A 115,343-nucleotide genomic window follows, 5' to 3' on the forward strand; every position below is an offset into this window, starting at 1 on the left:
CTACTTTCCTACCATGAGACTCGCGTGGTGGATGGCCTGCCGGGTGCGATGGCCATCCTGTCGCGAGCCTGATTGGCCTGAGGAATAGGCGGCGCAAGTGATTCCGAAAACGGGAGAAGGGCGATGATGCAATCCGAGTTGAGAAGGATGCGTCTTGCCCGTTTGCGCGCCATCGCCTGGCAGGGACAGGAAGCGATAGGGAGAGAGAGCGTGTCCCTTACGAAAAGCCGCTGGCCCGCGGCCTAAAACCCTCTTCGCTTCGTGCTAGACTGCCCCAAAAGTTGAGGCAAGCATGGCCGAGGAGACAGACCTTTCCCGTACCGAACCAGCAAGTCCGCGGCGCCTGCAACTGGCACGCAGCGCGGGCGATGTGCCGCGTTCAGCCGAACTCACGGCGTGGGCCGTATTGTTCTCGGCGCTGGGCATGCTGGGCTGGTTGGCGCCGCGCCTCCTCAATGCCTTGCAGGTATTGATTGAAGTGGCATTCATTCATGCCGCACAGCCACTTTCTCCAATATTCATCCAGGCTGCCTGGGCGGCGCTCTGGGCCGTACTGCCGGTACTGGGCGTCATCTTTGCCGCTGCCTTGGTGGCCCCCATCCTGCTCTCGGGCTGGGTGTTCGCCCCGCAGGCCGTCCAAGCCGATCTCACACGCGCCAATCCTTTCAAACCGTTCGCTCGCCTATTTTCCGTTGAATCCCTGTTCGACGGATCGTTGGTGTTGTTGAAGCTGGCGCTCGCCGCTGCAGCGGTGGGCTGGGTGCTGACGAGCGGTTGGTCGGGATTGCACAGCCTGACCCGTAACGAAATGAGCGTCGCGCTCGATGCGACGGCCGCCTGGGTGGGCCACGGGGTACTGATGTTGGCGGCGACGTTGACACTGGCGGCGGCGGCAGATGCCGGCTGGCGCTGGTGGCGCTATCTGCGTCGCCATGCGATGACCTGGCAGGAAGTATTGGCCGAGGCCCGTGAATCCGAGGTGAACCCCGAAGTACGGGCACGCGTGCGCGGCCGTCAGCAGCAGGCCGGCCAGCGCGTTGACGAGGTGATCGGGTGAGCGCACAGGGTGTGATGGTGATGGGCCTGCCGGCCAACCGGCTGGCGGTGCCGGCGCTGGTGCTGCTGATTCTGGCGATGATGGTGCTACCGTTGCCCACTTTCATGCTGGACGTGCTGTTCACGCTCAACATCGCGCTGGCAATGATCGTGCTGCTGGTGAGCCTGAACGCACGACGNCCCCTGGATTTCTCGGTCTTTCCCACGGTGCTGCTGCTGACCACGCTGCTGCGTCTGTCGCTCAACGTGGCGTCCACCCGCATCATCCTGATGCAGGGCCACACCGGGCCAGAGGCGGCGGGCAAGGTGATCGAGTCGTTCGGTAATTTCCTGGTCGGCGGAAACATCGCGGTCGGTTTCGTGGTGTTCATCATCCTGGTCATCATCAACTTTGTCGTCATTACGAAAGGTGCTGGGCGCATCGCGGAGGTGGCGGCACGTTTCACACTGGACTCGATGCCGGGCAAGCAATTGGCGGTCGATGCCGATCTGAATGCAGGCTTTATCAACGAGGTCGAGGCGCGCGCGCGCCGCAGCGACATCGGTCGCGAATCCGATTTCTATGGAGCGATGGATGGCGCCTCCAAATTCGTGCGCGGCGATGCGATCGCCGGCATGATCATCCTTGTAGTCAACCTGATCGGCGGCATCGCGGTGGGCCTGCTGCAGCACAACCTNGGGGTTTCCGAAGCGCTTGGACGCTATGCGCTGCTGACCGTGGGCGATGGGCTGGTGACACAGATCCCCGCCCTGGTGATTTCCACCGCGGCGGGTATCGTCGTGAGCCGCGCGTCGAGCGAACAGGATCTGTCGCGTGAGTTTTCCACCCAGATTTTCGGCCGCCCGCAGACCTTGTATGTGGCTGCAGCGGTGCTGGGCGCGCTGGGCGTGATTCCGGGCACACCGCATCTGGCGTTCCTGACCATCGCCACGGTACTGGGCGGGTTGGGGTTCTGGCTGATGCGCCGTCAACGTACGGCCGCGTTTGACGTCGAACCGCTGGAACTGGTCGAAGCGGATACTGCGCCGATCGACGTTACCTGGGACGATATCCCACCGGTCGATGTACTGGCGCTCGAAGTCGGCTACCGGCTGATCCCGCTGGTCGATCGCAATCAGGGTGGCGCGGCGCTGAGCAGGATCACCGAGGCGCGGCGCCGTTTCGCCACCGACATGGGGTTGGTCGTGCCGCTCATCCGTGTGCGTGACAACCTCGATCTCAAGCCGAATACCTATCGCATCACGCTCAAGGGCGTCGATGTGGCGCACGGCGAGATGTCCCCGGGCCAGGTGCTGGCGGTCGACATGGGTGACGTGCTCGGACGTATCGACGGCGCACCCGGATGGGATCCGTTGACCGGGCTGGCCGGGGTATGGTTGGACGCCAGCCGGGTCGAGGAGGCCGAATTGCGCGGTTTTGTCGTGCTGGAACCTGCCGAACTGATCGCGCGCCAGGTCGAGGCCGTATTCCGCCAGCATGCCCCGGAACTGCTGGGGCGCACCGANGTGCAGCAGCTGCTTGATACGCTGGCGCGCAGTCATCCGGGGCTGGTCGAGGACGTGACGCCGCGTCATCTGCCGCTGACCAGCGTGCAGGCCGTGCTGCAGCAATTGATTGCGGAAAACGTCTCGATCCGCGATACCCGCACCCTGTTCGAAACGCTGGCGGCACGTGCGCCGAAAAACCAGGCCATCGACGAACTGGTGGAAACCGTGCGCGCCGCGTTGGGGCGCAGCATCGTCGACCGTCTGTTCGAAGGCAGCGACACGCTGCACGTGATCGGTCTGGCTGCAGCGACTGAGACCCGCCTGCTGAACGAGATGGGTGACGAAGGCGAAGCGCTGTTGTCACCTTCCACGCTGGATGCATTGAACGAGGCGGCGGAGCGCGCCTTGGCCGAACAGGAACGCGAAGGCTATCCGCCCGTGCTGCTGACCTCGCCCGGTCTGCGCGCGATCCTGTCGCGTTTGCTGCGGCGTAACCTGCCGCGACTTGCGGTGATTGCCTATGCGGAGGTGCCTGCCGATAAAATGGTCCATGTGAGCACTGAACTGGCGATTGGAGCGCATGAATGAGCGTACGGGTATTTGTCGCAGCGAATGCGCGCGAAGGTCTGGCGCGCGTGCGAAAGGAACTGGGCGATGACGCCGTGGTGCTGTCCACCCGGACGCACCCGCAAGGTATCGAACTGCTGGCCAGCGCTTACGGCGACCTGACGGTTCCGGCGGTCAGCGAGGCCGCCGATACGGCCGGCAGTTCGCGCATACTGGCTGAGCTTTCGCGACTGCGCGGCCTGCTGCAAAACCAGTTGGCCGGATTTGCCTGGGGCGCGGCACGACGGCGCGATCCGGCACGCGTGGCCGTGATGCAGACCCTGTTTGCAGCCGGATTCGGCAGTTCGCTTGCTCGTACCCTGGCGGCGCGCCTGCCGCGCGGACTCGATACCGAAGCCGCCCAACGCTGGCTGCGCCAGGTCTTGATACGCAATTTGCCGGTGCAGGGGCGTGAAGCCGATCTGATGACGACGGGCGGGCGCTATGCGCTGGTCGGCTCGACCGGGGCGGGCAAGACCACGACGCTCGCCAAGCTTGCCGCACGCGGCGTCGATGCCCATGGAGTCGATCAGGTGGTATTGGTGGCGGCGGATGCCTACCGCATCGGCGCAACGGCGCAATTGCAAGTGTATGCCGATCTGCTGGGCGTATCGCTGCATGTATGCAAAGACCAAGCCGGACTGGCGCAGCTTCTGCCACAGCTTGCCACCAGGAAACTGCTGTTGATCGACACCGCAGGTTTTGCGCCCTCCGATCCGCGCACCCGCGAATGGCAGGCACTTGGCGCATTGGGGGTAAGCCGTCTGGCAGTAGTCGCCGCAAACCAGCAAGGGGCGGCGATCGAGCAGGCAATGCTGCGTTTTGGCGAGGGCGGTCGCCTGCATTCTGACCAAGCTCGATGAAACACCGCAGCCGGGTGCGGCGCTGGACAGCGTGATCCGTCATCGCCTGTCGCTGGCCTATATCGCGGGCGGGCAACGCGTGCCGGAAGATCTCCACGCACCCAATGCCACTTATCTCGTCGACCGCGCACTCAAAGGCGGCCAGCTTGCCACGCCGTATGCGCTCGAGGCCGAGGACTGGCCCCTGTTTGCCGGCGTCGAGGCCGAACGTACGGAACGGCGCAGTCAAAGGGCACAAGCACCCTAAAGGACACCCGTGCCGGCTGACCAGGCTGCCGGGCTACGACGCCGTGTATGCCCTGCTGGACAGGGTACGCGTCAGCCGCTGCGATATATCCACTGCATTTCGGACTCGCCCAACCCGGGCGTTCGCCTGGCGCATGCGTTGTATCAACTTGGCCGGGTACCGCTGCTGATCGACACGCAAGGCCGCCTGTTTGCCTCCTCCTCTCCCCGCAGTCTGTTCGACTGGAGGCATCAACTCGAGCGCAGGCAGTTGCATACATTGCCGCAAGCCTATTGTGAAGCCTGGTATGCGCCAGGCATGCGGGCGGATGAGCCTGTCCTGTCAGGCATGGTGGGCGGCTATGACGATGTGATATTCGATTCGGAATGGGATTGTGCCGATCTTGCTTTGCTGCCGGATGTGGCGCATACGGTCGTCATGGAGATACGCCCTACCGACGAATCGAAACGGAAAGCCTATGCTGTATTCAAAACGCTGGCACGTTCGGGCGTGGCATTCCAGGCTGGCCTACTGGGCGATCGACTGGCCTGCGATCATGTCCAGTCCGCAGGCCGCCACTTTCTCGGGCAAGCGGTTGTACATGCCATTTTCAATGTGGCAAACGAGAATGATGCATTTGCCGCGCTAGCCGTTAGAATGACGGACGAGGAGCGAGCCTGACGGCTTGGCAGCTATAAAAGACAGGGAAACCCTGAACATGGTAGGTAAACCATCGTCGCAGGACGAGCAGATCACCAAGTATGCGCCGCTGGTCAAGCGCATTGCATATCATATGATGGCGCGCCTGCCCGCCAGCGTAGAAGTCGACGATCTCATCCAGGTCGGGCTGATCGGCCTGATGGATGCGGTAGGGCGCTTCGACGGCACCCAGGGCGCGCAGTTCGAATCCTATGCTACCCAGCGCATCCGTGGCGCCATGCTCGACGAGTTGCGCGAGGCGGATTGGCTGCCGCGCCATGTACGGCAGAAATCCCGGCAGATCGAAGCCGCCATCCACCGGCTGGAGCAGCGCAACGGCAAGTCGCCGTCCGAGCAGGAAATCTCCGCCGAGCTGGGCATGCCGATCGATCAGTATCAATCCATGCTGGGCGACGTGAAGTGTTCCCAGCTGCTTTATTACGAAGATTTCTCGGATGAGGACAGCGCCAGCTTTCTGGAGCGCTATCTGGTCGACGGCAGCAATGACCCGTTGGCGGTGCTCGAGGACGAGGGGTTCCGCGACAGCCTGATCGCCGCGATCCACCACCTGCCGGAGCGCGAGCGCAGCATGATGGGCATGTACTACGAACAGGACATGAATCTGAAGGAAATCGGGGCGGTGCTCGGCGTGTCCGAGTCGCGCGTGTGCCAGCTGCATTCGCAGGCGGTCGCGCGTCTGCGCGCCCAACTCAAGATCTGGAAAGACTGACTCCGGGGACGGAACGCGGGTAAATCCGCGATAATGACGGCTTGTTTATCCAACCAGCATTCTTTGCCTCATGAGCCAAGCCGCCCTCAAGAANAAAGCCCTCGATTACCATCGCCTGCCCAAGCCCGGCAAGCTCTCCGTCGAATCGTCCAAACCCTGTTCCACGCAGGCGGACCTGTCGCTCGCCTATACGCCTGGCGTGGCCCAGCCGGTGCTGGAGATCGCNAAAAACCCCGCCAGAGCCTACGATTACACGAACAAGGGCAATCTGGTCGCGGTGATCACCGACGGCACCGCGATTCTCGGTCTGGGTAATCGCGGCCCGCTCGCCGCGAAGCCGGTGATGGAGGGCAAGGCTGTGCTATTCAAGCAGTTCGCCGGGATCGACGTCTACGACATCGAAGTCAACGCCAAGACACCGCAGGATTTCATCAAGGTGGTGGAGGCGATCGCCCCTACCTTCGGTGGAATCAACCTCGAAGACATCGCAGCGCCGCACTGTTTCGAAATCGAAGCGGCGCTGAAGAAGAAACTCGACATCCCGGTATTCCACGATGACCAGCATGGCACCGCCACCATCATCTGCGCGGGCCTCATCAACGCCCTGCATGTGCAGGGCAAGACGCTGGAAACCGCCAAGATCGTGTGCCTCGGCGCCGGCGCGGCCGGCATCGCCTCGCTGAACCTGCTGGTCGCGATGGGCGCGCAGAAGCGCAACATCCTGCTGGTCGATTCCAGNGGTGTGGTGCACAAAGGACGCACCGATCTCAACAGCTTCAAGAAAGCCTACGCGCGCCAGACCAAGCTGCGTACGTTGGACGAAGCGATGGTGGGCGCCGATGTGTTCGTCGGCGTGTCGGGTGCCAACCTGGTCAGCCCTGCCATGGTCAAAAGCATGGCGGACAAGCCTGTGGTGTTCGCGCTGGCCAACCCCAATCCGGAAATCCTGCCGGAAAAGGCCAAGGCGGCGCGCAGCGATCTCATCATGGCGACCGGCCGTTCCGACTTCCCCAATCAGGTGAACAATGTCCTGGGTTTCCCGTTCATTTTCCGCGGTGCGCTCGATGCGCGGGCAAAGCAGATCACCGAATCCATGCTGATCGCCGCGGTGAACGCGCTGGCCGAGCTGGCACGCGAACCGGTGCCGGCATCGGTGTTGAAGGCCTATAAACTGAAGAAGCTCAAATTCGGCCCGGACTACATCCTGCCGAAACCATTCGACCCGCGCCTTGCCCAGCGCGTCCCCCAGGCCGTGGCCAAGGCGGCGAAGAAGGCGCCGGGCAAGCGCCGCTGAGTCGCCGACCTGGCGAGAGCCGAATCGATGAAGCCGATCGCGCGCCCCGTTTACCTGGATCTGTTGCGCATTTATTTACCGCTGGCCGGTTGGGTGTCGATCCTGCATCGGGTGTCAGGTGCGCTGCTGTTTCTGGCACTGCCGCTTGGCGTGTGGGCGCTGTCGCTGTCGCTGTCGAGCGAGGCCGGTTTCCTGCGTATGGCCGGATGGGTGACGCATCCGCTGAGCAAACTGCTGCTGTTGCTTGGCGTATGGGCGTTCACGCATCATCTGTTTGCCGGTTTGCGGCATCTGGCGCTCGATGTCCATTGGGGGACGGGCCTGTCGCACGCGCGGCAAAGCAGCCTCGCGGTGATGTTGGCAACAGGGCTGGTGACGCTGCTCGCCGCCTGGAGACTGTTCACATGAAGCCGGCTACCGGCGCGCATGCGGGCACCGGTATCTGGCTGGTGCAGCGTGCCACGGCGGTGGTACTGGCCGTGGCCTTGCCTGGCTTGATGGCCCATTTCCTCCTGGCTTTGCCGGTCGATTTTCCGGATGGCAGGGATTGTTCGCACCGCTTTGGGTGCGGGTTCTGCTGCTGCTGACGGCGCTGGCACTGGCGCTGCACGCCTGGGTGGGCGTGCGTGACATTTTCATGGACTATATCCATTTCACCGGTCTGCGGCTGGCACTGTATCTGGGGTGATCGCCACCCTGGCGGGCAGCGTCGTCTGGCTGGCCGCCGTCCTGTGGGGGCCGGCATGAACACGCGCCGCTTCGACGCCCTCATCGTCGGCGGCGGCGGCGCCGGACTGCGCGCGGCCCTGCAACTCGCGCGTTCGGATTACAAGGTCGCGGTGGTGTCGAAGGTTTTCCCGACGCGTTCGCACACCGTGTCGGCGCAGGGCGGCATCACCGCCGCGCTCGCCAACGTCGACGACGACCGCTGGGAATGGCATATGTACGACACGGTCAAGGGCGGCGACTGGCTCGGCGACCAGGATGCGATCGAGTTCATGTGCCGCGAGGCGGCCACGGCCGTCTACGAACTCGAACACATGGGCCTGCCATTCTCGCGCCTCGACAACGGCAAGATCTATCAGCGCCCCTTCGGTGGGCAGTCCAAGCACTTCGGCGGCGATCAGGCCACGCGCACCTGCGCCGCTGCCGATCGCACCGGCCATGCGCTGCTGCATACGCTGTACCAGCAGAACATCGCCCACCGCACGCAATTCTTCGACGAGTACTTTGCGCTCGACCTGCTGCGCGATGCCGACGGCTATTGCCTCGGTGTCACCGCGATGAGCATTGAGACCGGCGAACCGCTGCTGATCGAGGCACGCACGACCCTGCTCGCCACCGGTGGGGCAGGGCGGGTGTTCTGGAACAGCAGCAATGCCATGATCAATACCGGCGATGGCCTTGGCATGGTGCTGCGCGCCGGCCTGCCGCTGCAGGACATGGAGTTCTGGCAGTTCCACCCCACCGGGATTGCCGGCGTCGGCTGCCTCATCACCGAGGGCGTGCGCGGCGAGGGCGGCTATCTGCTGAACCGGCACGGGGAGCGCTTCATGGAGCGCTACGCGCCGCATGCAAAGGACCTCGCCGGGCGCGACGTGGTGGCGCGTGCGATCGCCATCGAAATCGCCGAGGGACGCGGCTGTGGCCCGCGCGGGGATTACGTCGATATCAAACTCGATCATCTGGGCGANAAAACCATTGCCGAGAAGCTGCCCGGCATCCGCGACCTGGCGATCCGCTTCGCCGGCGTCGACCCGGTCGAGAAACCTATCCCCGTCGCGCCGACTGCGCACTACATGATGGGTGGCATTCCCACCAACCTGCATGGCCAGGTCGTTGCGCCGGCGCGCTACGGCCCGGAAGAGCCAGTGCCGGGCCTGTATGCCGTCGGCGAGTGTGCCTGCGTGTCGGTGCATGGCGCCAATCGTCTGGGCGGTAATTCGCTGCTCGATCTCATTGTCTTCGGCCGCGCCGCCGGCAAGCACATGCTGGAATACCTTCGCGACAACCCCTATCCGCGTCCCATGCCCGAGTCTGCGGCCGACGCCAGCCAGACACGTCTGGCCCGCTGGGACCAGTCCGGCAGCGAACGCGTGGCGGCGATCAGCGATGACCTGCGGCGCCTGATGCAGAGGCATGCGGGCGTATTCCGGACGGATGCGGTATTGCGCGAGGGGCTGGAAAAACTGAATGAACTGGAAGGCCGTCTGGCGCATGCCGGCCTCACGGATACCAGCCGCGTGTTCAACACGGCACGCATCGAGGCGCTGGAGCTGGAGAACCTCATGGACGTGGCGCGGGCGACGCTGGTATCGGCCATCAGCCGGACCGAAAGCCGCGGCGCACATACGCGTGAAGACTTCCCCGCGCGCGACGACGAACACTGGCTGAAGCACACGCTGTATTCGCGGGCGGGCGACCAGGTGGACGCCAAGCCGGTGCGGCTTAAGCCGCTGACGGTGGAGTCGATACGGCCGAAGGAGAGGGTGTATTGATGAAATTCCGCCTCTACCGCTACTCACCCGAATCCGGCGAGAAGCCCCGTATGCAGGATGTCGAACTCGACATCGATCCCGCCGGCAAGATGTTGCTCGACGCGCTCATCGCGATCAAGGCGCAGGACGAAACACTGTCCCTGCGCCGCTCCTGCCGCGAAGGCGTATGCGGATCGGACGCAATGAACGTGAACGGCAGAAACCGGCTGGCGTGCATCACGCCCCTGGGCGAACTCAAGGAACCGATCGAAGTCAGGCCGCTACCGGGGCTGCCGGTGATCCGCGACCTCATCGTCGACATGGAACCGTTCTACAGGCAATACCGCTCGATCAAGCCCTGGTTGATCAACGACGAACCCGAACCCGAGGTGGAGCGTCTGCAAAGCCCCGAAGACCGCGCGCTGCTCGACGGCGCCTATGAGTGCATCCTGTGCGCCTGCTGCACGACGGCATGTCCATCGTTCTGGTGGAATCCCGATAAATTCGTCGGCCCGGCAGGATTGCTGCAGGCCTATCGCTTCATCGCGGATTCGCGCGACGAGGCGACGTCTGCGCGGCTCGACAATGTGGAGGATCCGTATCGTCTGTATCGCTGCCACGGCATCATGAACTGCGTCGATGCCTGCCCAAAGGCCTGAACCCGACCGAGGCCATCGGGCGCATCAAATCACTCTTGGTGAAACGCCGTGTCTGACGTGCTGGCCTGGCGTTGCAGGCGGGGGTTGCTCGAACTCGATCTCTGGCTGAGTGGCTTTCTGGCGGCGCACCGCGCTACACTTCAGCCTTGCGAGGCCGCCGCACTGGAACGGCTGCTGGATCTGCCGGACATGGAGATCATCGATCGGCTGCAAGGCCGGTCGCCAGCGGGCGATGCCGGACTGGAAGCGCTTGTACAACGCCTGCGACATTTTCAGGCAGCAACACTTTTGGAATCACGATGAAAAAACCGTCACCCTCACCTTCAGCGACGGCAGCCCTTCGATCGAATTGCCGATCGAGCAAGGCACCTATGGCAAGCCGGTCATCGACATCCGCGCACTGGGTGCGCACGGCTATTTCACCCACGACCCCGGCTTCACTGCCACGTCGAGCTGCACGTCGGCCATCACCTACATCGACGGCGACGAAGGCCTGCTGTATTACCGCGGCTATCCGATCGAGGAACTGGCCTACAAGTCCGACTACATGGAAGTCAGCTATCTGCTGCTTCACGGCGAACTGCCGACGGCTGAGCAGAAAATGGCGTTCGAGCAATCGATCCGCCACCATACCCTGCTGCACGACCAGATGGAAAACGTGTTCCGCGGCTTCCGTCGCAGCGCGCATCCCATGGCGGTGATGATCGGCGTGACGGGAGCAATGTCGGCCTTCTATCACAGCGGGCTGGACAACTTCAATCCGGCGCATCGCGAGATCGTCGCCCATCGGCTGATTGCGAAGGTGCCTACGGTCGCGGCCTGGGCCTACAAGTTCAACGAAGGCCAGCCTTTCGTCTATCCTCAGAACCGCCTGAGCTATGCCGAGAACTTCATGCACATGATGTTCTCCAGCCCGTGCGAGGAGTATGTGCCGAACCCGGTTCTGGCGCGTGCGCTCGACCGCATCTTCGTCCTGCACGCCGACCACGAGCAGAACGCCTCGACCTCGACCGTGCGGCTGGCCGGCTCGAGCGGCGCCAACCCCTATGCCTGCATCGCCAGCGGCATGGCCTCGCTGTGGGGGCCGCTGCATGGCGGCGCCAACGAAGCGGTGCTACGCATGCTGGAGGAGATGGACGATGTCTCCAAGATTCCGGAATTCATCAAGCGCGCCAAGGACAAGTCCGATCCGTTCCGCCTGATGGGCTTCGGCCATCGCATCTACAAGAACATGGATCCGCGGGCGGCGATCATCCGCCAGACCTGCTACGAGGTGCTGGACGAACTCGACCTGCGCGACGATCCGCAGTTCAAGATCGCGCTCGAGCTCGAACGCATCGCGCTGGAAGACGAGTATTTCATCGCCAAGAAGCTCTATCCCAACGTCGATTTCTACTCGGGCATCATCTTCCGCGCCATGGGCATTCCCACCAGCATGTTCACCGCGTTGTTCGCCATGGCCCGCACCGCAGGCTGGGTCGCGCAATGGCATGAGATGCTGTCCGATCCGGCGCACAAGATCGGCCGGCCACGCCAGCTTTACATTGGCGCGGCCCGTCGTGAATTCGTCCCGATCGGCCAGCGCAAGGCCTAGCGGCATACCCGGGATCGATCGGCCATGAATGCGCCCGACTGGCATCCGACCTCGCCGCTGTATGCCGGCAATGCCGCGTACCTGGAGCAGTTCGGCGACGACGCGCTGACGCCCTGGTTGAACCAGCCACTGCCGGTCGCGGCAGCCGGATCGGATGCCGCGCAGGTTGCGGTGCTGCGCCTGATCAATGCCTATCGCTACCTGGGCGTGCGGCAGGCCGATCTCGATCCGCTGCGCCGTTTCGAACCTCCGCCGACNCCCGAACTTGACCCTGCGCACTACGGCCTGACCGAGGCCGACCTGACACGCGAATTCGAGACCGGCTCGCTGTTCGGAGTGGAGCGCACCACGTTGGCCGATATCCTGCAACGCCTGAACAACGCCTATTGCGGCCATGTCGGCGTCGAATACATGCACATCACCGACGTGGCGCGCAAGCGCTGGCTGCAGGAGCGCATCGAGTCGGCGCAGGGACGCTTCGGGGTGTCGATCGACCTGAAGAAGCAGCTGCTCAAGCGGCTGACCGACGCCGAGACGCTGGAGAAATTCCTGCACACCCGCCATGTCGGGCAGAAGCGCTTTTCGCTCGAGGGCGGCGAGAGCCTGATCCCGCTGCTCGACCAGGTGATCGCCCGCTGTGCACGCCATGGAGCCAAGGAAATCGTGATGGGCATGGCGCACCGCGGGCGCATCAACGTGCTGGCCAACATCATGGGATGCTCGCTGGAAAGCCTGTACGAAGAGCCGCGCAATGGCTATCCGGATTCACCCTTGTCTGGCGACGTCAAATACCACCAGGGCTTTTCCTCCGACATCGCCACGCCGTACGGTCCGGTACACCTGGCGCTGGCATTCAATCCCTCGCATCTCGAGATCGTGCACCCGGTGGTGCGCGGCTCGGTGCGCNNGCGCCAGGACCGGCGCGGCGACGTGCTCGGCTACGAGGTGGTGCCGGTGATCCTGCACGGCGACGCCGCGCTGTCGGGGCAGGGCGTGGTGATGGAAAGCCTCAACATGTCGCAGACACGCGGCTTCCGGAACGGCGGCGCGATTCATATCGTCATCAACAACCAGATCGGCTTCACCACCTCCGACCCGCGCGACGTGCGCTCGACCCTGTACTGCACCGACGTCGCCAAGATGGTCGAGGCGCCGGTGCTGCACGTCAATGGTGACAATCCCGAGGCCGTGGCCTTTGCCGTGCAGACGGCGGTCGATTACCGCTATACCTTCCACAAGAACTGTTTCATCGATCTGGTGTGCTACCGCCGCCACGGCCACAACGAACAGGACGAACCGCTCGCCACCCAGCCGCTGATGTACCGGCGCATCCAGGCACACCCCAGCACGCGCGTCCTGTACGCCCAGCGGCTGGTCGACGAAAGCGTGTTGTCCCAGTCGCAGGTGGACGATCTGGTGGACGTCTGTCGCGAACGGCTGGAGCATGGCGAATCGTTGAGCTCGCCGATCCTGTCCGATTTCAAGGCGACCTATGGCATGGACTGGGGCCGTTTCAAGCATGGCGACCCTGGCGAGGTGCCGACTGCGATATCGGCCAGCCGGCTGGATTTTCTGGGCGAGCGCATCACCACGCTGCAGCATGAAATCGAACTGCATTCGCGGGTGCAGAAGGTGCTGGATGACCGTCGCAGGATGCGTGCAGGCGAGCTGCCGGTGGACTGGGGCTATGCCGAGAACCTGGCCTATGCCAGCCTGCTGGACGTCGGCTACAACGTTCGTGTGTCGGGGCAGGATTCGGCGCGCGGCACTTTCTTCCACCGCCATGCCGTGTGGCACGACCAGAAGCGCGAACGCCGCCAGAGCGGCGTCTATGTGCCGCTCGAACACATCCATGGCAGACAGGGCGATTTCACCATCATCGATTCGCTGCTGTCGGAAGAGGCTGTGCTGGCGTTCGAATACGGCTATGCCACCGCCGATCCCGACACGCTGGTGGTGTGGGAGGCGCAATTTGGCGATTTCGCCAACGGCGCACAAGTGGTGATCGACCAGTTCATCACCAGCGGCGAAGCCAAGTGGGGGCGCCTGTGCGGCCTGACGCTGATGCTGCCGCACGGCCTGGAAGGGCAGGGGCCGGAGCATTCCTCTGCCCGCCTCGAACGCTATCTGCAACTATGCGCGCAGGAGAACATCCAGGTCTGCGTGCCGACCCTGCCGGCGCAGATGTTTCATCTGCTGCGGCGGCAGCTCGTGCGTCCGGTCAGGAAGCCGCTGGTGATCATGAGCCCCAAGAGCCTGCTGCGCCATCCCGCCTCCACGTCGGCGCTGGCGGACCTGAGCGGCGGAGCGTTCCTGCCGGTCATCGACGATCCGCGCGCGCCGCGGGACGCCAAACGCGTGGTGGCGTGCAGCGGGCGCGTGTGGTTCGATCTCGAAGCGGCCCGGGCGGCGCGCGGGCTGGACGAGGTCGCGCTGGTGCGGGTCGAACAGCTCTATCCCTTCCCGGAGGCGGCGTTCACGGCCGTCCTGGCTGCCTATCCGCAGGCCGGGACCTTCGTCTGGGCGCAGGAAGAACCGATGAACCAGGGCGCGTGGTACCAGACCCTGCACCATCTCAATCACTGCGCACCCGGTGGGCACCGTTTCCATTATGCGGGCCGGCCCGCGGCCGCCGCGCCGGCGTCGGGCTACGTATCCCGCCATCGGGCGGAACTGGAAGCGCTGTTGAACGATGCGTTGGAGAATCCCTGTGAAACTTGAGGTGCGCGTTCCTACCCTGTCCGATTCGATTGCCAGCGGCACCCTGCTGCCGTGGCGCAAGCAGGTTGGCGAGACCGTGGCGCGGGACGAAACCCTGGTCGACCTGGAAACCGACAAGGTGATCCTGGAAATCCCCGCGCCGGCATCCGGCACCCTGGTCGAACTGCGTCAGCCCGAGGGTGCCGTGGTCAAGGCCGACGAGGTGGTAGCGGTCATCGAAACCGGCGAGGCCATCGTGGTGCCCGGACCTGCCGAGAAACCCGTCCAGCCAGCTACGCCAGCGGTAGCCGTGCCGACGGTCGCCGCGGTGCCTGCGCCCGCCATGCCGTTGCCCGTTACGACACCGGCAGCAGCATCAGATACCCCGGGCGCAAACCGCCGCGAGCCCATGTCGCGCCTGCGCAGCCGGGTGGCCGAACGTCTGGTCGCGGCACAGCACACCGCCGCCATGCTGACCACCTTCAACGAAGTGAACATGCAGCCAGTGAACGAACTGCGCCAGCGCTTCAAGGCCGAGTTCGAGATCAAGCATGGCGTCAAGCTCGGCTACATGTCGTTCTTCGTGCGCGCGGTATGCCAGGCGCTGCAGCAGTTTCCCATCGTCAATGCCGCCATCGACGGCACCGACATCGTGTGGCAGGGCGACGCCGACATCGGCATCGCGATCTCCAGTCCGCGCGGGCTGGTGGTGCCGATTTTGCGCCGCGCCCAGGCGCTGTCCTCCGCCGAAATCGAAGCAGCCATCGCCGACTTCGCCCGCCGCGCACGCGAGGCAAAGCTCACCCTGGATGAACTCAGTGGAGGCACGTTCTCCATCACCAACGGTGGGGTGTTCGGCTCGCTGCTCTCCACGCCCATTCTCAATCCGCCGCAGTCGGCGATTCTGGGCATGCATACGATCCAGGAGCGCCCCGTCGCGGAAAACGGCCAGGTCGTGATCCGCCCCATGATGTACCTGGCGCTGACCTACGATCACCGCCTGATCGACGGGCGCGACGCCGTGCAATTCCTGGTGGCGGTGAAAGCCGCACTGGAAGCGCCCGATGCGTTGTTGCCCGCGGTCTGATGCTTAATGCCGGGATTGGATGACATGGCAGCCGCTTTTGAACACGATGCGTCGGCTCCACCGGCCCGTGCACTGGTCGAGGTGCGCGACCTGCATTTCTCGTACGACGACAATGCCGTGCTGAAGGGGATCAATCTTGCGATACCGCGCGGCAAGGTGGTCGCCATCCTGGGCGTCAGCGGCTGCGGCAAGACCACGCTGCTGCGCCATCTCGGCGGCCAGCTCAGGCCGTCGCGCGGCAGTGTGGTGTTCGACGGCCAGGTCGTCCACGAACTCGACAACGCAGGTCTGTATGCGATGCGGCGGAAGATGGGGATGATGTTCCAGGTCAGCGGCTTGTTCAGCGATCTGTCCGTGTTCGACAACATCGCCTATCCGATGCGCGAGCACACCGACCTTCCGGAGGAGGTCATCCGCGATTTGGTGCTGATGAAGCTGCATGCCGTCGGCCTGCGTGGCGCCCACGATCTGCGCACCAGCGAACTGTCGGGCGGCATGGAGCGGCGGGTGGCGCTCGCCCGGGCGATTGCGCTCGATCCCCGGCTGATCATGTACGACGAACCTTTCGCCGGCCTCGACCCGATTTCGCTCAATACCATCGCCAACCTGATCCGCCGGCTCAACGATGCGCTCGGCCTGACTTCGATCGTGGTGACCTACGACGTGTCGGAATCGCTGAAGGTGGCCGACTATGTCTATTTCATTCATCACGGCGTGGTGGTGGCCGAAGGAGAGGCTTCTGCAATGCAAGACTCGAGCGATCCTTTCGTCCATCAATTCGTCCATGCGGAACCCGACGGACCGGTGGCGTTCCAGTACCCAAGCCGGCCGTATGGGGAGGAACTGGCGCTTGCTGCCCAACCGGCCGGGGTGAAATCCGCTTCCTAGCGCGTTTTCGGGCTGTCCGAGGTTCAGTTGGGCAGAAAATCGTCGTTATTCCACTCAATAAACCCATTCAATGGAAACCCCAGGTGGAAAACGCTGACTATTTATGCGAAGGGTCTCGGGAGTGAGCCAGCCGCCAGCAGCGGACAGCGATAGCTTCATCGACTATGGTGCCCTGCGCNNGCTGGTGGTGGACGATTCGCCCGGCATGCGCAATGCCCTGCGGCTGACCCTGTCCAACTTCGGGATCACCAAGATCCAGATGGTGGCCAATGCCGCCGAGGCCATCTTCCAGATCAAGAACCGCTCCTATGATTTCATCCTGTGCGACTTCAACCTGGGCGAGGGGCGCGATGGCCAGCAACTGCTGGAGGAGTTGCGTCACGGCAACCTGATCGCGCTGGAGACCGTCTTCATGATGGTCACGGCGGAATCCTATTATGAAAAAGTGGTCGCCACGGCCGAACTGGCGCCGGACGACTACATGATCAAGCCCTTCAGTGCAGAGCTGCTGTGCAGCCGGCTCACTGGCATCCTGTTGCGCAAGCGGGCATTCCGTGACGTCTACTGGCATTTCCAGGCACAGGACCTGGAGGCCTCGATCGCGGCCTGCGACGCGCTCATCCACAACAAGCCGAAATATGCCGTGGATGCCTTGCGCTTCAAAGGCGAACTGTTGGTCGCGCTTGGACGCTTCGAGGAAGCCGAGGCCTTGTATCAGCAGGTGGTGTCGATGCGTGCCATTCCCTGGGCCCGCCTGGGGCTTGCCCGGGCGCTGCATCTGCAGAAGAAAAACGAAGCGGCCGAGGAAGAACTGCGTGACGTCCTTGAGCATGCGCCTGAAATGGTCGCTGCCTATGACCTGCTCTCCGATGTCTGTCTGGAAAAGAAGGATGTGGCCGCAGCGCAGGAAGCCCTGGAAAAGGGCGTGGCCATCTCGGCCAAGACGGTCCGCAGGCAGCAGAAACTCGGGGAAGTCGCCTATGGCAACGGCGATCTCGATACCGCTCGTACCGCATTCGATAATGTGCTGGAGAAGGGGCGCCACTCCATTTTCGTGACGCCTGCTGACTTCGGCAATCTTTGCCGGGTGCAACTGGAACAGGGCGATCTGGAGGCAGTGGCCGATACGCTGAAGAAGAACAAAAGCACGCTGCAGGCGAATCCGGAAGGGCAGCTTGTGATGGCGGTCACGCAGAGCATTGCGCATACCCGGACCGGCAATCTGTCGGAAGCCGTCAAGGCGCTGGATGCGGTGGCAAGCCTGCGCGCCGACGGTACGCGCGGGGATGCCCAACTGATGCTGGACCTGGCCGGTGCCTGCATGGCCAACGGCCGCCATGAGGAAGCGGATGCCGTGGTTGCCGAGGTGGCGCGCAACGCACACGACAGCGAGGCGCTGCTGGCGAAGGCGAAGCGTCTCTATGAAGAGGCGGGACGGACGGACGCCGGCGCCAGCGTCCTGGCCTCGGCGACAGGCGATGTGCGCAAGCTCAACAACGAAGGCGTAGTGCTGGCGCAGCGCGGCGACTACAAAACCGCCGTGGAAAAATTGCTGACCGCCTGCAGCGAAGCGCCCTACAANCCCCGCATCCTCATGAACGCCGTGTGGGTGATCCTCAAGTACATTGATCAAGTGGGGATGGACGAGAGCATGATCGAAACCGCACGGACCCAGCTCAGGGAGGCGGAGCGCCAGGCACCCGGCCACCCGCGGCTGGCCGGGCTGCGCCTGCAGATGAAAGATGTGGAAACCCGTTTCGGCATCCAGCGGAAGGCTGCCCGATGAAATTCGACGGCACCGATTTTTACGCGGCGCTGATCCATGAACTGAAGAACAATCTGGGCGTGCTGTCGATGACGCTCGAGCGCATCCCGCTGCTGGGCGAAGCGGAGCACGACGCCTCGGTCGATTCGGCCCGGCTGTTGTGCCAGAACGTGGTCGATCGGCTGCATCAGGCACTGCTGATCTACAAGGCGGCCAATCAGACGATCCATCCCGTGCTCGATGCCTATTCGCCGCATGATCTGGTTCAGGAAATCGCGGCCGGCGCAAAGGCCTTGGCGCACGGCCGCCTGCATGTCGAGACGTCGATCGCCGGGGATACGCCCGTACTTTGGTTCTTCGATCGCGACCTGGTTGAAATGGCTCTGGTCAACGCCATTCACAATGCGCTGGCCCATGCGCGATCGACCATCCGGATCGAGGCGGAAATGGACGCAGACTGTTTGGCCCTGCGCGTGCGCGACGACTCGCCGGGCTATCCTGAACATGTTCTCGAGAGCGTGGCCGAAGGCCGGTCGTATGCCGCCACAGGGACCGGGCTGGGCCTGCAGTTTGCCCGGTTGATCGCACAAAGCCACGACAACCGTGGGCGCCAGGGCGAACTGCGGCTCGGCAATGATCCCGGTGCGGTTTTCAGCCTGCTTTTGCCTTGAGAGGGTGAGGGCAGTTCTTCCACACCTGCGCGCTATTCTTCCAGCAGGGTCACCGTGGCTTCGGCAGTCTTGCAGTCGATGTCGAGCCGCACCACACAGTATTCGGTCTGCTCGTCGATAGGTGTCGGGTCGTCTGCGCAGCTGCAGCCCGCAATGATCCCCGTGTAAANAATGCCCGCCTTGGCCCGGATCAGACCGGCTTCCTCGTTCACGCTGATGATCATCGCCTGGAAGGGACGGTCAGTCACGTAGCTGCTGGACGACAAGCCCCGTTGCAGCGGGAGACACCCGGCATCCAGCTGTTCGATTTCCTGCTTGAGTACAGCCTGGAACACGGGGGTGTTCCAGGCACGCAAGGATTGAGGGAACTGGTTCATGGGCTTTGCCTTCTTCAAATAAGGGGCGTGCGGCGCATCGCGGGCGGTCGGTCATGCATCACGTCCTGTGCACAAATAGAACGAAACCGTGCCGGGTGTGGGAAAGGGCATTGTCACCCCAGGACTAGTCTCCCGGCAACTGCTGCGGATTATGGCTCGCGATGAACGCCGCCGTCTCGTCCACCGGTATGGGGCGGCTGAAGCAATATCCCTGGATGATGTCGCATTCGTGCGATCGCAGAAAGCTGATCTGCTCATTGGTTTCGACACCTTCCGCTACGACCTCGAGTCCCAGTTTGTGGCCGAGTGAAATGCTGGCTTCGGCAATTGCCGACAGGTTGTTGTCTTCCCNGGAATCCGGAATGAAGGTACGGTCGATTTTCAGGACGTCGAGCGGAAAACGTTTCAAATAGGCCAACGAGGAATAGCCCGTTCCAAAATCGTCGATGGCGAGACGCACGCCCAAGGCGTCGAGTGCGGCCAGGATTTCGCTCGTGGTCTGCACGTCCTGCATGGCGGTGCTTTCGGTGATCTCGAGTTCGAGGTGATGCGGGGNGACACCTTCGTCGCGGAGAGCCTGCCGCACACGGTCCAGCAAGGTCTGTTCCCTGAATTGCCGGGCCGAGACGTTGACCGATACCCGCATGGGCGTGAGGGACGCTTCATGGAATTTCCGGTATTGCTCGCACGCATTGCGCAGCACCCATTCTCCAACGGGAACGATCAGTCCCGTTTCTTCCAGCAAAGGGATGAAGTCGTCGGGCGACACGAGTCCGTGTTCAGGATGCTGCCAGCGCAACAGCGCTTCCGCTCCGGCAANTCNCCCGCTGCGCAGGTCCAGCTGGGGCTGGTAGTAGAGCACAAACTCCTTGCGATCGAGTGCGCGCCTCAGGTCCGTTTCCAGAGCCAGCAATTCCTCTCCACGCGCATTCATTTCTGGCGCATAGAATTGATACTGGTTTCGGCCATTTGCCTTGGCGCGATACATCGCCGTATCGGCATTCTTCAGTAGCGTTTCCGGATCGTTGCCATCATGGGGATAGATGGAAATCCCCATGCTGAAGGCAGCATAGACATCCTGCCCGGTGATGAGGACTGCCGTCTCGAATGCCTCGCGCACTTTATGCAGGATGGCCAATATGCTGTCCAGGCCAGTCAACTCACCGATCAGAATCGTGAATTCGTCACNCCCGTAACGGGCCACGACATCGTTCGGGCGCACACACTTCCGCAACCGCTGTGCCACATTGCGTAGCAGCGCATCGCCGGCGGCATGACCCAGACTGTCGTTGATGCGCTTGAAATTGTCGATGTCGAGAAACAGCACTGCGGTCAGAAAACGGCCGCGTCGGGCGCGTGCCAGTTCAGTCGCAAGGTGTTCTTCGAGCAGCAAGCGGTTGGGGAGTTCGGTCAGGGCGTCGTGGGTCGCCTGGCGTTTCAGTTCGCGTTCGAAATGCTTGCGTTCGCTGATGTCGCGCGCAATGGTGGAGAAAAATCCCGCTGCACCGTTCGAACCGCCGTGGGCGAGCACGACCTGGGAAACGGCGATCTCCCGTCCACCTGCGCCCTTGACCACACTTTNCCCGTGCCATGCGCCTTCGCGCCGGGCCGTGGGAAACGCTTCAATCAGAATCCGCTGGGTCGCCCACTCGGGATGGCAGTCGGCGATATGCCGTGCACCGACGTCCTCCTCCCCGCNTAGCCCCAGCATGGCCCGTCCGGCCCGGTTCAGGTAGCGCAGGCGTCCCTCGTCGTCCATGATCGCGACGAAATCCGTCGTGGCTTCGAGGATGTCCAGTAGCTGGGCCCGCTTTTCCTCCGAGCGTATCCTGTCGGTGATGTCCCGGCCCGTCGAGACGAAGCTCGAAATCTGCATGGCGCTGTCGAACAAGGGGGCGATGGNTTTCTCTTCGTAGAAAAGGTCGCCATCCTTGCGGCGATTGACGAGCGTTTCCTGGAATACGCCGCCTGCAAGAATGATGTCCCACAGATTCCGGAAGAATGCCTCGTCGTGGTGTCCCGACTTGATCAGGGACGGTGAGGTGCCGATTGCTTCTTCCGCGGTGAAGCCCGTGAGCCGTTCGAAGGCTGGGTTGACGTACTGGATTTTGCCTTGTGGGTCGGTGATGAACACGCTGTCGGCGGCCTGTTCCACGACCAGCGAAAGCCGGCGCACGGCCTGTTCGGCAATGCGCCGCTCGCGCCGCACCCTGGCATCGGACAGCTCCCGGTATATCGCAGGCACCAGGCGGGCCAGATTGCCCTTCATGACATAGTCCTGCGCACCTGCCCGCATGCCGATGACCGCAGTGTCTTCGCCGATGGTGCCGGAAACGAAAATGAAGGGAATGTCGGGATCGTGGCGCTTGACGACATCGAGCGCGCGCGNCGCGCTGAAATAGGGCATCGAGTAATCCGAGAACACGATGTCCCATTTCTGCTCGAGTGCCTTCAGCAGTTCGGCCTCGGTGTCCAGGCGCTGCCATTCAAGGTAGAAGTTCGCGCGCTGCAAATATTCGACCAACAGCAGGGCATCGTCCTCCGAGTCTTCCACGATCAGCGCACGTATCGCGACATCGCTGGTCGGTTCATTCATGGTGGCATCCCGCAGGTGCGGTTTTCATTCGCTGTTTCATGCTGATTGGTCTAGTTTCCATGAGGCGGTGTCTGATTGAGCAATAGCCAATAAAGCCCCAGTTGGCCAGCCGCCCTTACAAAATCGTCGAAATCGACCGGCTTGCGCACATAGCTGTTGGCGCCCAGGGCATACCCCTTGATCCGGTCTTCCTCTTCGTTCGATGAGGTCAGGATCACCACCGGCTGCAGGCGCGTGTATTCGCTCGCACGTATGCGGCGCAACACTTCCAGGCCGTCGATCTTGGGGAGTTTGAGGTCCAGCAGCACCACGGACGGGTGATCGTCCGGATCCCGGCCAGCGTAGGTTCCGGTGCAAAAAGATAATCGAGCGCTTCCACGCCGTCGCGTGCGAGGACCAGCCTGTTGCCGATGTTGTGGGTTTCCAGGGCATGGACGGTCAGGGCTGCATCGTCCGGGTTGTCTTCCACTAAAAGTATGCTCTTGCCGCTCACGATGACATCTCCGGTTCCAAGGTGAAATAGAATCGCGTCCCTTTTCCGACCTCGCTTTCGGCCCATATCCTGCCGCCGTGCTTGTGAATGATTCGTTGCACGGTGGCGAGACCAATGCCCGTCCCAGGGAATTCGCTTGTATCGTGCAGGCGCTGGAATACGCCAAACAGTTTGTCGGCATAAGCCATGTCGAATCCCACCCCGTTGTCGCTGACGACATAGGTCGGGGTGCCCGGGCCGGCTGCGCGTTCCAGTGCGATCCGGGCGTCGACACGGGATCCGGTGAATTTCCAGGCGTTGCCGAGCAGATTGTCGAGCACGATGCGCAGCAGCCCCTTGTCGCCCTGCGCCAGCAGATTGGGAGCGATGGTGAATTGCACCGTGCGATCCGGTGCCTGTTTGCATAAATCCGCAACGATCTCGTTGGCGAGGGCGCTCATGTCCACCTGCTCGCGCTTGAGTCCGGTACGGGTGACGCGTGACAGCTTGAGCAGGTCGTCGATCAGGGTGCCCATGTGCTGGGCGGCGCGGCGCACCCGGCCGAGGCGGTCGCGTCCCGTCTCGTCGAGTTTGTCGGCATAGTCGTTTAGCAGGATATGACTGAAGCCGTCGATTGCCCGGAGCGGCGCGCGCAAATCGTGGGAGACCGAATAGCTGAAGGCTTCGAGTTCCTGGTTGATGGCCTCCAGCTCGATCGATCGGCTTTTCAGCTGCTGCTCGATTTCCTTGCGCTGGGTGATGTCCTCGATGATGCCGTCGTAATAGGCCAGGCCGCTGGCGTCGCGTTTCAGGCTGGCCGTAATGGCACCGTAGAACGGCCGCCCCTTGAGCGTATGCATTTCGATTTCCTCATTGACGATCGTATTCGGCTGGCCCGCGCTTTCACTGAACAGCGGTTGACCGGAAGCGGTCTGGAAAACGGCGATCGGATGTGCCAGCAAGGCTTCGGCGGAATCGGCTTCCAGCATGTTGACCAGGGCCGGGTTCACCTCGAGGAAACGTCTTTCCGGTCCGGTGGTCTTGCGGAACACGCCGACCGGCAGGTTGTTCATCAGATCCTGATAGCGTACCTGCGCTTCGTGGCGCTGGCGCTCAGCCTGCTTGCGCGCTGANNTGTCGCGGATGATGGCCGTCACGACCTTTCCCTGCGGCGTGTCGAGCGGGCTCAGGCTGATTTCCAGCGGAAATGCACTGCCATCCTTGCGCCGGCCGAACAACTCCATGCCTTCGCCCATGGGGCGCGTATAGGGATTGGATGCAAAACTTGCACGGTGGCTTTCATGGCGGTGGCGCAGGGATTCTGGGACCAGAATCTCGATCGGTTGCTGCAGCAGCTCGTCGCGCGCATAGCCGAAATATTTTTCCGCCTGTGCATTGACCAGGACGATGCGCCCTTCACGGTTGACGATCACAATGGCGTCCGGCGCCGACTCGAGCAGGGCGCGAAAACGCGCTTCGCTCGCTACGACCGAGGCTTCGGCCGTGCGTCGCCGCATGCTGTAAANAGCGATTGCCCAGGCCGCGAAAGTGAAAATCAGCAGCAGCGCGGCAAAAACAATCCAGAGATGCTTCGACAACACGAGATTCTGTGCGGCAAGCGTGGAGGCAGGCTGGTAGGCCACGAGGATCCAGCGCTCACGCTTGGATGACTCCGATGCGCCGTCCGGACCGGGGAGCGGAGTGGTCGAGGCGTAGGTGTACAAACCTTGATCGGTAAGAAACTGGCCTTCGCGGGCGGTGCCATTGATTATTTTCCAGGCTTGAGGGTCGCGTATGGCCAGACGTTTGTCGGTTCGGCCCGGCAGCATGAATCCCCATTCGTCCTCGGTATCGGGCCCCAGCATCCAGTATCCGGCGGCGTTCAGCAGCCAGAGTTGGCTGGCGGCATGCTCCGCGCTCGAGATCTTCCGCAAGTGGCCAAGGAAGTTACCGCCCAGGTAGTTCAGCATGATCATGCCGCGCCTGTGCCCCTGTCGATCGAAAATCGGCGTACCAAAGCGCATCATGGGCTTGAGGGGCTGTTCGAGGGCGCCGTGTTCGATATTGAGGTCCANGGGTGAAACATAGATTTCTCCCTGCGCCAAGGCGAGCGTTTCGCGCACGTAGTAGCGACTGGATTTGTCTTGCAAGTTCTCAGGCGCGACGTTCTCGGGATGGCCGTTGTTCCAGTTGACGCGGACGATCTCCCGTCCGTTCTCATCCAGAAATCGAATCTGGTCGTATAGCGCCTTGCGTGAGGCAAACGCCAGATAGCGCGCGGCAAGTGGCGCATACGCGGNGGGAGNGGCGTGTGTTCCGTCGTTCAGGAGCGCGTATTGGTCCGCCAGATAGAGCAGATCGGAACGGATGTTCGCGAATTCGACCAGGTTCGTCTGGACCGAAAGCCGAATGGCTTCCCGTTCGGAAGCTTTCTGCAAAGCCAGGGCACTTTTCGCCTGAACGGCATAAAACGCCCAGATAACGATCGCCAGCACCAGCACGACGGGCAACCAGATGGCCAGGAACCGACGTAAGAACGGTATACNCCCTGTATTTTCGGGGTTATCCGGTGAGGCATCGACGGCTTTCATTGAATGCTCAGTCCTTTATCCAAAGAAAGGAAACTGCGCGAAGGGAATCCTTCCCTTCCGCTATGCCAAACAATCAAATTCGCCGCACTGATGAAACCGTGTCTGTATTCTTCCTTAGGGCACCCTTGGGGAGGAATTTTTCTCGATGCAGATGGCAGGCAACACCGCGGCATTGCCCGCAGGCACCTGCATCACGCCCTATTGCCGCGAAAGATAGCCTACTTTGCATCACGTTGCATCACGAAGCAAAAATAAAACCGTTTGCCATGCAAGAAATTCGAATCTTACAAGACTCCTTGGCATGGGTTAAATTAAAGATGTTCTTGAAATATAGCTTAAAAGCGTTCAATGCCGCGGTGCCATTCCGGTAATCGCTTCGAGAGTCTTCACTATGTCGTTGAAAACCAGCTTCGAGTTCATGATGTAGGTATGACTGGACGGTACTTTGAGTGCTTCCGCTTCGAAGCGGCCCGTGGCTTCAGACACGCTGAGAATGAAATCGTTGGCTTCCGTGCCGAAGGGCAGCCATGAACGGCGCAGGCCGCCGATGCCGGCATAGATCCGGGTAGGAACCGAGGGCATGGGCAGGCTCGACATGAATGCGTCGACTGCCAGCAATTGACCCATTTCGCCCGTCAGAAGCTTGTAGAGCCAGATCCGGGAAAAGAATTTGGCGGCCTTGCAGGCAACCATTGGCGGTGCCAGGAAAAAGCAGGCGGATGGCGTCCGGTTTTCCAGATGGCCAAGCGCTGTCCTGATGATGACGGTTCCGAGAGAGTGGCCGACCAGCGCGTAGTGCCGGGTATCGATCTGTCGGTCGATCAGCTTTACCAGGCGAGCGGTGGCATGCTGCAGGCCCTCAAAAGTCGGGTAATAGCCAAACAGAATCGGGTTGTGCCCGGCCTGCCTCAAGCGTCGGCGCAACAGCATCATGGAAACCGGTGTCGTCCCCATTCCATGAATTAAAACGAGATCCATCGAATCCTCTGGTACGGTGTAGGCTTAATCCGGCTGGGTATTGGAGCTAAGGCTCATGCCTATTGCTTCTCTTGCGGATAGACTCGCGCGTTCCTTGCTTCGAAATGGGCCAGAATTTCCGGATGGTGAAGGATGCCACCACCGATAAAGCCGATGAAACTGCCCAGAACGATATCGAACATGCGCGCCCGTACAAGCTGGTCGGGCGCTAGTGCGACCGTCGAGGCCTCGGCAAGCAGCACGGTCAAGGGCGTAATGAAGATGACCGCGAGACCATAATTGCGTACCACGAGCAGTTCGACCATGAAGTTGAGCGCCATGATCACCCCTACCAGTTCCCATGAGTTGAACGGCAGTGAAAAAATGATCCATGCCAGTCCCATCCCGATTGCAGTACCGATGATGCGGTGGATTTTTCTGCGCCATACCGCGCGAAAGGTCGCACCCTGTAGGATGGCCGCACAGGAAACCGGCACCCAGTAAGGGTTGTGCAGGTTCAAAAACTGGGCCAGAAGCAGCGAGCCGCCAACGAACAGACCGATCACGATGGCGTCCGGGAGGAGCCATTCGAGGCGCGGCTCGCGTGCCGGACGTTCGGGCACGGGTGCTGCCTTGCGTGCAACCAGGAGGCTGTACAGGAAGGCCAGCAGGCAGGACTGGATGCCGCCCAGCACGAAGAGCCCCACATGCGTCGGGATCAATGACTGATTGAAGGGCAGAGTGCCCGCCACTGCCGCCACCAGAATGAAAAAGAAGCTGCCAGGCGGCGGAAGCGCATAGAAACGGGTGATGAGCGTTACCAGTGCGGTGGTCAGTCCCAAAATGGTGGCAGATACATATGGATTGAAACTCGTGCTGACCCCCAGCGCGAAGCAGACGGTGAGCCCGAGGGAACATACGGCTAGCGTCACCATCCGGTGCGGGATGGACGTGTGCGGCATGTACAGGACGACCATGGCGCCGATGCTGGCCAAGATGCCGGAGTCGAAGTGGCCGAAATGGACCCNCAGCAGGGCTGGAATCCCTACGCAGAGTGAGGCGAGCAGGGGAATGTGCCAGGGGCGGCCAGACGTTTTCCAGGCCAGCAGCGACGTGAAATCCTGCAGCAGTCTGCGGCCGAATGAAGGATCACTTGGGTTCGCGTGCATGAAGCCTGAGCATAACGCTATTTGACTGGGCCATTCAGGAGCCAGCTCCCATCTGACCGAGCAGCCTTGCATAGACGCTTCGATCCGCACCGGAATGACAGCAAAAGACGATGTCTCGCATGTCGGTGAACACGTGCGTGGCCGCGCGGACCGTGGCAATGGCGATGCGTGCGGCGGGCTCGACCGGATAGCCATAGGCACCTGTGCTGATACAGGGAAATGCAAGTGTACGGATGCCATGCTGCGCCGCGACCTTGATGGTGCGCCGGTAGCACGATGCCAGGAGATCGGGCTCTCCCTGGTCGCCGCCGTGCCACACCGGGCCGACGGTGTGGATCACGAAGCGGGCTGGCAGGCGATAGCCTTTTGTGAGCTTGGCATCACCGGTCGGGCAGGTACCGAGCAAGCGGCATTCCGCCAGCAATTCCGGCCCGGCCGCACGATGGATCGNCCCGTCGACGCCGCCACCGCCGAGCAGCGACGGATTGGCGGCGTTGACGATGGCATCCAGCACGAGCGTGGTGATGTCGGCCTGGACGACGTGCAGGGTGGCGGGCATGGTCCTGGCGTCAGCGGATCGCGCGGGTGTGCGGGGTCATGATGAATGCCTGCCGGTCGAAGCCGAGTTCGGCTGCCCGCGCCAGCAGGGCCGCCTGCGTCGCCGCGTCGAGCTTCGGCTCGCGCGCCAGGATCCATGCGTATTGACGGCCCGGTTCGCCCACCAGCACCCACCGATAGTCCGGATCGAGATCCAGAATCCAGTAATCGCCATAGAAGGGGCGGAAGAAGCTCACCTTCAGCCGGGCGCCCCGGCTGCCAGCCACGACCTTGGCGATGCCGTCGGCCTGCTCGATCCTGCCGGTCGCGGTGCGGCACTGGTTTACAACGGCGACGGCCGATCCGTCCGCGCGGTAAGTGGCCTGGGTATCCGACACGCACATGGCCTGAAACCGGTTTGGAAGCCGTGCGATCTCATACCATCTGCCGTAATAGCGATCGAGATCAACCGACGGTACGGTCGCGAGCGGACGCGGAGTGGACGTGCATGCAGCCAGCCAGACGGTTGCAGCGGCGATGGAAAGGAAAAGGGAATAGGGCATGGTTCGGCTCCCGCACTTGATCGAGGCGATAGACAAACGACACGCGCAGGATGACATATCCCGCCCCGTTTTGGCCAGATGTGCCCGGCTGCCGGTTTGAACACTTCATTTCCGGAACGTCCGGGGTTGCTTGCCTCGTCTGCCCACTACCAAGATGAAGCGCCTTTGTTGGCCGGGCAAGCGGTGCGCTACCAGACAGGAAACTCGAATCCATCGTCCGCCGCCTGTAGGCGGCGTAAAGCGGTACGGATCGTGCCGTCGTAGGGATGCGCTTGGATGACATCCGGCAGCCACGGATAGCATCCGGCGTAATCGCATTGCCGGCCGTAGTCGTCCGCGTCGTCGAGCGGCACATCGCCAAGCTCGTGCAGGGCTTCCTCGGCCAGCCGGTCGGCTTGACTGTCCAGTCTCTCGTCTTGCGTGTTCATGGCACTCTCCTTGTTGTCCGGAATGCCCATCCTTGCCCGGCAAGGTGATCCCTTGATGACAGTCGATACGTGGTCCGATGGTCCGAATCCCCGGGAGCCGATGCCATTGGCCCGAACGTGCCATGCCGGAAGCAACGCGAATGCCTGCGCCTGCAACATGCATGCGTGAAACTGCATGCATGTTGGAAGGCTGCATTATTTTTGCGATTGGGGAGTTTTCATGAAACGCATGCAATTCATGCTGGCGCTTGCACTGGCTGGCTCGATGGGATCGGCCGCTGCGTCGGCCGTCGGCCCGGGCTATCTCGGCGATCTGGTCGGACAAAATGTCTCGATCGCCCATACCGTCTCCGGGCTGGGCACGCCTATCGTCGATGTATACGGCTTCGATATCGGTTCCTTCGCGTCGGAGGCCATCGCCACGAGCGTGAAGGTGAAGCTGCAATTCGGGTCTGGCAGCACGCCCGTTTACGACATCAGCAATTTCGCGATCACCCTGCAGGACACGAACGGCACGATTTATGGAACCGACAGCACGTTCGACTCCAGCGGTGCACTGGATCTCGGCGCCATCCTGTCGCCATCCGCAATCGGGGCGCCCGGCTTCTATCAGTTCGTCGTGACCGGCACCACGGCCGGCACTGCTGGAGGCATCTATGCGGGTGCCCTGAGCGCTGCGCCCGTACCGGAGCCCAAGACATGGATGACGCTGCTGGCAGGACTGGGTCTGATCGGCATGATGGTGGAGCGCACCAAGCATCGACCCGGATAGCGTGCCGCCGTGACCGGAGACCCCTGTTTACCTTCCTCCAACCGGGTGTTCCCAATTCTCCTGTAGTATCTGGCGGGCCTGATGGCCCGCATTTTTGAAGGGTGGCCGTCGTTCCCGGTTCAGGCGGACGTCAATTCTTCCGATGCCGTGCTGGTTCCCGCAGCAGGCGTTTGCGTCACCAGCCGCCGGCCGAAAGGCATGCGGCGCTGATCGATGAACAGGCTGCTGCCGTCAATGCGCTTGGCCATGCGCTTGGCTTCAGAAGCGGCACGCGCCACTTCCTGGTAATGGTGGTAATTGCTCGGATCGACCAGCACGGCGCCGATGGACAGGGTCACCAGGGCATGAAAAGCCATGACGCCGCGCCGGTCTTCGCTGCGGTAGCCGCCCGCCTCCACATGCTCGGGATTGAACAGCGCCCGGCATTCGCGATCGAAGCGGGCCACCATGCCATGGCAGCGTATTTCCCAGTCGAGGCTCTGGAACAGCACGACAAAATCGTCGCCGCCGATGTGGCCTACGAAATCGAGTTCGGGGTTGCAACTGTCGCGCAGGATACGCGCCAGCAATTGGATGATGTCGTCCCCGCGGCGGAAACCGTAGACGTCGTTGTAGGGTTTGAACTGGTCGAGATCGAAATAGGCCGTGACGAAGGTCTGTTCGTTGACGAGCAGTCGCTCGAGGTGTTCCTGGATCGGCACGTTGCCAGGCAACCCAGAGAGCGGGTTGGCATAACGCGCGGCAACGATCTGCATTTCGGTGACTTCGCGCATCAGGTCGAAGCCGGATCCCAGCCCCAGGTAGCGTCCTTCTGTCGTGATGATGAAACCCTGGGTAAAGGCGGCCTTGCCCTTCTTGACGACCAGTTCGGACAGTTCTGCCATGCGCGTGGCCTTGTCGACGATGAGCGGGTCGGTGTCCATCATGTCGCGGCACGGCTTGCGGCCATGGAGCTCGCGGCCGTAGAGGCCGATGAAACGGTCGAGCAAGGCGGGGCGGTGAATGATGCCGACGGGGATATCCTTGTCCACCACGGCCACCGCATGCAGTTCGGGGTATTGCATCATCAGCTCGAGCACGTCTTCGCTGGATGTTTTGGGACTGACGGACGGAGCGGAGACCACGAGCCGGTCGGCCGATACGTGCAGACCGTCGCGCGCCTGGAGCATGGGAAAGACACTGACGATGCCGGATTGCAGGCAGGCTTCCACCTCGCGTGACAGCAGCCGGATCGGTACGGGAGAAGGGCGTCCGATCAGGTAGCCCTGGGCGTAGCGGATGCCGAGATCCTTCAATACGGCCAGTTCGGACGGGCTTTCCACGCCCTCGGCAATCACGCAGGAATGCGCGCCTTCGGCCAGCATCCTGATCGAGCGCACGAACTGGATCTTGTGGGNGTCCTGGTGAATTCCGGCGATGAAATGCTTGTCGATCTTGACGAAGGCTGGCTTCAGTTCGGACCACAGCCGCAGGCTGGAAAAGCCTTCGCCGAGGTCGTCCATGGCCACCTCGATGCCGATCGCGCGCAAGCCGGCGACCGCTTTGCGCAGAAAGGCGTAATCCAGCGCGGTCGCATTCTCGGTGATTTCGATCACTACCTGGCTGCTGGACAGGCCGACATCCGACAACGCCGCCAGCACCGATTCCGGTGCGAAGGTCGCATCCAGGAGGCTACCGGGCGACAGGTTCACGAACAATCGTCCCGGCAGCTTCAATTGCGCAAACGTCTTGAGGGACATATGGATGCAGGCCCAGTCCAGCGCGGTCAGCAGGCCATGCTGTTCGGCCACGCGGAACATCGCCTGCGGCGCATGCAGCGGGCTGTTCGACGGTCCCCGCGACAGGGCTTCGTATCCCATCACGCGTCCGTTGGCGAGGTCGAGCACCGGTTGCAGCAGGGTCAACAGGCGTGCCTTGTCCAGGATGTGGTCCAGATGCACGCGTAATTCGTCGTGGCTCATAGAGGGAGACATGAGGGGAGGTCGGCCCTCGACGATAGGTGGCCTGCGTTACGGGCGTGTGAAGCAGGGCAGGACGGGTTGTGCTCACAGGAGAGGCGCAAGACTGCGCGAAACGGCGTAAGGTTCCTGGCGTCAAAAACTTCATGCCCTTGTCATGGCGTATGCCTATTCTCTGCTCGCAACAGGGGAGTCCATGCACAATACCAACGAACTGACCGACGAAGAGTGCGGCCATCTGGCGCGCATCCTGCTCGCCTCGCGGCGGGTCACGTTGCGCCATCANTTTTTCAGCTGGATCCATGGCCCGGTGCAGTCGCTCATCCCGCACGAAATCCTGCTGTGCGGCGTGGCGGACGAGAGCGGCTACCTGCTGCACCAGCGCTTTACCGCCTGCCGCTATTTCAAGGACGACCACTATCACCGCGTGATTCACCCGGGCGATGGTCTGATCAGCCAGCTGGCACAGGAATGGCAGGCCTGCGGCGAACCGCGCCTGATCGCCGGGCAGCACGAAGACAGTGGCAACTGGACGGCTCGCCTGACCGACCTCGAACTGAAGAATGTCGCCTTTCACGGCATGGGCTGGACCAACGGCCAGATCAAGGGCTACGCCAGTTTCTCGCGCGTGCGGGTGCCGTTCGACAGCCGGCTCGAACTGTATCTCGACATCCTGCTGCCGCACCTGCTCGCCACCCTGGCCCGCATGTTGTCCCACGAATCGCGCACTGGCACGCTCAGCCGACGGCCTGCCGGGCTCATCACCGCGCGCGAGGTCGAGGTGCTGACCTGGGTACGCGACGGCAAGACCAACGACGAAATCGCCGACATCCTCGGCCTGTCCATGCTCACCGTCAAAAACCACCTGCGCCACACCATGAANAAAATGGTCGTCCGCACCCGCGGCCAGGCGGTCGCCAAGGCCATTGCGCTGGGACTGCTGCATGCCCATGGTTCGCGTGGCGACATGCAATAACCAGGCCATTCGCCGGCCTGTTTGCACATGAGCCAACCGGCTCAATTTTCGGGCCCCGGTTTCCCCATCGCGTGTCATCCGTGCTCTCTAAAGTAGCCCTGTCCGCAGCCATGCGGGCTCCATTTCCGGTTGGTCTGACGCGTAGCCCGCCAGGCCTGCCCCACAGNGGGGCGGAAAGCATCACAACTTTCTGGTTTATTAAATTAGGAGCACTACTGATGAACTTCAAACTCAATGCACTGGTCGCTGCCGCGCTGCTGGCCGCCGCCGGTTCCGCCAACGCTGCCATCGACCCGGGCCTGAACGGCAACGGCGAAATCTGGTTTGCCGTGTACGACACCGTGGCGCAGAAATCCTTCACTTTCGACACCGGCGTGTACATGAACGACTTCGTCGGTACGGGCGTCAATTACAACTACAACTTCGCCAGCGATGCCAACTGGACCACCTTCGCGGCCGGCACAAACTCTGCCAACTGGCTGTGGATGGTCGGGGCTGAGGGTGCTACGGGTACCAGTGCTGCTCGTGTCTTTACGACCGATAACGCAGCCACTGTTTCTATTCCCAAAGCTGGCCCGACGAACATGGCTGCCAATGGTGCGATTTATACCAATGCCCAGATCGCCAGCCTTAACTACGCCGCCAATATTTCCACGGTCAAGTATGCAGGCGATTCAGGTTACTTCGGTGATCCCACCATGACGGGCAACTGGGGTACCAAGTTCACGCCTGATGCCTCTGCCACTGTGGGTACGGCCATGAATTTCTTCTCCATTACCGGTGCCTCCGGCTTGGGCAACGTCAATGGCGTCAAGTTTGGCGCCACTGCCACTGACGTCTGGACCTTGAGCAGCGCTGGCGTGCTGAACTACGGTGCCGCCGCGCCCGTGCCCGAGGCGGATACCTACGCCTTGATGCTGGCCGGTCTGGGACTGGTGGGCTTCATGGCCCGTCGCCGCTTGGCTGCCTGATTATTTCCATCTGAATTACTCATCCAATCGTGCCATCCCGCTCCGTTGGAGCGGGATGCAACCCAAAGGAATTGACGCATGAAACTGAACAAAATTGCTCTGGCCCTGGCTGCGTTGGCAGCTGCCCCCGTTGCTTTCGCCCACAGCCCGACCACGACGCCTGACCTGGTCGTGCGCATCTCCGGCGCTTCCGCCCAGCAGGGCACCCTGGTGAAAATCGCCGAGACCATGATGGTCGCCGGCACCATCGACGTGTTCTACAACGATGCCTCGGGCAAAGATCATCGTGCCGTGTTCGGGACGATGAAGCCCACCGGCACGGCCATCGGCGTACTGAATACCACCATCCCGGCTTCCATCGGTGGCAAGAAAGTCCTGATTCTGGATCGCGCCGCAGGCGGCTCCTTCTATGGCGTAGGCCCGGTTGCTCGTGCCCAGGCCATCGCTGCCATGAAGGTTGATGGCAGCTGTACCAGCTCCGGCAACACTTTCCCCAANCCCTCCTACTATTGCGCCGGCACCGAACTGCAAGTGTCCGACGCCGGCGTGTCCGACGTCGAGCCCGGCATGTTCCGCGGCCCCAACCTGCCCGTCGGCGAAACGGCCCTGAGCGCAGCCGAACTGGCCGTTCTGGATGTGGCCAGTCAGAACGGCGTGGTCATGGGCATCGCCGTGACCAACAACTATCCCTACACCACGATCAGCAAGGCGGCCGTCCAGTCCATCATGACGGGCACCTACACCGACTGGAGCCAGGTGAACGCCAGCTTGTCCGGCCCCATCACCCTGGAAACCCGTGCGGCTGGATCCGGTACCAAGTCCGCGGCAAATGCCTTTTTCCTGAATGCCCCTTGCTCGACTGCTGGTCTGTCTCCCTTTGGTGCTCAGGGCGATCCGGTCAATTTCTCCACCTACACCGTGGTTGAAAACGGCAGCACCGGCGGCGTCAAGTCCGGCCTGAACAGCGTGTATGCCAAAGGCCAAATGGGTCTCGGCCTGGTTTCTCTGGAGAACACCCCGAGCGGCAGCGACAACTGGAAGTTCGTCGCCATCGACGGCGTGGCGCCCACCATCGCCAATGCAGTGAACGGCGACTACCAGTTCTTCGTCGAGCAATCGATGCAATGGCGGAGCAGCACCAACGGCACCGCCGTGGGCGATGTTCTGAATACCTTCCGTACCGTGTCTTCCGATCCGGCCATTCTGTCGATCCTCCCGGGTGTGGCGGCTACCCCATTCAACTATGACCCGGCCTATGCAGCCATCACGCTGAAGGGTACGCGTGCTGCGGTATCCGGCCCGAACACCTGCCAACCGCTGCAGCTGTTCTACTGATCCGGGTTGACGTCCTGACCTGGAAAAGTGGTTCGAGATGGGCGCAATGCCCATCCTGGACTACGGGAAGCGTCCACCGCAAGGTGGGCGCTTTTTGGCTTGCTTGAGTCTGATTTTTATTGGGTGTTGTCGATGCGGATGCCATTCCTGAAAAGAGCGTCTGCAATCGAATGGCTGTTGATGAATTGGCTGTGACCACATGAATGTCTGCAATGAACGATCGAGAGACGTGACGAAACGGAAGGAATCCAAGGGGGTCGCCGACTGGATCCGCATGCGGATGAAGTGGCCGTGGGTTTGTTGCCTGATAGTGTTCCTGGGCCTGTCGATGGCACTGACCGCCAGGGCCGAGGAAGGCGCAGGGAGGCGTCAGCCGATGCTGTGCCAGCTACGGCGCAGGGAAACCATTTCAATATTTTCGAATACGCCGTGGAAGGCAATACTCTGTTATCGACCATCGCCATCGAACAGGCGGTGTATCCCTATCTGGGAGAGAACCGAAGCATTGCCGATGTGCAGTCCGCTCGGGAAAGTCTGGAACGGGCCTATCGCGATGGCGGGTATCCGACGGTGTTCGTGGATATCCCGGAACAGAAAGTGGATGGGAACACGGTTCGTCTCAGAGTGACCGAGGGCAGCGTGGAGCGCTTGCGGGTAAGCGGCGCGAAATATTACTCGTTGGGGGAGATCAAGGCGCACGTTCCTACGCTGGCAGAGGGCAGCGTGCCGTATTTCCCGATGTGCAGAAGCAGCTGGCCAGCCTGGCCGCGGCACGCGACCGGAAGGTGACGCCGGTGCTGCGAGCGGGCAGGACGCCCGGCAAGGTGGAAGTGGAACTGAAGGTGGAGGATGAGCTGCCTCTGCATGGCAGTCTGGAAGCCAACAACTACTACAGCGCCAATACCGAACACGCCCGTGTCAATGGCATGTTGCGCTTCGACAATCTGTGGCAACGGGGCCATAGCGTTTCTCTCCAGTATCAGGCGACGCCGTCCGATCCCAACCAGAGCAACGCATGGTCCGGCACTTATGTCATGCCCGGATCGACTGGCAACACCTATGCGTTGTATGCCATCCGGTCCCGCAGCAATGTGAGTACGCTTGGCGACTATGGCGTGGTGGGCAATGGCGACATCATGGGCGTGCGCTGGATCCATTCGCTACCGGGCAAGCCCGGCCTGTTTCACAGTCTGACCCTGGGAATGGACTACAAGCATTCCCTGGAAAGCATCGTCGGCAGTACCGACAGCTTCAGCACGCCTGTGACATATCTGCCTGTAGTCGCTCAATACAGCGGGACATTCGCCGGGGAATCCGGCGTGACCCAGGTGGATCTGGGGGCGAATTTCTCGTTACGCGGCCTGCGCGACAACGAAAGCGAATTTCAGCTGCGGCGCTACAACGCCCGTTCCAATTATTTCTACTGGCGCGGCGACGCGATGCGTACCCAGAAGTTGGGTGCCGATTTCAGCCTGTATGGCCGGATGGATTTTCAGCTGGCCAGCGGACCGCTTATCGGCAATGAACAATTCACCATCGGCGGTGCGCAGAACGTGCGCGGATATCTGGAAGGCGAACGCCTGGGGACGACGGCATGCGCGCCACACTGGAACTGCGCAGCCCGCGCCTAGCGGTGAGTATGAAGGATATCGACCAGCTCTTCCTGCTCGCTTTCGTGGATGCCGGGAAAGTCTGGATCCTCGATCCTCTGCCCGGGCAGACCGACCGTTTCGACCTGTCCAGCGCAGGGGTCGGCCTGCGCCTGACCGCCTGGAAATACTGGCATGTCAATGCGGATTTCGCGCTGCCTTTCAGGATGGCGCCTATACCTCGGCCCGTCACGGGCGCTTCCACCTGAAGGCCAGTTATGACTTCTAAGCAAAGAACGCCGTTGCATCGATTCGCCGCCTACGGGATGTCGGTGTGGGTCGGCATCGCTCCCCCTCTGGTGCAGGCGGCGGGGACCCTTCCTATCCCTTGCGCCGGAGGGGCATGCGGTAGCAATCCCAATCCGACGCCCTGGATTGGCCAAGGCAGCGGCAGCCTGTCCGTGACGCCGGACGGCAGCCATATGGTCATCCAGCAGAACACTGGCAAGGCCATCTTCAACTGGGCAGGCTTCAACATCGGGGCTGGGAACAGCGTGCAGTTCGTCCAGCCGAATGCGGCAGCCAGTTCTTTGAACCGGATCTGGGATGCGAATCCCACCACGATACAAGGACAGTTGAGCGCCAATGGCCAGATATTCCTGCTGAACCAGAACGGTATTCTGTTCGCGGCCGGCGCCCAGGTGGACACGCGTTCATTGGTCGCATCAAGCCTGGACATCAATGACAATGTCTATCTCAACGGCCTCATCGCCAACCTGCACAGCAATCCCCAATTCGCGCCCTTTAGCGGGGCGACCGTCGCTGGTTTCGTACGGGTGGAAGCGGGCGCCACGCTCACCACCGGTAGTGGCGGCAGTGTCATGCTGTTCGCACCCACGGTGGAAAACAACGGCTTGATCCATACGCCAGACGGCCAGATCCTGCTGGCGGCAGGTTCGAAGGTTTACCTGGCTCCTTCNGGGGATGCCAATCTGCGCGGTCTGCTGGTGGCCGTGGACAACCCGGGTACCGGCGCGGCGGCGCCAGGAACGAGCACGGCGAGCAACCTGGACCTGGGCCAGCTGATCGCCGAGCGGGGCAACGTCACCCTGGCAGGCCTGGCGGTGAACCAGAAGGGACGGATCACCGCCACGACGTCGGTCAGCGCCAACGGTTCCGTGTATCTCATGGCGGGCGATACGGCCCAGTTCAATGCCTCGCTGTCCAATCCCTATCCTGTCACCCGGGGCGGCACGCTGGTGCTGGGCGCGAAGAGCGTGACCGAGGTGCTGCCGGACGACGACGATACGCAAACCATCGTCGACAGCGCCAACATGAACGTCTCGAAGGTGAATGCACTGGCACAGAATATCGTCATGGAGGGCGATGGCACGTCCGGCGCCCTGATCCGCGCGCCCGGTGGCGACGTGACGCTTTCGGCACGCAGACTGGACGGCACCAGCACAGGCATTGGCGATTACACCAGCACGGCGCTTCCCGACAATCTCAAGTCGTACCCAAATCCTCCCACGAACACCGCCGCCAAGACCGGTACCCGAGTCGAGATGCAAGCGGGCAGTCGTATCGACGTGTCCGGCATGAGCGATGTGGAACTGGCCATGGAGCGCAACGTACTGCAGGTCCAGTTGCGCGGTGACGAGTTGAAGGATGCGCCCTTGCAACGGGATGGTTTCCTGCGCGGCAAGACCGTGGCGGTGGACATTCGCGATCTGGACGAGAACGGCCGGATTCCGCTGGCCGATCTCTCCGGTTATAAAAACCAGATTGCCCGCACCGCGAAGGAACGCCTCACGACCGGCGGCAACGTCAAGCTGCAGTCAGAAGGGGACGTCGTCATCCGGTCCGGGGCCAGCATCGATGTCAGTGGTGGTTCCGTCCGCTACCGGGACGGGTATGTCTACACCAGCCAGCTGGTCTCCCAGAGCGGTAAAACGTACGATATCAGCGAAGCGCCGGTCGACGAAGTCTACGTCGGATTCGCCAACGAAAAACTGATCAGCGGCGACAAGTGGCTGGACGACCAAAGCATCAAGGCCATGGGCAAGTTTGAGGCCGGTTATGTGGAGGGTAAGGATGCGGGAACGGTCCAGATCGTGGCCCATGACCTGAGCCTGCCGGCGGGCGTGCTGCATGGCGCCACGACGGCCGGCCCCTATCAGCGGAATGCCGCCAGCCGCCCCCGGGGCGGCCAGTTGATCCTGGGCGATACCAGCTATCAGGTGGCGCTCGATGGCCAGAAGGAATACGACTTCAAGCTGCCGGGCATTACTTTCTATTCCGGCGGCACGCCGGGTACGGACGGGAACGTCTGGATTTCCACGGATCTGTTCGACGCGGGTTTCGATCGCCTGGCGGTCTACAGCAATGGCACGATTACCGTGCCTGCCGGCACGACCCTGGCGACGCAGTCCGGCGGCAGCCTGTATCTCGGCAGCACCAAACGCATCGACGTGCAGGGCAACCTCATCACGCCAGGGGGAGCCATTACGCTCAAGACCTTCCAGCCTTTCAACGGTCTGGATGGGGATGTCACGTTGGGTGCCCATACGCTGATTTCGGCAGCAGGGACCTGGACCAATGATTCCCTGCCGGATGCCGACCGGTCTGCGGCGGCCCAGGCAGATGCCGGCTCCATTTCCATCGAAGGCTATGGCGATCTCGATCTGGCAACGGGAAGCGTGCTCGACGTCAGCGGCGGTGCCTGGGTGAAACAGGACGGTTCGGTGGAAAAAGGAAATGCGGGCAGCATCAGCCTAGCAGTCAAATCGTTGGATGCTTCCCAGACGGCATCCAACCGGATCACGCTGGGCAGCGAGTTGCGCGGCTTTGCCCTGGGCAAGGGAGGTTCCCTGAAGATCCGGGCCGCCAAGGCATTGATCGGCAACAGCGGGACGTCTCTGCCCAGCGGATGGGGAGCGGAAACGCTGGTCCTGGATCCAGGCGTCTTTACCCGGGGCGGGTTCACGGATTACAGCGTCGAGGGCTATGACGCGCTGACCGTTGCCGCCAATACTCTCATCCGGCCCGATTATGCGGGATGGCAGTTGAAGAATTCGGCGCTGGCCCAGTCCTCCGGCAGCAGCATGAAGGATCTGGCCAATGAGGTCGTACTGCCTTGGCAGTTGCGCGCACCCATGAAACTTGCCTTGAAGAGCGGCAATAACTTTGCCAACTCGGGCGGGGTGCAGTTCGGTCGGCTTGCCGTGGGAGCAGGGGCCGTCATCGACGTCGGCCCGCAGGGAAGCATCGATTTGAGCGCGGGCAACCTGCTGACCGTCGACGGCAGCCTGACCGCAGCAGCAGGGTCCATCTCGCTGGCGCTCGCCCAGGTAGGGGACTGGTATCGGGACAACCGTGCCATCTGGGTGGGCAGCCATGCCCGCCTGGATGTGTCGGGTATCGCCAAGCTGCTTCCGAGCACGACTGGCCTGCGGGAAGGCGAGGTGCTCCAGGGCGGTACCATCAGCCTGTCCGCGGGTACGGGGACGCTGGAAGGCAGGAATTACACAGGCGCGGGTAATGTGGTGATCCAGGCGCGGACGGACGGTCAGGCGACCTTGGACGTGTCGGGCACCAAGGCGACGCTGGACTTGGCCACACAGGCGGGAAATGCCACGACCGTGAAAGCCACGGAAGTGGCGAGCGACGCCGGCAGCGTGGTCATCACCGCCACGGAAGGCATCTTGCTCGACGACGGCGTCATGGCAGGCAAGTCAGGCGGCGACGGTGCGGCGGGCGGGCGCTTCAGTGCCGCGATCTGGAAGGATCGGAGCGCCGGCACGCCCGGCAGGGGCTATCCGACCCTATATGGGGATCGCCAAATGATCCTGTCGCAGACCGGCGATTATGTGCCGGCCGGTTTGACGCCGGGCGCCGCCATCGATCATGCGGTGTACGGCGGCAAAGCCTATATCCCCGTGGGCGGACTGGTCAGCGGCGGCTTCGATAGCGTCGCCTTCAAGAGCGAGAACCAGATTGCCTTCAGCGGTCCGGTCAATCTCGGCGTGAAGCGGCAGATCACCCTGGACGCGCCAGCGCTGGCAGGCGGAACGGGAGATGTGAGTCTGAGCGCGGCCTATGTGCGCGCAGGCAATCTGGANCCCCTGTTCCAATCGAATGTCCCGACTGCAACGAGTGGAACGGCACATCTCGATGTGGCGGCCAAGATGCTGGATCTGGAAGGGAACTTCGCCCTGAAGGGTTTCCGGTCGGCCGCATTCGAAGCCGACCAGGATATTCGCTTCAACGCGGTGGCCATCAGCGGGACTCCGACCTATACCGGCAGTCTGAGTGCAGCGGGCAATCTGGTTTTCAAGAGTGCGCAAGCCTATCCCACGACGCTTTCCACGTTCAAGGTGAGCACGCCNGGGGATGTGACCTTCACCGGAAATGGCCAGGCTGCGCCGCTNCCNTTGTCGGCGGGAGGCCGCCTGAGCGTGGAGGCGGCCAATATCTTCCAGAATGGCGTGCTGCGCGCGCCGCTGGGGAGCCTTTACCTGACGGCCGGCAACACAATCCGGCTGGGCGACGGCAGTTTGACTTCCGTATCGGCGGCGGGCGCCTTGCTGCCCTTGGGGCAGACCACGAGCGACGGCAGCGAATGGGTGTATCAGCTCGATAACTACACGCTGATTCTGGATGCGCCACCGGAAAAGTCCATTCGCCTGGATGCGCCTGACATCCAGGTTCGTGCCACGGCTGGCCTCGATCTCAGCGGCGGCGGCGATCTCTATGCCTACGAGTTCCTGCCGGGGCCAGGCGGTTCCCGCGATATCCTGGCCGAGCCGGGCGTGTATGCCGTGATTCCCGGCTATGGCGCCGGCTATGCACCACGGGACATACAAAATTCGGATAGCACGCTGCAAGCGGGCGCGAGCGTCTATCTCAGCGGTGGCGGTGGCGGNGGATTGAATGCCGGGGTGTATACCCTGCTTCCCGCCCACTATGCGCTGATGCCGGGTGCCTATCTGGTCAAGGCCGTTTCCGGATATCAGGATATGTTGCCGCACCAGAACCGGGCGCTGGCGGATGGCGCCGCACTGGTGGCGGGCCGTGCCTTGGTGAACGGGACCGATATCGCCGCCGGCCGCAGTCAGGGGTATCTCGTGGCGTCCGGCGACGTGGTGCGCACGTATTCCAGCTTCATCGAGAGTCATGCCAATACCTTCTTCACCCAGGCTGCCCAGGCTACCGGTTATACCCGACCGCGGCTGCCGGAAGATTCGGGCCTGCTATCGTTGAGAGCAACCCAGCTGACCATGAATGCCGCGCCCCGATTCGATGTGGGCGCGGGCGGGCGAGGCGGCATGCTGGATATCGCATCCAGCGCCATTGCCATCGTCGATGATGTTTCAGGTGTTCCCAACGGTTATCTAGGCTTGTCCGCTGAGATGTTGAATAGCTTCAATGTCGAAAGCCTGCTGATCGGCGGCACCCGTTCCGTGTCTGCATCCGGCTACGACATCGATGTGAATGCGGCCGACGTGCGCCTGCTCAACAGCGCAGACCATGCCTTAAAGGCGGGCGAAGTCATGCTCGCTTCCCGTGACGCCTTGACCCTGGGCTCAGGGATGGGCGATGGCCGTGACGGTTATATCGAGAGCCAGGGTGAGTTGACGGGCGCGCCGGATGAAATCACCTTGAATGGCGACGGTGCGTTCCTGCGCGTTGCCCAGAGCAGCCTGCCTATCCTGTCCCGTGGCGCCACGGCTGGTTCGGCCGGAACGCTCACCCTGCACGAAAAGGCGGAACTGACGGGTGATTCCATTTTGCTGGATGCCACCTGGGATAACCTGATCGCCGGTACGGCTGTCTTCAACAGCCCAGCGATCAGTGTGGCCAGCAGCCGGGTCAGTTTCGGTGCCGTGCCGGCCGGCCAGGACGGTTTGAAGGTCACGCCCGGCCTGCTGGCCCAACTTCGACAAGCCAGGGATCTGCGTCTGCGTACCTATAGCACCATGGATTTCTATGATGGGGCCAGCGTGGACCTGACCGACGGCGCCACGGCGCCGGCCGGCCTGACCTTGGATGCGCCGGCGCTGGTCGTCCATACGGGCGAGGATGTGGTGTTCCAGGCCAATAGTCTTGTCCTGGGCAATACGTCCGGATCGTATTCGGGCAGCGCGACCCCGATGTCGGGCAGTCTGAGCTTGCGGGCCGAGCGTTATGTAGATGCGGCAGGCACCGTGGCAAAGGGGACGGGGCGTATCACTCTGGGTGACGGCCAGGTTGCCTTGCAGGGCGGTCGTGCCTATACCCTGGCTGCCAGCGACGAAATCATGACGAGCGGGAAGGGACAGATGGATGCCTCGGGCAACCTGACACTGGAAACGCCTCATCTGGTCGCGGACACCGGTACGGTTTATGACATCCAGAGCAATGCCGCCCTGAATGTGGTCCGATCGGCCACGCCAAATCCGGCCGCGCCAGCCGATACGCTNGGGGGACGTTTGGGTTTGAAGGGCGACACGGTCTATGTGGACACTCAAATCGACGCGTTGGCCGGCCATATCGATATCGAAGCGACAGGCGGGGCGGCCGGGGCCGACAGCCTGGTTCTGGCGAATGGCGCGCAAGTAAATGCTACGGGGTATGCCAAAGCCTTCGGCACCGAGACGGCCTACGCCGACGGCGGGCAGATCGAACTGCGCGCGACCCGCGGCAATGTGGCGCTCGATAACGGTGCCCGTGTGAGCGTGGCGGGCGCAGGCGAAGGCGATGCCGGTAGTCTGACCATTCGGGCCATCGACGGAACGGCGAAACTGGATGGCGATCTGGATGGGGGCGCGGATACGGCCCATGGCGCCTTGGGTGGGCGGTTCGCGCTGGATCTGGCGGGCCTGGGTGATTTTTCCGGCCTGCTGTCCAAACTGGGTGCCGGCAAGTTTTCCGAATCCGTGAGTGTGCACCTGCGCGGGAGCGGGACTGCGGGCAGCATCGCCATGGCCGCTGGCGATACGCTGACTTCCCATGATGTCTTGCTGGTTTCCGACCAGGGCGATATCCGCCTGGCGGGAGTCATCGACAGTACCGGTGCCCGCGGCGGAAGCGTGCAGGCCTATGCGGCGGGCGACGTCGCCCTGTTGTCCGGTGCGCAATTGAACGCCTACGCCACGCGTTCCGAGGCCCAGTATGCCGGCAGCAGCGGCGACGGCGGCAAGGTGACCCTAGGCACTGCGGGCGGTCATATCGACATCCAATCCGGCAGCGCCATTGACGTTTCCGCCCACGGCAGCTACGCGGAAGGCGGCAACGTGGTCTTGCGAGCGCCGCGCAACAGCGCCGGAACGGATATGGCGATTGCCCGCCTGGATGGCGCGATCATGGGTGCAAACGAAGTCGTGGCCGAAGGCTTCGAGTCCTATGCCCGGAACAGCCTGAGCGCCAGCGATGTTGCGGTGAATAGCGCCATCTACAACGATGCCAATGCCTTCATGGCCAATGCCGCAACGATCGCGGCCCGCCTCGGCAAAACCGGCGATCCGGCATTCCATGTGCGGCCGGGCGTGGAGGTGGACAGTACCGGTGACCTGACATTGAATGGTGATCTGGGACTGCAGGCACTGCATATTGCGGGCGAGTCGGGCGTGTTGAGCTTGCGCGCCGTGGGCGATCTCATCCTGAACGGCAGCATCAGCGACGGATTCAACGGGACCACCGCCAGCGCCACCCAGAATGGTGGCGACAGCTGGTCGTATCGTTTGGCCTCCGGGGCCGATGCCGGCAGCAGCAATCCGCTGGCGGTGCACGACAAAGCGGACCTGGCTGGGAAAGGCAACTTCACCCTGGCCGCGGGCAAGATGGTGCGGACCGGTACGGGCGATATCGACATCGCCGTCGGCGGCGATCTGACGCTCAAGTCGACTTCAGCTACCCAGGTGGCGGTGATTTACACGGCAGGCGTGCCGGGAGACACGACGGGATATGCCATTCCGTCCGGTACGCCCAAGGCGGTTTTCCCTGATCGCGGTGGCGATCTCGCCATCCAGGTCGGTGGCGATGTCACGGCGGAAGTCAGCGGCACGTCCAACAAGAATCAGCAGCAACTGATCACCGATTGGCTGGCACGCAAGGTGAATGCCGGCTCCACCTTCTGGTGGCCTGATTTCTCGGCCTTCAGACAGGGGATCGGCGCACTGGGCGGCGGTAATGTACGGATTGCCGCTGGCGGCGACATTGTCAATCTGGGCGCGGTCGTTCCCGTCAGCGGCAAGACCAACACGACCTCCGGAGCAATGGATGTCCGCGGCGGGGGCGACCTGACGGTCGTTGCCGGCGGGGATATCCGGGGCGGCGTGTTCCAGGTGGGCAGCGGCCAGGGCCGGATTCAGGCCGGCGGGGCGATCCGGGAAGGGCGCACGGTCAGCGGTGTGGCGATCTACCCGTATCTGGCGCTGGAACAGGGCGGCTACGACGTATCGGCGCACGGCAATGTGACGATCGCCTCGGTCTTCGACCCGACCGCGCTTTACCGCACCGGCTTCAGCGGTACGCCCTATTTCTACGACTACGCACCGGGCAGCAAGGTCGGCGTGCAATCCCTGGTCGGCGACGTCAGATTCGACAACAACAACAGCAACCTCACGTTGCTGAAGAATGCCTTCTTCCCCACCTTCACGGCAGGCGGTGTCACGGCCTTGTCCGGCTATCCGGGGCAAGTGGCGGCGGCCGCCCTGTCGGGCGGCATCGCCATTGCCAACAACATGGTGCTGTTTCCGGATGCCCAGGGCAATCTTCAACTCCTGGCCCANAAGGGGATCACGCTGGAGCAGGGCAGCGAAGTGTATCTGAGCGATTTCGATCCGGCCCTGATTCCCGGCGCCCTGAATGCCGGCACCAGCACCGTCGGATTGGACCAGTACCAGCAATTCAGCGCCAGCATTTCCAAGCATGCCACCCCGCTACTGCATGGTGCCGATTCCCGTTCCGCCTACCTCTATTCGCTCATGGGCGATGTGGATCTGGCAGGCTATTTCGTGTCGACCAAGCAGACAACCATCGATGCGGGCCGGGACATTGTCTTCCGTTCCATCGCCTATGTGCAGAACAATGCCGATGACCACCAGAGCAGTTTCCGGGCCGGGCGGGACATTGTGTCGCCTTCGGTGCGCAACGTCACCAACGGCCTGGCCAGCAATAATGCCGAGTTGCAGGTGGGCGGCCCCGGCTACGGCGAATTTTTCGCGGGGAGAAACATCGACCTGGGGAACTCGGCCGGCATTTCCTCTTATGGCAATCTGAAGAACCAGGCTTTGCCGACCGGAGGCGCCACGCTCTCTGCCGCAGCAGGCCTGGGACAGGATGGCGACGGTCACGTGCGGGATCCGGACTACGCCGGATTCGCAGCACGCTATCTGATGTCAGGCAGCGCGGCACTGGCCGATTACAAGGCGCCTGCGGACTTCTCCAGCTTGTCCCTGGCCCAGCAGGCCCTGCTTGTTTTCAATAACGAGTTGCTGATCGGTGCCAGCGAAGGGCAGGCAGGCAAGGGTTACGAGCGCGCCTACGCTGCCATTGCCACGTTGTTCCCCAGCCAGGATGCCGCAGGCGTCCCGCTGGCCTATCAAGGCGACGTGAATCTGGTGTTCAGCCGTATCACTACCCAGCAGACCGGCGCTATCCAATTGCTCATGCCGGGCGGCAGCCTCAATGTGGGCCTGGCCAATCCTCCGCCCAGCCTGGCCGACAACAAGGCGCCGTCCGACCTGGGCATCATGACNCTTGCCGGGGGCAATATCCTGGCGATGGCCCGTGACGATATCCAGGTGAACCAGTCCAGGGTACTTACCGTGGCCGGNGGTGACATCCTGCTCTGGTCGACCCTGGGCAACGTGGATGCCGGCAAGGGCAAGAAGACGGCGACCGCCGCCCCGCCGCCCCAGGTCACCTACGATGCCAGCGGCAACCCGACGCTGAATGTGCAGGGCACGGTGAGCGGCAGCGGGATCGGGACGCTCAAGACCAATCCCAATATTCCCGACGGCAATGTGGTTCTGGCCGCACCCTCAGGAGTCGTGGATGCGGGCGATGCGGGTATCCGCTCCTCCGGCAATCTGCTGATCGCAGCCCAGCAGGTTCTGAATAGCGGAAATATCCAAGTGGGCGGCAATGTCGTCGGTACGCCCGCATCGAGCAGCGGCTTGGGGGCCGGTTTGAGCGGTCTCGGCAATCTGTCTCCGAATGGCCAGTCGGCGGAGGAGACCAACCGGTCGATGCGGGACGGTTCAGCGAATTCGGCGGAACAGATGCAAAAGGTCCAGGACGCCCTTGCCAATTTCAAGCCTTCGCTTATCAGCGTGGAGGTGCTGGGTTTTGGCGGGGAGGCTGAACGCTGTCCGGATGGCGATATCGCATGTGCCAAAAAGAAAGGAGGCAGCTGAGACACATCCTGTGTGTCGTCCTGACATGTGCCGTTCGGCTCATGCCGATGTGCCACATGTTCATGGCCGTGCAACAGTCGGCCTACACAATCAATGACTTTGTAAACATCTCGAAGACATTGAGACATGATCCGATTTTTGTTTCCCCTGCTGTTGATGTTGGCGGCCGCCCCGGCCCATGCGTGGTGGAACGGCGATTGGTCTGCGCGCAAGGCAATCACGATCAATACGGCCGATTCTGGCGCCGCCGTGAAGGAGGCGCAGGCCAATGTGCCGGTATTGATCCGCCTGCACACGGGGAATTTCGACTTTCTGAGCGCGAATCCCAATGGCTCCGATCTGCGCTTCGTCGCGGGTGACGACAAGACGCCGTTGAATTTCCAGATCGAGAAATTTGACAGTACCGCCGAGCAGGCCCTGATCTGGGTGCAGGTTCCCAAGGTGGAAGGTGGCAAGGACAAGCAGCAGGTCTGGCTGTATTACGGCAACGAAGGCGCGCCTGCGGTTGGCGACGGCAAAGCGGTCTACGATCCCAGCTTCATGCTGGTCCAGCACTACGCGGAAGCCAGCGGCGCGCCACAGGACAGCACAGCGGCGGCGATCCCATCTGGAGCATTCAACGGCACGCGCACACCGGGCGGTGCGATCGGCGGAGCCGTCAAGTTCGACGGGACGCAAACGCTCGATATTCCTGTCGCATCGAAACTGGTCTATGGGGCGGCGGGCGGCATGACGGTCTCGCTCTGGATCAAGCCGGACATGGCCGGCCAGACGGCCGAACTGCTGCATGCGGGGCAGACGCTGACGCTGGCACTGGAAGGCGGCAAGCTGGTCGCCCGTTCGGGTAGCGTCACGGTAACCGGGCCGGATGTATCCGCAACAGGCTGGAGCCAGGTGTCGGCGACCCTGAGCGACAAGCTTCGTGTGTATCTCAATGGCGCGATGGCAGGCGAGGCCGCAGTGGCGGCACCCGATGCGGCACTGGATCTGAAACTTGGCGCGGGCTTCAAAGGCGAAGTCGATGAACTGGAAGTGTCCAACGTCGCACGCAGCGCGGACTGGTTGCGCCTGGCCGCGATGACGCAAGGCCCGGACAGCGACAAGGTGGTGCAGGCGGGTGAGGAGGAAAGCGAGGATGGCGGCGGCGACGCCTCCTACTTCGGCGTGATCCTGAAGAGTGTGACGCTGGATGGCTGGGTGGTGATCGCCGTGCTGATGGTGATGCTCGGTATCAGCGTGCTGGTGATGGCGTCGAAGGCGCTGCTGGTGAGCAAGATCACCCGGGCGAACAAGGAGTTCCTGGAAGCCTTCCATGATTTGAAGGCGCAGGATACGGCCGGGCTGGATGCCGACGAGGATCCCGAGGATGCCGACCTGAAGGGCAGCGGCATGGCTGAGATCCTGTTTGGCCACCACGACCATCACCAGAACTCGACTCTGTACCGCATCTATCACGCCGGCATCCAGCAAGTGAAGAATCGCATGGGCAAGCGCGCCGGCGTGGAGTTGTCGCCGCAGGCGCTCGACGTGGTGAAGGCCAGCCTCGACGCCACCGTGGTGCGCGAGAACCAGAAGCTCAACAGCCTGATGGTGCTGCTCACCATCGCGATTTCCGGCGGACCGTTCCTGGGTCTACTCGGCACCGTCGTTGGGGTGATGATCACCTTCGCCGCGATCGCCGCCACCGGCGACGTCAACGTCGCGGCCATCGCGCCCGGCATCGCCGCCGCGCTGGTCGCCACGGTGGCCGGCCTGGCGGTCGCGATCCCGGCGCTGTTCGGCTACAACTACCTCGGTTCGCGCATCAAGGCGATCAGCGCCGACATGCACGTGTTCGTGGACGAGTACATCGCCCGCATCGCCGAAACCTACAGCCGATAGGAGACGGACATGGCCGAGATCCGCGAAGACAACGAACCGTTCGACGACATCAACATCACGCCGATGCTCGACCTGGCGTATGTGCTGCTGGTCATCTTCATCATCATGACGACGGCTTCGGTGCAGGGGATCAAGGTCAACCTGCCCAAGGCCAGCAACACGCCGAGCCTCGCCAAGCCCAAGACCAAGTCGGTCACCATCGACGCCAACGGGCAGATCTATCTGGACACGTATCCCGTCAGCATGGCCGAACTGGAAAGCCGGCTGAAGAGCTTCAAGGCGATCACGCCCGACCTGCCGGTGGTGATCAAGGGCGATTCGAAGATCGCCTATGAAAAGGTGATCGACGTGATGGATTTGTGCGGTCGCCTGGACATCACCCAGCTGGGCCTGGTGACGGCCAAGCAGCCGAAGTAACGATGCCGGCACGCAAGCGATCCCTGCGCAGCCGGCTGCCGCTCATCGGCGGCCTGTTGTTCTTGACGCTGTTCACGGCGGGGGTGATTTGNGGGGTGATGGACTTCATCCAGGATTCGGGTAGGCCCGAAAGGCCGAAGATCCAGACCATTTCCCTGGTCAAGCCACCGCCGCCCAAGCCGCCGGAAGAGAAGCCGCCCGAGCCGCAGAAGATCGACAAGCCGAAGGAAGAGGTCAAGCTCGACGAGCCCCAGCCGCCTCAGCCCGAGGCGCCGCCCCGCCGCCCGGCGGCATCCCCGACGGCCCGGCAGGCGGGATGGCGACCGATNCTGGCCGCAGGCAGCGGAATCGGCATCGGCGGCGGGATCGGCAACGAACGCCGTAGCTGGTATTCGAACATGATCTCGCGCCAGCTGGAGGACGAGCTGAGACGTGCCAAGCGCCTGCAGGGCAAGGACTACCGAGTGGTCGCGCAGATATGGTTCGACCCGTCCGGCGGCGTCAGCCGGGTGCAGCTTGACCAGGGCACGGGCGACAGCGCGCTCGACGAGGCGCTGCGCCAGGAGATCCTGCAGGCAAGCCTGCGCGANCCCTTGCCCGACGACATCCCGCAACCGGTGCGGCTGCGCGTGGTGTCGCGCTGAGTTTCCGATTCATGAACACGATCCACTAAACCAATGAAAACTCATTACATCAAGCCCCTGGCCATGGCGCTCAGCCTGGTTTTTGCCATGCCTGTCCAGGCCGCCAGCGAACGCCAGGAACTGGAGACGCTGCGCGCAACGACGCTGGCTCTCGTGGATGCCCTAGTGAAACAGGGCGTGCTGAGCGCCGAGGTGGCGCAGGAGCTTATCAAGCAGGCAGAGAAGAAAGGCCAAGAGCAGGCCGACGTAAGCGCCAAATCCGAAGCCGCGTCCGGCGTAGTACGCGTGCCTTACATCCCCGAAGTGGTGAAGCGCGAAATCAGCGAGCAGATCCGGCAGGAAGTGGTGGCGCAGGCCAAGACCGAGCACTGGGGCGACGTAAACGCGGTACCGGAATGGGTGGAACGCCTGAAGTGGGAAGGCGATATCCGTCTGCGTTTTCAGGATGACCTGTACGCCAAAAGCAATGACATTCCCAACAGCTTCGCGGGTTACGGCATCAACCTCAACAATACCTCGGAGACCCGGGAGCGTCTCCGCCTGCGTGCGCGTCTGGGCCTGCTGGCCAAGATCACGGATAACGTCTCGGCAGGATTCAGGATCACGACGGGCGACACCTCGGACCCCGTGTCCACCAATCAGACCATGGGTACGACCTTCAACAAATATTCCCTGGTGCTGGACCGGGCCTACGCCAAGGTGGCACCGTGGGAATGGTTGAGCGTGAGCGGTGGCCGCATTCCCAATCCATTTTTCAGTACGGACCTGGTTTGGGACGACGACGTGAACTTCGAAGGCGCTGCCGCCAGCTTTACGCCCTGGTCTAGAGAAAACTGGGATTGGAAGCCTTTCGCGACCATCGGCGCCTTCCCGCTGCAGTCAGTAGAGACGTCGCCGGCCAATCTGGCCAAAAACAAATGGCTCTATGCGGCGCAACTNGGGGTGAACTGGCGTGCAGGTCCGGATACCCGCTGGCGCTTCGGTCTGGCCTATTACGACTATCGCAATATCAAGGGCATCCCCAACACGGATCCCTTCCGACCCCATTTGTATGATGCGACCACACCCGGCTATCGCCAGAAGGGGAATTCCCTGTTTGACATCAGCCTGGGAGGGACGGGAACCTGGGCGCTGGCTGCCGATTATCAATTGGCCAACCTGACGGCGATGGTCGATCTGGCCCAGTTCGAACCGGTGCATGTGATCTTGACAGGCGATGTGGTCAAGAACATAGGCTATGACAACGCCGAAGTACAACAGCGCATGGGGGTAGGGTACCAGGCCCGAACCCTGGGCTGGCACACCAAGCTCACGGTGGGCATGCCGAAGGTCGATAAGGAAGGAGATTGGCAGGCCTTCCTGGGCTACCGCAATCTTCAGCGGGATGCCACGCTGGATGCCTTTACCGACTCGGATTTCAACCTGGGCGGGACCAATAGCAAGGGCTTTTATCTTGGCGGCCTGTACGGGATCGATCGCAATTCCTGGCTGGGGGTGAAGTGGCTGTCCGCCGACTCGATCGACGGTCCGTTGTCCTTTGGCGTGGATGTTCTTCAAGTGGACTTCAATGCCAAGTTCTAAGGCGCTGCGTTGGCTGTTGATCCTGCTCGCGCTGGCGGCATTGTCGGCCCACGCCTTCGATATGGAGCGTGACACCTGGCTGTTGCCGGAAGATAACGCCGCAGCTAACACTTTGCGCCAGGACCCCTTGGAGTTTGCACGGATCAAGGCCGACGGCAATGATCAGGAGCCGGAGTACGCCAAGGACGATCAGGCCAAGTTGATTGCCGCCGCCGGTGAGAATGACTTCAAAGCCGTGTCGCTATTGCTGGCCAAAGGTGTTAACCCCAACCTCAGCGCCGACCGTTGGGGTGACCGGGCGCTTCCCGTGCCGTCGCCAACGGCAATGTGGAGATGGTGCGCATCCTGCTGGAGGCGGGCGCCGATCCGGATTTGAAAGGGCGGGGCTTCACCCCGCTCGGCATGTCCGCCCTGCAAGGGCACGTCCGGATCGTTCGCCTTCTGCTGAAGGCCGGCGCGGACGTCGACAGGAAAAGCAATGACGGCAACACGCCCATCATCGCGGCCACGCTCATGCACCGGGCCGACGTGGTGCGGGAACTGCTGGCCTATCACCCCGACATGACGATCTGGAACCGGGAGGGCCGGGTGAGCCTGGGCATCGCAGTCGAGCAGGGCGACACGGATATCGTGACGATGATGCTGGCAGCCGGCGTGGATCCCAATCTCATGGATCGCAATGGCAACCGACCGCTGTTCTGGGCGGGCGACCGTCAGGACATCGCCACCATGCTGGTGGCGCGTGGGGGATCTCGTTTTGAAGCACATCGGCCACAACCTGTCTTTTTCTTGTTCAGGGAATCAATCCATGAAACAGATACATCGACTATCAGGGTATGTACCCCCGGCACGGCTGGGCGCATTGTCGCTGGCGCTCATAGTGTGCATGGCCAGCCTGGCGCCGCACGCCGAGGCGTCCGACAAGAAGGCCAGCCGGGAGCGCGAGGCCTTGCGGCGGGTACAGCAGCAGTTGTCCCAGGTGCAGGGACAACTCGATGCCGTGGAACAGGAAAAGGCCCGGCTGGCGGCGGATCTGGAGCAGGCCCAGGCATCGTCAAAGACCGCGGAAGGACAAGTGGCGAGCCTGCGGCACGGACTTGGTACCAGCAAGCAGCAACTCGTGGCGGCAACCCGTGAGCTGACGCAAGCCAAGGAAGAACTGGCCACGACATCGCAGCAGCTCACCGACACTCAAAAGACCCTGGCCGACACCACCCAGGCCCTGCAGCAGACGCGGGCGGAAAAACGCGACCTGGAAGCACTCAAGGCACGCCATGAGCGCGACATCGCTTCGTGCGAGCGCAAGAATGTAGCGCTCTACGAGGTGGGGCGGTCGCTGATGGATCGTTTCGAGCACAAGACGTGCGGCGAGATACTGGCAGANAAGGAACCGTTTTCCGGCCTCAAGAAGGTGGAGACGGAAAACCTGCTGGAAGAATATCGCGACAAACTGGATGAGCAGAAGCTGATCAGGCCACCTGGCGGTTGAGCGGCTCGCAGGCCATGACCTGCAAACAGCCGTAACCGAGCCTTCTCAGGTGCTCGGTCTCAGGTGCTCGGTGCCGTTCAGTTCAAGTATGTTCACATGATACGGAGCGATCGTCCGGAACAGCTTGAGAGATGTTCCGGACGATACTGTGAGGCCCGCCTGGATGTCCAGGCGGGCTTGCATGACGTCAGTCGTCGTGCCGGGTACATCCTTCAACCGTGAGATAGCCGACGGCCGCGCTGAACCGGCCGTTGTAATTGGCCTTCACCAGCGGATCCAGGACGGATTTCACCTTGTCGTGCAATGGCGATTCCCAGTCGCCGGGGTGCTGGAAGTTGCTCATGATGTAGCTGAAGCCGTTGACGTCGTCGACCGCGTGCAGGCCTGTGGACTCGGCGCCGGCGGGACAGGACAGGATGCGGCTCAGTTCCTTGGTGTCGACGTTGTAGGCCCACAGGAAGTTGTTCACGTGGTTGCCGCTGTCCTCGCCGATGAACAGGGTGCGCATCGCCTCGGAGTACTTGAGGTTGTCCGGGTTGGCGATCTTGTCGGCGTTGGCGCTGTTGCCCAGGGCGTCGCGCACCGCCAGGTCCTCGCCTACCAGGGCGGCGGGGGCTGACATGGAGACGGAAACCCATTCGCTGTGAATGCGGTCGCCGTCGCTGTCCTTCTGGCCGCCGGTCAGCACGTGCTCGTACACGGCGCCGGCCACCGGGCCCTGCACCTTGATGTCGGTACTGCCGTCGACCATCGACTTGTAGATGTAGGACATGGCGGAATAGGCGCGCTTGTCAGCCGCGTTGACCGTGGTGCCTTCCATCTTGGTGAAGGCCATCGAAGCGCCCTTGTAGGCGGCATAGCGGTGGGTTTCCAGGAAGGCGGCGGCCTTGTCCATGCCGGGCATGAACTTCACCCACTGGGCCTTGCCGTTGTACGCGATCTTCGTGTAGCTGGCGTCGTTCGGGTTGCTGGTCTTCACGTCGACGATGTCGGCGGCGGTCAGGGTGTCGGCCAGGGCCTTGATCTCGTCGCTGGTGGCATGCCCCAGCTTGATCCAGGAAATGTCGCCGGCGCCGGCGCCGACGCCGAAGGTCTGCGTCCATTTGCCCACGTACAGGGTGCCGGCCGAGAGGTCGCGCTTGCGGTCGGCCACGAACATGAACAGGCCGCCGTTGGTGGTGTCGTCACCCATCAGCACGGTGCGCTCGTCGGGCATGACCTGTACCAGTTCGTGCGAGATGCGACCCATGCAGTAATGCTTCTTGATGCTGCCCGTGCCGTTGGGGTTCACGGTCACTTCCGGCAGGTGGCCGTAGTGGTAGGGGTTGGCGGCATCCGGGTTGCCGTAGAGGTTCTGGCTGAAGGCCTTGAACGATGCGTTGCCGGCGATGGTGACCGCGTCGGGCTCGTATTCCTCGCTCGACAGGTGCGTGTTCCAGGGCGAACGGCTGGCGCCGCAGGTGATCCACAGGCCATGCACGCCGCTGGTGTCCACGTTCGAATAGCTTTCCAGCGTCAGCTTGCCGGTACGCTTATCCTGGTCCAGGGCCAGAACCGCAATCGGCGAAGGCAGCATGCCGTACATCGAATCGCCGGCGACGTTCCGTGTCACGTATTCGAACTGCACAACCGCGAAGACACGCTCGCAATCGCGGCGGCGCGAGCGCGCGTGTCCGTGCCCCAGCGCGATCAGCGACATGCCATCCGGGCAGTCGGAGAAGAACTGGCGCTGGTCGGGAGAGGTCGTGTCGAGGATGGGCGCGTTGTTGATGTCGAAGTAGCCACCGGCCAGGATGGAGCCGCCTTCCGCGCTCGGCACAGTGTCGCCGGTCAGGAAGAAAGTCTCGTAGCCCAGCGCGTAGGTCTCGGTATGGCGGCCGATGCTTTTCGTCAGGGTCGAGGCGACATAGGTCTCAGCCATTTGCGAAGGGTTGGCCAGCGATGGAGCCGGCATCGCGTTGAACTGGTAGCGGACAGCCGCGCCCATCATGGGCCGGGCCTCGGCCAANNAAGGCAAACCGGCCAGTGACGAGGCCAGCGGCAACATCGGTACGCCAGACAGCAGTTGGAGTGCGCGGCGGCGGGAATGGGAAACAGGTTCTGACATTGACGGATCTCCGGTATGGATTTGACGAAACCGGTCGCCATCAGGCCGGCGACCGGGAACGCACAAAATCTAACAAGCCGCCGTGACAATGAAATGACGCATACATGATCCCTTTGCGCAAAACCGGCCGCCGGAACGATCATTTCGGGCCACGATCATTTTAGGCTGCCTCCTGACCGCCCGGGATGCCCAACGCGACTTTCGTGCGTGCTGCCCAGTCGGGTACCGCCGGGGTCTGGCGACTTGCAAGGATCACAGCCATAAAGACGGCCATAAAAGGGTTACACTCGACGCCTGCCTGGAAGCGCAAAATCCGCTATGGCGTGCAGTGAATAAGGGGAGAGGCCGGTTTTCCCCGCCTTTCCCTCCCTCGCACCCTACTTAATTGTTTGGCCCTACTTCCAGCGGGCTTGAAAAATCCTTCCATCACATCAAAATAAAGCCAGTAATCCAGGCTTATTCCGGCTATGGCAACCAAGCGAGAAGGCACTACCCTACTGGAACCGTCTGCGGCAAAGGTCAAGCCGCCGCCCTTGTACAAGGTTCTGCTGCTGAACGACGACTACACCCCAATGGAATTCGTGGTGCTGGTCCTCAAAAGTTTTTCGGCATCGACCAAGAACGGGCGACACAAATCATGCTCAAAGTGCATACTGAGGGTGTGGGTGTGTGTGGGGTATACCCAAGGGATATCGCTCACACCAAGGTCGAGCAGGTTGTGGATTTCGCGCGGCAGCATCAGCATCCGCTGCAATGTACGATGGAGGAAAGTTAGATGATTGCCCAGGAACTCGAAGTCACGCTGCACATGGCCTTCATGGACGCGCGGCAGAAGCGTCACGAATTCATTTCGGTGGAGCACCTGCTGATGGCGATGCTGGACAACCCGTCGGCAGCCGAGGTACTGCGTGCCTGTGGCGCCAATATCGATGCGATGCGTGACCAGCTCGGCAAGTTCATCGATGAGCACACCCCCAAGGTAGCGGGCGAGGGCGAGGTTGACACCCAGCCGACGCTCGGATTCCAGCGCGTGATCCAGCGCGCCATTCTGCATGTCCAGTCCTCCGGCAAGAAGGAAGTGACCGGCGCCAACGTCCTGGTGGCGGTATTCGGTGAAAAGGACTCGCATGCCGTGTATTTCCTCACCCAGCAGGGCGTGACGCGGCTCGATATCGTCAATTTCATCTCCCACGGCATTACCAAGACCCCGCAGAGCGAACCGGCGCGGCCGGACGAGGCCTCGGAAGTCAACGCCGAGGCGCCGACCAGTTCGCCGCTCGACAGCTTTGCGCAGAATCTGAATGCCCAGGCGCTGGCCGGCAAGATCGANCCCCTGATCGGGCGCGACCAGGAACTCGAACGCGTGATCCAGACGTTGTGCCGCCGCCGCAAGAACAATCCCCTGCTGGTGGGCGAAGCCGGTGTCGGCAAGACAGCGATTGCGGAAGGCCTGGCGCGCCGCATCGTCGAAAGCTCGGTGCCGGACATCCTTGCGCAGAGCACGGTGTATGCGCTCGACATGGGCGCCTTGCTGGCCGGGACCAAATACCGCGGCGACTTCGAGCAGCGCCTGAAAGGCGTACTGAAGCAGCTGGCCGACAACCCCAAGGCGATCCTGTTCATCGACGAGATCCACACCCTGATCGGTGCCGGCGCGGCGTCCGGTGGTACGCTGGATGCCTCCAACCTGCTGAAGCCAGCGCTGTCGTCCGGCAATCTGCGCTGCATTGGCGCGACCACGTACACCGAATATCGCGGCATTTTCGAGAAGGATCACGCGTTATCGCGACGCTTCCAGAAGGTCGACGTGCCGGAACCCTCGGTCAACGAAACAGTGGCGATCCTGCGTGGCCTGAAATCGCGTTTCGAAGACCATCATGGTGTCAAATACACAGCGGCTGCGCTGACCACGGCGGCGCAGTTGGCCGCGCGCTACATCAACGACCGCCACCTGCCCGACAAGGCGATCGATGTCATCGACGAGGCGGGTGCCGCCCAGCGCATCTTGCCGAAATCGAAGCAGAAAAGGACGATCACACCTCGTGAAATCGAGGACATCATCGCCAAGATCGCGCGGATTCCGCCCAAGACCGTCTCGTCCGACGACAAAAATTCCCTGAAGACGCTGGACCGCGACCTGAAGGCCGTGGTGTACGGCCAGAACGCGGCGATCGACGCGCTGGCGACCGCGATCAAGATGTCGCGCAGCGGTTTGGGCAATCCGCAGAAGCCGATCGGCAATTTCCTGTTCTCCGGCCCGACCGGCGTCGGCAAGACCGAAGTCGCGCGTCAGTTAGCCTACGTGCTGGGTGTCGAACTGATTCGCTTCGACATGTCCGAATACATGGAACGCCATGCCGTGTCACGGTTGATCGGCGCGCCGCCCGGTTATGTCGGTTTCGACCAGGGTGGACTGTTGACGGAAGCTGTCACGAAACACCCCTATGCCGTTGTTTTGCTTGATGAAGTTGAAAAAGCCCACCCGGACATCTTCAACGTGTTGCTCCAGGTGATGGACCACGGCACGCTGACCGACACCAACGGGCGCAAGGCCGATTTCCGCAACGTGGTGTTGATCATGACCACCAACGCCGGTGCGGAAATGCTCAACAAGGCGACCATCGGCTTCTCCAATGCGCGCGAAAGCGGCGACGAGATGGGCGAGATCAAGCGCATGTTCACGCCGGAATTCCGCAACCGGCTGGATGCCATCATCCCCTTCGCGCCCCTGACCGAGCCCGTCATCCTGCAGGTGGTCGACAAATTCCTGATGCAGCTGGAGGAGCAGCTGCACGAGAAGAAGGTCGAGGCGGTCTTTACCGACGCGCTCAAGGCCTATCTCGCCAAGCATGGTTTCGATCCCTTGATGGGGGCTCGTCCGATGGCGCGCCTGATCCAGGACACCATCCGCAAGGCGCTGGCCGACGAACTGCTGTTCGGCAAGCTGGCGCATGGCGGTCGGGTGACCATCGACATCGACGCCAGCGAGAAAGTCAGCCTCGAATTCGAAGAAGCAGTTCCGGTATAAATCGGTCGCAGCAAAATTACCCATAAAGATTCCGTATGGGTGGTCGTGCCGTTCTAGATACAGGTGCGTCATGGTTTGATCGCGGCCCCTCCGAAGAGCGGGGGCCGCGGCGATCAGGCGCCTGTGCACCCGTTGATCTAGAGAGGGCACGCCCATGAAGCTGTACTTCGCACCGCATATCGCCGCTCTTTCGCTGCTATGTTCCCTGCCTATTTATGTCCATGCCGCCGATGCCGGAGCGGGCACGCCTGCCGTGTCCGGCGAGGACCTGACCGCGGCAAGCGAACGCATTCGTCAGACCGGTGCGCAGATGCGCGAGGACCTGAAGAAGGCTCGCGCACGCCTTGAAGCCCAGAAGGCGCAGCAGGAAGCGGAAAGAGCACGCCAGGAGGCTGAAAAGGCACGTCAGGAAGCCGAGCGTAAACGGCAGGAAGAACTGGAACGCCAGCAGGCGCTCAAGGAAAAACAGCAGCGCGAAGCCCAGCTGGCCGCGCAGGAACGGGCACGCAAGGAGGCTGCTGCACGGGCGGAACAGGCCGAGCGCCAACGGCAGGAAGTGTTGCGCGCGAAGCAATTGGAAGCCGCCAAGCAGGAAGAAGCCAAGGCGAGAGCGGCCGCAGCGCTGAAGGCGGCGCGTGAATCCGTCGGCGTACGGGCATTCGGGGATGACCAGCAGGCAGCTCAAGCCGCCGCCAAGGCCAGGGCGGCCGAGGCGCTCAAGAAAGCGCGTATGTCGACTGGCGAGCGCGCGTTTTAAGGCCATCCGGGAACCCATTGGCATCCTGCACCTGTCAGCCGGAGGGCGAGGAAGGGCAAACAAAAAGCGCGCCAGAGGCGCCGCGAAAACCCGGTGTGGCAGGAGGAGGAGCGCCTGGGGAAGAACCCCTACCGGGAGCGCTACATATCGGAATATAGGTCAATAAGCGGCGAGTGCCATCGGTATATTGATCCGCTCCGGTGTAGTGATTTTGAATTACGGCGTAAATCTTTCTTTCTTGAGGATATTTTGAACGCCAGCTTCCTTGGCTTGCTCAATGTGGTCGAATCCCGCACCATACCGGGCATTCAAGAATGCCGGAGTGTTGATGAAAAACCCCGTGTCACCCTTGCAGTCATGCTGGCCGTATCTACGCTGCTGTCTGGCTGCGAACAGCCGGCAGCACCGTCCCCGAATACTGTTGCAGCCAAAGTAGGGGACGACACGATCAGCGAATTTGAACTGGATCGAGCGGTGGCTCGTCTGGGTTCCATGAGTGCTGCAGACGCCGCCGAGGCTCGGGGCAAGGTGCTGGAAGCCCTGATCGACCAGCATTTGGTCAGCCATGCCGCCAGGAACGCGAAGCTGGACAAGTTGCCGGAGGTTGCGCTGGCCATGCAGCAGGCACAACGCCAGGTGCTTGTGGAGGCCTATATGGAACGCCTGTTCAAGGATCTGCCCCAACCTTCGGACGTTGCCATTCGGGACTACTACAACCGGCATCCCGAATTGTTTGCGCAGCGCAAGCTATACCGCGTCCACGAACTCGAACTGCAACTGGCGGCAGGGCGGGTTGCCGAAGTGGAAGCACAGTTGAAGCAAAGCCGTAGCCTGGCCGAGTTCACCGATTGGCTGGGCACGCAAGGGATTGCCGTCAAGTCCGGCGAGGCGGTCAGGCCGGCAGAAAAGATCCCGGCCAGCATGTTGGCGCAACTCGTCAGAATGAAAGATGGCCAGGCGGTCGTGGTGCCGATGGACGCGGGTCGGGTCAGTGTGCTGCAATTGCTGGACAGCCAGGCGCAGCCCGTGTCGTTCGAGCAGGCCCGAGACGCGATCGCTCAGCTGATTCTGGGCGGGAAGCGCAAGACCCTGCTGGAAGCCGAAATCCACAAACTGCGTGGCAGCGGCAAGATCGAATATGCCAGCGGTTTTGCGCCTGCGGAGCCGGCCGCGCAGTCCGGCAAGCCTTGACCCAGCATGATCCAGATCGCCGTGGAGTGGACGGGCGGACGATTGCGGAAGTACCTCGGCATCAGGAACGGAATTTGCCTCGTTAGAACGGAATTTCAATTTCAAGAGCACTCGACATGACCACCATTCATCCCGTGATTCTCTCCGGNGGCTCCGGCACCCGACTGTGGCCGTTGTCCCGTGCGGCGCTGCCCAAGCAGCTGCTGCCGCTTGCCAGCGACCGGAGCCTGCTGCAGGACACTGTCAGCCGATTGGCGAACATGCCGGAAATGGCCGCACCTTTAATGGTTTGCAACGTGGAGCATCGCTTCATGATTGCCGAGCAGATGCGCCAGATCGATACTGCAGCGCGCGCCATCGTGCTGGAGCCGGTCGGGCGCAATACCGCNCCCGCGATTGCGGTGGCCGCATTGATGCTGTCGCGCGACGATCCGGACGCGCTGATGCTGATCCTGCCCGCCGACCACCTCATCGGCGACGTTGCGGCGTTCCACGACGCGATCCGCACCGCGGCACAAGCCGCACAGAACGGCCATCTCACCACTTTCGGTATCGTCGCAGCCACACCGGAAACCGGTTACGGCTATATCCGCAAGGGCGCGCAATTGGCCGATACCGCCGGAGCGCACCAGGTCGCTGCCTTCGTCGAAAAACCTGATCTTGCCACCGCGCAGCAGTATGTCGAATCGGGCGAGTATTTCTGGAACAGCGGCATGTTCCTGTTCCGCGCGTCGGATTTTCTGCAGGAGCTGCAGGCTTTGCGGCCCGACATCCTGGATGCCAGCCGCGCCGCACTGGATGCCGCTACGCTCGATCTCGATTTCGTACGGCTCGATCCAACTGCATTCGAGGCTTGCCCGTCGGAGTCGATCGATTACGCCGTCATGGAACATACCCGCCGCGCCGCCGTAGTTCCTGCGGACATGGCCTGGAACGATATCGGCGCCTGGTCGGCGCTGTGGGACGTGGCTGAAAAGGACGGGCAGGGCAATGCAATCCGTGGCGACGTCATGCTGGAAAACGCGCGCAACAACTTCGTCCGTGCCGAAACCCGCATGGTCGCGATGCTGGGCGTATCCGATCTGGTGGTGGTCGAAACGGCCGACGTGGTCCTGGTCGCCAACAAGGACCAGGTCCAGGACGTCAAGAAACTGGTCGATCGCCTGAAAGCTGAGAAACGCTGCGAGCATCTGGTCCACAAGCAGGTGTATCGCCCTTGGGGATGGTATGAAGGCATCGACGAAGGCGAACGTTTCCAGGTCAAGCGCATCATGGTCAAACCGGGCGAAAAGCTCAGCCTGCAGATGCACCATCACCGCGCCGAGCACTGGATCGTCGTCTCCGGCACGGCCAGCGTCACCTGCGGCGACGAGGTCATGCTGCTGACCGAGAACCAGTCCACCTACATTCCGCTCGGCACCTCGCACCGGCTGGAAAACCCCGGCAAGATCGATCTGCATATGATCGAAGTCCAGTCGGGCACCTATCTCGGCGAGGACGACATCGTCCGGTTCGAGGACATCTACAAGCGCAGCTAAGGGCGCATGATCCTGCGCTGCGGGCTGGCCGCTCGCAGCGTACTGTGTTTTCTGGTTTTATCCTGTTGTTTCAATTGGATTTATTCGGCCTTCCGACAAACCGGCCCGTCCGGCTTGCGCTTAATTCCGGCCTCGCGTGTAGGACAAACACCTACATCGGCGGTTATTGATTTCCGTCCTTCAATACAGCGCTTGTCCACATTAACTTTCCGGGTGTCGTCCGAAAACGAATTCACCACGCTGACTTAAGTGTGAGTTTGAAAAAATTCAACGAAGAAGGACAGGCAAAATGAAAATGGACGAAATGCTGGACGAAATGCGCGACGTCAATCTGAACTACCTGATGCTGGCGCAGAGCATGATCCAACACGACAAGGCGACCGCCGTCTTTCGTCTGGGCATCAGCCAGGACGTTGCCGACCTGATCGAGGCGCTGACGCCCGCACAAGTCCTCAAGCTTGCCGCGTCCGGCATGATGGTGTCGCGCTTCCGATTCGACGACGGCGTGGTGCTCAACATGCTGACCAACTACACCAAGGATCGCGCAATCGCCCAGTCCCACGCCGCCATCCTGATGGCCGGACAGGCTGTGGAAGCCTTTGCCTGATTCTGTCGTACCTGCAGCAAACGTCGCACAATAAAAGGGAGTGGCTTCATGAGCAAGAAAAGTCTGTTGACTGAAATGCGTGACACCCAGCTGGCGATCGAACTGATCGAACTCGGCGCCCGTCCGCAGGTTCTTGAATCCGAAACCACACTGTCGCGCGAACGCTTGCTCAAGCTGTACAAGGAAGTCAAAGGCGTGTCGCCTCCCAAGGGCATGCTGCCGTTCTCGACCGACTGGTTCCTGACCTGGCTGCCCAATGTTCATTCCTCATTGTTCATCAACATCCACCGCTACATCACGAAGAACAGCGATTGCAGCGGCATCGAGGCCGTGCTCAAGAGCTACCGCCTGTATCAGGAATACCTGCATACCAACCAGATCGAAGCCGTGCTGAGCTTCACCCGTGCGTGGACGCTGAATCGCTTCTTCGAAAGCCGCATGCTCGAAACGGCCGTGTGCAGTGGTTGCGGCGGCCACTTCGTGGTTCACCCCGACGACCTGAACAATCATTACGTGTGCGGCTTGTGCAATATGCCGGCACGCGCAGGCAAAACCCGCAAGGCCAAGGCGGAAGCCCAGACCGAACTGACCGCTGCCGCCTGACGGACTCTTCGGAAGTCCGGTGATGACGCGTCTGTCGGTCAGCCTTCAGTCGCTTGTCATCCAGTGCGCAGCCCTGTTGGCGGCCGTCTTCCTGAACTATCTGCTGCAGATTTCATTCTCGTATCAAGCCGCCCTCTGGCAACTTGCGTTCGCACAGGGCGGAATCGCGGCGCTCCTGAGCCGTGCATGGCGGCAGCCCGCGTGGTGGCCNCCNCTGCATCTCGGTTTCCTGCCCGCCGTACTCCTGGCCCGACAGGCTGATCTGCCTGCCTGGATCTATCTGGCCCTATTCGTGTTGCTGGTCCTGTTCTACTGGAGCACGTTCCGCACCCGGGTACCGTTGTATCTGTCCGGCCATGCAGCATGGCAATCTCTGGCATCCCTGTTGCCGCAAACCCCATTCAGCTTCATTGATCTCGGCAGCGGCCTGGGCGGTGTGCCGTTCTATCTGGAAGCGACATTTCCGCACGGCCATTTTTACGGAACCGAAATTGCACCGGCCCCCTGGTTTATCAGCCGTGTACGCGCCAGGCTCAAGGGGAGTCGGGTGGAATTCATGCGGGACGATTACGCAAGCCTCGATCTGTCTCGTTTCGATGTCGTGTTTGCCTTCCTCTCACCTGCAGCCATGCCGGCGCTGTGGCAACAGGCACAGGCCCAGATGCGTCACGACACGCTGTTCGTCAGCCTGGCGTTTCCGGTGGAAGGCCGCCTGCCAGATCACATGGTGGCAGGGGATGCAGATCCGCGCCACACGCTGTATGCCTGGCAAATGTAAGGCGTCGCAGAATGGAAATACTCGCGCTGCGCCATCAAGTTTTTGTGATTTTGTCGAATCCTCCACTTGAAAGCGCCAGTTCTTGGATGCTGCCAGACCGGGATGGAGCGGGGCCGCTCTTACTTGGTGTACCAATCAATAAGGGATAGACGGCCGTGCTAGTCATCGTTGGTTATATCGTTGTGGCGTTGAGTGTCTTTGGTGGTTTCGCACTGGCGGGCGGCCATCTGGCCGCGCTGTTCCAGCCGGTGGAATTGCTGATGATTGGCGGGGCGGCGGGCGGTGCGTTTCTGGTCGGCAACAACGGCAAGGCCGTTAAAGCCACGCTGAAGGCGCTGCCCACTGTGTTCAAGGGATCGAAATACACGCGCGCGCTGTACATGGACATCATGGCGCTGCTGTATGAATTGCTGACCAAGATCCGCAAGGAAGGCCTGATGTCGGTCGAAGCCGATGTCGATTCTCCCGAGCAGCCCCTTGTTCACGAAATATCCGACCATCCTGGCCGATCACCACATCATCGAATTCCTGACCGATTATCTGCGCCTGATGGTGAGCGGCAGCATGAATGCCTTCGAAATCGAGAACCTGATGGACAATGAAATCGAAACCCATCATCACGAAGGCGAGGTGCCCGTGCACGTCGTCGCCAAGCTGGGCGACGGCATGCCGGCATTCGGCATCGTGGCGGCGGTGATGGGGGTGGTGCACACCATGGAATCGGTCGGCCTGCCGCCGGCGGAACTGGGCATCCTGATCGCGCATGCGCTGGTCGGGACCTTCCTCGGCATCCTGCTGGCCTACGGCTTTGTCGGTCCGCTGTCCACGCTGCTCGAACAGAAGCTGCACGAATCGACCAAGATGTTCCAGTGCATCAAGGTGACACTGCTGGCCAGCATCAACGGCTATGCACCGGCGATTGCCGTCGAGTTCGGGCGCAAGGTCCTGTTCTCGACCGAACGTCCTTCCTTCAGCGAACTGGAAGAGCATGTCAAGAACGCGAAGTCGCGCTGATTTCGCGTTACCTGTCCCGATCTCCATGACGCATCCATACCCCTAGGGCATAAATGAGCGAACAAAAAGCCCCCATCGTCATCAAGCGCGTCAAGAAGGTGGCGGGGGCNCACCACGGCGGCGCATGGAAGATCGCCTATGCCGACTTCGTGACGGCGATGATGGCGTTCTTCCTGCTGATGTGGCTGCTAGGCTCGACCACCAAGGGCGATCTGGAAGGCATCGCGGAATATTTCAAGACCCCGTTGAAGGTGGCCATGCAGGGCGGCTCGGGCAGCGGCGACAGCTCCAGCGTGATCAAGGGCGGCGGGCACGACTTGACGCGCAAGGAAGGGCAGATCAAAAGAGGCGATACCAAGGCCGAGAAGAAAACCTACAACCTGAAAGCCGCCCAGGCCGAGCTTGAACGCATCGAAATGGATAATCTCAAGCAGCTGAAAAAGCGTATAGAAAAGACGATCGACGCCAATCCCACCCTGAAACAGTTCAAGCGGCAACTGCTGATCGACATCACCAGCGAAGGCCTGCGCATCCAGATCGTCGACGAACAGAACCGTCCCATGTTCAATCTGGCGAGCGCCGAACTGCAGCCCTATACCAAGGTCATTCTGCATGAAATCGGCAAGATGCTGAACGACGTGCCGAACCGGATCAGCCTGTCCGGGCATACGGATGCCACGCCTTACGCCAACGGCGCACGCGGCTACAGCAACTGGGAGCTGTCGGCCGACCGCGCCAACGCCTCGCGCCGGGCGTTGATTGCCGGCGGCATGGACGAATCGAAGATGCTGCGCGTGGTCGGCCTGGCATCGTCCGTTCCGTTCGGCCACGCGGCACCCCACGACCCGGTCAACCGCCGCATCAGCATCATCGTGATGAACAAGCGCACCGAGGAGGCCGTTACGAAGGAAGCCAGCGGCGTGAGCACCGCGGATGCCGCCGATGCGCAGGACGAGCCGGGTCAGGCCAAGGCACCGACCGGTGTACCGAAACAAGATTCCCCTCCCGCTTCAAGCACGCCGATGCCTCCGCAGGCGCCGCTTGAGGCGAAATAGCAGGCCAAATCCACCCTTATTCCCCTGATCGCCCGCACCGGACCTGGCCAATAATTCACCCTGTAGAAAGCCCGTCTCGAGCGAGAGACGGTCCCCTCTAACCAGGTGAATCAGGGATGGCTGAAGAAAGCGATCAGGAACGGACAGAAGCCCCATCGCCACAGCGATTGGAAAAGGCACGCGAAGAAGGCCAGGTGCCGCAATCGCGCGAGCTGGCTACGTTCGTCGTGCTGATGACCAGCGGCGCAGCCTTGTGGATGATGGCCAACGGCCTGGGCAAGACCATGTCGCAGATTGTGCGCGGCAGCCTGCAGTTCGATCCGGCCGTTGCGCGCGACAGCAACTACGTCATGACCCAGATGTCCGACCAGGTCCTGGAGGCCGCATTGGCACTGGCCCCCTTCCTGGCACTGGTGGTGATCGCCGTGTTGGCTTCGCCGCTGCTGCTGCGCGGCTGGCTCTTCAGTGCCAAGGCCTTCATGCCGGATTTCAAGCGCCTGAACCCGCTGTCAGGCATCAAGCGCATGTTCTCGAGCCAGGGCCTGGTCGAACTGGTCAAGTCGCTGGCCAAGGTCGGTCTGCTGGGCGTGGTGGCGGTCTGGCTGATCTGGTCCAATCTCGACGCGATTTTCTCGCTCAGCATGGAAGAGCCGACCGACGCCATCCAGCACATGGGCGATCTCATCGGAAAGATCTTCCTGCTGGCCTCGGGCGCGATGATCTTCATCGTCGTGCTGGACCTGCCGTACCAGCTCTGGAGCTATTTCAACAAGCTCAAGATGAGCAAGGAGGAACTGCGCCAGGAAGCCAAGGAATCGGAAGGCGACCCGCACGTCAAGGCACGCATTCGCGCCCAGCAACGCGAAATGGCGCGCCGCCGCATGATGGCCGAGATTCCCACCGCCGACGTCGTGGTGACCAACCCGACCCACTATGCCGTCGCGCTCAAATACACCGAAGGCAAGATGGGCGCGCCGCGCGTGGTGGCCAAGGGCGCCGACGCCGTGGCCGCGAAGATCCGCGAACTGGCTGCCGAGCACAAGATTCCGCTGCTGGAAGCGCCCCGCTGGCGCGCGCGTTGTTCCGCCACACCGAACTTGGCGACGAAATCCCGGCCACCCTGTACGCAGCGGTGGCCGAAGTGCTGGCCTACGTGTTCCAGTTGCGCCACTTCCAACAGTTGGGCGGGGCCTATCCCGAGGCGCCGACCGCCTTACCGGTTCCGCCTGAACTCGATCCGCTGCAATCCGGCATGGGGGCGAACGCATGAACGGTACCTTGAGCCTGTCCAATCTGTTCAGCAGCACCAATGCCCGCGCGCTGGCGGCACCGCTGTTCATCGTCCTCATCCTGGCGATGCTGGTGCTGCCGCTGCCGCCGTTCGCGCTGGACATGCTGTTCACCTTCAACATCGCGTTGTCCATCATGGTGCTGCTGGTCGGCCTGTCGACCAAGAAGGCGCTCGATTTCGCCGCTTTTCCCACCGTGCTGCTGCTATCGACGCTGCTGCGCCTGTCACTCAACGTCGCCTCCACCCGTGTCGTGCTGCTGCATGGCCACACCGGGCCCGACGCAGCAGGCAAGGTCATCGAGGCCTTCGGCCATTTCCTGGTCGGCGGCAACTACGCGGTCGGCATCATCGTGTTCGTCATCCTGGTGGTGATCAACTTCATCGTCATCACCAAGGGCGCGGGCCGCATCGCCGAGGTCAGCGCGCGCTTCACCCTCGACGCGATGCCGGGCAAGCAGATGGCGATCGACGCCGACCTCAATGCCGGCCTGATCGATGAGAACGAAGCGCGCCGGCGCCGTGCCGAGATTTCCCAGGAAGCCGATTTCTACGGCTCGATGGACGGTGCGTCGAAATTCGTCCGCGGCGATGCCATCGCCGGCATCCTGATCCTCTTGATCAACATCGTCGGCGGCCTCGTCATCGGCCTGATGCAGCACGACCTGTCGCTGGCGGATGCCGCGCAGAACTACACCCTGCTGGCGATCGGCGACGGCCTGGTGGCGCAGATCCCGGCCCTGGTCATCTCGATCGCCGCGGGCATCATCGTCAGCCGCGTCAGCACCGAGGAGGATATCGCCGGGCAGATGCTGTCCAACGTGTTCAACAAGACACAGGCGCTTTACATTACAGCCGCGATCCTCGGCATGATGGGCATGATTCCTGGCATGCCGAACCTGGCGTTCCTGTTGCTGGCCGGCGGCATCGTCTGGCTGGCCTGGAAAAGGGGCCACCAGAAGGAAGAGGCGCCGCCCACCGTGGAGACTGTGCCCACCCCGGCCATCGAATCCCAGGAAGCCAGTTGGGAAGACGTTGCGCCCATCGATACCCTCGGGCTGGAAGTCGGCTATCGCCTGATCCCGCTGGTCGACAATGCCGCTGACGGCGAACTGGTGCGCCGCATCAAGGGCATACGCAAGAAATTCGCCCGCGAGATCGGCTTCCTGCCGCCGGCCGTGCACATCCGCGACAACCTCGAAATCAATCCGAACAGCTATCGCATCACCCTCAAGGACGTGGAAATCGGCGGTGGCGAAGTACGCACCGGTTCTTTCCTGGCCATCGATCCGGGTACGGTCGCCACGGCATTGCCGGGCGTCGCCACGCAGGACCCGGCCTTCGGCCTGCCGGCCGTATGGATCGAATCCGATCTGCGCGAGCAGGCGCAGGCCATGGGCTATACCGTGGTCGATCCCGGCACCGTGGTCGCCACGCATCTGAACCATCTGGTGACGCTGCACGCCGCCGAGCTGCTGGGACGCCAGGAAGCGCAGGCACTGCTCGATCATCTGGGCAAGAGCGCGCCCAAGCTGGTGGAAGACCTGGTGCCGAAGATGCTGCCGCTGTCCACCGTGCAGAAAGTGCTGCAGAACCTGTTGACGGAAGGCGTGGCCATTCGCGACATGCGGACCATCATCGACACCCTGCTGGAGCATGCCGCGCGGGTGCAGGATCCGCATGAACTCACCTCACTGGTACGGGTGGCACTGGGCCGTTCGATCGTGCAGCAGATTTACGGTTCGTCGAGCGAGCTGCCGGTGATCGCCCTCGACCAGGGCCTGGAACGCCTGCTATTGCAGACGCTGCAGGCCGGCCATGATTCGGCCGGCATGGAACCGGGCCTGGCCGACACCCTGCTGGAGCGGACCCAGGTCTCGACGCAGCGCCAGGAAGCGCTCGGCCACCCTCCCGTTTTGCTGACGCCGGCCGTGCTGCGTCCGCTCCTTGCACGTTTCCTGCGGCGCACGGTGCCGCAACTCAAAGTGCTTTCACACGCCGAAGTGCCTGAAGGCAAGCAGATCAAAGTGACTTCCCTGGTAGGAGGAGCAGCATGAACGTCAAACGTATCGTCGCCAAAACATCCCGTGAGGCCATGCGCCAGTTGCGCGACGCGCTCGGACCCGATGCGGTCATTCTCTCCAATCGTGCGGTCGACGGCGGTGTGGAAGTACTGGCCCTGCCGGCCGAAGACATCGCCGCGATGGCGCCGCCTGTGGTGGATGAGCCCGTCGTGTCGCTGTCTCATCGCGCTAGGATGCAGGAAACGCTGCCCGAGCCGGAACCGGAGCCGGAAGTCACCATCAAGCGCCGCCTGATCGAACGGGTCGCCGTGCCGACCGAGGACAGCGCCCAGCTGGCGCAAAGCGTCATCAGCGAGATCAAGTCGATGCAGGCCCGGCTGGAAAGCCAGCTGGCGGATCTGGCCTGGCGCGACCTCCCGGGACGCGATCCGGCCGGGGCGTCGATCATGCGCGACATGCTGGCGGCCGGATTTTCCGCCACCCTGGCGCGCGAGATGCTGGAAAGCCTGCCCAAGGGCGACGCCGAGCAGGCGCAGGCCTGGATGCGCAACACGCTGATGAAGCGCCTGAACGTGATGCAGAGCGAAACCGACATGCTCGACGGCGGCGGCGTGTTCGCCCTGATGGGGCCGACCGGCGCCGGCAAGACCACCACCACCGCCAAGCTGGCCGCCCGCTTCGTGGTGCGCCACGGCGCCGACAAGCTGGCGCTGCTGACCACCGACAGCTACCGGATCGGCGGTCACGAGCAGCTGCGCATCTACGGCAAGATCCTCGGCGTGACCGTGCATGCGGTGCGCGACGCCGCCGACCTGCGGCTGGCGTTGTCCGAACTACGCAACAAGCACACGGTCCTGATCGACACCGTCGGCATGAGCCAGCGCGACCAGGCCGTCGCCGAGCAGGTCGAGATGCTGTGCCAGGCCGGTAAGCAGATCAAAAGATTATTGTTGCTGAACGCGACCAGCCACGGCGACACCCTGAACGAAGTGGTGCAGGCGTATCAGACACGCGGTCTGGACGGCTGCATCCTGTCGAAGGTCGACGAGGCGGCCAGCCTCGGCCCGGCACTCGACTGCGCGATCCGCCACGAGCTCAACGTGCACTACCTGGCGACCGGCCAGCGCGTGCCCGAAGACCTGCATCTGGCCAATCGCCAATACCTGATTCACCGTGCCTTCAAGACCCGCACGCTGGCTTCGCCGTGGCAGCTGGACGACAGCGAACTGGCCTTCGCCATGAGCGGCCTTCAGTCCATTCAACGTGAAAGCGCGGTGGCCCTTGGATAAATTCGTCAGCGATCAGGCCGCCGGACTGCGCCGCTTGCTGGGGCAGACCGGATTTCAGGTCATCACCGTGATGTCGGGCCAGCAGGGCGCGGGCAAGACCGCCGCCACCGCGAATCTGGCCGTCGCTCTGGCGCGCTCCGGCCGCGATGTCCTCATCGTCGATCAGGACCGGCATGGACGCGGCGCCTGCGCCGCGCTGGGGCTGACGCCGCGCTATGACGTGGCGGACGTGCTGGCCGGGCATTGCACACTGGATTCCCTGATCCTCACCGGCCCCGACAACGTGCAGGTGCTGCCGCTGGGCGGCGGCTTCAACCGCCTGGGCCGTCTGTCCGAGCGCGACCAGGAATGGCTGGCGCAGAGTTTCAACCGCTTGCAGTGCGGCGTCGACGTGGTGCTGGTGGACATGGAAGAGGCGACCGACCCGGACGCCCTGCCGCTGGGTCTGGCCGCCTCCGAGATCATGGTGGTGCTGCCGCCCGGCAACACGGCAATCACCCAGGCCTACACGCTGGTGAAGCGGCTGGCGCAGAACTTCGGTAAGCGCCAGTTCCGTCTGTTGCTCAATCGCATCGAGTCGCCTGAGCAGGCGCAGGCTGTCGCGCGCAACTTTGCCCATACCGCCGAACAGTATTTGAGAGTGTCGGTCGATTATCTGGGCTATATTCCGCTCGACGAGCGGCTCACGCGGGCAGGCCATTTGCGCACCTCGGTGGTGGATGCGTTTCCTGTCGCGCAGTCGACCTCGCAGTTCCGCAAGCTGGCCGACGGCCTGTTGCGATGGCCGCAGCCCGCCAGCCTGGGCAGCGTCGGCGGGTTCATGCAGCGCGTGATCCAGGGCGGACGCCTGGTGGAAGCCTGCAGAAGGGGGTAGGGGGCATGTACACCGCAACCGGTAAAAGCGAAAAAAGCGAGAAGAACGATCTGCTGGCGCAATACATGCCCATGGTGAAGCGCCTGGCGCATCACATGATGGGACGGCTGCCGCCCAGCGTGGAAGAAGACGACCTGGTGCAGGCCGGCATGATCGGCCTGCTCGACGCGATCAGCCGTTACGACGAAGCGCAGAGTGCGCAATTCGAGGCCTACGCCATCCAGCGCATCCGCGGCTCGATGATTGACGAGCTGCGCCAGTCCGACTGGATGCCGCGCGCGCGCCAGTCGATGCGCAAGATCGAACAGGCGATCAATACACTGCAGCACAAGCTCGGTCGGCAACCCAGCGAAACCGAGATTTCGGAATCCATGAAGATCCCGCTGGCCGAGTACCAGGCCATGCTCGGCGACGCGCGCGGCCACCAGCTTCTGTATTTCGAGGATTTCGGCGAGTCGGACGAGGACGATTCCTTCCTCGACAAGCAGTCGGCGGACGAGGCCAGCATGCCCTTGCCGCAACTGCTCGACGCCAATCTGCGCGCCTGCATCATCGCCGGCATCGAGAATCTGCCGGAGCGCGAGCAGCTGTTGATGTCGCTGTACTACGAGCAGGAGCTCAACCTGCGCGAAATCAGCGAGGTCTTCGGCGTCAGCGAGTCCCGTATCTGCCAGCTGCATGGCCAGGCCATCGCGCGACTGCGCGCCAAACTGAAGGAAGACGCATGGATCGTGGCAGCCTGATCGGGCTCGGGCTGGCGGCCGCCGCCGTACTGGGCGGCCAGGCGATGGAAGGCGGACATATTGGCTTGTTCGTGCAGCCGGCGGCCTTCCTCATCGTGATGGGCGGCACCCTGGCTGCCGTGCTGCTGCATTACCCGCTGCCGGTCTTCATGCAGGGCATGCGCATGGCGAGATGGGTATTCCGTCCGCCCGAGCCGGAGGCCGTCACGCTCATTCGCCGTGTCGTCCAATGGTCCCACACCGCGCGTCAGGACGGTCTGCTGGCGTTGGAAAGACACGTCAATATGACGCATGACCCGTTCCAGAAAACCGGGCTGCAGCTATTGATCGACGGTGCCGATGCGGCCAAGCTGCGCGATACGCTCGACGTCCAGATCGTCAATTTCGAAACGGCCGAACGCCAGGCCGCACGCGTATGGGAAGCGGCGGGCGGCTATGCGCCGACACTCGGCATTCTCGGCGCGGTCATGGGCCTGATCCATGTGATGGAAAACCTGACCGAGCCCGGCAAGCTGGGCACCGGCATCGCGGTCGCCTTTGTCGCCACCATCTATGGCGTGGGCCTGGCCAACCTGGTGTTCCTGCCCATCGCCAACAAGATCAAGTTCACCATCGCGCGCCGCGTGAGCGAGCGTGAGATCGTCTGCGACGGCCTCATGGGCATAGCGCAGGGTGACAACCCGCGCATCATCGAGGCACGCCTGAAAGGTTATCTCTGATGCGCCGCCGCCGTCGCCGCATCGTCTCCGATCACGACAATCACGATCGCTGGCTGATCTCCTATGCGGACTTCATCACCTTGCTGTTCGCCTTTTTGTGGTCATGTACGCCATTTCGGCCGTCAATGAGAACAAATACCGCATCCTGGCCAGCTCGCTTGGCAGCGCCTTCGGCAAGGCTGCAACAAACGACGTTCCGGTGCCGCAACTGCCGACAGTCACCTTGCCCCCTGAAGTCAAACAGCGCACCCTGAAACAGCAGCAGGCGATCGAAGAGCAGGCGCACATGACCGAGGTGGCGAGCAGCCTGCTCGACGTCATGGCCCCGCTGGTGAAGGAAGGCCAGGTGCGGGTCACGCAGAGCCGTCGCGGCGTCAGCATCGAGATCAATGCGAATGTCCTGTTTGCGCCTGGCCGCGCCGAACTCGAGCCGCAATCGCTGAAGGTGCTGCAGGCCGTGGCGGAAAAATTGAAGAACGAACCCTTCAACCTCGAGGTCACCGGCCATACCGACAACGTGCCGATCAGCAATTCGGCGTTTGCCTCCAACTGGGAACTGTCAGCGGTTCGTGCAACCAGCGTGGTACGTCTGCTGGCCGACAGCGGCATCGCGCCGGCCCGCCTGTCCGCCATCGGGCGCGAGGCCAGCCAGCCGATCGCGCCCAACGATACGGCGGAAGGACGCGCCCGCAACCGGCGCGTCGAGCTGATGATCCTGTCGAGCATGCCGGACACGGTCGAGGAAATTCCCGTACGTCCCAACCCACCCCGGCCTTGAAAACGAGGGGATAGGCCCGATACTTCCAGTTCTGCTTTCAGGATTGAGACGATCAGACCATGCCCAATGACCCGCTAGAAGGCGAAATCCTCCCCGATGAACGCCAGTTGCCGGCTGCGCCGGCACTGCCCGCCGAACTGTACCTGCTGCCGCTGACCGAAAAGCCGTTTTTTCCGGCGCAGACCCTGCCGCTGCTGATGAACGAAGCCCCCTGGCTGTCGACGGTGGAGGCCATCGGCGAAACCGCGCACCACATGGTGGGGCTGGTGGTGGTCAAGCCCGACAACACCGATGATGTCAAGCGGGCGGATTTCCACAGCGTGGGTACGGTGGTGCGCATCCACCACCCGGTTCGTTCCGACGGCAAGATGCAGTTCATTGCCGAGGGTTCCAAGCGGTTTCGCATCGTCGAATGGTTGTCGGACACCCCGCCCTACAAGGTCCGGGTCGATTACCCGAACGAGCCCGGCAAGCCGGAATCGGAGGAGATCCGCGCCTATTCCATCGCCATCATCAACACGATCAAGGAGTTGCTGCCGCTCAACCCGCTGTATTCGGAGGAATTGAAGTTCTTCCTCAACCGCTTCGGGCCCAACGAGCCGTCGCAGCTGACTGATTTCGCCGCCAGCCTCACCACCGCCTCGAAGCAGGAACTGCAGGAGGTGCTGGAAGCCTTCGGCTTGAAGAAGCGCATGGAGAAGGTGCTCGTCCTGCTGAAAAAGGAACTCGACGTCGCGCGCCTGCAGTCGCAGATACGCGAACGCGTCGACGAGAAGATGAGCGAGCAGCAGCGCGAGTTCTTCCTTCACCAGCAGCTGCGCGCGATCCAGAAGGAACTGGGCATCGCCAAGGACGACAAGACCGCCGAGCTCGACACCTTCCGCGAGCGTCTCGCCAAGCTGACGCTGCCTGAACAGGCACAAAAGCGCATCGACGAGGAAATGCACAAGCTGTCGCTGCTGGAGACGGGGTCGGCCGAATACACCGTCACCCGCAACTATCTCGACTGGCTCACCGTGCTGCCGTGGGGCATCCATACCCAGGACAAGATCGACCTCGAGCGCGCGCGCCGCATTCTCGACCGCGACCACGACGGGCTGGAGGACGTCAAGGACCGCATCATCGAATTCCTCGCCGTCGGCGCCATGCGTGGCGAAATGGCCGGCTCGATCCTGCTCTTGATCGGCCCGCCCGGCGTCGGCAAGACCTCGATCGGCAAGTCCGTCGCCGAGGCGCTGGGGCGCAAGTTCTACCGATTCTCGGTCGGCGGCATGCGCGACGAGGCCGAGATCAAGGGCCATCGCCGCACCTACATCGGCGCCATGCCGGGCAAGTTCGTGCAGGCGCTGAAGGAGGTCGGCTCGGCCAACCCGGTCATCATGCTCGACGAGATCGACAAGATCGGCGCGAGCTACCAGGGCGACCCTGCGAGCGCGCTGCTCGAAGTACTCGACCCCGAGCAGAACGCCGACTTTCTCGACCATTATCTCGACGTGCGCTTCGATCTGTCCAAGGCGCTGTTCATCTGCACCGCCAATGACTTCTCGATTNNCCCGTCGGCGCTGCTCGACCGCATGGAGGTCATCCGCCTGTCGGGCTACATCACAGAGGAAAAGGTCGCCATCGCCAAGCATCACCTGTGGCCGCGCGTGCTGGAACGGGCTGGGCTGAAGAAGAATCAGCTCGTGATCAGCGAAGGCGCGATCCGCCACGTGATCGAGGGCTACGCCCGCGAGGCCGGCGTGCGCAACCTGGAAAAGCAGCTGGGGCGGGTCGCGCGCAAGGCCGTGGTGAAAATCCTCGGCGGCACGGCCACGCCGATCAAGATTGGCGTCAAGGAGATCGAGAGCTATCTCGACAAGCCCGTGTTCACCAAGGAGAAGCCACTGACCGGTGTCGGTGTCGTGACTGGACTGGCCTGGACCGCAATGGGCGGCGCGACACTGCCGGTCGAGGCGTCGCGCATTCACACGCTGAATCGTGGCTTCAAGCTCACCGGCAAGCTCGGCGAGGTAATGAAGGAATCGGCCGAGATTGCCTACAGCTACGTCGCCTCGCACCTCAAGGCCTACGGCGCCGACTCGGCCTTCTTCGACAAGAGCTTCGTTCACCTGCACGTGCCGGAAGGCGCCACCCCCAAGGATGGCCCCAGCGCCGGCGTCACCATGGCCACCGCGCTCCTGTCGCTGGCGAAGAACAANAAGATTCCGCGCCCGCTCGCCATGACCGGAGAACTCACGCTCACCGGCCAGGTGCTGCCGGTCGGCGGCATCCGCGAAAAGGTCATCGCCGCGCGCCGCATCGGCCTGCACGAACTCATCCTGCCCGAAGCCAACCGCCGCGACTTCGACAAGCTGCCCGACCACATCCGGGCCGGGATGACGGTGCATTTCGCGAAGCGGTATCAGGATGTGGCGGAGGTGGTGTTCGGGTGAGGATGATGAAGTTGAAGTGTTACGCGAACTTCCCTCCGCGACTTTTTGGTTTGCGTAAGCTGACGAGCAGGGCGTAGAGTTCTGCGCAATCAAACAATTACAGCGCGTAACGCGACGGCCGTTCCGATTTAGACGGCGTGCGACGTCACACGGTGCACCGTCTAAGTAACGTTGTTCCGCAGAGGCGATTGATGCTTGAACCACTTACAAAGTTCGACGTTGCGAGACGGCAATTGTCGACAGCCATCGAGTTGTTCTTTGCCGGCCGAGACGCTGTCTCGGTCTATTCGCTTGCGACCAATGCTTGGGAGATCATCGACGTTCTGTGTGCAAAGGCTGGAATTGACAGCTTCTCTTTTCAGGCCCGTGAGAACGTTCCGGAAGGCAAAGATCTAAAGCGCAACTACATTAACTTTCCGTACCGCAACTTCTTCAAGCACGCGGACAGCGACAGCGAGAAAACCTTGGCTCCCTTGCCCGACTCGCAAGTCGAAGGAGTGCTGTTTCTGGCTGTCGAGGACTACATCCGATTGAATGGCCGATCGCCGGTGCAGCTTCAAGTCTTCCAGCTTTGGTACCTGGCAAAACACCCTGAAAAATTGGACGCAGCTGTTGCTGATGAACTGATTGAAGGATGCGCGAGTGCTTTTCCGGGGCTTTCTTCTCTTTCGCGTGATGCCCAACTTACACTCGGCGCTCAAGTGCTCGCGCACGCGGCGGAAGATAAAGAACTCGCTAACGATCCGAGGACGGAACGTGCTTTCGCATAGCAAAACCGCAAATCAACAGCGGCCTAACATCCTAGTTAACACGGATCGTTGAGCATCGTGTCTGGGGCCAGGTCCTGCAAAAGCATACCTGCTACCCCAATGCCCTAGCCGCGCCGATGTATCCGGCGCGGCTAGGGCACGACACGACTCAGATGAACAAACACACATCCGACTTCTGCGCCTGCGGCAGGTAGCTCGCCGCGCCAATCCAGCCGGCGATCTCCGGGATGAACTCGTCCTGCGAATAGCCGAACAGGTCGACGGTCATCTGGCAGGCATAGAGCTTGGCGTCGGCTTCGAGGCAGGCGCTGCGCAGTTCGTCGATACTGGCGACGCCCTTGTTCTTCACTGTCTGCTGCATCAGCCCGGTCGCCACTTTTTCGAAACCGGGCACGCCGGCCATGACGACATTCGGCACCTTCCAGTTGATGTCCTTGAGCCATTGCGGGCCGAACGGCATCTTCATCGGCATGCTGGGGTTGCCGAGCGGGCTGATCTCCAGGTGCAGGTCCTTCTTCAGCAGTTCGAGCCCGTAGAAGGTGAAGAACACCGATACATCCCAGCCGAGCGCGCCGGCGGTGGAGGCGAGGATGAAGGGCGGGTAGGCCCAATCCATCGTGCCCTTGGTGGCGATGATGGACAGCGACGGCACGTGCGCGGCTTCGCGCTCGGCCATTTTTCNCTCGAAGCGCTGGTCGAACCACTGGTCGAGCAGCGCTGGAGTGAGATGTTCGGCGAGGAGTTTTTCAGGTGCGCCCATGGTCGTCTCCTTAGCTCTTGCGAATCAGGAAGGCGAACTCGCCCTGGTTCTCGCTCGACGAGACCAGCTCGTTGCCGGTTTGCTTGCAGAAGGCCTGCATGTCCTTGAGTGAGCCAGGATCGGTGGCGACGATGGCGAGGATCTCGCCCTTGGCGAGGTCGGTCAGGGCCTTCTTGGTGCGCAGGATGGGCAGCGGGCAGTTCATTCCGCGGGCGTCCAGGGTCTGGGTTGCGTTCGTGCTCATGGTGTAACCTCCTCTAGTAGATGACCGTTCGGTCAAGATGATCGGCAAAAAAATTGCCGGGCGGAAAGGCAGCGCACTGCGGGGAGAAATCGGAAAGCGCGGCGAGCCCAGGACTGCCGCTAGACCGGTCGGTTAAGTCGCTGGCGAAAAAGCCGGTCCGCGTGCATGATCTCAGGCGCGGGCCGTCTCGACGCGCAGCGTCTTGATGGCGGGGCCGAGNNGGTAGATCACCTCGGGGTCGTTCTGCGACTTGGCCAGCAGGATGACGCCTTCGAGGTAGGCGAGCATGGCTTCGGCAGTCAGGTCCGAATCGAGCGGCGCGATCGTGCCGGCGGCGACGGCTTCCTCCAGCGTCTCCCTGAAGCGCGTCTTGGCGCGCGNAAAGATCGCCAGCAGCTTGGCGCGCAGGATGTCGTCCTGGGTGCTGACTTCGAGCGTCAGGTTGCCGAAGATGCAGCCGAGCATGCGGCCGTGGATCTGCTTGATCGACTTCTGCCAGAAGTAGGCGGCGTCGACGAGGTAGTCGATGCGCTCCATCGGCGGCAGGGCGGGGTCGAAGGCCTCGGCGACGAAGCCGTGGGCCCATTCGTCGGCGAACTCGTCGATCACGGCCATGACCAGGTCGCGCTTGGACGGGAAGAAGTGGTAGAAGCTGCCCTTCTGCACGCCGGCGCTCTCGCAGATTTCCTGGATGCCCACATTGGCGTAGCTGCGCGAGTGAAAGCGCGGCTTGGCGGCGGCGATGATGCGGGAGCGGGTATCGGTGGCAGCGTTCATGAACCGGATGCTAGTTGACCGTTCGGTAAAATGCAAGCGGAAGTCGCCAGATGGATTCAGGCCAGCCGGATGATCTGGTTCAGGCGCTCGCACACGTCGGCAAACAAGGCATCGGGGAGGGCACCCATCGGATGGGCTTTGGCGCCGCGCATGCGCCAGTCGAAGGATTTGGGTTGATGACACAGCACATAACTGGTCTTGCCGGCCTTGCCGCGCCCCTTGGCAACGCCTGCGGCTACCGCGAAGGGATTGTCGGCGTTGTATTCGGCCGTAGTCATGGGCAGGCCGATCACCAGCGAGGTGCGGGCGTTGAAGAGGCGCGGCGACAGCACCAGAAAAGGGTGGATGTCCTTCATCTCCCGGCCGGCCTGCGGATTACAGTCTATCCAGACGATGTCCTTGCGGTCGGGCACCCAGGCGGTGGTTTTCGATGCCGCTACCATTTCTCGGCCCCGACGGGTTCGCTGGCCATCGCCTCGCCGCCGTGCCGTTCCGGATCGAATTTCGCCAGGCGCTGTTCCAGCGTGAGCGAGGACGCGTCGGCCGGGCAAATCACGATTTGCCCGTCTTCCACCGACACCCGAACCCGCTGATCGGCGTGCAGATGGGCTGCGCGCGCCACCGCTGCCGGGAGTCGCACGCCCAGATTGTTGCCCCACTGCTTGATATCCAGATAGACCTCGGCCATGTCAGCTCCTTCGGGAAAATGTTTAAACCAAGTATAAACATTGCGGTTGACGCTTGTCCATGCCGGCCTCGGGTAAAATGCCNGCCATGAATTCCGCCGAACTCCTTGAGGCACCGCTTCCCGAGACGCCNCCCGCACCCGTCATCAAGGTGCGCGGCGAGCCGCTCACCGAGCTGCCGCAGGATCTCTACATTCCGCCCGACGCGCTCGAGGTGTTCCTCGACGCCTTCGAGGGCCCGCTCGACCTGCTCTTGTACCTGATCCGCAAGCAGAACCTCGATGTCCTCGACATTCCGATGGCGGCGCTGACGAAGCAGTACATGGCCTATGTCGAGGCGGCGCGCGCGACGCGGCTGGAACTGGCGGCCGAATACCTGCTGATGGCGGCGATGCTGATCGACATCAAGTCGCGCATGCTGCTGCCGCGCCGCGAGCAGGCCGAGGAAACCGGCGAGGGCGAGGATCCGCGCGCCGAGCTGGTGCGCCGCCTGCTGGAATACGAGCAGATGAAGCTCGCCGGACAGCATCTCGATGCCTTGCCGCAGGCCGGGCGCGATTTCGACACCGTCAGCGTGTTCCTGCCGGCGGCGGCCAAGCGCCTGCCGAGCCTGCACCCGGAAGAGCTCGCCGCGGCCTGGCTGGCGATCCTGTCGCGCGCGAAGAACCGCACCCATCACCGCATCGGCCGCCAGGAATTGTCGATCCGCGAGCACATGAGCCGCATCATGAAGCGGCTGACGCCGGGCGAATTCATGGAATTCAGNGACTTGTTCCCGGAATCGTCGACCGTGCACGAACTCGTGGTCACCTTCCTCGCGGTGCTGGAACTGACCAAGGAAACCCTGCTCGACGTGACGCAGGCCGAGCCGTTCGCCCCCATCTACGTGAAGCTCCATGAATCTGCAACCGAGTGACAACCCCGATGATCTGAAGGTCGTGCTGGAGGCGGCGCTGCTGGCGGCGGTCGAGCCGCTGACGTTGGCCGAGCTCAGGCGCATGTTCGAACAAGAAGAATCGAATCCAGGCCTGTCCAATGATGTGCTGCGCCGCGCGCTCGACGATTTGCGCGCGCAGTGGCACGGCCGCGGCGTGGAACTGATCCAGGTGGCCGACGGCTGGCGCTTCCAGACGCGCGCCGAGATGCAGCCCTGGCTGTCGCGGCTGAAGAACGAGAAACCACCGCGCTACTCGCGCGCGGTGCTGGAAACGCTCGCCATCATCGCCTACCGCCAGCCGGTGACGCGCGGCGACATCGAGGACATCCGCGGCGTCTCGGTCAATCCCAACATCATCAAGACGCTGGAAGAGCGCGGCTGGATCGAGGCCATAGGCCATCGCGACGTGCCCGGCCGGCCGGCGCTGTTCGGCACCACCGGCCACTTCCTCAGCGACCTGGGGCTGCGCACGCTGTCCGAACTGCCGCCGCTGGAAGAGCTCGGCAATCTGGTCACCCCGGACGAAACCGCATTAATTCCTGAATTGCGTGAGGAATTGGCGGACAATGACGCCCCCGACGTTTGGCGCGGTGATCGAAACCGCCCGCGCAAGCACAGCGTCGGATAGCGCAGTTACCGAGATTTCCTGAATATGGCCCGCCCCGCATCCCCCATCCGCCGCTCGCCCACCGCCCCCATGGGGCGCGCGGCGAGCCGCCTGCAGCAGGCGATCGCCCCCGAGGCACCGAGCGAGCGCCTGCAGAAGGCGCTGGCCTCGGCCGGCCTCGGCTCACGCCGCGAGATGGAGGAATGGATCGCCGAGGGCCGGGTACAGGTCAACGGCGAAACCGCCACGATCGGCAGCAAGGTCGGGCCGCGCGACATCGTCAAGGTCAGCGGACGCCGCGTCTACCTGCGCTTCGATGAAAAGCGCACGCGCATTTTGATCTACCACAAGTCGGAAGGCGAGATCGTCACCCGCGACGACCCCAAGGGCCGCGCCACGGTTTTTGATGCGCTGCCCAAGCTGCGCGGCGCCAAATGGATTTCCATCGGCCGGCTGGACTACAACACCGACGGCCTGATGGTCTTCACCACGTCGGGCGAACTCGCCAACCAGCTGATGCACCCGCGCTTCGAAGTCGAGCGCGAGTATGCGGTGCGCGTGCTGGGCGAGCTGACCGAAGACATGATTGCCCAGTTGCTGGCNGGGGTGGAACTCGATGACGGCCCGGCGCAGCTGCAAAGCTGCTTCGCCGCCGGCGGCGAGGGCGCCAACAAATGGTATCGCGTGGTGATCAAGGAAGGCCGCAAGCGCGAGGTGCGGCGGCTGTTCGAACACTTCGGCCTGACGGTGTCGCGCCTCACGCGCATCCGTTTCGGCCCGATCGCGCTGCCGCCGCAGCTGCGGCGCGGGCAGAAGATGGAACTCGACGACGATCTGGTTGCACGGGTGATGGAATGGGCCGGAATGGCCCCCAGCCCGCGGCGGCAGACGCGCGGGGTGCCCGACAAGCACACCCGCAAGCCGCGCATTCGCTGAACCCTCAGGCCAGCGGGCTTTGCCCGCTGGCCTCGTCTTATTTCTCGGTCATTTTCTTGATCACGCCTGCGGCCCATTCGCGGCCGCCCAGGCCGAACGCCAGCGCAAACGCCAGCCCGACCGCCCCGAAGCCGATCTGGAATGCCGCAGTGAGGAGGCTGGTGCCGATCTGGAGCTGTTCGAGCGCCACGAACACCACGAAGATGATGACCGCATATTCCGACAGCGTGCTGATGGTGAGCGCGCCCTGCACGCCGATGTTGTTGAGGTAGGCGAACACCATGCGGTTGATGAAGCGCGCCACCAGCACGCCGAATACCAGGACCAGGATGGCGACGATGATATTGGGGATGTAGAGCACGATCTTGTTGAACAGATCGGCCACGATATGCAGGCCGAGGCTGTTGGCCACGGTCACGACGACGATGAAAATGACGANCCAGTAGGCCAGCTTGGCCAACAGGCGCGACAGGCTGAGCTCGAGATTGCCCTGCTTGAGGAAGGCTTCTATGCCGGTTTTCTCGGCCAGGCTATCGAAATGCAATACATCGAGCAGCTTGGTGACGCCGGTTCGAACCAGATTCGCAAACAGCCAGCCGATGAATAGAAGCAGCAGGGCTGCCAACAACTGCGGGACAAACGCAGCCAGTTGCGTCAGAANAGACGTCAGGGACGAAACGAATACATCGAGTTGTTGCTGCATGACTCACTCCTTCATTCATTACTGCGTAAATGGCGCATTATAACGAACGCTGCATGACGGCCTTTCCGGCTCGTGACGCTGTCGCAGTGGCATACACTATTTGTTCTGCCTGCGCTTTTATGCATACACTGTAAAAAACCAATGTAAAAAACCAAGCGGAGGCGTCCGGCCCATGCTTTCTTCCCAATCCGACCGTGCTGGATTTCTGCCGCTTGCGCAGTTGCCTTCCCTGCTGGCCCGGCTCAGGGAGCGGGGTTATCAATGCCTGGGACCCACGGTGGAGCANGGGGCCGTCGTCATGCGCGAACTCGAGCCGCCGGATGACCTGCCGCGCGGGATACAGGCCGAGCAAACGCCCGGCCGCTATCGGCTCACGTCCGATCCCCTCAACCGCTATTTCGCCTGGGCCAACGGNCCCCAGGCCATCAAGCCGCACACCTTCGCACCAAAGGAATCGCTGTGGCGCGTCGAACGCGACGAGGCGGGCAAGCTGCAGTTTGCGGCCGACCACCCGCCGCTTCTCCGGCAAGCCATCATCGGCGTGCGCGCTTGCGACCTGGCGGCGCTGGCCTTGCAGGATGCGCATTTCCTGCGCGAAGACCGGCGCGACGCGCATTATGCGCAACGACGCGACCACGTGTTCCTGGTCGCCGTGCAATGTGCCGAACCGGCATCGACATGNTTTTGCGCGTCGACCGGCGATGGCCCCACCCCGACCGCCGGCTACGATCTTGCGTTGGCAGAACTGGCGGATGGTTTTGTCGTCGTGGCGGGCAGCGGACAGGGACAAGCGGTGCTGGATGATCTGAACCTGGCATGGGCCACCCCGCAACAGATCGAGGCGGCCCGCCAGCAGGGCGTATCTGCCGCCGCCGTCCAGACCCGCGGCCTGCCGAGCCGTCATCTGCGCGACAGTCTGATGAGCCGGCTGGAACATCCGCGCTGGGACGAGGTGGCGGCGCGTTGCCTTGCCTGCGGCAATTGCACGGCGGTGTGTCCCACCTGTTTCTGTCATGCCGAGGCCGACACCCCGGCGCTCGACGGCGCGGCCAGCGAGCATGCGCGAATGTGGGATTCCTGCTTCGTCGAGGCGCACGGCCATTTACACGGTTTCAACGTACGGGCCGACATCCGTGGCCGCTATCGCCAGTGGCTGACCCACAAGCTGGCCACCTGGCATGACCAGTTCGGCCGCAGCGGCTGTGTCGGCTGCGGCCGCTGCATCGCCTGGTGTCCGGTCGGCATCGACCTGACCGAGGAAGTCGCCGCCCTCACCGAGGGGCAGCCATGAACATGTCGAACCGTCTCGATGCCGGCCCTCCGCATGCCGCCACCGTCCTGGCGCGCATCCAGGAGTCGCCGACCATCTTCACGCTGCAGTTGCGGCTCGATGATGCAGCCGCGCAGGCGGCCTACCGTTTTGCGCCCGGCCAGTTCAACATGCTGTATCTCTACGGCGTCGGCGAAGTCCCGATTTCCATCATGTCGGATCCGGAAGAGCGCGATCTCGTCGGCCATACCATCCGTGCACTGGGACGCGTCACCCGGGGCTGGCTGCGCTCAAACCAGGCGATCGGGTAGGGCTGCGCGGACCGTTTGGACGCGGCTGGCCGTTGCAGGAAGTGGGCGGATGCGATGTCGTGCTCGTGACAGGCGGCCTCGGCTGCGCGCCTGTCGTGTCGGTGATTCATTACGTGCTGCGGCGGCGCGAACGCTTCGGCAAGCTCGTCATCATCCAGGGTGTGAAGCATGCCGAAGACCTGATCTGGCGCGAACAATACGACCGCTGGGCGAAATTGCCGGATACCCAGGTGTTGGTGGCGGCAAGCGAGGGAGCCGCGTTGTGGCCCTGGCATGTCGGGCGGGTGACGGAATTGTTCAATCTGGCCAACTTCGATCCGGGCTGTGCCGTGGCCATGTTGTGCGGGCCGGAAGGCATGATGCGCAGCGCGGCGGATGCCCTGCTGGCACACGGCCTGCCAGAGTCGCGCCTGTATCTCAGCATGGAGCGCAACATGCAGTGCGCGGTCGGCCGCTGCGGCCACTGCCAGTTCGGAGGGGCGTTTGTTTGCCGCGACGGCCCGGTGTTCAACTGGAGCGAGGTCAAGGCCCTGCTCGCACACAAGGGGTTCTGATGAGCCTGCAGACCGCTCACTCGAGCAAACCGCGCGTGGCCGTGCACAAGTTCAGTTCCTGCGACGGCTGCCAGTTGTCTTTCCTCAATCTCGGCGAGGCGCTGCTGACGCTCGCCGAACGGATCGATCTGGTGCACTTTGCCGAAGCGGGGCCGCTCAATCCGGATACCGGTGTGGATGTGGTGTTCGTCGAGGGCAGCGTGTCGACGCCGGAAGATCTCGAACGCATCCAGCACATCCGTGCCCATAGCGGTCTGCTGATCGCCATTGGTGCCTGTGCCACCTCGGGCGGCATCCAGGGTTTGCGCAACCAGGCCAAGGGCGCGGAATGGGTGGCGCAGATCTACAGCCATCCCGAGGCGATCGCCAGCCTGGAGCGCTCGACGCCGATTTCCAGCCATGTGAAAGTGGATTTCGAGCTATGGGGCTGCCCGGTCAGCGGACCGCAGATGCTGGCGGTGGTCAATGCGCTCCTACTCGGCGTGGCGCCGCGCGACAACGTCGACAAGGTGTGTACCGAATGCAAGCGCCAGGGCTACCCTTGCGTGATGGTGACTCACGGCATCGCCTGCATGGGGCCAGTGACGCGGGCGGGTTGCGGAGCACTGTGTCCCAGCCTCGGCCGCGACTGTTATGGTTGCTATGGCCCGGCAGAAAATGCCAACACCGATGCGCTGGCCATGCAGTTCGGCCATCTGGGACTGACGCCCGAGGCCATCGTGCGGCGTTTCCAGTCGATCAACAGCCAGGCGCCGGTGTTTCTCGCAGCCGCCGACAAACTGAGGATGGGCGCGCATGACTGAACGGCGCAGCGTGGCGATCCACGTTCCGGTGCTTGCCCGGGTGGAAGGCGAGGGCGCGCTCGATTTGCGCATCGAGCAGGGTGACATCGCCGAGCTGCGCCTGCGTATTTTCGAGCCGCCGCGCTTCTTCGAGAAATTCCTCGAAGGTCGCCACTACTCNGAGATCCCCGACATGGTGGCGCGCATCTGCGGCATCTGCCCCGTGGCATACCAGGTGACCGCGGCGCAGGCGCTGGAAAGACTCTTCAATGTCGAGTTAAGCCCGTGGGCACAGGCCATGCGCCGGGTGTTCTACTGCGGCGAATGGATCCAGAGCCACAGCCTGCACATCCACCTGCTGGCGGCGCCGGATTTCTTCGACTGCGGCAGCGCCATCGAACTGGCGCGCATCGCGCCGGAGGCGGTGCGTCGCGGCCTGCGCATTCAGGGTCTGGGCAACGAACTGATGGACCTGTTCGGCGCCCGCTCGGTGCATCCGGTCGGTGTCCGTGTCGGCGGCTTCCATGGTGCGCCCTCGTTGGCGCGCATCCGCGACATGCGGGAGAAGCTGCGCGCCGCCCTGCCCGAGGCCGAAGCGCTGATCCGCTGGGCCGCCGCCATCCCGATGCCGCAGGATGACCAGGCTTTCGTGTCGGTGGCGACGCAGCACCCGGCCGATTACGCCATCGAGCGTGGCGAGATCGGGACCAGCGATGGCTTGCGTATCGGGGCGGAGGCCTTCGACGCGCATTTCGCCGAGCGTCACGAACCGCATTCCACCGCACTGTTCAGCACCTATCACGGGCAGCCGTATCTGGTCGGGCCGCTGGCGCGCCTCAACCTCAACCACGCGCATCTGCCCGGCGCGATCCGGGCGCTGCTTGCCGATATCGACTTCGTGCTGCCCAGCCGCAACCTGTTTCACAGCCTGCTGGCACGTGCGGTGGAAATCTGGCTCGCACTCCATGAAGCGCTACGTCTGCTCGACGGCTATCGCGTGCCGGACTCGCCCTGGGTGCCCGCCACACCGCGCGCCGGCGTGGCGACCGGCTGCACCGAGGCGCCGCGCGGACTGCTGTGGCATCGCTACGAGATGGACGCCGAAGGCCGCGTCGTCAACGCGCGCATCGTGCCGCCGACCAGCCAGAACCAGGGGCGCATCGAAGAGGATCTGCGGCTGTCGCTGCTGAATTTTGGGCTCGACCATCCGGACGACGCGCTGCGCCTGCATTGCGAAAAAGTCATCCGCAACTACGATCCCTGCATTTCCTGCGCCACCCANTTTTTGCGGATGAACGTCGCACGCACATGAGCAAGGTCCGTATCCTCGGCATCGGTTCGCCGTCGGGCGACGACCAGGCCGGCTGGCTGACCGTGGATGCCCTGGCGGATTGCGGTGTCCAGGGCGAGCATGAACTTGCCATCGACAAGCTGGACAGGCCCGGCGCCAGCCTGATCGGCCTGCTGGAACAGGCGGATTGGGTCATCCTGGTCGACGCCATGCAAAGCGGCGATCGGCCTGGCCGCATCAAACGTTTCGACCAGGACGCGTGGCCGGGCTACACGCAGGGTCTATCCAGCCACGGGCTCGGCGTGCTCGACGCGCTGTCGCTGGCGCGCGCGTTCGGTATCCTGCCGCCCCGGCTCGATCTGTATGGCATCGAAATCGCGCTTGCCTGCCCCGGCGACGAGGCCGGCGACGACATCCAGGCAGCCGCACGACAACTTGCCCGACACATTGCTGCCGACTTGGCCACCGCGTCCCGCTAGTCGGTTCGCGCTTAGTACCGGGCCGGATATTAGGTTAGGCTACATCCGCAACAGCCAGGGCACCTGGCGTGGTTTGATCTACAGGGATTTATTTGCGTGGTTTTCCGTATTCTTCTGCAGGCCTGTCTGTTCTGGTTGTTGTCGGGCTCGCCGGCAATGGCCGTGCAAGGCGGGATTCCTGTCCGGGTCGGCGTGGCCGACAATCCTCCCATCGTCACGGCAACACCCGGTGTGCCGCCCCAGGGCATCGCGATCGACGTCATCCGCGCGGTGGCGAATCGGGAAGGCTGGCGGATCACCTACGTTCCCGATTCCTTCGACAATCTCCTTTCCCGCCTCGACAAGGGCGAGATCGATCTGCTTGTGGGAATTGCCTATAGCGAGGAACGTGCGAAGCGCTTCCAATTCAGCCAGCAGAGCCTGATCGGAAACTGGGGCATGGTGTTCCGCCATGCCCAGTCCCACATCGAGTCGCTGCCCGATCTCAAGGGCAAGCGGGTTGCGCTCATGCGGGGCAGCACGCACAGCCAGACCCTGATCGATTTGGCGAGGCAGTTCGACGCGGGATTTACGCCGGTCTACGTGGATACCTATGCGGATGTGTTGCGGGCGATCATCGAACGCCGGGCTGATGCAGGCGCGGTGAACCGGGTGTTCGCGGCGCTGCATGTCCACCCCAACGACATGGTCGCGACCGGCATCGTATTCAATCCCATTTTCGTCCATTACGCCGCCCCGAAGCATGCTGATCCCGCCCTCCTGCATGCATTGGATCGGGACCTGGCTGCGCTCAAGGTTGATCCCGGGTCGGCCTATTACGCGTCGCTACGGCGTTGGCTCGAAGCCGCGCCTGAAACGCGCTATCCCAGCTGGCTGTCGTGGGCCGTGGCTGCGGTTGCAGGCTTGTTCGTCCTGGCGTTGGCGATCGTCGGCTTGCTGCGCTACCAGGTCAAGCGGCAGACGGGCGAGCTGCAGCGCCGTGCCGATCTGCTGCAGACTGAAATCCAGCAGCGTGAAACGGCCCAGCAACACCTGAACCAGCTGGCTTATTTCGACGGGCTGACGCAGCTGCCGAACCGCGAAGGTTTCCGCACCGCACTCGAAAGAATGCTGTCCGCTCTGCAAGGCAGCGAAGCGCGACTGGCCCTGTTGTTCATCGACCTCGACCGGTTGAAGAACATCAATGACGGACTCGGTCATGGGGCAGGCGACCTCTTGCTGCAGCAGGTCGCCCAGCGCCTGCAATCGGTGTTGCGCGCGCACGATCATCTGAGCCGTTTCGGCGGCGATGAATTCGTGGCGATCGTATCCGATATCGACGTGCAGACGGATGCCGAACTGGTCGCCACCCGTCTGCTGAACAGTCTTGCCATGCCGATCGATATCGGCGCCACCCAGATATACAGTAGCGCCAGTATCGGCATTGCACTGTATCCCGACGACGCATCGTCGGTGGAAACGCTGCTCAAGCATGCCGACACGGCCATGTATCAGGCGAAGGAACAAGGCGGCAATCGCTTCCTGTTCTATCACGCGCAGCAGACCGCGCGCGTGGTGGAGCGGCTGACGCTCGACACCCGCCTGCGCCAGGCGCTGGAACGTGACGAATTCCTGTTGCATTACCAGCCGATCGTGGAGCTGGAAAGCGGGCGCATCGTCGGGCTCGAGGCCTTGCTGCGCTGGAACGATCCGGACCAGAGACTGGTGCTGCCCGGCGCATTCATCTCAGCCGCCGAAGACACCGGCCTGATCGTCCAGCTCGGCGAATGGGTGCTGGAGGCCGGCTGCGCTCAATTGCACGCCTGGCAGAAGCAGGGCAGGGCTGCCGAATTGACGCTGGCCGTGAACGTCTCGACCCGACAGTTCGAAGGNGGGCGCCTGGTGAAATCGGTTGCCCAGGCACTTGCGCGTACCGGCCTGGCTGCGGAGTGCCTCGAACTCGAGATTACCGAGAACGTGATGCTGATCATGAACGACGAGGTTCGCAGCAGTCTCGACAAACTGCGCAGTATGGGCGTGCGACTGTCGCTCGACGACTTCGGCACCGGCTATTCCAGTCTGAGCTACCTCAAGCAGCTGCCGTTTCACGCGCTCAAGATCGATCAGTCGTTCGTCCGCCGAATCCCGGACCAGGCTGGCGATACCCAGATCGTCACGACAATCCTGGCCTTGGCGAAAGGACTTGGGCTGGAGGTGATCGCCGAAGGCATCGAAACCTCGCAGCAGTATGACTTCCTGCGCGAGAACGGTTGCGAATTCGGTCAGGGCTATCTGATGAGCCGGCCGCAGGCGGCGGACCAGCTGGTCGCGCTGCTGGAGCGGCAGCGCGCGTCAGGATCGGTCTGATTACAGGCCGGCGAGATGCTCGCGCCGCAGCATGAACACGTACTGGTCGCCGCTCTCGGTGTCGAGCCAGGTGAAGGGCAGGGCAGGATAGGCGGCTTCGAGCGCATCGCGGTTGTGGCCGATTTCAACCACCAGCAGGCCGCCGGGATTGAGGTGGGCCTGGGCGCCGGTCAGAATCTTCCGGGTGGCATCCAGGCCATCCTCGCCCGAGCCCAGCGCCAGCGCGGGTTCCGCCTGGTATTCCGGCGGCAGCGCGGCAACCGATTCGGCGTTCACATAGGGCGGGTTGCTGACGATGACGTCATAGGTCCGGCCGTCCAGCGCCGCAAACAGATCCGACTCGACCAGCTCGATACGGTCCGCGAGACCGTAATCGCCGACGTTCTTTGCGGCGACGTCGAGCGCATCCTTCGAGAGGTCGACTGCATCGACTTCCGCGTTGGNGAAGGCCAGCGCCGCGAGAACGGCGAGACAGCCGGAGCCGGTGCAGAGGTCAAGTGCACGCGTCACCTCGTCCGGATTGTCCACCCACGGCGCCAGCTGTTCGTGCAGCAACTCGGCGATGAAGGAGCGCGGCACGATCACGCGCTCGTCGACATAGAAACGGTGCGCGCCCAGCCAGGCCTCGTGGGTGAGGTAGGCGGCAGGCAGACGTTCGCGCACCCGGCGCTCGATCACCGCCTGCACCTGCTCGGACTCGCCGTGCGTCAGGCTGGCATCGAGGAAGGGTTCGAGCCGGTCGAGCGGCAGGTGCAGGGTATGCAGGATCAGATAGGCCGCCTCGTCGAAGGCATTGTCGGTGCCATGGCCGAAAAACAATTCGGCCTCGTTGAAGCGCGACACGGCGAAGCGCAGCCAGTCGCGCACGGTGATCAGGGATTCGGTGTCTTCGAAGTGTTTCATCGCGCGGGTTCTGTTCAGGGTCAAGCCAGCAGTTTTTCCAGCGTCTTCTGGTAGATCGCCGCCAGCTGCTCGATGTTTTCCACCGCGACGTGCTCGTTCAGCTTGTGGATGCTCATGTTGAGCGGGCCGAACTCGACGACTTCGCGGCAGATGTCGGCGATGAAGCGTCCGTCCGAGGTGCCGCCGGTGGTCGACAGTTCGGNGGTGAGGCCGGTGACCTCGTGGATGGCTTCGCTCAGGCGATCGCACAGGGGGCCGCGCGGGGTGAGGAAGGGCTTGCCGGACAGACTCCAGTCGATCTCGTAATCGAGGCCGTGACTGTCGAGGATTTCATTCACCGCGTCCATCAAGCCTTCGGCGGTGCTGGCGGTGGAGAAGCGGAAGTTGAACTGGATCTCGACCGCGCCGGGGATGACGTTGGTGGCGCCGGTGCCGGCGTGGATGTTGGAGATCTGCCAGGTGGTGGGCGGGAAGTAGGCATTGCCCTCGTCCCACATGGTGTCGGCGAGCTCGGCGATCGCCGGCGCGGCGAGATGGATGGGATTCTTGGCCAGGTGCGGGTAGGCGATGTGGCCCTGCACGCCCTTGACGCGCAAGGTGCCGGACAACGAGCCGCGCCGTCCGTTCTTGATGGTGTCGCCGAACTCGGCGGCACTGGTAGGTTCGCCGACGATGCAATAGTCGAGCGTCTCGCCACGTGCCTTCAAGGCTTCGACGACCTTCACCGTGCCGTCAGTGGCCGGTCCTTCTTCGTCGGACGTAAGCAGGAAGGCGATCGAGCCGCTGTGCCCGGGATGCGCGGCGATGAAACGCTCGGTGGCGGTGACGAAAGCGGCGTCGGAGGTCTTCATGTCGGCGGCGCCGCGCGCGTACAGTTTGCCGTCGCGCACCGTCGGCTCAAAGGGATCGGATAGCCATTGCTCGCGCGGGCCGGTGGGCACCACGTCGGTATGGCCGGCAAAACAGACCACCGGTGCGGCCGTGCCCTTGCGTGCCCATAGATTGTCGACGCCGTTGTGGCAATGGCGCTCGATGTGGAAGCCGAGTTTCTGCAGGCGCGCGGCGATGAGGTCGTGGCAGCCGGCATCGTCCGGCGTCAGCGATTTGCGTTTGAGCAGTTCGATCGCAAGCGCCAAGGTTTCGTTGGCAAGGATTCCATTCTCGGGCGTTTCATTGGCCATGCAGTTTCATTCTCCGAACAAGGCTTGATATTGTTCTTCGGCAAAGCCGAGATGGTATTTTCCGTTTCGCTCCAGCACCGGCCGCTTGATCACGCTGGGGTGGGCCTGCATCAGCGCGATCGCACTGGCGTCGTCGACGACCGCCGCCTTCTCCGCATCGGTGAGTTGGCGCCAGGTCGTGCCGCGCGTATTCACCAGTGCCTGCCAGCCGACCTGCGCGACGACCTTGCGCAGCCAGGTCGCGTCGACGCCCTGTTTCTTGAAATCGTGGAAGACGACGTCGCACGCATGGTCATCGAGCCAGGCACGTGCTTTTTCACCGTCGTGCAGTTGGGAATACCGTAGAGCTTCATGCCGTTGTTTTTGTCCGCTGCCGGAATGCGCCGCATCGGACGTAAAATCAGGAAAAACCGAATTCGTAATTCTACCCGACCTGATGCATCCCGCCGTTCATTCCCATTCGCCCCCGCCGCCGCCTGGCGACCCCAGCCTGCGCTCGATCAGCCGTCTGTTTCCCTATTTATGGGAATTTCGCGGCCGCGTATTGCTGGCACTGGCGCTGCTGGTCGGCGCCAAGCTGGCCTCGGTGGCGGTGCCGCTGGTGCTGAAGGACATCATCGACTCCCTGAACAAGCCGCGTCCCGAACTGGTGCTGCCGCTGACCTTCATCATCAGTTACGGTCTGTTGCGCTTCGTCAGCACCACCTTTGCCGACCTGCGCGACGTGGTGTTCGCCAAGGTCACGCAGCGCGCCATGCGACGCATCAGCATGGCGGTGTTCCAGCACCTGCACGCGCTGTCGCTGCGCTTTCATCTGGAAAGACAGACCGGCGGCATCACCCGCGACATCGAGCGCGGCTCCAAGGCGCTGTCCAGCCTGGTCGGCTATCTGCTGTTCCGCATCACGCCCACGGTGCTGGAAATCCTGTTGGTCGCGGGCATCCTGTTCGTCAAGCTCGACTGGGTGTTCGGGGTGCTGACGCTCATCACCCTGGCGGCCTATATCGGCTTCACCGTGACCATCACCGAATGGCGCACGCAGTTCGTGCGCCGCGCCAACACCCTCGATTCCGAGGCCTACGGCCGCGCCATAGACAGCCTGCTGAACTACGAGACGGTCAAATACTTCGGCAACGANAAATACGAGGCCGCACGCTATGACAAAAGCCTGATCGAATGGGAAGACATGGCGCTGAAGTCGCAGCGCTCGCTGGGCATGCTCAATGCCGCCCAGGCCGGGACCATCGCGATCGGGGTGACGCTGATGGTATTGCGCGCCGCCAATGGCGTCGTGCACGGTACGCTGACGCTGGGGGATCTGGTGATGGTCAATGCTTTCCTGCTGCAGATGTTCCAGCCGCTGAGCTTTCTCGGCGTGATGTATCGCCAGATCAAGGAGTCGATCACCGACGTCGAGCGCATGTTCGCCTTGCTGCAACGGCCGCGCGAGGTGGAGGATGCCCCCGATGCGCGCGACCTCGAGGTGGTGGCGGGCGAGGTGAGGTTCGAGCACGTGAACTTCGCCTACAACGCTGATCGCCTCATCCTGCACGATGTCAGCTTCACCATCCCCGCCGGCAGGACCGTGGCGGCGGTGGGGTCCAGCGGCGCCGGCAAGTCGACGCTCGCACGATTGCTGTTCCGTTTCTACGACGTCGGCGCCGGCAGCATCCGCATCGACGGCCAGGACATCCGCCAGGTCACGCAGGACAGCCTGCGCGCCGCCATCGGCGTGGTGCCGCAGGACACCGTGCTGTTCAACGACAGCATCTACTACAACATCGCCTACGGCCGACCCGACGCCCGCCGCGACGAGGTACTCGAAGCCGCGCGTGCTGCGCATATCCTGCATTTCATCGAAGCCCTGCCGCAGGGATGGGACACGGTGGTGGGCGAGCGCGGACTAAAACTTTCGGGTGGCGAGAAGCAGCGCGTGGCAATCGCACGCACGCTGCTGAAGAATCCGGCCATCCTCATTCTCGACGAGGCCACCTCGGCGCTCGACACCAAGACCGAAAAGGCCATCCAGGCCGAGCTGCTGGAAATCGCGCGCAGCCGCACCAGCCTCATCATCGCGCACCGCCTCTCCACCGTGGTCGAGGCCGACGAGATCCTGGTGATGGAAGGCGGGCGCATCGTCGAGCGCGGACGGCATACCGATCTGCTGGAGAAAAATGGCGTATATGCCCACATGTGGGCATTGCAGCAACAGGCCGAAGAGGAGGTCGCCTGATGGGCAGCCCTTCGACTCCGCTCAGGACAGGCCTGCTGCAACCCGGCGTGCGCCGGCGCGAAGTCTGGGCATGGGCGATGTACGACTTCGCCAATTCGGGCTACACGACGGTCGTCATTACGGCCGTGTTCAGCGCCTATTTCGTCGCGGCGGTGGCCGGCAACGCGCCATGGGCGACTTTCGTCTGGACGCTCGCGCTGTCGGTTTCCTATGCGTTGGTGATGCTCACGGCACCGCTGATCGGCGCGTATGCCGATGCCCATGCCAACAAGAAAATGCTGCTGTGGCTGACCACGCTGGGCTGCGTCGGCTTCACCGCGCTGCTGTATTTTGCCGTGCCTGGCGCACTGACGCTGGCCATCGTGGGGCTGGTGCTCTCCAATTATTTCTTCGGCACCGGCGAAAACCTGATCGCCGCATTCCTGAACGAACTCGCGCGTCCGCGTGCACTGGGCCGGGTATCCGGCTGGGGTTGGTCGCTCGGCTACGTGGGCGGGCTGGTGTCGTTGGGCGCAAGCCTCGCCTACATCAGCTGGGCGCAGGCGCATGGCCAGGAAGCCGCGGCCTTCGTCCCGGTCTCCATGCTGATCACCGCCGCGCTGTTCCTGCTGGCAAGTTTGCCGACGCTGTTGATGTTGCGCGAGCGTGCCGTGCCACAATGCGACCGAACGGCCCGCAACGCCTGGGCCCAGGTGCGGCACACGCTCGGCCATCTCGAATACCTGCCCGACCTCAAGCGCTTTCTCGTCTGCACCGTGCTGTATCAGGCCGGCATCCAGGCTGTCATCACGCTGGCGGCAATCTACGCCAACCAGGCATTTCACTTCAGCACCCAACAAACCATCCTGCTGGTGCTGGTGGTCAACATCACGGCGGCTGTCGGCGCCTTCGTCTTCGGTCATGTGCAGGATCGGGTCGGCCATGTGCGCCTGATTGCGTTCACGCTGGTCGGCTGGATCGTGATGGTGCTGCTGGCCTGGGCCGCGCCCGACGAACGCATGTTCTGGGTGGCGGCCAATCTGGCCGGGCTGTGCATGGGGGCCTCGCAATCGGCCGGACGTGCCATGGTGGGATTGCTGGCACCGCCGGCACAGGAGGCCGAATTCTTCGGTTTGTGGGGCCTGGCGGTCAAGCTGGCGTCGATCGTCGGCCCGCTGACCTATGGGATTGCGAGCTGGATCACGCAGGGCGACCACCGCCAGGCGCTGCTCATCACCGGTTGTTATTTCGTCGCCGGACTGTGGATGCTGGTTGGCGTGAAAGCGGCGCGCGGCCATCGTGCCGCGCGGCGGTTCGCCCGCATCGGCGCGTAACGATGGCGGCCTTTACGATTGGAGAAACCGACTGGGCCCGCGATGCGGTACGCCTTGGCGCCGTACGGCGTGCCGTGTTCATCGACGAGCAAGGGGTCCCGGAAGCGCTGGAGTGGGATGAGTACGATGCCGTCTCGACGCATTGGCTCGCCCTGGCCGAGGATGGTTCGCCCATCGGTTGCGCCCGCCTGCTGCCCGACGGACACCTCGGCCGCATGGCCGTGCTGCCGGCCTGGCGCGGGCGCGGCGTGGGCCGGGCCTTGCTGGATCGGATCCTGCGCGCCGCGCAGGCGCGCGGCCAGACCGTGCTCAGACTCAGTGCACAAACCCATGCCGCAGGATTCTATGCCCGCGCAGGATTTGTCGCCGAAGGTGCCGAATACGAGGAAGCCGGCATTCCGCATGTGGCCATGCAGAGGGTATTGGCCTGAGCGCTTGTGTATCAGTCGGAGCAGAGTTTTTGAATCGGCATTTAAGAATTTGCTGATACAGTTCGATATGGAACGGGAAGCCGCGCGCGCCATGCGCCGTGCGCTCCCCACGGCGATACGGGAGATCGTCGCGTGGTCATATACAAGGATGGAGAGGCATGACAAAACTGAGGGCAGGCCCTTCGACAGGGCTCAGGGCAGGCATCGTTGGGGCGGGGATTGCGGGTGCAAGTTGTGCAGGCACGCTCGCCGCGGCGGGCTGGGATGTCGACGTGTTCGACAAGGCGCGTGGCGCGGGCGGGCGCCTGTCGACCCGGCGTACGGAACAGGGCTGGGCTACGCTGGGTACCCCGTTCATCTCAGCCAAGCGCGAGCCTTTCCGCAGCCAGTTGCGCGACTGGGTGCGACAGGGCTGGGCCGCACCGGTTCGCGGCAACGTCTGGCAGGGACGCGCCACCATCTCGTGNGGGGAAGCGCAGTTGCAAAACCATTTCCGTCCCACCATCGAACCGTCGCAGCTGGTTCGCAAACTGCTCGGCGATGCTCGCCTGCACACCCAGTCACGCGTGGCGACCCTGCAGCCGCGAACGATCATCCTCGAGAATGGCGAGGTGCGCGGCGACTACGACTGCGTGATCTGCAGCGTGCCCACGCCGCAGGCCATTCCCATGCTCGATGCGCTGCCGCTGTTGCGTGAGCGTCTGGGCGAGGTGCGCTATCGTCCGATCTGGTCGTTCCTGATGCGCTGGGAGGGCGGTCCCGCGGCGGACGTCATCAAGTTCGACGACCATCTGTTGAATCTGGCGGTACGCCAGACGGCCGACGGCCCCGGCCTGTGGGCGGTGCACAGCAGCCACGAATTCGCCGAAACCTACCTGGAAGCTTCGGAGATGGAGGCCAGCAACCGCGCGGCTTCAGCACTGATGGGCCTGTTGGGCCTGCCGTGGCCGGTCGAGATCGAAGCCTCGCACCTGTGGCGCCATGCGCGTCCGCAGACCTCGGTCGGGGGCTTCTGGGTCAGCGACCGCGAGAGCCGGGTCGCCCTGATCGGCGACGGCATTGCTGGCGTCGGGGTCGAGCGTGCGTGGGAAAGCGGCGTGCGGCTGGCCCAGGCGCTGGTTCAGGCCCGGGAAGAACTCCTGATCTAGCGGTCCCTTCCAGGGGCGGCCTGGCGGGTCAGCGTCCGCAGCGTGTCCATTTCCTCCAGCAGGTCGGCCACCAGGGCGGCAAGTTCCGGCACGGCGTCGAAGTCACGCTCCAGTTGCCGCATGCGCCGCGCGCGCAGCAGGCTTGCGCCGGAAAACCGCCAGGTGCCTGCCACGCTTTCGGCATGCGGGAAGAGGCCTTCCTCGATATGGCGGATGAGCCAGACGGGCTCCACGCTGCAGGCAGCGGCCACCTGTTCCAGCGTCAGCCAGGAATCCTCCATCAGGCAGCCGATCAGAATATCGTCGTCTTGCATGGCTCAATCCTTTTCCTGCGCGCGCGGATCGAACGCGAGTTCGCGCGCCATCGTTTCATACAACTCCCGCGCCCTCGGCGTCGTGGCCGGCGGCAGCACCACCTGGAGATCGAGCAGCAGGTCGCCGGGCGGCTGTCCGGGAATGCCATGGCCACGCACGCGCAACTGCCGCCCGCTCTGGGCGCCCTCGGGGATCCGTACCTTGACGCTGCCCTGCGGCAGATCCACTGCGACGATGGCGCCAAGGGCAGCTTCCCACGGCGCTACCGGCAGGGTCCGGTGCAGATCGCGGCCTTCCGCCCGGAAGCGCGGGTGCGGCTTGAACTGCACTTCCAGCAGCAGGTCGCCGGCTGGGGCCCCGCCCATCCCGGNGGCGCCCTGGCCCGCGAGACGGATGACCTGGCCGGCATGTACGCCTTTGGGAATCTTCACGTTGAGCGTACGGGTTTCCAGTTGAACCCGGCCTTGAGGGTCCACTTTCGGCGCCCGCAGCGAAATCTGCCGGGTGGCGCCAGTGAAGGCATCCTCCAGATCGAGCAGCACCTTGGCATGGTGATCCTCGCCCTGTGCCCGAAAGCCGGCGTGGGCATGGCGGCCACCTGCATGCGCACCGCCCATGTGGCCGAACAGTTCGGCAAAGAAGTCGCTGAAATCGGCGGTTTCGCCGGGTGAGTAAGCCTGGCCGGTAAATTCGAAGCCGGCGTCCCAGTCCGGCGGCGGGCGGAACGTCTCGCCCGGCCGATGGCCGCGCCCCAGTTGATCGTAAGCGGCGCGCTTTTCCGGATCCGAGAGCACGGCATGGGCTTCGTTCACCTCCTGCATGCGCAGTTCGGCATCCGCTTCCTTGGAGACGTCGGGATGGTATTTGCGCGCGAGCTTGCGGAAGGCTTTCTTGATTTCGTCCGCCGTGGCATCGCGCTTCACGCCCAGTGTCTGGTAGTAATCCTTGAATTGCATGCGGTTTCCCTGTTGTGGCGGCGAGCGCTTCGTTATTTATAGGCGACGCCCCAGGGGACCGGAAGCCGCGACAGGGTGAGGGGCAAGGAATCGCCATGACCGTTGCCAGGGGACGCCTCAGGGCTCGGCGATGACGAACCGATTTCGGCCTTCACGTTTGCCTTCGTACAGCGCCAGATCGGCCCGCTTGATGGCGCTCGCGAGGTCTTCCTGTTCGCCGGCCAGGGCCATCCCCATCGTCACGGTCAGCCTCAGGACTTCGCCGTCGATCGGCACCGGTGTGGTGCCTACGATAGCCAGGACGCGACGCGCCGATTGCCGGGCCTCGGTGGCTGACTTGCATTTCAGCAGCCAGAGGAATTCCTCCCCGCCATAACGGTAGAGCGGTTCATCGCCACGCAGGCTCTGCTTCAGGGTATTGGCCAGGTGGCACAAGACCTGATCGCCCACGGGATGGCCGAAGGTGTCGTTGATCGGCTTGAAATTGTCGACATCGATGATGACCACATAGAGCAGGGTGCGATTGCGTGTGGCTTCCTTCTGATACAGGGCAAAATCGTTTTCGATGCCATAGCGCAGTGGTAACCGGGTAAGGGNGTCAATACGGTGTGCGGCCGAAAGGATCAGCGTCTTGAAACGAGCAAGCAGGTCAATCAGTTCGGATTGCGACGCTTCAAAGACTTCGAGGTCGGCTTTTGCTCCCTTGCGGCCGGCAAGGACGGTGCTGCAGATTGACCGGATGGCATCATGCATCGTTTGGTGAACCGTTCCCACACGCGCGGCGGATGGGGCGTCCATCAGTTCGAAAAGCTCCCGATGCGTCCTAAACCACCCGCCGAAATGGCACAGTGTATGTGCTTTGAGGTCGAGCACATCCTCGCCGGGTGACGACTGCAGAACAACGCAACGCAAGATTCGGCGTGTCCACTCCAGGTGTGCCTCGACAGCAGCGTCGAGTTCGGCAACGAAACTCGTGGTATTGAGAGTCAGGTCTGTTTTGACCTGGTTCTCGTCCTGTTGTGTCGCGGTCATGGTGTGCGCGCCAACCCTTTAAATTTCGCGCACGACGCGGAAACCCAGATTGAGGTCCAGTTCATTCTCCAGCCGGCGGCGGCGTGCGGCAGCCCGGCAGTCCTCGGGGCCATCGAACCATGAGCCGCCCTTGGTGACCACGGCTTGTGGTTTGCCGGACAGGGGACGCTCGGGGAGGCTGGCATGATCGCGGGTCCAGGAACTGGCGGTGAATTCCCATACATTGCCAGCCATGTCGTGCAGGCCCCAGCGGTTGGGGCGCAACTTGCCGGCCTCCATCGCGCCGCAACGGACAAAGCAGCGCGACAACAGGCGCGGCCGCTTGGGGCGTGCGGCGTCATAACCCTGGCTCGCGTTATAGAGCGCATCCGCCGGCGTGATGCGGTCACCCTGCGGATAGGCGCTCGGCGCGCCGGCGCGATAGGCGTACTCCCATTCCTGTTCGGTCGGCAGACGGTAGTGCTGGCCGGTCTGCCGGCTCAACCAGGCGCAGTAATCGCGCGCCTCGGTCTGTCGCACGTTGATGACCGGCTTGCGGCCGGACAGCCAGACCAGTTCCGCACGCCGCCGCCAGCCGGTGGCACGGCCGTAGGCCTCGAACTCTTCCGTCGTGACGGGCAGCACGCCGATGGCGAAGCCGCGCTCGATCAGGGCGGCACGACGCGGGCGATCCTGCGCCGGTGCTGCTTCCCGTGGCGCGGCGCCGTATTCGAATGCGCCTGCCGGTATGACCGTCAGCATGGGCCCCAGGGTGCCGTCGGCCAGGGGATCCCGGAAGTGGGTGTCGGACAGGCCGAGCGCGTGCGCGGCATTCACTTGCAGCGCGATCAGTTCGCCTTCGTGCAGGGCAAACGTATCGGGTAGGGNAGNGGCTGTACGCTCGGGATTCATCGTGGCTGGAAGATGCAGGAAACCTGATTATTATGCCACTTCCGTATTGACTGGACGGCGGACGGGATGGCAGGGGGCCGCGACGCGATCCGGCGATTCGGGTGCCCTATGGGCGGGAATGAGGAAAAATCGTGGAAAGACACTAAAATGTCATTCATTCGGACAACAATGGGCACACTGGGGACACCCCAATAATCCGGCGCCCCTTCCTACAACATGCTTTACATCGACCTCTTCAAATCTCTCGAACGTGCCCGCTGGAACATGGAAACCGACATTCCGTGGGACAGTTTCGATGCCGCCAAGCTGACCGACGAGCAGGCGCTGACCATCAAGATGAATGCCATTACCGAGTGGGCGGCGCTGCCGGCCACAGAGATGTTCCTGCGCGACTTCGTGCACGACAGCGATTTTTCCGCCTTCATGTCGATCTGGTTCTACGAGGAGCAGAAACACGCGCTGGTGCTGATGGAATATCTGCGCCGCTTCAAGCCCGATTTTGCGCCCACCGAGGACGAACTGCACGCCATCCGCTTCCCCTTCGACCCGGCGCCGCCGATGGAAACCCTGATGCTGCACTTCTGCGGCGAAGTCCGTCTCACGCAGTGGTACAAGCGCGCCTCGGAATGGCATACCGAGCCGGTCATCAAGCACATCTACGAAACCATTTCGCGCGATGAAGGCCGCCACGGCGGCGCCTATCTCCAATACATGAAGCGCGCGCTGAAGGAGGGAGGCCAGAGCGTTGCCGCAGCCTTCGCCAAGATCGGTTTCCTGATGGCGTCCAGCAAGCGTTCCGACAAGGCGCTGCACCCGACCAACCTGCATGTCAACGAAACCCTGTTCCCGAAGGACACCATCCAGTCGCGCCTGCCCAATCCGGAATGGCTGGAGCACTGGCTCGACGAGCAGATCCGTTTCGACGATGCCTGGGAAAGCAAGGTCGTCGGCGGCATTCTCCGCAATCTGTCGAGTCTGCTGGGCCAGACATTCGAGAACGTGCGCGACCTGAACAAATATCGGAAGCAGGCGCTGGCGGCAGTTTGAGCGCTGCGCGTTCCGTGCCTAGTCGCGCCGGGAGAGTTCAGCCGCGCTTTCTCGCAACGGGCGATGGAGATCCTGCCTGACATAGGGTTGCGCATGGCCCGACAAGGCCAGCGCAATGCCGACCTCCCACTTGTGGGTGGGGAAATAGCCGGGCCAGGAAGGGTTGAAGACCAGCAGCAGGAAGGCGCCCGCTAGAGCGGCGACGCCCTGGACGGCACGCCGGTGCCGCATCACCGTGTAGGCGGTCAGGCTGATCGCCAGCCCGAGGAGCCAGCCTGCCATCACTTCACTCGGGCTGTGCGCCTCCAATGCCAGCCTTGATACCCCTACCGCGGCACCGATCACGAGGCCCAGGGATACGCCGGAAAGACTGAAACGCTGCCCCGGCTCTGCCAGCAGTCGGCCCATCCAGACGGGAAGAATGGACGTGGCCAGCATGGTGTGGCCGCTGACGCCGGTAAAATCCAGCGACGCGCTTCCCCATCCCCAGCCGATGAAAGCGATCTTGCTGGCGAGCACGATCGCCCCGCCTGCCGACATTGCCAGCATCCAGGCCAGGAGGTCGGACTTCTGTCCAGCGAGCCACAGCTCGGTCGCGATGACCAGGAACAACGGAAGCATGATGCCGGCCGCACCCAGATGGGTGATCACCAACCAGACTGCTGCAGGCGAAGGAAGCATCGTCGTCTAAGGCTTTGGCATTAGGGGAAGCGCACAGCCTACCATCAACCGATGAATCGGATCGCCGAGCCTTTGGCCTAAATTTCCTGGCCCCGCACCGTCCCTCGGCGCATTCCTCGAAGCGCTTACGGGGAATCAGAGCTTTCTTACATCTGTGTAGACCGGGGCTGAATGATGATGACCACGAGAAGAAAAGCGCTTGCGTATGGGTGCGGCCGGATGCATGAAATTCAGACCACGGCCGATCACACCGCTTTTTTATCGAGCACAAGCACGTGGAGCGAAGGGGAATCAGCCATTAAAAAAGGTGCGGTCGTACCCGAGAGCTTGCTCACTGCGACGCCGGCGGCAAAGACCCCGCCCTTGCAGCGGATCGGCGCGATCCTGGATCGAGAAACGATCGCGTGGGTCGTACTGGGGATTACGCTGTTTCTGACTATCGCCTTGTGGCGTTATTCCGAGACGGAGTTTGCCAGACGGGCAAACGAAAGTTTCGAGAATGACGCCAGAAAACAGGAAACCCTCCTGCTCGGCCGCATGCAGGATTACGAGCAGGCGCTGCGCGGCGGTGCTGCCCTNTTTGCCGCGAAAAGCCGGGTTAGCCGCGCGGAATGGCACGCCTATGTCGAGATGCTCCAACTCGACAACGGCCTNCCCGACATCCAGGGCACCGGCTTTTCCCTCATGGTCCCCAAGGAGGCGAAGCAACGACACGAGCGCAGCGTGCGTGCGGAAGGATACCCCGCCTACACCATCCATCCGGCCGGCGACCGCACGATTTACAGCAGCATCGTTTATCTCGAACCCTTCAGCGGGCGGAATTTACGCGCGTTCGGTTATGACATGTTTTCCGATCCAGTTCGCCGCGAGGCTATGGAGCGTGCACGCGATAGCGGCAATCCTGCCCTGTCGGGAAAGGTCACGCTCGTTCAGGAAACGGGGCGGCAGAACCAAGCCGGTTTCCTGATGTATCTACCGGTTTATCGCAACGGGATGCCGCACGACAGCGTGGCCGCGCGACGGCGTGCGTTGCTCGGCTTCGTCTACAGCCCGTTCCGGGTGGACGATCTGTTGAACAGGGTATTTGGCGACGCTGAGCGGGAAGTTGAAATCGAACTGTACGACGATCAGCCGAGGCCGGAAAACCTGCTCTTCGCCTCCACCGGGTCTGCACATGTTTCTCGCTATGTGACCGACAAGGTTTTGCAGATCGGCGGCCATCGCTGGACTGCGCGCTTCAAGAGCAATTCCGTATTCGAATCGAGAACGGGAAGCGCCCAGCCCCGCATGATNTTTTTCGGCGGCCTGGCGCTCGACCTGTTGCTNTTTTTGGTCCTCTATATGAATGCGCGACATCGCCGGGCGATGCACGATGTGGCGGAAAAACTCGAAACCAGTCTCGACAGCTTCAAGGCCCTCGTCGAAAACGTCCCCGGGGCCGTGTTCCGGGCTGAGGTAGGATCATCTTCGCCGGTGCAGCAACTCAGCATTGGTATCCAGGCACTCACGGGCGAGCCGCCGGAACGCTTTGTTTCCGGCGCGGTTTCCTATATCGATTTCATCCACCCGGATGACCGGTTAATGGTGAGCCAGGCGATTTCCGAAGCGATTGCCAAGCGGAGTATTTACAACATCGAATACCGCATCAGAACCGCCGATGGATTCCCGCGCTGGGTCAGCGAACGAGGCCGCGTCACGTCGGACCATGACGGCCGGGCGCGATGGCTGGACGGCGTCATACTGGACATCACCGAGCGCAAGACCGCCGAAATCATGATTCGCGACTTCGCCTACAACGATCCGCTGACCGGACTACCCAACCGCCGTCTTTTGCTGGACCGCCTCGAGCATCAACTCGCAGCCAGCAGCCGCAGCGGAAGATACGGCGCCCTTCTGTTCATCGACATGGACAATTTCAAAATCATCAACGACACACTTGGCCACGAGGCCGGCGACCGGGTGCTCGGTGAGGTGGCGCGGCGCCTGCTCGCCAGCGTCAGGGAAAGCGACACCGTGTCGCGCCTGGGTGGCGACGAATTCGTCATCATCCTCGACAACCTGGGCGACACGGCGTCCGCGGCCGCCGTGGAGGCAGGCGAGCTGGGCCACAAGATCCTGAGCAAGCTCGCACGGCCCTACCGGCTCGACGAACAACTCTGCATCAGCACACCCAGCATCGGCATCGCCACGTTCTGCGGTCATGCAACAAGCGCGGATCAGTTGCTCAGGCATGCCGATGAAGCCATGTACCAGGCCAAATCAGCCGGCCGCAACCAGTTGCATTTCTACGTGGATCCGCCCTGTGCAGCAGCGCGTACCGGCTAATGCCCGTGATCCCGCCTTCCGGCGCGCATAGGACTGATCGGGCCCTTACGATTCGCCACATCGAGACGGCGAGGGAAGAAGTCAGAACCAATGCGCGCCGTATAGCCGCAAGCTGGCCTTGAAGCCCTTCTCGTTCTCCAGCGGGATCGCGACATAGGGCTGGCCCTGCTCGTCGGTTTNTCCGTTTGCCAGGGTCGTCTTCGCACTCGACCATCCGCTGTCGGCCAGGACGAAGCCGACCTGCCAGGATGCGGCCGGGTCTGCCGGCGGAATGGCGCTGATCACGACGGTGTCGCGGAACAGGTATTCGCCGGGCACGTAGTGATCGTCGCGTGCAGCATCCTCGCCGGTATAGGTGATCATCGATACGGCGAGCTGGATCGTGAACATCATTTCCCGGCTGTCAGACGGCCGCTTCGACAGGTCAAGGAAGGTGGAGAAGAGATGCGGATGGCGCGCATCCGGCTTCAGGGTGCCATCGTCCTCGAAGAGTTCGGCACGCGATCGCAATATGGCGCTGTTGTTGGCCACCGTGCGGCGGGTGAGATCGAAGTCGAGCGCCCCGCGGGTGGCGACCGCCACCTCGAAGTAGTAGCCGACCTTCGTCCCCAGCAGCTTCTGCAGCCTGGCCACGGGCGGAAGCGGCAGGTTTTCGATTTCCAGCACGCCATTGACGCTGACGTCGCCGAACAGGAAGCGGGTGAGGTTCTGGAAGCCTTCCTCCGAATTCACGATGCCGTACGGACCGCTGTGGCTGCGGTGGACGTGGGCACGCGGCGCGTCCGACACATAGGCGTTCTCGATGCGCACCAGTCCATCGCTCAGTTCGCCGGCAAGCAGCCGGGAGGCGCCGCGCGCCACATCGTAGTCCTTGCTGTTCGTACCGACCAGGCAGAAGAACCGGCTCGGGTCGAATTTTCCGTCGAGCGAATTGACCCCGACGGCCTTGTCCTTGATGTCGAGATACTTTCTCATCTCGTCGCGGTTGAAGTTGTTCAGGTCCCACAGACCGAGGAAACCCGGAACATTCATCCCGGCCATCTCGATGCCGTTGTGGGGTGTGGCGAACGTGAACACCTTGTCGACCAGCTTGCGCGCCGCGTCGCTGCCGGCCGCGCCGTTCTGGAGAAAGCAGCGGCAGACCAGGCCGCCCATCGAATGCGCCACCAGATACACCCTGAAGTCCTCGGGCTTCATGCGGCCGTCGAGGCAGACCTGGTCGCGCACGCGCAGAATCAGGTCGCTCAGTCCTTTCGCGGCATCGATGATCGTGGGCACCTTGCCGGACCCGAAATCCGGATCGGCCGCATCGTAGTAGCGATGGATAATGATGCTCTGCAACGGGATCAGTCCGGACTCGACCTGCAGGCCGTCCCGGTAGATGTCGCTGTAACCTTCTTTCAGCAATCGCACGATGGGCGACTCGAAGAAGACCTTGCGCACCGCGCCATCCCAGGCCTGGCGCGCCTTGGTCGAACCGAGTTCGAGGCCCATGTACGGCGTCGAAGTGGTTTCGGTGATTTCCGACTTCGTCATCGCGTAGCCGCGGACGTAGATGATGGGGTAACGCGGGGTATCGGCCATGCCGTCCACTCCTATCCGAATGCGATTGATATCGAAGGCTTCTAGGCTGCCCTGGCGGTACGTTGCCGATTCAGCCAGCGCCAGATCGTGCCGCCCGGGGCATCCTGGCCGGTCAGCAGATAGCCCAGCACCCCGAAGTTATACAGGCAGAGGCTCTGCAGATGGCGGGCCTGGCGTTCGCCGCAGAACAGCAGGCGGTCGCCCGCCTGCAGCAGGACATCCGGTTCCGGCATCAGGCTCTCTGTGTCGCCCCGTTTCAACAGCAGGGGAATGCAGGCCAGCGTCTCGTCCCGGCCGGCCGGGTTGCGCAGCAGCGCCTGCAGCGGGACGGAGGTGCCGTCCCGTATGGCTTCCCAGACTGCCTCGGTCTGGCTGCGCGAAACCTCCAGGTCCCACACGTCCGGCATGGTGTTTTCCAGTACGGCGGCGATGCGGCTGATCAGCACGTCGACCCAGGCGTCGTCGCGCGACCGGGCCAGGCTGAAAAAGCGGGAGAGCAGGGGCGTGATGAGCAGCGACAGGAATTCGTGGGCGACGATGCGGAAGGGCTGCATCGTGACATTGGCCCGGAAATGCTGGAACAGCGGTTCGTTGGCATGGCGATTCTGGCGCAGCACGGTGAACAGCCCGGGATTGAGTTCGCGCGCCGTCATGACGATGGACAGGTTGTTGATGTCGTCGTCGGTGCCGGCGACGATGCCCACGGCATCCTCTATGCCGGCTTCCAGCAGGGTATGCGCCTCGGTTCCGGTGCCGACGATGCAGTCGTCGCAGCCGGTCTTGAGCGGGGTGGCCTCCACCACCACCGGTTCGATGCCCACCCGCTTCAGGTGATGGGTGATGGCCTTGCCGAAACGGCCATAACCGCAGATCACCCACGTGCCCCGCGGCGGCTCCAGCGGTTCGGTGAGGCTCTCGCCGGGTACCCCGGTAAGCCATTCGTACAGTAGATGGTGGCCCGGCGAATCGACCGCCATGGCGATGTGTTCCCCGAACGTCTCGAAGGCCAGGACCACTTCGTCCGTACCGAACGAGGCCATGTTGGCCGCGGTTTCGAGCGAGTCGGTCCGGCACAGGACGGGCAGCTGCGGCCGCAGCAGCTTGACCGTCACCGCCACGCTCAGATTGGCGCGGTCGTCGTTGGTGAGCGCGATTACGCCGGCGCAGTGCGGATGTTTGAGCCCGGCGACGAGCAGGTTCTCCGGCAGGCTGGCGTCGGCGCACAGGGCCGGAATGTCCAGGTGGTACTGTCCCAGTTCCAGGGCGCCGATCCGGTCCGGATCGATATCCAGCACCACGGCCTGCTGGTTGCGGTTGTCCAGCGCATGCATGAGCAGCGAACCCGTCTCGCCGCAACCGGCGATCAGATAGAACGGCTGGCGCAGGCGCTTGATCCTGGCTGCAAACCGGTTGCCCCTGGCCGCGCGCAGCAGGGCCGGGTCCTGCAGCAGGTTCAGGATGAAGCCGATGCTGTAGAGCCAGGCGATGACGGTCAGATAGATGACGACGATCGTCCAGGCCCGCTGGGCGTCGCTGAAGGTCCCCGGTACTTCGCCGAAGCCGATGGTGGTGGCGGTATAGCTGACCACATAGAAGGCATGGAAGAAATCCATCGGTGGCGCCGGCCGGCCGGCGGCGTCCACGCCGGGAATCAGGGTCATGCCCAGCAGCGAAATCGCGTAGCTGAGGATCAGGAAGATCAGCGGCGCGCGCATGCGCCGCAGGATCAGGAACAGCGTGTTGTGCATCTCAGCGCCGGAACATCACGGTTTCCACCAGCAGCATGGTCACCGACAGGACATTGGCGGCCAGGGCGCCGGCGGACATCGACACGATGCTGGCCGTGGCATCCGGCGTCAGCCCCGTGCCGTCGAAATACACGGCCGACGCCCAGATCCAGGCGGCTGCCAGCAGCCCCAGGTCCGCCACCAGGCTGCTGGCGAGGTGGATGGCCCCGATCTGGGTGCGCTCGCCGAACTTCAATACGGTCGCGACGAGATTGACGATGATGGCGAAAAACAGCTCATACACATGGTGATGCGCCGGATTGTCGATATCGCCGAACACGAAGCCGAAGTTCAGCGTCATCGCCAGGATGATGAAAANACCGAATACGACCTTCTCAAGGTTCATGGTGTGTCGGAAGAGTGGGGATGAAAACGATTATAGAGCGCCTCGCGCGAGGGGCCGGCGGGCCGTCCGTTCCCGTCAGCGCTCGGCTTCGCCCAGGCGGAAGCCGGGATTCCAGTCGAACGTATCGACCGCCTTGTCGCTGGACACCGCGCCATCGGCTTCAGCGATGTTGTATANCCCGGACTTTCCGCACGTCGCCGCCCGGCGCGCCGCATCGGCGGCGGCATCGACGTGCAATGGTCCATCGCCGGGTGGCCGGTCGAAACCCGTCCCGGGCCCATAGAGTTTTCCGTAGCGCAGCACGATGCCTTCGAACGGCGCAGTCAACACCTGCCGTTCCAGGCTGGCCACGGCGCGTGCGGACAAGCCGATATCGGGATCATCCAGATTCAGCGGCGCATCTTCGCGGTATGGCTTCGGACCGGGCGCATAGGCAAAGGCAATGCTCTGGGCCACCATGCGTTTCACGCCCGCCGCAATCGCCGCGGCGACCAGGTTGCGCGTGCCGATCTCACGGATGCGTGCATTGCGGATCCGTGCTTCGGCCATCTTCTCGGGGGCCAGCGCAGGCGGAAGATCGGTCAGCTGGTGGATGACGATATCCGGCTGCGCCTTCCGGACAACGCCAAGCAGCGACGGCGCATCGAACACGTCCACGATCACCGGCTCGACACCCAGGTCGAGCAGCATCGACGCCTTGTCCGCCGAGCGGGTCGTCCCGGCCACAGACCAGCCATCGTCAACCAGCATGCGGCAAAGACGGCGGCCGATTGNCCCGCTCGCGCCGGCAACGAGAATCCTTGTCTTTGGCGTGCTGGACAGGGTCTGGCGCGCGGAAGCGTTGTCCCGTTGCCGTATAGGGACATCAGCCATGCGATCCGTCCAGGGTGGCGGAGATGAACGAAGACCACGTTTCGTCGGGTTGCCAAATATCGTTCATGAGGGCGAATGCCCGCTCGTGCGTCCAGCCTTGCCGAATGACGTGATACAGCCCCAGGAAAGCGGAGACCCGCATGTTGGCCGCGCAGTGAACCCAGATCGTCTCGCCTCCGTTCCTGGCCATGACCTCGAAAAACGCGAGGAGATCGGCGTGGGTGGGGGCCGAGAACTGGACAGGGATATGCTCATAGCGCATACCAAGCGATCGAACAACGCCCGCCTCGTCAGGCAGCGAGTAGCGCGGATCGTCATGCAGTGCCAGATTGACGACAAGAGTAAATCCAGCCTCCGCGATCTCGCGCAACTGGTCCACAGAGGGTTGTCCGGAGGTACTCAGCCGATCGTCGACAGCGCGGTAGTTGCGGATACGGCTGAAAATGGAATTGTCCATGTCAGGGTAGGGGTGGCTGAAGGGACGTGTTTTAGTCGGTCACGCTTGAATGGATCGTTAAACGGCTCCACCCGGACCGCCTTTGTGTATCTCATAGCGCAACTCAGCCATGCCAGCCCCCATCTGATGAACTGACATCAGGCGCAGAATTGGGCTGAGCAGTCTGCGAGGGAAAAGTGGCTTGCCCTTGCCGAGGGTGACCGAACCCACCTGGATGATCAGTTCGTCCAGTAAGCCAGCATCGTAGAACTGGCCCGCGAGATCCCCGCCTCCAACTATCCAGATGTTTTGGGTGCCTGCAGCCGCTTGCATTTCAGTGTGGACGTCGCGTACTTTTCCATTGACGAATCTGATGTTTGCCCCATCGATGATTGGAAGCCTGCGACTGGAGAATACCCAGGCTGGCTGCGTGTACGGCCATGCCGAGCCGGTCTCGGAGGCAAGCTTTTCGGCGTTGCGCACCATCCATTCGTAAGTTGCTGATCCCATCGCCAACGCACCCACATCAGCAATGAACGCTGGATAGCTGGAGCTATTCAGGTCACCAAGCGGGAACAGCCAGTCAAGTGAGTCATTCTCGGTAGCAATGAAGCCATCGAGACTGGTCGCTGCGTAATACTGCGTTTTCATTCTTGTGCCCTAAATAGGATTCATGCGCCTTGATGATATCCACACACTACCTGGTACCAGGGCCGGGAGTCTCGTTCGTCAGCTTGAAGGCACTTGCCCGCTCGCTTTCGATAGGTCGAATTTCAAATGTAAGTCCACAGGCCAGGCAAGGATTCTGGGATGCCAGGGCGACGGCTTCCTGCAGGTTGGCCGCGCAGANAAACCAGTAGCCCCCGACGACCTCCTTCGCCTCTGCATAGGGACCATCCCTCACACCCGAGCGCGAAACCAGCTTGGTTTGCGTGGCAAGCCTCTGGCCCGGCTTGAGCCTGCCTTCTTGTACCAGACGATCGTGCCAGACGTAGAAGGCGTCGATGGCGTGCTGGATTTCTTCCGGGGACTTGTCGGAATCCCATTTCCCGCGCGAGAGGACCAGGAAATCGAGAAGGGGAGAGGGATCGGGCACCGGTTTCTCCAGTTGAGCCGTGATGCAAACACCGTCAATTTAGCGCATGCCGTGGTCTTGCCTCAATGGCGTCGCCCGGTTCGCCTCTGTTTACGTTAGGCGCCTTGGGCGCTGACATTGGGTCGATTTTCGACCACGAAAGTTCGCGGCCATCGAAACGGCCGCGCTTGAGCGTCAGCCGCGCCGGGCCGCTTCGATCGCCGCGATGTCGATTTNTCTCATCTGCATCATCGCCTCGAACGCGCGCTTGGCTGCAGCGCGATCGGGATCGGCGATTGCGGCAGTGAGCGCGCGCGGCGTGATCTGCCACGACAGGCCCCACTTGTCCTTGCACCAGCCGCAGGCGCTCTCCTGACCGCCGTTGTCCACAATCGCATGCCACAAGCGGTCGGTTTCGGCCTGGTCGTCAGTCGCAACCTGGAACGAAAAGGCCTCGTTGTGTTTGAACGCCGGGCCGCCATTCAGGCCGAGACAAGGGATGCCCATCACGGTGAACTCCACCGTCAGAATGTCGCCCAGCTCGCCCGNCGGATAGTCGCCGGGCGCACGACAGACCGCTCCCACCGTGCTGTCCGGGAAGGTCTCGGCGTAGAACTTCGCGGCGTCCAGGGCAGTGCCGTCATACCAAAGACAGATCGTGTTCTTGGGGACCATATTCATTCTCCATTCGTGGTGTCAAAGATAGCGGTTGGACGCCAGTTGCCCGCCGATGTGAGCGATTTACACGTATCTTCTGCCATGGCGGCTTAACGTCGAAGGTAACGTTAGAATTCAGCCGACCGCGGCAACCGGCTGTTAGGCCGCCCTCACTGACGCACATAGCGCACGTGTGTTGCGGCTGGACCATCAAGAACCCTGTCAATGCGAAACTGCGGCCCGGGCTCGCGTAGGTTCTCGAAGAGACGCCGCCCGCCGCCGAACAACACGGGCGCCAAGGCGATTTCAAGCTCGTCGACGACACCCAGGTTCAAGTACTGCTGGATCACATCCGCTCCACCCGCGATACGAATATCACGACTGCCTGCGGATTCCCGAGCCAGCTCCAGGGCACGCTCCGGCCCGTCATTGATGAAGTAGAAGGTCGTCCCACCGGGGCGTACCCAGGGTTCGCGTTTTTCATTGGTAAGAACGTATACCGGCGTGTGAAACGGAGCCTCCTCTGGCCAGACGCTCTCGCCCTGGTCGAACATTCGCTTGCCCATAATGTTGGCACCAATGCGCTCCATGGTGCTGCGAACCAGATCATTGACCGGGCCGGTCTCTCNCCCTGGTCCGAACTTGAGGTTCTCGCGAAAGTACTGTTGATTGATGATCCAAGCCATCAGCGCACCCCACTTGGCACCCCAATTCTTGTACCCAGGATTATCCATGGTCATTCCTTCCGGTGCCATGTAGCCATCGAGGCTAAGTCCAATGTTGACGAATACTTTGCTCATAATTCTCGATTCCTTTAATTTTGGCCTCCGGCTCAGCCAACAGGGCTTCGTGCACTGCCGCAAATCTCGACTGTTATGTACCAGGCGATTTCCTGGTACTACTTGTCGACGAATAAGCAGGGGAGGTTTCGACAGCTTGCCTAAAGTTTTTTTGATTGGCCAGGCAACTGGTTTGGGTGAGGCCTAGACGCTACCTACAAAGGCAAGCAAGAGCAGGCCAGGCAGCGATTTGACGGATACGCTCTTTGCGGACATTCGCTATTCCCTAACGTTCAAGCTCAGCCGACCGCGTAAGCGGGCGAAGCCCGCTGTAGCGCAGGGTTGGGCGTCATATCGTCAGCAGTTTATCGAGTTGTAGTAGAAGTCTGACTTTGTGGTGCGCTTGAAACGAAACGGAGCCACAACAATGTCTCTGCCATCCAATTTGATGAAGCCCGGCAAGAAGGTCAATGAAATCTCGTCGGCATCGAATGATGAAGGGAAGACATAGTTGATTGACATATAGAAGTAGGGGCCGGCAGGCTTGGCGTTCGTTGTTACTGGGTGAGTAGATGCAGCACCGTCGCCCGACCTCAGTTCGATCATTTCGAAGTTGGTGTCTACAGACTTCGTTGTTTTTCCAAGCAGCATATAAATGCTTAAGGGTTTCCCTTTCTCGTACCTTGGAAACACGGAAATGACTATTCCCCCAATGTCTCGCTCAAGCGCATCCAAGGCCGTGGCATTCCACCCGCAACTCGAAGATCGAATTGGAGCGCCATCGGCTGGATTGGGTTCGTAGTACGTCCGATTCATAGGCATGGCGACGCAGCCAGCCAGCATGGTTAGAGATATGGCAACCGCCGTAATCGAGGTGAGTCTCATGATGCCCAACGTGGAGCTAACCGGCTCGCCAAAGCGCAGCTTTGGCGAGTCCAGCGACCCAAGGGAGCGCGGTTGAGTGATGGGATGGACTCCCCGTCTTTTTGTTGCCATAGTTGGCGTCACTGGTCTTCATGGGGATGGGGATCAGATGTCTTCAACGAAAGGAGTCCGACATGAAGTCTACTACCGTAGCCGTTGACCTTGCCAAGTCCGTTTTCCAGCTGGCCGTGGCCGATGCTTCCTGGAAAGTCATCGAAACCCACCGCCTCACCCGCAGCCAGTTCGAGCGCTGGTTCCACAACCGCGACGTCTCGCTCGTCGTCATGGAATCCTGCGGCTCCGCCCATCACTGGGCACGCCATCTTTCCGGCCTCGGCATCGAAGTGAAACTGCTGCCCGCCAAATACGTCCGCGCCTATGTGAAGCGCAACAAGACCGATGCCGCCGACGCGGCGGCCCTGCTCGAAGCGCTGCGCGCCTCCGACATCGATCCCGTGCGGATCAAGTCGGTCGAACAGCAGGCCCTGCAGGGCCTGCACCGCACCCGCTCGCTGTGGATGTCCACTCGCACCAGCCGCATCAATGCCTTGCGCGGCTTCTGCCGGGAATTCGGTTTGGCGATTCCGCAGGGTGCCCGCACCGGCGTCGAAGCCATCGCCCGCATCCTGGCCGACCCGGCGTCCAGCATTCCCGACCTGATCCGGGGCTCAATGAAGCTGCTGGTCGAAGAAATCCGCCTGCTGGAGCAACGCGTCGCGCAACTGGAGAAGGAGCTCACCGCACTGGCGCAGCAAAGCCCCGCCTGCAAGGAACTGCTGAGCGTCCCCGGCATCGGTCTGTTGACCGCCACCGCCATGGTCGCGGCGACCTCGGGCGAAGTCGGCCACTACCGCGACGCCCGCCACTTCGCCAGCTGGTTCGGCCTCACGCCCAAGGAATATTCCTCCGGCAGCACCCGCCGCCTGGGGTGCATCTCCAAACGCGGCGACCGCTATCTGAGGATGCTGCTCACGCACGGCGCGCGGGCGGTGCTGCGATCGGCCGTCGTGGCGAAACAGGCAGGCCGACAGGTCGACGGCCTGAAAAACTGGGCACTCAGGGTGCAGGGCCGGACCAACCACAACAAGGCAGCCTGTGCGCTGGCCAACAAGCTGGCGCGCATCTGCTACGCCGTGCTGCGGGATCACGAGCCTTACGGCAAGCTCAGTGTCCGGGAGGAGAACAAGAAGACAAACCGCACGGCGTACGCCGTGGCGGTTTGAGCAAGGAAATCACCACCCTGCGTTTGCGAAGAGACTGATCGCCCATCATGGCTCAAATGATTGCATCATCACGGACTGACGCCGGTAACTCTTCCGGCACCCAAGCTGCCGCTTGTAACGATTGGCGCGCCGTGAGCAGATTCCATGTCGGCACGGGTCACACAGAACCCACTCAAGATGCCGGATATACGACTGCACGCAATTCCGAACAGCCACAACTATCGATCTGGTTTCTTGCTATTGAGGGAGTCCATATACAGGGTTAGCCATGGCGGCCAAAACACCGGGCCAGCGTGGCCACACATAGCGCACGAGCCAAACCGACAGTATTACAAGCAAAGTGCTGATGATTAGGTAGTCGTAATTGATAACCCAATCCAGCAATGGCACCCAGAATGGCAAGTTGTGCCCAAGATCGCGGAGGCCCGGGACGAGAAAGACACCGATTAGATAGAAGGGAAGAAAAAAGGCGGTAGCAACCAGCAAGATTGCGTAAGCGATTGCTGGGCCGAAGAACATAAACAACCACCTACCTGGAACCCCGCGCCCCATGAACACCGAGAGGTAACTGGCAGCGATGACCGGCGAGAGCAAGGCTACAAAGTAGACCGTTGCAATAACTGCTACCGCAGCGTAACCAGGATCAATACTCATGATGGCTAACGTTGGAGGTAACCGGACTGCCGCTTGCGGCAGGTCCGGTTGACCGAAGGGTTGGGCAATTGGCAGCAGGACATGCTATTGCTTCGTCAAACTGCCAATCAACACTAGGCCAATAGCAAGGGCAAGCCAAATAAACAAGATGACTTTCTGGCCTTTGGGCATCGTTTGTCTTTCACCGGGCTTCAATTGAGCTGCAAGTTTTCTTCTTTGCGCAATAGCAAGTAGAACCATTGCCAAGAGAATAGAGAAGGACATTGCATACGCGCCAAAGAGTGGCGGGTAAATGCCAGAAGCGGAGCCAAGCATTAGCGCAGCGACAAGAATCCACAGAGCTTTATTCATGTAGGGCCCAACGCTTAGCTGTGGGGACGCCGCTTTAGCGGCGGTCCCGCACGAGCGTTGTGTTCGGCACCCGACTTAACTACTTGGAGAAAACGATGGCAAGCCTGATTCCTGAAACCGCAACCCGGCTACAAGCTGTGGCTTTTGTGAAAGACGCTGAACTAAGCGCGATTGGGCGCAGCGCCATCATTCGCATGGAAGCCGGAAAGATGGCAGAAATGGCCCTGCGCAAGATACTGGAGGATTGCATTAAAACAGAAGGCGATTACATGGGGTACAAGGGCCAGACGCTGAAATTGGATGTTTATGTCCTCTCACAGATCGACCTTCACCAGATCATTGCGCGAGCAAGAGAGCAAGGCGAGCACGATGCCCTGCGCTGGATGGTGCCGAACGCTGAGGTAACCGGCGCATGACAGCAAGCGAAGCGCCGCTGGCAGGCGTCCGTGTTGACCGCCGTGTTATGCGCCTGGCCGCACTGTTTGTGCAGCCGGACGGATGCTACGCGGGACTGCCGGACGTTGATGCTTGGCCGGAGCAACGGGACGCAAGGCTCTACGCCGGTCCGCTGCCAGTGGTGGCGCACCCGCCGTGCCAGTTGTGGGGCGCGATGGCGGTTGTGAACTATGCCCGATGGGGCGGAGAGCACAACAAGCCAGGGAACGACGGCGGCTGTTTTGCGGCGGCGCTTGAAAGCGTGCGGCGGTTTGGCGGCGTGCTTGAGCACCCGGCGAAAACTAAAGCATGGGCAGCGCACGGACTGGCGCAACCGGCGGCAATTGGATGGCAGCGCACCATCGATGGCGGGTGGGTGTGCGAGGTTTGGCAGAGCGCCTACGGTCATCGAGCGAACAAGGCGACATGGCTTTACTACCACGGCACGAACCCGCCTTTTGAACTGCGGTGGGAAAGGCCAGAAGGAACGCACCAGATCGGTTTTCACGATCAACGNGGGAAGGCGGCGAACAAGCCTACCCTCGGCAAGCGTGAGGCGAACGCCACGCCTTTGGAATTTCGGGACGAACTGCTGCGCCTGGCGATGATGGCGCATAACGAACCAGCTAAGGGGCCGCGCTGAAAGCGCGGTCCCGTGGAGCGCGAAGCGCGGAACGAACTTGAGCGCCTTGTTGGGCGCGGGAGACGATGATGAAACCCTACATGGTTGAAATAACCACCTATGGCGTGGTTATGGCCGAGGACGAGGCACATGCGCACCAGGTGGCAGACAGCTACAAGCGCGAAATTTTCGGCGACGACTGGAGCCCACGGATTGAAGTGGACGGTGAGGTCGTGAAGGTGGAAGAACTCGCTCACGGATGGGACGGCGAGTGCATCCCATACGGCGGCGACGGCAACACCACGCTGGCCGCATTGCTGGTGCCCAACGTGCAATATACACCTTGAAAGGTGT

General features: G+C 62.4%; 102 protein-coding genes and 7 pseudogenes. 72 read left to right on the forward strand and 37 right to left on the reverse strand.

Going from position 1 to position 115,343, the window contains the following annotated elements; all coding sequences use genetic code 11:
- Nucleotides 1-292: 292 nt before the first annotated feature.
- From HZY77_RS02905 to HZY77_RS02995, 19 genes and pseudogenes are all read left to right on the forward strand, one after another.
- Nucleotides 293-1,057, forward strand: a complete 765-nt coding sequence (locus HZY77_RS02905; protein WP_296818564.1) for an EscU/YscU/HrcU family type III secretion system export apparatus switch protein — start codon at nt 293-295, stop codon at nt 1,055-1,057.
- 20 nt (nt 1,058-1,077) lie between these two features.
- Nucleotides 1,078-3,132 carry a flagellar biosynthesis protein FlhA gene (gene flhA / locus HZY77_RS02910; RefSeq protein ID WP_296820798.1) on the forward strand — a complete coding sequence of 685 codons (2,055 nt, stop codon included), beginning with the start codon at nt 1,078-1,080 and terminating at the stop codon, nt 3,130-3,132.
- On the forward strand, nt 3,129-4,013 hold the full coding sequence (gene flhF, locus HZY77_RS02915; RefSeq protein ID WP_296818566.1) for a flagellar biosynthesis protein FlhF: 885 nt from the start codon (nt 3,129-3,131) through the stop codon (nt 4,011-4,013). Before flhA (HZY77_RS02910) ends, flhF (HZY77_RS02915) begins: the two co-directional genes overlap by 4 nt.
- Entirely contained in the window at nt 3,973-4,260 is a 288-nt protein-coding gene (locus HZY77_RS02920) for a hypothetical protein (protein WP_296818569.1), read from the forward strand. Before flhF (HZY77_RS02915) ends, HZY77_RS02920 begins: the two co-directional genes overlap by 41 nt.
- A gap of 9 nt (nt 4,261-4,269) precedes the next feature.
- On the forward strand, nt 4,270-4,920 hold the full coding sequence (locus tag HZY77_RS02925) for a hypothetical protein (protein WP_296818571.1): 651 nt from the start codon (nt 4,270-4,272) through the stop codon (nt 4,918-4,920).
- A gap of 37 nt (nt 4,921-4,957) precedes the next feature.
- Nucleotides 4,958-5,668 (forward strand): RNA polymerase sigma factor FliA, encoded by a 711-nt coding sequence (locus tag HZY77_RS02930; RefSeq protein ID WP_296632476.1) that lies wholly within the window; start codon nt 4,958-4,960, stop codon nt 5,666-5,668.
- Between the two features lie 70 nt (nt 5,669-5,738).
- A complete protein-coding gene (locus tag HZY77_RS02935) occupies nt 5,739-6,962 on the forward strand; it encodes a malic enzyme-like NAD(P)-binding protein (RefSeq protein ID WP_296818573.1) in 1,224 nt (407 codons plus the stop codon).
- A 27-nt stretch (nt 6,963-6,989) separates the two neighbouring features.
- On the forward strand, nt 6,990-7,370 hold the full coding sequence (sdhC, locus tag HZY77_RS02940; protein WP_296818575.1) for a succinate dehydrogenase, cytochrome b556 subunit: 381 nt from the start codon (nt 6,990-6,992) through the stop codon (nt 7,368-7,370).
- Nucleotides 7,367-7,549 carry a hypothetical protein gene (locus HZY77_RS02945; protein WP_296818577.1) on the forward strand — a complete coding sequence of 61 codons (183 nt, stop codon included), beginning with the start codon at nt 7,367-7,369 and terminating at the stop codon, nt 7,547-7,549. The genes sdhC and HZY77_RS02945 overlap by 4 nt, the downstream gene beginning before the upstream one ends.
- Nucleotides 7,528-7,650, forward strand: coding sequence for a succinate dehydrogenase, hydrophobic membrane anchor protein (gene sdhD, locus HZY77_RS02950; RefSeq protein WP_296818579.1), 123 nt, complete (start codon nt 7,528-7,530; stop codon nt 7,648-7,650). Before HZY77_RS02945 ends, sdhD begins: the two co-directional genes overlap by 22 nt.
- A 55-nt stretch (nt 7,651-7,705) precedes the next feature.
- Nucleotides 7,706-9,460: a succinate dehydrogenase flavoprotein subunit gene (sdhA, locus tag HZY77_RS02955; RefSeq protein ID WP_296818581.1), complete on the forward strand. Its 1,755-nt coding sequence runs from the start codon at nt 7,706-7,708 to the stop codon at nt 9,458-9,460.
- Nucleotides 9,460-10,154 (forward strand): annotated as a pseudogene (locus HZY77_RS02960) (succinate dehydrogenase iron-sulfur subunit). The gene sdhA and the pseudogene HZY77_RS02960 overlap by 1 nt, the downstream one beginning before the upstream one ends.
- A complete protein-coding gene (locus HZY77_RS02965; RefSeq protein WP_026240820.1) occupies nt 10,147-10,401 on the forward strand; it encodes a succinate dehydrogenase assembly factor 2 in 255 nt (84 codons plus the stop codon). The pseudogene HZY77_RS02960 and the gene HZY77_RS02965 overlap by 8 nt, the downstream one beginning before the upstream one ends.
- Nucleotides 10,367-11,692 carry a citrate synthase gene (gene gltA / locus HZY77_RS02970; protein ID WP_296820800.1) on the forward strand — a complete coding sequence of 442 codons (1,326 nt, stop codon included), beginning with the start codon at nt 10,367-10,369 and terminating at the stop codon, nt 11,690-11,692. Before HZY77_RS02965 ends, gltA begins: the two co-directional genes overlap by 35 nt.
- 24 nt (nt 11,693-11,716) lie before the next feature.
- The gene (locus tag HZY77_RS02975; RefSeq protein WP_296818584.1) at nt 11,717-14,413 is read left to right on the forward strand and encodes a 2-oxoglutarate dehydrogenase E1 component; all 2,697 of its coding nucleotides are present in this window, start codon (nt 11,717-11,719) and stop codon (nt 14,411-14,413) included.
- A complete protein-coding gene (sucB, locus tag HZY77_RS02980) occupies nt 14,403-15,479 on the forward strand; it encodes a dihydrolipoyllysine-residue succinyltransferase (protein WP_296818586.1) in 1,077 nt (358 codons plus the stop codon). Before HZY77_RS02975 ends, sucB begins: the two co-directional genes overlap by 11 nt.
- Nucleotides 15,480-15,503: 24 nt before the next feature.
- The gene (locus HZY77_RS02985) at nt 15,504-16,367 is read left to right on the forward strand and encodes an ABC transporter ATP-binding protein (RefSeq protein WP_296818588.1); all 864 of its coding nucleotides are present in this window, start codon (nt 15,504-15,506) and stop codon (nt 16,365-16,367) included.
- Nucleotides 16,368-16,488: 121 nt separating this feature from the next.
- Nucleotides 16,489-18,153, forward strand: coding sequence for a tetratricopeptide repeat-containing response regulator (locus tag HZY77_RS02990; RefSeq protein ID WP_296818590.1), 1,665 nt, complete (start codon nt 16,489-16,491; stop codon nt 18,151-18,153).
- On the forward strand, nt 18,150-18,803 hold the full coding sequence (locus HZY77_RS02995; RefSeq protein WP_296818592.1) for an ATP-binding protein: 654 nt from the start codon (nt 18,150-18,152) through the stop codon (nt 18,801-18,803). The genes HZY77_RS02990 and HZY77_RS02995 overlap by 4 nt, the downstream gene beginning before the upstream one ends.
- A 32-nt stretch (nt 18,804-18,835) precedes the next feature.
- Here HZY77_RS02995 and HZY77_RS03000 read toward each other — a convergent pair whose 3' ends face one another.
- From HZY77_RS03000 to HZY77_RS03040, 9 genes and pseudogenes are all read right to left on the reverse strand, one after another.
- Entirely contained in the window at nt 18,836-19,180 is a 345-nt protein-coding gene (locus HZY77_RS03000; protein WP_296818594.1) for a hypothetical protein, read from the reverse strand.
- 124 nt (nt 19,181-19,304) lie between these two features.
- Nucleotides 19,305-21,776, reverse strand: a complete 2,472-nt coding sequence (locus HZY77_RS03005; protein WP_296818596.1) for an EAL domain-containing protein — start codon at nt 21,774-21,776, stop codon at nt 19,305-19,307.
- Nucleotides 21,777-21,826: 50 nt separating this feature from the next.
- Nucleotides 21,827-22,269: pseudogene (locus HZY77_RS03010) on the reverse strand (response regulator).
- Nucleotides 22,266-24,749 carry a PAS domain S-box protein gene (locus HZY77_RS03015; RefSeq protein WP_296820802.1) on the reverse strand — a complete coding sequence of 828 codons (2,484 nt, stop codon included), beginning with the start codon at nt 24,747-24,749 and terminating at the stop codon, nt 22,266-22,268. Before HZY77_RS03015 ends, HZY77_RS03010 begins: the two are co-directional and overlap by 4 nt.
- A 435-nt stretch (nt 24,750-25,184) precedes the next feature.
- Nucleotides 25,185-25,817 carry an alpha/beta hydrolase gene (locus tag HZY77_RS03020; protein WP_296818599.1) on the reverse strand — a complete coding sequence of 211 codons (633 nt, stop codon included), beginning with the start codon at nt 25,815-25,817 and terminating at the stop codon, nt 25,185-25,187.
- 59 nt (nt 25,818-25,876) lie between these two features.
- The gene (locus HZY77_RS03025; RefSeq protein WP_296818602.1) at nt 25,877-26,791 is read right to left on the reverse strand and encodes an FUSC family protein; all 915 of its coding nucleotides are present in this window, start codon (nt 26,789-26,791) and stop codon (nt 25,877-25,879) included.
- A 208-nt stretch (nt 26,792-26,999) separates the two neighbouring features.
- On the reverse strand, nt 27,000-27,524 hold the full coding sequence (locus HZY77_RS03030) for an O-acetyl-ADP-ribose deacetylase (RefSeq protein ID WP_296818604.1): 525 nt from the start codon (nt 27,522-27,524) through the stop codon (nt 27,000-27,002).
- Nucleotides 27,525-27,534: 10 nt separating this feature from the next.
- The gene (locus HZY77_RS03035) at nt 27,535-28,065 is read right to left on the reverse strand and encodes a lipocalin family protein (protein ID WP_296818606.1); all 531 of its coding nucleotides are present in this window, start codon (nt 28,063-28,065) and stop codon (nt 27,535-27,537) included.
- Between the two features lie 188 nt (nt 28,066-28,253).
- A complete protein-coding gene (locus HZY77_RS03040) occupies nt 28,254-28,493 on the reverse strand; it encodes a hypothetical protein (RefSeq protein ID WP_296818608.1) in 240 nt (79 codons plus the stop codon).
- A gap of 220 nt (nt 28,494-28,713) precedes the next feature.
- Between HZY77_RS03040 and HZY77_RS03045 the strand changes: the two genes are divergently transcribed.
- Nucleotides 28,714-29,265, forward strand: coding sequence for an FxDxF family PEP-CTERM protein (locus tag HZY77_RS03045; protein ID WP_296818610.1), 552 nt, complete (start codon nt 28,714-28,716; stop codon nt 29,263-29,265).
- Between the two features lie 119 nt (nt 29,266-29,384).
- Here HZY77_RS03045 and HZY77_RS03050 read toward each other — a convergent pair whose 3' ends face one another.
- Complete coding sequence (locus HZY77_RS03050) at nt 29,385-31,238, reverse strand: GGDEF domain-containing protein (RefSeq protein ID WP_296818612.1); 1,854 nt, start codon at nt 31,236-31,238, stop codon at nt 29,385-29,387.
- Between the two features lie 181 nt (nt 31,239-31,419).
- On the opposite strand from HZY77_RS03050, the gene epsA reads away from it, so the two are divergent.
- The 13 genes and pseudogenes from epsA to HZY77_RS17715 all read left to right on the forward strand — a co-directional run.
- Nucleotides 31,420-32,199 carry an XrtB/PEP-CTERM-associated transcriptional regulator EpsA gene (epsA, locus tag HZY77_RS03055; protein WP_296818614.1) on the forward strand — a complete coding sequence of 260 codons (780 nt, stop codon included), beginning with the start codon at nt 31,420-31,422 and terminating at the stop codon, nt 32,197-32,199.
- 218 nt (nt 32,200-32,417) lie between these two features.
- Nucleotides 32,418-33,170, forward strand: a complete 753-nt coding sequence (locus tag HZY77_RS03060; protein WP_018508380.1) for a PEP-CTERM sorting domain-containing protein — start codon at nt 32,418-32,420, stop codon at nt 33,168-33,170.
- Between the two features lie 78 nt (nt 33,171-33,248).
- A complete protein-coding gene (locus HZY77_RS17710) occupies nt 33,249-34,505 on the forward strand; it encodes a substrate-binding domain-containing protein (protein ID WP_363154233.1) in 1,257 nt (418 codons plus the stop codon).
- Nucleotides 34,506-34,934: 429 nt separating this feature from the next.
- Nucleotides 34,935-35,294, forward strand: coding sequence for a POTRA domain-containing protein (locus tag HZY77_RS03065; protein WP_296818618.1), 360 nt, complete (start codon nt 34,935-34,937; stop codon nt 35,292-35,294).
- Nucleotides 35,246-36,136 carry a ShlB/FhaC/HecB family hemolysin secretion/activation protein gene (locus HZY77_RS03070; RefSeq protein WP_296818621.1) on the forward strand — a complete coding sequence of 297 codons (891 nt, stop codon included), beginning with the start codon at nt 35,246-35,248 and terminating at the stop codon, nt 36,134-36,136. Before HZY77_RS03065 ends, HZY77_RS03070 begins: the two co-directional genes overlap by 49 nt.
- Complete coding sequence (locus HZY77_RS03075; protein WP_296818625.1) at nt 36,100-36,363, forward strand: hypothetical protein; 264 nt, start codon at nt 36,100-36,102, stop codon at nt 36,361-36,363. Before HZY77_RS03070 ends, HZY77_RS03075 begins: the two co-directional genes overlap by 37 nt.
- A gap of 33 nt (nt 36,364-36,396) precedes the next feature.
- On the forward strand, nt 36,397-46,494 hold the full coding sequence (locus HZY77_RS03080) for a filamentous haemagglutinin family protein (protein ID WP_296818627.1): 10,098 nt from the start codon (nt 36,397-36,399) through the stop codon (nt 46,492-46,494).
- Nucleotides 46,495-46,620: 126 nt separating this feature from the next.
- The gene (locus HZY77_RS03085) at nt 46,621-48,375 is read left to right on the forward strand and encodes a DUF2341 domain-containing protein (RefSeq protein WP_296818629.1); all 1,755 of its coding nucleotides are present in this window, start codon (nt 46,621-46,623) and stop codon (nt 48,373-48,375) included.
- Between the two features lie 9 nt (nt 48,376-48,384).
- Nucleotides 48,385-48,792 (forward strand): biopolymer transporter ExbD, encoded by a 408-nt coding sequence (locus HZY77_RS03090; RefSeq protein ID WP_296768020.1) that lies wholly within the window; start codon nt 48,385-48,387, stop codon nt 48,790-48,792.
- Between the two features lie 2 nt (nt 48,793-48,794).
- Complete coding sequence (locus tag HZY77_RS03095) at nt 48,795-49,436, forward strand: energy transducer TonB (RefSeq protein WP_296818632.1); 642 nt, start codon at nt 48,795-48,797, stop codon at nt 49,434-49,436.
- Nucleotides 49,437-49,469: 33 nt separating this feature from the next.
- A complete protein-coding gene (locus HZY77_RS03100; RefSeq protein WP_296818634.1) occupies nt 49,470-51,017 on the forward strand; it encodes a putative porin in 1,548 nt (515 codons plus the stop codon).
- Nucleotides 50,983-51,393 (forward strand): hypothetical protein, encoded by a 411-nt coding sequence (locus HZY77_RS03105; protein ID WP_296818636.1) that lies wholly within the window; start codon nt 50,983-50,985, stop codon nt 51,391-51,393. Before HZY77_RS03100 ends, HZY77_RS03105 begins: the two co-directional genes overlap by 35 nt.
- Nucleotides 51,351-51,524: pseudogene (locus HZY77_RS17715) on the forward strand (ankyrin repeat domain-containing protein); the annotation flags it as partial. The gene HZY77_RS03105 and the pseudogene HZY77_RS17715, both read left to right, overlap by 43 nt.
- A gap of 1,169 nt (nt 51,525-52,693) precedes the next feature.
- Here HZY77_RS17715 and HZY77_RS03110 read toward each other — a convergent pair.
- Complete coding sequence (locus HZY77_RS03110; protein WP_296818639.1) at nt 52,694-54,613, reverse strand: alkaline phosphatase PhoX; 1,920 nt, start codon at nt 54,611-54,613, stop codon at nt 52,694-52,696.
- A gap of 467 nt (nt 54,614-55,080) precedes the next feature.
- Between HZY77_RS03110 and clpS the strand changes: the two are divergent.
- From clpS to HZY77_RS03210, 20 genes and pseudogenes are all read left to right on the forward strand, one after another.
- Nucleotides 55,081-55,388: pseudogene (gene clpS / locus HZY77_RS03115) on the forward strand (ATP-dependent Clp protease adapter ClpS).
- Entirely contained in the window at nt 55,389-57,641 is a 2,253-nt protein-coding gene (clpA, locus tag HZY77_RS03120; protein ID WP_296818642.1) for an ATP-dependent Clp protease ATP-binding subunit ClpA, read from the forward strand.
- 154 nt (nt 57,642-57,795) lie between these two features.
- Nucleotides 57,796-58,398 (forward strand): hypothetical protein, encoded by a 603-nt coding sequence (locus HZY77_RS03125; RefSeq protein ID WP_296818644.1) that lies wholly within the window; start codon nt 57,796-57,798, stop codon nt 58,396-58,398.
- Between the two features lie 93 nt (nt 58,399-58,491).
- Nucleotides 58,492-59,589, forward strand: a complete 1,098-nt coding sequence (locus tag HZY77_RS03130; protein WP_296818646.1) for an EpsD family peptidyl-prolyl cis-trans isomerase — start codon at nt 58,492-58,494, stop codon at nt 59,587-59,589.
- Nucleotides 59,590-59,705: 116 nt separating this feature from the next.
- Nucleotides 59,706-61,127 (forward strand): mannose-1-phosphate guanylyltransferase/mannose-6-phosphate isomerase, encoded by a 1,422-nt coding sequence (locus HZY77_RS03135; protein ID WP_296818648.1) that lies wholly within the window; start codon nt 59,706-59,708, stop codon nt 61,125-61,127.
- A gap of 289 nt (nt 61,128-61,416) precedes the next feature.
- On the forward strand, nt 61,417-61,734 hold the full coding sequence (flhD, locus tag HZY77_RS03140) for a flagellar transcriptional regulator FlhD (RefSeq protein WP_296632588.1): 318 nt from the start codon (nt 61,417-61,419) through the stop codon (nt 61,732-61,734).
- A gap of 48 nt (nt 61,735-61,782) precedes the next feature.
- Nucleotides 61,783-62,337, forward strand: a complete 555-nt coding sequence (flhC, locus tag HZY77_RS03145; RefSeq protein WP_018508397.1) for a flagellar transcriptional regulator FlhC — start codon at nt 61,783-61,785, stop codon at nt 62,335-62,337.
- 22 nt (nt 62,338-62,359) lie between these two features.
- On the forward strand, nt 62,360-63,115 hold the full coding sequence (locus tag HZY77_RS03150; protein ID WP_296818651.1) for a class I SAM-dependent methyltransferase: 756 nt from the start codon (nt 62,360-62,362) through the stop codon (nt 63,113-63,115).
- 155 nt (nt 63,116-63,270) lie between these two features.
- A pseudogene (gene motA, locus HZY77_RS03155) lies at nt 63,271-64,129 on the forward strand (flagellar motor stator protein MotA).
- Nucleotides 64,130-64,182: 53 nt separating this feature from the next.
- Nucleotides 64,183-65,184: a flagellar motor protein MotB gene (gene motB, locus HZY77_RS03160; protein WP_296818654.1), complete on the forward strand. Its 1,002-nt coding sequence runs from the start codon at nt 64,183-64,185 to the stop codon at nt 65,182-65,184.
- A 116-nt stretch (nt 65,185-65,300) separates the two neighbouring features.
- Nucleotides 65,301-66,454, forward strand: a pseudogene (gene flhB, locus HZY77_RS03165) (flagellar biosynthesis protein FlhB).
- Nucleotides 66,451-68,529, forward strand: a complete 2,079-nt coding sequence (flhA, locus tag HZY77_RS03170; protein ID WP_296818656.1) for a flagellar biosynthesis protein FlhA — start codon at nt 66,451-66,453, stop codon at nt 68,527-68,529. Before flhB ends, flhA (HZY77_RS03170) begins: the two are co-directional and overlap by 4 nt.
- Nucleotides 68,526-69,785 (forward strand): flagellar biosynthesis protein FlhF, encoded by a 1,260-nt coding sequence (flhF, locus tag HZY77_RS03175; RefSeq protein ID WP_296818658.1) that lies wholly within the window; start codon nt 68,526-68,528, stop codon nt 69,783-69,785. Before flhA (HZY77_RS03170) ends, flhF (HZY77_RS03175) begins: the two co-directional genes overlap by 4 nt.
- Entirely contained in the window at nt 69,778-70,659 is an 882-nt protein-coding gene (locus HZY77_RS03180) for a P-loop NTPase (protein ID WP_296818661.1), read from the forward strand. Before flhF (HZY77_RS03175) ends, HZY77_RS03180 begins: the two co-directional genes overlap by 8 nt.
- 5 nt (nt 70,660-70,664) lie before the next feature.
- On the forward strand, nt 70,665-71,402 hold the full coding sequence (locus HZY77_RS03185; RefSeq protein WP_296818664.1) for an RNA polymerase sigma factor FliA: 738 nt from the start codon (nt 70,665-70,667) through the stop codon (nt 71,400-71,402).
- Nucleotides 71,384-72,121: a flagellar motor protein gene (locus HZY77_RS03190; protein WP_296818667.1), complete on the forward strand. Its 738-nt coding sequence runs from the start codon at nt 71,384-71,386 to the stop codon at nt 72,119-72,121. Before HZY77_RS03185 ends, HZY77_RS03190 begins: the two co-directional genes overlap by 19 nt.
- Nucleotides 72,121-72,177: pseudogene (locus HZY77_RS17720) on the forward strand (hypothetical protein); the annotation flags it as partial. The gene HZY77_RS03190 and the pseudogene HZY77_RS17720, both read left to right, overlap by 1 nt.
- Nucleotides 72,178-72,224: 47 nt before the next feature.
- Complete coding sequence (locus tag HZY77_RS03200; RefSeq protein ID WP_363154243.1) at nt 72,225-72,899, forward strand: OmpA family protein; 675 nt, start codon at nt 72,225-72,227, stop codon at nt 72,897-72,899.
- A 59-nt stretch (nt 72,900-72,958) separates the two neighbouring features.
- Entirely contained in the window at nt 72,959-75,334 is a 2,376-nt protein-coding gene (lon, locus tag HZY77_RS03205; protein WP_296818670.1) for an endopeptidase La, read from the forward strand.
- A 191-nt stretch (nt 75,335-75,525) separates the two neighbouring features.
- Nucleotides 75,526-76,104: a hypothetical protein gene (locus HZY77_RS03210; RefSeq protein ID WP_296818672.1), complete on the forward strand. Its 579-nt coding sequence runs from the start codon at nt 75,526-75,528 to the stop codon at nt 76,102-76,104.
- 148 nt (nt 76,105-76,252) lie between these two features.
- Here the strand turns inward: HZY77_RS03210 and HZY77_RS03215 are convergent, their stop codons facing one another.
- From HZY77_RS03215 to HZY77_RS03235, 5 genes are all read right to left on the reverse strand, one after another.
- A complete protein-coding gene (locus HZY77_RS03215) occupies nt 76,253-76,780 on the reverse strand; it encodes a DsrE/DsrF/DrsH-like family protein (RefSeq protein WP_296820807.1) in 528 nt (175 codons plus the stop codon).
- Nucleotides 76,781-76,874: 94 nt separating this feature from the next.
- On the reverse strand, nt 76,875-77,108 hold the full coding sequence (locus HZY77_RS03220; protein WP_296818676.1) for a sulfurtransferase TusA family protein: 234 nt from the start codon (nt 77,106-77,108) through the stop codon (nt 76,875-76,877).
- A 171-nt stretch (nt 77,109-77,279) separates the two neighbouring features.
- The gene (locus HZY77_RS03225) at nt 77,280-77,885 is read right to left on the reverse strand and encodes a TetR/AcrR family transcriptional regulator (protein ID WP_296818678.1); all 606 of its coding nucleotides are present in this window, start codon (nt 77,883-77,885) and stop codon (nt 77,280-77,282) included.
- 56 nt (nt 77,886-77,941) lie between these two features.
- Nucleotides 77,942-78,328 carry a type II toxin-antitoxin system PemK/MazF family toxin gene (locus HZY77_RS03230; protein WP_296818680.1) on the reverse strand — a complete coding sequence of 129 codons (387 nt, stop codon included), beginning with the start codon at nt 78,326-78,328 and terminating at the stop codon, nt 77,942-77,944.
- On the reverse strand, nt 78,322-78,573 hold the full coding sequence (locus HZY77_RS03235) for an AbrB/MazE/SpoVT family DNA-binding domain-containing protein (protein ID WP_018508422.1): 252 nt from the start codon (nt 78,571-78,573) through the stop codon (nt 78,322-78,324). Before HZY77_RS03235 ends, HZY77_RS03230 begins: the two co-directional genes overlap by 7 nt.
- A gap of 86 nt (nt 78,574-78,659) precedes the next feature.
- Here HZY77_RS03235 and HZY77_RS03240 point away from each other — a divergent pair, with 86 nt between their 5' ends.
- Genes HZY77_RS03240 through HZY77_RS03250 form a run of 3 tightly spaced genes read left to right on the forward strand, consistent with a single transcriptional unit; the run spans nt 78,660 to nt 81,051 of the window.
- The gene (locus HZY77_RS03240) at nt 78,660-79,487 is read left to right on the forward strand and encodes a ScpA family protein (protein WP_296818685.1); all 828 of its coding nucleotides are present in this window, start codon (nt 78,660-78,662) and stop codon (nt 79,485-79,487) included.
- Nucleotides 79,468-80,136 (forward strand): SMC-Scp complex subunit ScpB, encoded by a 669-nt coding sequence (scpB, locus tag HZY77_RS03245; RefSeq protein WP_296818687.1) that lies wholly within the window; start codon nt 79,468-79,470, stop codon nt 80,134-80,136. Before HZY77_RS03240 ends, scpB begins: the two co-directional genes overlap by 20 nt.
- 24 nt (nt 80,137-80,160) lie before the next feature.
- The gene (locus tag HZY77_RS03250) at nt 80,161-81,051 is read left to right on the forward strand and encodes a pseudouridine synthase (protein ID WP_296632632.1); all 891 of its coding nucleotides are present in this window, start codon (nt 80,161-80,163) and stop codon (nt 81,049-81,051) included.
- A gap of 37 nt (nt 81,052-81,088) precedes the next feature.
- On the opposite strand, the gene HZY77_RS03255 is transcribed toward HZY77_RS03250, so the two are convergent.
- Nucleotides 81,089-81,754, reverse strand: a complete 666-nt coding sequence (locus tag HZY77_RS03255) for a hypothetical protein (RefSeq protein WP_296818689.1) — start codon at nt 81,752-81,754, stop codon at nt 81,089-81,091.
- A gap of 172 nt (nt 81,755-81,926) precedes the next feature.
- Between HZY77_RS03255 and HZY77_RS03260 the strand changes: the two genes are divergently transcribed.
- The 7 genes from HZY77_RS03260 (at nt 81,927) to HZY77_RS03290 (ending at nt 88,787) form a co-directional block, all read left to right on the forward strand.
- Complete coding sequence (locus tag HZY77_RS03260; protein WP_296818691.1) at nt 81,927-83,045, forward strand: 4Fe-4S dicluster domain-containing protein; 1,119 nt, start codon at nt 81,927-81,929, stop codon at nt 83,043-83,045.
- Entirely contained in the window at nt 83,042-83,335 is a 294-nt protein-coding gene (locus HZY77_RS03265) for a hypothetical protein (protein ID WP_296818693.1), read from the forward strand. Before HZY77_RS03260 ends, HZY77_RS03265 begins: the two co-directional genes overlap by 4 nt.
- A 59-nt stretch (nt 83,336-83,394) precedes the next feature.
- Complete coding sequence (locus tag HZY77_RS03270) at nt 83,395-83,889, forward strand: hypothetical protein (protein ID WP_296818695.1); 495 nt, start codon at nt 83,395-83,397, stop codon at nt 83,887-83,889.
- A complete protein-coding gene (locus tag HZY77_RS03275) occupies nt 83,889-84,692 on the forward strand; it encodes a sulfhydrogenase subunit delta (RefSeq protein WP_296818697.1) in 804 nt (267 codons plus the stop codon). The genes HZY77_RS03270 and HZY77_RS03275 overlap by 1 nt, the downstream gene beginning before the upstream one ends.
- Nucleotides 84,685-85,983: a nickel-dependent hydrogenase large subunit gene (locus tag HZY77_RS03280; RefSeq protein WP_296818699.1), complete on the forward strand. Its 1,299-nt coding sequence runs from the start codon at nt 84,685-84,687 to the stop codon at nt 85,981-85,983. The genes HZY77_RS03275 and HZY77_RS03280 overlap by 8 nt, the downstream gene beginning before the upstream one ends.
- Nucleotides 85,980-86,441, forward strand: a complete 462-nt coding sequence (locus HZY77_RS03285) for a hydrogenase maturation protease (protein ID WP_296818701.1) — start codon at nt 85,980-85,982, stop codon at nt 86,439-86,441. Before HZY77_RS03280 ends, HZY77_RS03285 begins: the two co-directional genes overlap by 4 nt.
- Before the next feature lie 96 nt (nt 86,442-86,537).
- Nucleotides 86,538-88,787: an EAL domain-containing protein gene (locus tag HZY77_RS03290; protein ID WP_296818703.1), complete on the forward strand. Its 2,250-nt coding sequence runs from the start codon at nt 86,538-86,540 to the stop codon at nt 88,785-88,787.
- Here the strand turns inward: HZY77_RS03290 and prmB are convergent, their stop codons facing one another.
- From prmB to HZY77_RS17725, 3 genes are all read right to left on the reverse strand, one after another.
- The gene (gene prmB, locus HZY77_RS03295; RefSeq protein ID WP_296818705.1) at nt 88,788-89,690 is read right to left on the reverse strand and encodes a 50S ribosomal protein L3 N(5)-glutamine methyltransferase; all 903 of its coding nucleotides are present in this window, start codon (nt 89,688-89,690) and stop codon (nt 88,788-88,790) included.
- Nucleotides 89,691-89,710: 20 nt separating this feature from the next.
- Nucleotides 89,711-90,871 (reverse strand): succinyl-diaminopimelate desuccinylase, encoded by a 1,161-nt coding sequence (gene dapE / locus HZY77_RS03300; RefSeq protein WP_296818707.1) that lies wholly within the window; start codon nt 90,869-90,871, stop codon nt 89,711-89,713.
- A 6-nt stretch (nt 90,872-90,877) separates the two neighbouring features.
- Complete coding sequence (locus tag HZY77_RS17725; protein ID WP_363154250.1) at nt 90,878-91,066, reverse strand: ArsC/Spx/MgsR family protein; 189 nt, start codon at nt 91,064-91,066, stop codon at nt 90,878-90,880.
- A gap of 241 nt (nt 91,067-91,307) precedes the next feature.
- On the opposite strand from HZY77_RS17725, the gene HZY77_RS03310 reads away from it, so the two are divergent.
- From HZY77_RS03310 to HZY77_RS03325, 4 genes are all read left to right on the forward strand, one after another.
- Nucleotides 91,308-93,104, forward strand: coding sequence for an ABC transporter ATP-binding protein/permease (locus HZY77_RS03310; protein ID WP_296818709.1), 1,797 nt, complete (start codon nt 91,308-91,310; stop codon nt 93,102-93,104).
- Complete coding sequence (locus HZY77_RS03315) at nt 93,104-94,417, forward strand: MFS transporter (RefSeq protein WP_296818711.1); 1,314 nt, start codon at nt 93,104-93,106, stop codon at nt 94,415-94,417. The genes HZY77_RS03310 and HZY77_RS03315 overlap by 1 nt, the downstream gene beginning before the upstream one ends.
- Before the next feature lie 2 nt (nt 94,418-94,419).
- Nucleotides 94,420-94,848 (forward strand): GNAT family N-acetyltransferase, encoded by a 429-nt coding sequence (locus tag HZY77_RS03320; RefSeq protein ID WP_296818713.1) that lies wholly within the window; start codon nt 94,420-94,422, stop codon nt 94,846-94,848.
- 158 nt (nt 94,849-95,006) lie between these two features.
- Nucleotides 95,007-95,996 carry an NAD(P)-binding protein gene (locus HZY77_RS03325; protein WP_296818715.1) on the forward strand — a complete coding sequence of 330 codons (990 nt, stop codon included), beginning with the start codon at nt 95,007-95,009 and terminating at the stop codon, nt 95,994-95,996.
- On the opposite strand, the gene HZY77_RS03330 is transcribed toward HZY77_RS03325, so the two are convergent.
- From HZY77_RS03330 to HZY77_RS03345, 4 genes are all read right to left on the reverse strand, one after another.
- On the reverse strand, nt 95,993-96,310 hold the full coding sequence (locus HZY77_RS03330) for a chaperone modulator CbpM (RefSeq protein ID WP_296818717.1): 318 nt from the start codon (nt 96,308-96,310) through the stop codon (nt 95,993-95,995). The two genes, HZY77_RS03325 and HZY77_RS03330, sit on opposite strands and share 4 nt — an antisense overlap.
- A 3-nt stretch (nt 96,311-96,313) precedes the next feature.
- Nucleotides 96,314-97,267 carry a DnaJ C-terminal domain-containing protein gene (locus HZY77_RS03335; protein WP_296818720.1) on the reverse strand — a complete coding sequence of 318 codons (954 nt, stop codon included), beginning with the start codon at nt 97,265-97,267 and terminating at the stop codon, nt 96,314-96,316.
- Nucleotides 97,268-97,384: 117 nt separating this feature from the next.
- A complete protein-coding gene (locus HZY77_RS03340) occupies nt 97,385-98,299 on the reverse strand; it encodes a diguanylate cyclase (RefSeq protein ID WP_296818722.1) in 915 nt (304 codons plus the stop codon).
- 18 nt (nt 98,300-98,317) lie between these two features.
- Complete coding sequence (locus HZY77_RS03345; RefSeq protein WP_296818724.1) at nt 98,318-99,190, reverse strand: formylglycine-generating enzyme family protein; 873 nt, start codon at nt 99,188-99,190, stop codon at nt 98,318-98,320.
- Between the two features lie 216 nt (nt 99,191-99,406).
- Here HZY77_RS03345 and HZY77_RS03350 point away from each other — a divergent pair, with 216 nt between their 5' ends.
- Nucleotides 99,407-100,237: a ferritin-like domain-containing protein gene (locus HZY77_RS03350; RefSeq protein ID WP_296632682.1), complete on the forward strand. Its 831-nt coding sequence runs from the start codon at nt 99,407-99,409 to the stop codon at nt 100,235-100,237.
- Between the two features lie 18 nt (nt 100,238-100,255).
- Here HZY77_RS03350 and HZY77_RS03355 read toward each other — a convergent pair whose 3' ends face one another.
- Complete coding sequence (locus HZY77_RS03355) at nt 100,256-100,918, reverse strand: phosphatase PAP2 family protein (RefSeq protein ID WP_296818726.1); 663 nt, start codon at nt 100,916-100,918, stop codon at nt 100,256-100,258.
- A 327-nt stretch (nt 100,919-101,245) separates the two neighbouring features.
- Between HZY77_RS03355 and HZY77_RS03360 the strand changes: the two genes are divergently transcribed.
- Nucleotides 101,246-103,243, forward strand: coding sequence for a GGDEF domain-containing protein (locus HZY77_RS03360; protein ID WP_296818728.1), 1,998 nt, complete (start codon nt 101,246-101,248; stop codon nt 103,241-103,243).
- An 81-nt stretch (nt 103,244-103,324) separates the two neighbouring features.
- On the opposite strand, the gene HZY77_RS03365 is transcribed toward HZY77_RS03360, so the two are convergent.
- The 10 genes from HZY77_RS03365 to HZY77_RS03410 form a co-directional block, all read right to left on the reverse strand.
- Nucleotides 103,325-104,827, reverse strand: coding sequence for a hypothetical protein (locus tag HZY77_RS03365; protein ID WP_296818731.1), 1,503 nt, complete (start codon nt 104,825-104,827; stop codon nt 103,325-103,327).
- A 41-nt stretch (nt 104,828-104,868) separates the two neighbouring features.
- Complete coding sequence (locus tag HZY77_RS03370; protein ID WP_296818734.1) at nt 104,869-106,575, reverse strand: potassium channel protein; 1,707 nt, start codon at nt 106,573-106,575, stop codon at nt 104,869-104,871.
- 1 nt (nt 106,576) lies between these two features.
- Complete coding sequence (locus HZY77_RS03375; protein ID WP_296818736.1) at nt 106,577-106,960, reverse strand: DUF6394 family protein; 384 nt, start codon at nt 106,958-106,960, stop codon at nt 106,577-106,579.
- Nucleotides 106,961-107,035: 75 nt separating this feature from the next.
- Nucleotides 107,036-107,710, reverse strand: a complete 675-nt coding sequence (locus HZY77_RS03380; protein WP_296818738.1) for an NAD(P)H-binding protein — start codon at nt 107,708-107,710, stop codon at nt 107,036-107,038.
- 115 nt (nt 107,711-107,825) lie between these two features.
- On the reverse strand, nt 107,826-108,290 hold the full coding sequence (locus HZY77_RS03385) for a protein tyrosine phosphatase family protein (protein ID WP_296818740.1): 465 nt from the start codon (nt 108,288-108,290) through the stop codon (nt 107,826-107,828).
- A gap of 57 nt (nt 108,291-108,347) precedes the next feature.
- Nucleotides 108,348-108,920, reverse strand: a complete 573-nt coding sequence (locus HZY77_RS03390) for a dihydrofolate reductase family protein (protein WP_296818743.1) — start codon at nt 108,918-108,920, stop codon at nt 108,348-108,350.
- Between the two features lie 46 nt (nt 108,921-108,966).
- The gene (locus HZY77_RS03395; protein WP_296818746.1) at nt 108,967-109,365 is read right to left on the reverse strand and encodes a YciI family protein; all 399 of its coding nucleotides are present in this window, start codon (nt 109,363-109,365) and stop codon (nt 108,967-108,969) included.
- Between the two features lie 174 nt (nt 109,366-109,539).
- Nucleotides 109,540-110,025: a VOC family protein gene (locus tag HZY77_RS03400; protein ID WP_296818748.1), complete on the reverse strand. Its 486-nt coding sequence runs from the start codon at nt 110,023-110,025 to the stop codon at nt 109,540-109,542.
- Nucleotides 110,026-110,171: 146 nt separating this feature from the next.
- Complete coding sequence (locus HZY77_RS03405) at nt 110,172-110,801, reverse strand: dihydrofolate reductase family protein (protein ID WP_296818750.1); 630 nt, start codon at nt 110,799-110,801, stop codon at nt 110,172-110,174.
- A gap of 336 nt (nt 110,802-111,137) precedes the next feature.
- Nucleotides 111,138-111,665 (reverse strand): hypothetical protein, encoded by a 528-nt coding sequence (locus tag HZY77_RS03410; protein ID WP_296818752.1) that lies wholly within the window; start codon nt 111,663-111,665, stop codon nt 111,138-111,140.
- Between the two features lie 173 nt (nt 111,666-111,838).
- Between HZY77_RS03410 and HZY77_RS03415 the strand changes: the two genes are divergently transcribed.
- Nucleotides 111,839-112,927, forward strand: a complete 1,089-nt coding sequence (locus tag HZY77_RS03415; RefSeq protein ID WP_296818754.1) for an IS110 family transposase — start codon at nt 111,839-111,841, stop codon at nt 112,925-112,927.
- Nucleotides 112,928-113,164: 237 nt separating this feature from the next.
- On the opposite strand, the gene HZY77_RS03420 is transcribed toward HZY77_RS03415, so the two are convergent.
- Entirely contained in the window at nt 113,165-113,581 is a 417-nt protein-coding gene (locus tag HZY77_RS03420) for a hypothetical protein (protein WP_296818756.1), read from the reverse strand.
- Between the two features lie 84 nt (nt 113,582-113,665).
- The gene (locus tag HZY77_RS03425) at nt 113,666-113,932 is read right to left on the reverse strand and encodes a hypothetical protein (RefSeq protein ID WP_296818758.1); all 267 of its coding nucleotides are present in this window, start codon (nt 113,930-113,932) and stop codon (nt 113,666-113,668) included.
- A 95-nt stretch (nt 113,933-114,027) separates the two neighbouring features.
- Between HZY77_RS03425 and HZY77_RS03430 the strand changes: the two genes are divergently transcribed.
- The gene (locus HZY77_RS03430) at nt 114,028-114,348 is read left to right on the forward strand and encodes a hypothetical protein (protein WP_296818761.1); all 321 of its coding nucleotides are present in this window, start codon (nt 114,028-114,030) and stop codon (nt 114,346-114,348) included.
- A gap of 730 nt (nt 114,349-115,078) precedes the next feature.
- The gene (locus HZY77_RS03435; protein ID WP_296818763.1) at nt 115,079-115,336 is read left to right on the forward strand and encodes a hypothetical protein; all 258 of its coding nucleotides are present in this window, start codon (nt 115,079-115,081) and stop codon (nt 115,334-115,336) included.
- Nucleotides 115,337-115,343 lie beyond the last annotated feature (7 nt).

This window comes from Thiobacillus sp., assembly GCF_013693775.1.
Taxonomy (GTDB): Bacteria; Pseudomonadota; Gammaproteobacteria; order Burkholderiales; family Thiobacillaceae; genus Thiobacillus.

What these genes read in the sequence shown, in the direction of transcription:
- sdhC (WP_296818575.1), top strand. Translation starts at nt 6,990, where the DNA reads ATGAAGCCGATCGCGCGCCCCGTTTACCTGGATCTGTTGCGCATTTAT.
- HZY77_RS03125 (WP_296818644.1), top strand. Translation starts at nt 57,796, where the DNA reads ATGAAGCTGTACTTCGCACCGCATATCGCCGCTCTTTCGCTGCTATGT.
- HZY77_RS02995 (WP_296818592.1), top strand. Translation starts at nt 18,150, where the DNA reads ATGAAATTCGACGGCACCGATTTTTACGCGGCGCTGATCCATGAACTG.
- HZY77_RS03215 (WP_296820807.1), bottom strand. Translation starts at nt 76,780, where the DNA reads ATGGCCGAGCGCGAAGCCGCGCACGTGCCGTCGCTGTCCATCATCGCC.
- flhF (WP_296818658.1), top strand. Translation starts at nt 68,526, where the DNA reads ATGAACGTCAAACGTATCGTCGCCAAAACATCCCGTGAGGCCATGCGC.
- HZY77_RS03350 (WP_296632682.1), top strand. Translation starts at nt 99,407, where the DNA reads ATGCTTTACATCGACCTCTTCAAATCTCTCGAACGTGCCCGCTGGAAC.
- HZY77_RS03085 (WP_296818629.1), top strand. Translation starts at nt 46,621, where the DNA reads ATGATCCGATTTTTGTTTCCCCTGCTGTTGATGTTGGCGGCCGCCCCG.
- HZY77_RS03045 (WP_296818610.1), top strand. Translation starts at nt 28,714, where the DNA reads ATGAAACGCATGCAATTCATGCTGGCGCTTGCACTGGCTGGCTCGATG.
- flhA (WP_296818656.1), top strand. Translation starts at nt 66,451, where the DNA reads ATGAACGGTACCTTGAGCCTGTCCAATCTGTTCAGCAGCACCAATGCC.
- HZY77_RS02905 (WP_296818564.1), top strand. Translation starts at nt 293, where the DNA reads ATGGCCGAGGAGACAGACCTTTCCCGTACCGAACCAGCAAGTCCGCGG.
- HZY77_RS03210 (WP_296818672.1), top strand. Translation starts at nt 75,526, where the DNA reads ATGCTTGAACCACTTACAAAGTTCGACGTTGCGAGACGGCAATTGTCG.
- HZY77_RS03235 (WP_018508422.1), bottom strand. Translation starts at nt 78,573, where the DNA reads ATGGCCGAGGTCTATCTGGATATCAAGCAGTGGGGCAACAATCTGGGC.
- HZY77_RS03230 (WP_296818680.1), bottom strand. Translation starts at nt 78,328, where the DNA reads ATGGTAGCGGCATCGAAAACCACCGCCTGGGTGCCCGACCGCAAGGAC.
- HZY77_RS03385 (WP_296818740.1), bottom strand. Translation starts at nt 108,290, where the DNA reads ATGGACAATTCCATTTTCAGCCGTATCCGCAACTACCGCGCTGTCGAC.
- HZY77_RS03035 (WP_296818606.1), bottom strand. Translation starts at nt 28,065, where the DNA reads ATGCCCTATTCCCTTTTCCTTTCCATCGCCGCTGCAACCGTCTGGCTG.
- HZY77_RS03420 (WP_296818756.1), bottom strand. Translation starts at nt 113,581, where the DNA reads ATGAGTATTGATCCTGGTTACGCTGCGGTAGCAGTTATTGCAACGGTC.
- HZY77_RS03040 (WP_296818608.1), bottom strand. Translation starts at nt 28,493, where the DNA reads ATGAACACGCAAGACGAGAGACTGGACAGTCAAGCCGACCGGCTGGCC.
- flhF (WP_296818566.1), top strand. Translation starts at nt 3,129, where the DNA reads ATGAGCGTACGGGTATTTGTCGCAGCGAATGCGCGCGAAGGTCTGGCG.
- HZY77_RS03410 (WP_296818752.1), bottom strand. Translation starts at nt 111,665, where the DNA reads ATGAGACTCACCTCGATTACGGCGGTTGCCATATCTCTAACCATGCTG.
- HZY77_RS03060 (WP_018508380.1), top strand. Translation starts at nt 32,418, where the DNA reads ATGAACTTCAAACTCAATGCACTGGTCGCTGCCGCGCTGCTGGCCGCC.
- HZY77_RS03330 (WP_296818717.1), bottom strand. Translation starts at nt 96,310, where the DNA reads ATGCAAGACGACGATATTCTGATCGGCTGCCTGATGGAGGATTCCTGG.
- HZY77_RS03265 (WP_296818693.1), top strand. Translation starts at nt 83,042, where the DNA reads ATGAACATGTCGAACCGTCTCGATGCCGGCCCTCCGCATGCCGCCACC.
- HZY77_RS03220 (WP_296818676.1), bottom strand. Translation starts at nt 77,108, where the DNA reads ATGAGCACGAACGCAACCCAGACCCTGGACGCCCGCGGAATGAACTGC.
- HZY77_RS03075 (WP_296818625.1), top strand. Translation starts at nt 36,100, where the DNA reads ATGCGCGCCACACTGGAACTGCGCAGCCCGCGCCTAGCGGTGAGTATG.
- HZY77_RS03185 (WP_296818664.1), top strand. Translation starts at nt 70,665, where the DNA reads ATGTACACCGCAACCGGTAAAAGCGAAAAAAGCGAGAAGAACGATCTG.
- HZY77_RS03275 (WP_296818697.1), top strand. Translation starts at nt 83,889, where the DNA reads ATGAGCCTGCAGACCGCTCACTCGAGCAAACCGCGCGTGGCCGTGCAC.
- flhD (WP_296632588.1), top strand. Translation starts at nt 61,417, where the DNA reads ATGAAAATGGACGAAATGCTGGACGAAATGCGCGACGTCAATCTGAAC.
- HZY77_RS03390 (WP_296818743.1), bottom strand. Translation starts at nt 108,920, where the DNA reads ATGAAAACGCAGTATTACGCAGCGACCAGTCTCGATGGCTTCATTGCT.
- HZY77_RS02930 (WP_296632476.1), top strand. Translation starts at nt 4,958, where the DNA reads ATGGTAGGTAAACCATCGTCGCAGGACGAGCAGATCACCAAGTATGCG.
- HZY77_RS03090 (WP_296768020.1), top strand. Translation starts at nt 48,385, where the DNA reads ATGGCCGAGATCCGCGAAGACAACGAACCGTTCGACGACATCAACATC.
- HZY77_RS03190 (WP_296818667.1), top strand. Translation starts at nt 71,384, where the DNA reads ATGGATCGTGGCAGCCTGATCGGGCTCGGGCTGGCGGCCGCCGCCGTA.
- HZY77_RS03200 (WP_363154243.1), top strand. Translation starts at nt 72,225, where the DNA reads ATGTACGCCATTTCGGCCGTCAATGAGAACAAATACCGCATCCTGGCC.
- HZY77_RS03105 (WP_296818636.1), top strand. Translation starts at nt 50,983, where the DNA reads ATGTTCTTCAAGTGGACTTCAATGCCAAGTTCTAAGGCGCTGCGTTGG.
- HZY77_RS03430 (WP_296818761.1), top strand. Translation starts at nt 114,028, where the DNA reads ATGGCAAGCCTGATTCCTGAAACCGCAACCCGGCTACAAGCTGTGGCT.
- HZY77_RS02985 (WP_296818588.1), top strand. Translation starts at nt 15,504, where the DNA reads ATGGCAGCCGCTTTTGAACACGATGCGTCGGCTCCACCGGCCCGTGCA.
- HZY77_RS03425 (WP_296818758.1), bottom strand. Translation starts at nt 113,932, where the DNA reads ATGAATAAAGCTCTGTGGATTCTTGTCGCTGCGCTAATGCTTGGCTCC.
- scpB (WP_296818687.1), top strand. Translation starts at nt 79,468, where the DNA reads ATGAATCTGCAACCGAGTGACAACCCCGATGATCTGAAGGTCGTGCTG.
- HZY77_RS03285 (WP_296818701.1), top strand. Translation starts at nt 85,980, where the DNA reads ATGAGCAAGGTCCGTATCCTCGGCATCGGTTCGCCGTCGGGCGACGAC.
- HZY77_RS03320 (WP_296818713.1), top strand. Translation starts at nt 94,420, where the DNA reads ATGGCGGCCTTTACGATTGGAGAAACCGACTGGGCCCGCGATGCGGTA.
- HZY77_RS03370 (WP_296818734.1), bottom strand. Translation starts at nt 106,575, where the DNA reads ATGCACAACACGCTGTTCCTGATCCTGCGGCGCATGCGCGCGCCGCTG.
- HZY77_RS02945 (WP_296818577.1), top strand. Translation starts at nt 7,367, where the DNA reads ATGAAGCCGGCTACCGGCGCGCATGCGGGCACCGGTATCTGGCTGGTG.
- HZY77_RS03415 (WP_296818754.1), top strand. Translation starts at nt 111,839, where the DNA reads ATGAAGTCTACTACCGTAGCCGTTGACCTTGCCAAGTCCGTTTTCCAG.
- HZY77_RS03435 (WP_296818763.1), top strand. Translation starts at nt 115,079, where the DNA reads ATGAAACCCTACATGGTTGAAATAACCACCTATGGCGTGGTTATGGCC.
- HZY77_RS03020 (WP_296818599.1), bottom strand. Translation starts at nt 25,817, where the DNA reads ATGGATCTCGTTTTAATTCATGGAATGGGGACGACACCGGTTTCCATG.
- HZY77_RS03355 (WP_296818726.1), bottom strand. Translation starts at nt 100,918, where the DNA reads ATGCTTCCTTCGCCTGCAGCAGTCTGGTTGGTGATCACCCATCTGGGT.
- HZY77_RS03315 (WP_296818711.1), top strand. Translation starts at nt 93,104, where the DNA reads ATGGGCAGCCCTTCGACTCCGCTCAGGACAGGCCTGCTGCAACCCGGC.
- flhC (WP_018508397.1), top strand. Translation starts at nt 61,783, where the DNA reads ATGAGCAAGAAAAGTCTGTTGACTGAAATGCGTGACACCCAGCTGGCG.